At 53.9% G+C, this 115343-nt stretch carries 105 protein-coding genes and 1 riboswitch (2 of these 106 only partly in view); of the genes, 78 read left to right on the top strand and 27 right to left on the bottom strand.

The features are described from left to right. Positions 1–260, bottom strand: partial view of a response regulator transcription factor gene (locus LOS79_RS25865; RefSeq protein ID WP_315413432.1) — the 5' portion only. It extends 418 nt beyond the left edge of the window; the window shows 260 of its 678 coding nt (coding positions 1–260); the start codon lies at positions 258–260; its stop codon lies beyond the left edge, outside the window. Between the two features lie 277 nt (positions 261–537). Between LOS79_RS25865 and LOS79_RS25870 the strand changes: the two genes are divergently transcribed. From LOS79_RS25870 to LOS79_RS25880, 3 genes are read left to right on the top strand one after another with little or no spacing between them, the layout of a single operon-like run. Next, positions 538–1281, top strand: a complete 744-nt coding sequence (locus tag LOS79_RS25870) for a polyphosphate polymerase domain-containing protein (RefSeq protein ID WP_315413433.1) — start codon at positions 538–540, stop codon at positions 1279–1281. Then, positions 1274–1957, top strand: a complete 684-nt coding sequence (locus tag LOS79_RS25875; protein ID WP_315413434.1) for a DUF4956 domain-containing protein — start codon at positions 1274–1276, stop codon at positions 1955–1957. The genes LOS79_RS25870 and LOS79_RS25875 overlap by 8 nt, the downstream gene beginning before the upstream one ends. Before the next feature lie 27 nt (positions 1958–1984). Then, positions 1985–4234, top strand: coding sequence for a carbohydrate-binding domain-containing protein (locus LOS79_RS25880; RefSeq protein ID WP_315413436.1), 2250 nt, complete (start codon positions 1985–1987; stop codon positions 4232–4234). Positions 4235–4317: 83 nt separating this feature from the next. Here LOS79_RS25880 and LOS79_RS25885 read toward each other — a convergent pair whose 3' ends face one another. Further along, positions 4318–5232 (bottom strand): phosphatidate cytidylyltransferase, encoded by a 915-nt coding sequence (locus tag LOS79_RS25885; protein WP_315413438.1) that lies wholly within the window; start codon positions 5230–5232, stop codon positions 4318–4320. 119 nt (positions 5233–5351) lie between these two features. Between LOS79_RS25885 and LOS79_RS25890 the strand changes: the two genes are divergently transcribed. From LOS79_RS25890 to LOS79_RS25900, 3 genes are all read left to right on the top strand, one after another. Next, a complete protein-coding gene (locus LOS79_RS25890) occupies positions 5352–5897 on the top strand; it encodes a hypothetical protein (protein ID WP_315413439.1) in 546 nt (181 codons plus the stop codon). A 105-nt stretch (positions 5898–6002) separates the two neighbouring features. After that, positions 6003–6479, top strand: coding sequence for a DinB family protein (locus LOS79_RS25895; protein ID WP_315422458.1), 477 nt, complete (start codon positions 6003–6005; stop codon positions 6477–6479). 246 nt (positions 6480–6725) lie between these two features. Next, positions 6726–7601: a phosphotransferase family protein gene (locus LOS79_RS25900; RefSeq protein WP_315413440.1), complete on the top strand. Its 876-nt coding sequence runs from the start codon at positions 6726–6728 to the stop codon at positions 7599–7601. A gap of 39 nt (positions 7602–7640) precedes the next feature. On the opposite strand, the gene LOS79_RS25905 is transcribed toward LOS79_RS25900, so the two are convergent. The 3 genes from LOS79_RS25905 to LOS79_RS25915 all read right to left on the bottom strand — a co-directional run bounded on the left by LOS79_RS25905 (position 7641) and on the right by LOS79_RS25915 (position 9865). Continuing rightward, a complete protein-coding gene (locus LOS79_RS25905) occupies positions 7641–8516 on the bottom strand; it encodes a diacylglycerol/lipid kinase family protein (protein WP_315413442.1) in 876 nt (291 codons plus the stop codon). 45 nt (positions 8517–8561) lie between these two features. Further along, positions 8562–9518: a catalase family peroxidase gene (locus LOS79_RS25910; RefSeq protein ID WP_315413444.1), complete on the bottom strand. Its 957-nt coding sequence runs from the start codon at positions 9516–9518 to the stop codon at positions 8562–8564. Between the two features lie 71 nt (positions 9519–9589). Then, positions 9590–9865: a GNAT family N-acetyltransferase gene (locus tag LOS79_RS25915; RefSeq protein ID WP_315413446.1), complete on the bottom strand. Its 276-nt coding sequence runs from the start codon at positions 9863–9865 to the stop codon at positions 9590–9592. Positions 9866–9992: 127 nt separating this feature from the next. Here LOS79_RS25915 and LOS79_RS25920 point away from each other — a divergent pair, with 127 nt between their 5' ends. The 3 genes from LOS79_RS25920 (at position 9993) to LOS79_RS25930 (ending at position 12489) form a co-directional block, all read left to right on the top strand. Then, positions 9993–10334, top strand: a complete 342-nt coding sequence (locus LOS79_RS25920; protein WP_315413448.1) for a zinc ribbon domain-containing protein YjdM — start codon at positions 9993–9995, stop codon at positions 10332–10334. Positions 10335–10638: 304 nt separating this feature from the next. Beyond that, positions 10639–11436, top strand: a complete 798-nt coding sequence (locus LOS79_RS25925; RefSeq protein WP_315413450.1) for an alpha/beta fold hydrolase — start codon at positions 10639–10641, stop codon at positions 11434–11436. A 39-nt stretch (positions 11437–11475) separates the two neighbouring features. Then, entirely contained in the window at positions 11476–12489 is a 1014-nt protein-coding gene (locus LOS79_RS25930) for a sensor domain-containing diguanylate cyclase (protein ID WP_315413452.1), read from the top strand. Between the two features lie 21 nt (positions 12490–12510). Here the strand turns inward: LOS79_RS25930 and LOS79_RS25935 are convergent, their stop codons facing one another. Beyond that, positions 12511–13554, bottom strand: coding sequence for a C40 family peptidase (locus LOS79_RS25935; protein WP_315413454.1), 1044 nt, complete (start codon positions 13552–13554; stop codon positions 12511–12513). Between the two features lie 180 nt (positions 13555–13734). Between LOS79_RS25935 and LOS79_RS25940 the strand changes: the two genes are divergently transcribed. From LOS79_RS25940 to LOS79_RS25950, 3 genes are all read left to right on the top strand, one after another. After that, positions 13735–14406 (top strand): TetR/AcrR family transcriptional regulator, encoded by a 672-nt coding sequence (locus LOS79_RS25940; protein WP_315413455.1) that lies wholly within the window; start codon positions 13735–13737, stop codon positions 14404–14406. A 66-nt stretch (positions 14407–14472) separates the two neighbouring features. Beyond that, the gene (locus tag LOS79_RS25945; protein WP_315413457.1) at positions 14473–15399 is read left to right on the top strand and encodes an ABC transporter ATP-binding protein; all 927 of its coding nucleotides are present in this window, start codon (positions 14473–14475) and stop codon (positions 15397–15399) included. Beyond that, a complete protein-coding gene (locus LOS79_RS25950; RefSeq protein ID WP_315413459.1) occupies positions 15396–16145 on the top strand; it encodes an ABC transporter permease in 750 nt (249 codons plus the stop codon). The genes LOS79_RS25945 and LOS79_RS25950 overlap by 4 nt, the downstream gene beginning before the upstream one ends. A 31-nt stretch (positions 16146–16176) precedes the next feature. On the opposite strand, the gene LOS79_RS25955 is transcribed toward LOS79_RS25950, so the two are convergent. Further along, complete coding sequence (locus tag LOS79_RS25955) at positions 16177–16611, bottom strand: MarR family winged helix-turn-helix transcriptional regulator (RefSeq protein WP_315413460.1); 435 nt, start codon at positions 16609–16611, stop codon at positions 16177–16179. Positions 16612–16741: 130 nt separating this feature from the next. Here LOS79_RS25955 and LOS79_RS25960 point away from each other — a divergent pair, with 130 nt between their 5' ends. The 10 genes from LOS79_RS25960 to LOS79_RS26005 all read left to right on the top strand — a co-directional run bounded on the left by LOS79_RS25960 (position 16742) and on the right by LOS79_RS26005 (position 26521). Next, entirely contained in the window at positions 16742–17326 is a 585-nt protein-coding gene (locus tag LOS79_RS25960) for an NAD(P)H-dependent oxidoreductase (RefSeq protein ID WP_315413461.1), read from the top strand. A 144-nt stretch (positions 17327–17470) separates the two neighbouring features. Next, positions 17471–18325 (top strand): SDR family oxidoreductase, encoded by an 855-nt coding sequence (locus LOS79_RS25965; RefSeq protein ID WP_315413463.1) that lies wholly within the window; start codon positions 17471–17473, stop codon positions 18323–18325. A 702-nt stretch (positions 18326–19027) separates the two neighbouring features. Next, a complete protein-coding gene (locus tag LOS79_RS25970) occupies positions 19028–20128 on the top strand; it encodes an iron-siderophore ABC transporter substrate-binding protein (protein ID WP_315413464.1) in 1101 nt (366 codons plus the stop codon). Beyond that, positions 20121–21161 carry a FecCD family ABC transporter permease gene (locus tag LOS79_RS25975; protein WP_315413465.1) on the top strand — a complete coding sequence of 347 codons (1041 nt, stop codon included), beginning with the start codon at positions 20121–20123 and terminating at the stop codon, positions 21159–21161. The genes LOS79_RS25970 and LOS79_RS25975 overlap by 8 nt, the downstream gene beginning before the upstream one ends. Then, on the top strand, positions 21158–22189 hold the full coding sequence (locus tag LOS79_RS25980) for a FecCD family ABC transporter permease (protein WP_315413466.1): 1032 nt from the start codon (positions 21158–21160) through the stop codon (positions 22187–22189). The genes LOS79_RS25975 and LOS79_RS25980 overlap by 4 nt, the downstream gene beginning before the upstream one ends. Next, complete coding sequence (locus tag LOS79_RS25985) at positions 22189–23001, top strand: ABC transporter ATP-binding protein (RefSeq protein WP_315413467.1); 813 nt, start codon at positions 22189–22191, stop codon at positions 22999–23001. The genes LOS79_RS25980 and LOS79_RS25985 overlap by 1 nt, the downstream gene beginning before the upstream one ends. A gap of 344 nt (positions 23002–23345) precedes the next feature. Further along, entirely contained in the window at positions 23346–23630 is a 285-nt protein-coding gene (locus tag LOS79_RS25990; RefSeq protein ID WP_315422460.1) for a LytTR family DNA-binding domain-containing protein, read from the top strand. A 13-nt stretch (positions 23631–23643) separates the two neighbouring features. Next, the gene (locus LOS79_RS25995) at positions 23644–24072 is read left to right on the top strand and encodes a DUF3021 family protein (RefSeq protein ID WP_315413468.1); all 429 of its coding nucleotides are present in this window, start codon (positions 23644–23646) and stop codon (positions 24070–24072) included. Between the two features lie 147 nt (positions 24073–24219). Continuing rightward, positions 24220–25455 (top strand): alpha/beta hydrolase family protein, encoded by a 1236-nt coding sequence (locus LOS79_RS26000; protein WP_315413469.1) that lies wholly within the window; start codon positions 24220–24222, stop codon positions 25453–25455. A gap of 148 nt (positions 25456–25603) precedes the next feature. Next, on the top strand, positions 25604–26521 hold the full coding sequence (locus tag LOS79_RS26005; protein ID WP_315413471.1) for a GNAT family N-acetyltransferase: 918 nt from the start codon (positions 25604–25606) through the stop codon (positions 26519–26521). Positions 26522–26603: 82 nt separating this feature from the next. On the opposite strand, the gene LOS79_RS26010 is transcribed toward LOS79_RS26005, so the two are convergent. The 3 genes from LOS79_RS26010 to LOS79_RS26020 all read right to left on the bottom strand — a co-directional run bounded on the left by LOS79_RS26010 (position 26604) and on the right by LOS79_RS26020 (position 29363). Then, positions 26604–27539 (bottom strand): DUF4367 domain-containing protein, encoded by a 936-nt coding sequence (locus LOS79_RS26010; protein WP_315413473.1) that lies wholly within the window; start codon positions 27537–27539, stop codon positions 26604–26606. Continuing rightward, positions 27490–28098, bottom strand: coding sequence for an RNA polymerase sigma factor (locus tag LOS79_RS26015; protein WP_397386692.1), 609 nt, complete (start codon positions 28096–28098; stop codon positions 27490–27492). The genes LOS79_RS26010 and LOS79_RS26015 overlap by 50 nt, the downstream gene beginning before the upstream one ends. A gap of 173 nt (positions 28099–28271) precedes the next feature. Beyond that, positions 28272–29363, bottom strand: coding sequence for a UvrB/UvrC motif-containing protein (locus tag LOS79_RS26020; protein ID WP_315413477.1), 1092 nt, complete (start codon positions 29361–29363; stop codon positions 28272–28274). Positions 29364–29503: 140 nt separating this feature from the next. Here LOS79_RS26020 and LOS79_RS26025 point away from each other — a divergent pair, with 140 nt between their 5' ends. From LOS79_RS26025 to LOS79_RS26055, 7 genes are all read left to right on the top strand, one after another. Beyond that, positions 29504–29953 (top strand): YdeI/OmpD-associated family protein, encoded by a 450-nt coding sequence (locus LOS79_RS26025; RefSeq protein WP_315413478.1) that lies wholly within the window; start codon positions 29504–29506, stop codon positions 29951–29953. 84 nt (positions 29954–30037) lie between these two features. Further along, a complete protein-coding gene (locus LOS79_RS26030; protein ID WP_315413480.1) occupies positions 30038–30886 on the top strand; it encodes a MerR family transcriptional regulator in 849 nt (282 codons plus the stop codon). A 105-nt stretch (positions 30887–30991) separates the two neighbouring features. After that, complete coding sequence (locus LOS79_RS26035) at positions 30992–32983, top strand: FAD-dependent oxidoreductase (protein ID WP_315413482.1); 1992 nt, start codon at positions 30992–30994, stop codon at positions 32981–32983. A gap of 87 nt (positions 32984–33070) precedes the next feature. Beyond that, the gene (locus LOS79_RS26040; RefSeq protein WP_315413483.1) at positions 33071–33625 is read left to right on the top strand and encodes a hypothetical protein; all 555 of its coding nucleotides are present in this window, start codon (positions 33071–33073) and stop codon (positions 33623–33625) included. 186 nt (positions 33626–33811) lie between these two features. Continuing rightward, entirely contained in the window at positions 33812–35221 is a 1410-nt protein-coding gene (locus LOS79_RS26045; RefSeq protein ID WP_315413484.1) for a hypothetical protein, read from the top strand. Positions 35222–35367: 146 nt separating this feature from the next. After that, positions 35368–35646: a hypothetical protein gene (locus LOS79_RS26050; protein ID WP_315413486.1), complete on the top strand. Its 279-nt coding sequence runs from the start codon at positions 35368–35370 to the stop codon at positions 35644–35646. A gap of 579 nt (positions 35647–36225) precedes the next feature. Next, entirely contained in the window at positions 36226–37068 is an 843-nt protein-coding gene (locus LOS79_RS26055; RefSeq protein ID WP_315413488.1) for an EcsC family protein, read from the top strand. A 63-nt stretch (positions 37069–37131) separates the two neighbouring features. Here LOS79_RS26055 and LOS79_RS26060 read toward each other — a convergent pair whose 3' ends face one another. Continuing rightward, positions 37132–37455, bottom strand: a complete 324-nt coding sequence (locus LOS79_RS26060) for a putative quinol monooxygenase (protein ID WP_315413489.1) — start codon at positions 37453–37455, stop codon at positions 37132–37134. Positions 37456–37747: 292 nt separating this feature from the next. Here LOS79_RS26060 and LOS79_RS26065 point away from each other — a divergent pair, with 292 nt between their 5' ends. The 7 genes from LOS79_RS26065 (at position 37748) to LOS79_RS26095 (ending at position 44984) form a co-directional block, all read left to right on the top strand. Beyond that, on the top strand, positions 37748–38992 hold the full coding sequence (locus tag LOS79_RS26065) for a nitric oxide synthase oxygenase (RefSeq protein WP_315413491.1): 1245 nt from the start codon (positions 37748–37750) through the stop codon (positions 38990–38992). A gap of 102 nt (positions 38993–39094) precedes the next feature. After that, positions 39095–39451 carry a nucleotide excision repair endonuclease gene (locus LOS79_RS26070; RefSeq protein ID WP_315413493.1) on the top strand — a complete coding sequence of 119 codons (357 nt, stop codon included), beginning with the start codon at positions 39095–39097 and terminating at the stop codon, positions 39449–39451. A gap of 154 nt (positions 39452–39605) precedes the next feature. Then, a protein-coding gene (locus LOS79_RS26075) for an IS1182 family transposase (protein WP_315412864.1) occupies positions 39606–40966 on the top strand; the annotation gives its coding sequence in 2 pieces (ribosomal slippage) (positions 39606–40176 and positions 40176–40966; 1362 coding nt in all). 313 nt (positions 40967–41279) lie between these two features. Beyond that, positions 41280–42002 (top strand): hypothetical protein, encoded by a 723-nt coding sequence (locus LOS79_RS26080; RefSeq protein WP_315413494.1) that lies wholly within the window; start codon positions 41280–41282, stop codon positions 42000–42002. 5 nt (positions 42003–42007) lie between these two features. Then, the gene (locus LOS79_RS26085) at positions 42008–43342 is read left to right on the top strand and encodes a polysaccharide deacetylase family protein (RefSeq protein ID WP_315413495.1); all 1335 of its coding nucleotides are present in this window, start codon (positions 42008–42010) and stop codon (positions 43340–43342) included. A gap of 189 nt (positions 43343–43531) precedes the next feature. Further along, a complete protein-coding gene (gene rlmN, locus LOS79_RS26090) occupies positions 43532–44629 on the top strand; it encodes a dual-specificity RNA methyltransferase RlmN (protein ID WP_315413496.1) in 1098 nt (365 codons plus the stop codon). A gap of 61 nt (positions 44630–44690) precedes the next feature. Next, positions 44691–44984, top strand: a complete 294-nt coding sequence (locus LOS79_RS26095; protein ID WP_315413498.1) for a DUF6509 family protein — start codon at positions 44691–44693, stop codon at positions 44982–44984. A gap of 71 nt (positions 44985–45055) precedes the next feature. Here LOS79_RS26095 and LOS79_RS26100 read toward each other — a convergent pair whose 3' ends face one another. Beyond that, positions 45056–45805 carry an esterase family protein gene (locus tag LOS79_RS26100; protein WP_315413500.1) on the bottom strand — a complete coding sequence of 250 codons (750 nt, stop codon included), beginning with the start codon at positions 45803–45805 and terminating at the stop codon, positions 45056–45058. A 13-nt stretch (positions 45806–45818) separates the two neighbouring features. Further along, positions 45819–46907, bottom strand: a complete 1089-nt coding sequence (locus tag LOS79_RS26105) for an ATP-grasp domain-containing protein (protein ID WP_315413501.1) — start codon at positions 46905–46907, stop codon at positions 45819–45821. Between the two features lie 245 nt (positions 46908–47152). On the opposite strand from LOS79_RS26105, the gene greA reads away from it, so the two are divergent. Together greA and LOS79_RS26115 are read left to right on the top strand one after the other, a co-directional pair. Further along, complete coding sequence (gene greA, locus LOS79_RS26110) at positions 47153–47635, top strand: transcription elongation factor GreA (RefSeq protein ID WP_315413503.1); 483 nt, start codon at positions 47153–47155, stop codon at positions 47633–47635. Between the two features lie 191 nt (positions 47636–47826). Beyond that, a complete protein-coding gene (locus LOS79_RS26115; RefSeq protein WP_315413504.1) occupies positions 47827–48753 on the top strand; it encodes an AEC family transporter in 927 nt (308 codons plus the stop codon). A 102-nt stretch (positions 48754–48855) separates the two neighbouring features. Here the strand turns inward: LOS79_RS26115 and LOS79_RS26120 are convergent, their stop codons facing one another. After that, positions 48856–49698 (bottom strand): aldo/keto reductase, encoded by an 843-nt coding sequence (locus LOS79_RS26120; RefSeq protein ID WP_315413505.1) that lies wholly within the window; start codon positions 49696–49698, stop codon positions 48856–48858. Positions 49699–49731: 33 nt separating this feature from the next. Next, positions 49732–50931 carry an MFS transporter gene (locus LOS79_RS26125; protein ID WP_315413506.1) on the bottom strand — a complete coding sequence of 400 codons (1200 nt, stop codon included), beginning with the start codon at positions 50929–50931 and terminating at the stop codon, positions 49732–49734. 192 nt (positions 50932–51123) lie between these two features. On the opposite strand from LOS79_RS26125, the gene LOS79_RS26130 reads away from it, so the two are divergent. Continuing rightward, entirely contained in the window at positions 51124–51486 is a 363-nt protein-coding gene (locus tag LOS79_RS26130; RefSeq protein ID WP_315413507.1) for a winged helix-turn-helix transcriptional regulator, read from the top strand. Positions 51487–51636: 150 nt separating this feature from the next. On the opposite strand, the gene LOS79_RS26135 is transcribed toward LOS79_RS26130, so the two are convergent. From LOS79_RS26135 to rpiA, 5 genes are all read right to left on the bottom strand, one after another. After that, complete coding sequence (locus tag LOS79_RS26135; protein WP_315413509.1) at positions 51637–52812, bottom strand: ATP-binding response regulator; 1176 nt, start codon at positions 52810–52812, stop codon at positions 51637–51639. Positions 52813–52820: 8 nt separating this feature from the next. After that, positions 52821–56405, bottom strand: coding sequence for a response regulator (locus tag LOS79_RS26140; protein ID WP_315413510.1), 3585 nt, complete (start codon positions 56403–56405; stop codon positions 52821–52823). Positions 56406–56680: 275 nt separating this feature from the next. After that, on the bottom strand, positions 56681–57289 hold the full coding sequence (locus LOS79_RS26145) for a hypothetical protein (protein ID WP_397386693.1): 609 nt from the start codon (positions 57287–57289) through the stop codon (positions 56681–56683). Positions 57290–57387: 98 nt separating this feature from the next. Next, entirely contained in the window at positions 57388–58356 is a 969-nt protein-coding gene (locus LOS79_RS26150; RefSeq protein WP_315413512.1) for a Gfo/Idh/MocA family protein, read from the bottom strand. 34 nt (positions 58357–58390) lie between these two features. Further along, on the bottom strand, positions 58391–59062 hold the full coding sequence (rpiA, locus tag LOS79_RS26155; protein WP_315413514.1) for a ribose 5-phosphate isomerase A: 672 nt from the start codon (positions 59060–59062) through the stop codon (positions 58391–58393). A gap of 139 nt (positions 59063–59201) precedes the next feature. Here rpiA and LOS79_RS26160 point away from each other — a divergent pair, with 139 nt between their 5' ends. From LOS79_RS26160 to LOS79_RS26260, 21 genes are all read left to right on the top strand, one after another. Beyond that, entirely contained in the window at positions 59202–60158 is a 957-nt protein-coding gene (locus tag LOS79_RS26160; protein ID WP_315413515.1) for a sugar-binding transcriptional regulator, read from the top strand. A gap of 110 nt (positions 60159–60268) precedes the next feature. Further along, positions 60269–60372: riboswitch (purine riboswitch) on the top strand. Between the two features lie 166 nt (positions 60373–60538). Further along, positions 60539–61144 (top strand): xanthine phosphoribosyltransferase, encoded by a 606-nt coding sequence (locus LOS79_RS26165; RefSeq protein WP_315413516.1) that lies wholly within the window; start codon positions 60539–60541, stop codon positions 61142–61144. Continuing rightward, complete coding sequence (locus tag LOS79_RS26170) at positions 61138–62433, top strand: nucleobase:cation symporter-2 family protein (protein WP_315413517.1); 1296 nt, start codon at positions 61138–61140, stop codon at positions 62431–62433. The genes LOS79_RS26165 and LOS79_RS26170 overlap by 7 nt, the downstream gene beginning before the upstream one ends. Positions 62434–62567: 134 nt before the next feature. Beyond that, positions 62568–65651, top strand: coding sequence for a hybrid sensor histidine kinase/response regulator (locus LOS79_RS26175; RefSeq protein WP_315413518.1), 3084 nt, complete (start codon positions 62568–62570; stop codon positions 65649–65651). Between the two features lie 42 nt (positions 65652–65693). Continuing rightward, positions 65694–66836, top strand: coding sequence for a response regulator (locus tag LOS79_RS26180; protein WP_315413520.1), 1143 nt, complete (start codon positions 65694–65696; stop codon positions 66834–66836). An 85-nt stretch (positions 66837–66921) separates the two neighbouring features. Continuing rightward, on the top strand, positions 66922–68271 hold the full coding sequence (locus LOS79_RS26185) for an MFS transporter (protein ID WP_315413522.1): 1350 nt from the start codon (positions 66922–66924) through the stop codon (positions 68269–68271). Positions 68272–68301: 30 nt separating this feature from the next. Beyond that, a complete protein-coding gene (locus LOS79_RS26190) occupies positions 68302–68520 on the top strand; it encodes a hypothetical protein (protein ID WP_315413523.1) in 219 nt (72 codons plus the stop codon). 30 nt (positions 68521–68550) lie between these two features. Next, entirely contained in the window at positions 68551–69327 is a 777-nt protein-coding gene (locus tag LOS79_RS26195) for a hypothetical protein (RefSeq protein WP_315413524.1), read from the top strand. Beyond that, positions 69324–70547, top strand: a complete 1224-nt coding sequence (locus tag LOS79_RS26200) for a glutathionylspermidine synthase family protein (RefSeq protein ID WP_315413525.1) — start codon at positions 69324–69326, stop codon at positions 70545–70547. Before LOS79_RS26195 ends, LOS79_RS26200 begins: the two co-directional genes overlap by 4 nt. After that, positions 70534–71184, top strand: a complete 651-nt coding sequence (locus tag LOS79_RS26205) for a signal peptide protein (RefSeq protein WP_315413526.1) — start codon at positions 70534–70536, stop codon at positions 71182–71184. The genes LOS79_RS26200 and LOS79_RS26205 overlap by 14 nt, the downstream gene beginning before the upstream one ends. Next, entirely contained in the window at positions 71181–71573 is a 393-nt protein-coding gene (locus LOS79_RS26210; RefSeq protein WP_315413527.1) for a DUF350 domain-containing protein, read from the top strand. The genes LOS79_RS26205 and LOS79_RS26210 overlap by 4 nt, the downstream gene beginning before the upstream one ends. A gap of 49 nt (positions 71574–71622) precedes the next feature. Then, positions 71623–72639: a potassium channel family protein gene (locus LOS79_RS26215; protein WP_315413528.1), complete on the top strand. Its 1017-nt coding sequence runs from the start codon at positions 71623–71625 to the stop codon at positions 72637–72639. A 194-nt stretch (positions 72640–72833) separates the two neighbouring features. After that, positions 72834–73988, top strand: coding sequence for a glycosyl hydrolase family 8 (locus tag LOS79_RS26220; RefSeq protein ID WP_315413529.1), 1155 nt, complete (start codon positions 72834–72836; stop codon positions 73986–73988). Between the two features lie 14 nt (positions 73989–74002). Further along, positions 74003–75562 (top strand): glycan biosynthesis hexose transferase WsfD, encoded by a 1560-nt coding sequence (locus tag LOS79_RS26225; protein ID WP_315413530.1) that lies wholly within the window; start codon positions 74003–74005, stop codon positions 75560–75562. Then, positions 75559–77115 (top strand): hypothetical protein, encoded by a 1557-nt coding sequence (locus tag LOS79_RS26230; RefSeq protein WP_315413531.1) that lies wholly within the window; start codon positions 75559–75561, stop codon positions 77113–77115. The genes LOS79_RS26225 and LOS79_RS26230 overlap by 4 nt, the downstream gene beginning before the upstream one ends. 37 nt (positions 77116–77152) lie before the next feature. Next, positions 77153–78403, top strand: coding sequence for a glycosyltransferase family 2 protein (locus tag LOS79_RS26235; protein ID WP_315413532.1), 1251 nt, complete (start codon positions 77153–77155; stop codon positions 78401–78403). A gap of 40 nt (positions 78404–78443) precedes the next feature. Then, positions 78444–80537 (top strand): cellulose biosynthesis cyclic di-GMP-binding regulatory protein BcsB, encoded by a 2094-nt coding sequence (locus LOS79_RS26240; RefSeq protein WP_315413533.1) that lies wholly within the window; start codon positions 78444–78446, stop codon positions 80535–80537. After that, a complete protein-coding gene (locus tag LOS79_RS26245) occupies positions 80527–81381 on the top strand; it encodes a diguanylate cyclase domain-containing protein (protein ID WP_315413534.1) in 855 nt (284 codons plus the stop codon). The genes LOS79_RS26240 and LOS79_RS26245 overlap by 11 nt, the downstream gene beginning before the upstream one ends. A 50-nt stretch (positions 81382–81431) precedes the next feature. Beyond that, positions 81432–82223, top strand: a complete 792-nt coding sequence (locus LOS79_RS26250) for an SDR family oxidoreductase (protein WP_315413535.1) — start codon at positions 81432–81434, stop codon at positions 82221–82223. Between the two features lie 178 nt (positions 82224–82401). Next, on the top strand, positions 82402–82650 hold the full coding sequence (locus LOS79_RS26255) for a type B 50S ribosomal protein L31 (RefSeq protein ID WP_315413536.1): 249 nt from the start codon (positions 82402–82404) through the stop codon (positions 82648–82650). 476 nt (positions 82651–83126) lie between these two features. Further along, positions 83127–84701: a histidine kinase N-terminal 7TM domain-containing diguanylate cyclase gene (locus tag LOS79_RS26260; protein WP_315413537.1), complete on the top strand. Its 1575-nt coding sequence runs from the start codon at positions 83127–83129 to the stop codon at positions 84699–84701. 76 nt (positions 84702–84777) lie between these two features. Here LOS79_RS26260 and LOS79_RS26265 read toward each other — a convergent pair whose 3' ends face one another. After that, on the bottom strand, positions 84778–85821 hold the full coding sequence (locus tag LOS79_RS26265) for a copper amine oxidase N-terminal domain-containing protein (protein WP_315413539.1): 1044 nt from the start codon (positions 85819–85821) through the stop codon (positions 84778–84780). Positions 85822–86013: 192 nt separating this feature from the next. Between LOS79_RS26265 and LOS79_RS26270 the strand changes: the two genes are divergently transcribed. The 8 genes from LOS79_RS26270 to LOS79_RS26305 all read left to right on the top strand — a co-directional run bounded on the left by LOS79_RS26270 (position 86014) and on the right by LOS79_RS26305 (position 96353). Then, a complete protein-coding gene (locus LOS79_RS26270) occupies positions 86014–88572 on the top strand; it encodes a DUF2339 domain-containing protein (RefSeq protein ID WP_315413540.1) in 2559 nt (852 codons plus the stop codon). Then, a complete protein-coding gene (locus LOS79_RS26275) occupies positions 88550–89863 on the top strand; it encodes a DUF3999 family protein (protein ID WP_315413541.1) in 1314 nt (437 codons plus the stop codon). The genes LOS79_RS26270 and LOS79_RS26275 overlap by 23 nt, the downstream gene beginning before the upstream one ends. Positions 89864–89888: 25 nt before the next feature. Then, positions 89889–91010, top strand: coding sequence for an MBL fold metallo-hydrolase (locus LOS79_RS26280; protein ID WP_315413542.1), 1122 nt, complete (start codon positions 89889–89891; stop codon positions 91008–91010). A 69-nt stretch (positions 91011–91079) separates the two neighbouring features. Next, on the top strand, positions 91080–91358 hold the full coding sequence (locus tag LOS79_RS26285) for a hypothetical protein (RefSeq protein ID WP_315413543.1): 279 nt from the start codon (positions 91080–91082) through the stop codon (positions 91356–91358). A 255-nt stretch (positions 91359–91613) separates the two neighbouring features. Continuing rightward, positions 91614–91814, top strand: coding sequence for a cold-shock protein (locus LOS79_RS26290; protein WP_068721443.1), 201 nt, complete (start codon positions 91614–91616; stop codon positions 91812–91814). Positions 91815–92358: 544 nt separating this feature from the next. Beyond that, the gene (locus LOS79_RS26295; RefSeq protein ID WP_315413544.1) at positions 92359–94131 is read left to right on the top strand and encodes a sensor histidine kinase; all 1773 of its coding nucleotides are present in this window, start codon (positions 92359–92361) and stop codon (positions 94129–94131) included. After that, positions 94118–94918, top strand: coding sequence for a response regulator transcription factor (locus tag LOS79_RS26300; protein ID WP_315413545.1), 801 nt, complete (start codon positions 94118–94120; stop codon positions 94916–94918). The genes LOS79_RS26295 and LOS79_RS26300 overlap by 14 nt, the downstream gene beginning before the upstream one ends. A gap of 112 nt (positions 94919–95030) precedes the next feature. Beyond that, positions 95031–96353: an extracellular solute-binding protein gene (locus LOS79_RS26305; RefSeq protein WP_315413546.1), complete on the top strand. Its 1323-nt coding sequence runs from the start codon at positions 95031–95033 to the stop codon at positions 96351–96353. 83 nt (positions 96354–96436) lie between these two features. Here the strand turns inward: LOS79_RS26305 and LOS79_RS26310 are convergent, their stop codons facing one another. Further along, positions 96437–97036, bottom strand: coding sequence for a class I SAM-dependent methyltransferase (locus LOS79_RS26310; protein WP_315413547.1), 600 nt, complete (start codon positions 97034–97036; stop codon positions 96437–96439). 47 nt (positions 97037–97083) lie between these two features. Continuing rightward, positions 97084–98469: an MATE family efflux transporter gene (locus LOS79_RS26315; protein ID WP_315413548.1), complete on the bottom strand. Its 1386-nt coding sequence runs from the start codon at positions 98467–98469 to the stop codon at positions 97084–97086. 274 nt (positions 98470–98743) lie between these two features. Between LOS79_RS26315 and hxlA the strand changes: the two genes are divergently transcribed. The 5 genes from hxlA to LOS79_RS26340 all read left to right on the top strand — a co-directional run bounded on the left by hxlA (position 98744) and on the right by LOS79_RS26340 (position 102338). Next, positions 98744–99376, top strand: a complete 633-nt coding sequence (hxlA, locus tag LOS79_RS26320; protein WP_315413549.1) for a 3-hexulose-6-phosphate synthase — start codon at positions 98744–98746, stop codon at positions 99374–99376. A 6-nt stretch (positions 99377–99382) separates the two neighbouring features. Next, positions 99383–99940, top strand: coding sequence for a 6-phospho-3-hexuloisomerase (gene hxlB, locus LOS79_RS26325; RefSeq protein ID WP_315413550.1), 558 nt, complete (start codon positions 99383–99385; stop codon positions 99938–99940). A 185-nt stretch (positions 99941–100125) separates the two neighbouring features. Then, positions 100126–100500, top strand: a complete 375-nt coding sequence (locus LOS79_RS26330; RefSeq protein ID WP_315413551.1) for a winged helix-turn-helix transcriptional regulator — start codon at positions 100126–100128, stop codon at positions 100498–100500. A 94-nt stretch (positions 100501–100594) separates the two neighbouring features. Then, positions 100595–101731 (top strand): NADH-dependent flavin oxidoreductase, encoded by a 1137-nt coding sequence (locus LOS79_RS26335; protein WP_315413552.1) that lies wholly within the window; start codon positions 100595–100597, stop codon positions 101729–101731. A 169-nt stretch (positions 101732–101900) separates the two neighbouring features. Next, a complete protein-coding gene (locus LOS79_RS26340) occupies positions 101901–102338 on the top strand; it encodes a winged helix-turn-helix transcriptional regulator (protein WP_315413553.1) in 438 nt (145 codons plus the stop codon). Between the two features lie 50 nt (positions 102339–102388). On the opposite strand, the gene pepT is transcribed toward LOS79_RS26340, so the two are convergent. The 4 genes from pepT to LOS79_RS26360 all read right to left on the bottom strand — a co-directional run bounded on the left by pepT (position 102389) and on the right by LOS79_RS26360 (position 107052). Further along, the gene (gene pepT, locus LOS79_RS26345) at positions 102389–103621 is read right to left on the bottom strand and encodes a peptidase T (protein WP_315413554.1); all 1233 of its coding nucleotides are present in this window, start codon (positions 103619–103621) and stop codon (positions 102389–102391) included. A gap of 96 nt (positions 103622–103717) precedes the next feature. Continuing rightward, complete coding sequence (locus LOS79_RS26350; protein ID WP_315413556.1) at positions 103718–104386, bottom strand: sortase; 669 nt, start codon at positions 104384–104386, stop codon at positions 103718–103720. Between the two features lie 28 nt (positions 104387–104414). Then, entirely contained in the window at positions 104415–105398 is a 984-nt protein-coding gene (locus LOS79_RS26355; RefSeq protein ID WP_315413557.1) for a hypothetical protein, read from the bottom strand. A gap of 640 nt (positions 105399–106038) precedes the next feature. Beyond that, a complete protein-coding gene (locus LOS79_RS26360; protein ID WP_315413558.1) occupies positions 106039–107052 on the bottom strand; it encodes an LLM class flavin-dependent oxidoreductase in 1014 nt (337 codons plus the stop codon). Between the two features lie 474 nt (positions 107053–107526). Between LOS79_RS26360 and LOS79_RS26365 the strand changes: the two genes are divergently transcribed. From LOS79_RS26365 to pgmB, 5 genes are all read left to right on the top strand, one after another. Next, complete coding sequence (locus tag LOS79_RS26365; protein ID WP_315413559.1) at positions 107527–108531, top strand: LacI family DNA-binding transcriptional regulator; 1005 nt, start codon at positions 107527–107529, stop codon at positions 108529–108531. 354 nt (positions 108532–108885) lie between these two features. Next, positions 108886–110319 carry an ABC transporter substrate-binding protein gene (locus tag LOS79_RS26370; protein WP_315413560.1) on the top strand — a complete coding sequence of 478 codons (1434 nt, stop codon included), beginning with the start codon at positions 108886–108888 and terminating at the stop codon, positions 110317–110319. A 130-nt stretch (positions 110320–110449) separates the two neighbouring features. Continuing rightward, positions 110450–111565: a carbohydrate ABC transporter permease gene (locus tag LOS79_RS26375; protein WP_315413561.1), complete on the top strand. Its 1116-nt coding sequence runs from the start codon at positions 110450–110452 to the stop codon at positions 111563–111565. Continuing rightward, entirely contained in the window at positions 111565–112656 is a 1092-nt protein-coding gene (locus tag LOS79_RS26380) for a carbohydrate ABC transporter permease (RefSeq protein WP_315413562.1), read from the top strand. Before LOS79_RS26375 ends, LOS79_RS26380 begins: the two co-directional genes overlap by 1 nt. A gap of 131 nt (positions 112657–112787) precedes the next feature. Next, positions 112788–115343, top strand: partial view of a beta-phosphoglucomutase gene (pgmB, locus tag LOS79_RS26385; RefSeq protein WP_315413564.1) — the 5' portion only. Its footprint extends 453 nt past the window's final position; 2556 of the gene's 3009 nt are visible here — the first part of the coding sequence; its start codon is at positions 112788–112790; the stop codon falls past the right edge of the window.

Here is a 115343-nt window from a genome sequence, read left to right on the forward strand (position 1 = left end):
ATGTCGGTAATCTCGCCCTTGGCCGTCAGCATAATGACCGGTGTGGAGATCCCTTCCTTCCGCAGCGTTTTCAGTACGGTAATTCCGTCCATCTCCGGCATCATGATATCGAGCAGCAGCAGATCATAGATACCGCTCTGTGCAAAGTCCAGTCCCGATCTGCCGTCATGCACCGCATCTACGGAATAATTATGCTTTTTCAATATTTGCGTTAAGGCCTCGGCCAGATGCTGCTCGTCTTCTACAATTAATATTCTCATGGGATTATCCATCCTCTACATAAGTAATGTGCTTGTGGCTTACGCCATTATATCAAGATTACCTTTAATCAACCTTAACTATATGCGGCCTTTCCGGCCCTATTATAGAAGGCATTCATGAATTGTTATCGCTGTGTAAAAAAGTTAAGGCAGTGTAAATCCATTTAAGATTCATTAAAGGTTCGGGGGCTAAGATACATTCATAAGCAAGCGGGACATACATGACATAGCAGATAAATGCAGCATCCAATACATTCCCTGAAAGGATCTGAACCCCATGGCGATCGAAGTCTTCAACCGTTACGAGAACAAATATTTGTTCGACACCGAGTCCTACCACAAACTCTATAATGAGCTGCTGGAATATATGGAGCCTGATGAGTACAACAAACAGCATGAGTACTATTCCATCACTAACCTGTATTATGACACACCGCATGATTCCCTGATCCGCAGCAGCCTGGCCAAGCCGAAATACAAGGAGAAGCTCCGGATCAGAGCCTACGGCGTTCCTAACGGTGACACCAAGGTTTACCTGGAGATTAAGAAAAAAGTATTCGGCCTGGTCAACAAAAGAAGAACCTCGCTCAAGCTGAATGAAGCCTATGATTTCGTCGCAAGCGGCCTTGAGCCGGAATTCAAAAGCTATATGAACAAGCAGGTCATCGAGGAGATCAAGTACTTATTAACCCGTTATGATCTGCAGCCGAAGCTGTACCTGTCTTACGACCGCAAAGCGATGTTCTGCAAAAATAACCGCGATCTGCGCATCACCTTTGATACGAATATCCGCTGCCGGCGGTACGATCTGAAGATGGAGCACGGCATATACGGTGAGGAGCTGCTGGAGCCGGGCCAATGGCTGATGGAAGTGAAGGCCGAGAAGACGATTCCGGTCTGGCTGGCCAAAAAGCTCTCCGAGCATCAGATGTACCGCACCAGCTTCTCCAAATACGGCAATGAATATAAAAAAATGCTGAAGAACAGCAAAGCAGAAAGAGAGAGTGTCCTATATGCTTGATTCCATTTTTTCCGCAGCCCTGACCACTACGGAGCTAACATTCACTAATGCTATTTTAACCATATTGATCTCCATTGCCCTTGGCGGACTCATCAGCTACACCTACATGAAGACGAGCCCGGCCGGATATTCACAGAGCTTCGTACTGACGATGGTCCTGCTGCCCGTAATTGTCGCCATCATCATTCTGCTCATCGGCAGTAACGTTGCCCGGGCGTTCAGCCTTGCCGGCGCCTTCTCCATCATCCGGTTCAGAAGCGCCCCCGGCGATCCGAAGGATATCACCTTTGTATTGTTCACTATGGCCTCCGGTCTTGCCTGCGGGGTAGGGTCCTTCGGTTACGCGGTACTGTTCACCCTGGTACTCTGCATCCTGATGGTCGTGCTTAACCGTACAGGCTTTGGCCTCAAGAAGTCGCAGCAAAAAACACTGAAAGTAACCATCCCCGAGAATCTGGGCTATGAGGAGGCTTTCGCGGAAGTCTTCAATAAATTTGGCGTTGCTTATGAGCTTAAGAAGATCAGAACGACTGAACTCGGCAGCCTGTATGAGCTGGTCTATGCCGTAACGATTAATGAACAAGTAAGCCAGAAGGATTTCCTAGACGCTATCCGTACACGCAACGGGAACCTTGATCTCTCACTGACCATGGCTCCGGCCATGAATGAATATTAATTTAAGACCGGAAGGGAACGATGACATATGAAAAACTTATTACTGGGAAGCAAAATCGGACTCGTTCTGTTATGCGCCGCCGTGATGTCGGCCTGCAGTACCAATGCGGCCACAAATACAGCAAGTAACACGGCGGTAACAGCGGTCACGGCCGGCCAGAGCAGCACCTCTGCCTCTGTGCAGCTGGCAAGTGTGAAGCTTACGGATCTTATGAGCTTTGATGAAGAGGATACGGCCACAGCCTGGTCGGAGGCGGATTCGACAGCAATTACATTGTCGGGTACCAGCGCTGCGGTTGATGGTTCAGGCGCAGCGGCTGCGGACGGTACGGTAACCATTACGGAGGCAGGCACTTATGTCCTCAGCGGCACGCTCAGCGATGGACAGGTAATCGTTGATGAGCAGGTAAAAGGAACCGTGCATCTGGTCCTGAACGGTGCACAGCTGAGTAACAGCGACAGCGCTCCTGTCTATATCAAGGAAGCGGGTAAGGTTGTCATCACTCTGCAGGAAGGTACAGAGAACAGTGTGACTGACGGAGCGGATTATGTATTTGCAGATGCAGCTACGGATGAGCCTAGCGCAGCGGTCTTCAGCAAAGCGGATCTGACCATCAACGGCACCGGCAAGCTCACGGTAACGGGCAATTACAATGACGGCATCACCAGCAAGGATGATCTGAAAATTATGTCCGGCACGATTGAAGTGAAGGCTGCGGATGATGGCATCGTCGGTAAAGACCTGATCGCAGTACAGGACGGTACAATTACGATTACGGCTGAGGGTGACGGCATTAAGTCAACCAATGACAAGGATGCGGATAAGGGCTTCATTGCAATTGCGGCAGGAACCTTCGACATTACGGCCGGCAATGACGGGATTCAGGCTGAGACCGCAGCTGTGATCGACGGCGGGACCTATACCATGGTAACTGGCGGCGGGAATGTGAATGCGGAAGTGAAGACGGGCGATCAAGGCGGCATGGGTATGGGCGGCGGCTTCGGCCAGCGGCCGGATGCCGGAACCTTCCCTGAACAGGGAGAAGCGGGAGGCACTCCGCCTGCGATGGATGCAGCGCCAGCTGCTGCAGATCAGACCGCAGCTGCAGCGGCAGACACTGCCACCACTACGGATACGGCTGCAACAGAAACTGAATCCACAAGCGCCAAAGGACTGAAAGCAGGCGGTGACCTCACCATAAACGGCGGAACCTTCACCATTGATGCTGCGGATGATGCGCTGCACAGTAACAGCAGTGTATCCATAACGGACGGGCAATTCGAGATGGCTACAGGCGATGATGGAATCCATGCCGATGCCCTGACCTCCATATCCGGCGGAACAATCAATATTACTAAGAGCTATGAAGGCATTGAAGGAGCGGATATTACGATATCCGGCGGTGAGATCCACGTTGTGGCCTCTGACGACGGTGTCAATGTCGCCGGCGGTAATGACAGTAATGCGAATGCCGGCGGAACCCAAGGACAGGATCAGTTCACCAGCACAGGCAGCAATATGCTGACGATCAGCGGCGGCTACCTGAGCGTAGATGCGGCAGGCGACGGTCTTGATTCCAACGGATCCGTTACGATGACCGGCGGGACGGCAATCGTTAACGGCCCTGAGAATTCCGGCAACGGAGCGCTGGATTATGACGGAACCTTCAACATGACGGGCGGATATTTGGTAGCAGCAGGCGCATCCGGTATGGCCCAGGCTCCTGGGGAAGACTCCGGCCAGTATTCGGTAAGCATGCTCTTCTCAGACACACAGCAGGCTGGAACGATGGTTCATCTGGAGGACGCAGACGGAAATAATATTCTGACCTTCACTCCATCGAAGAGCTTCCAGTCGGTCGTTGTTAGCTCTCCTGAACTCAAAGACGGTTCGTACACCATCTATACCGGAGGCTCTTCTGCCGGAACAGCCAAAGACGGATTGTATACGGACGGCGAATACAGCGGAGGCACTAAGTATGTTACCTTCGACATCACCGGCAGTGTGACCTGGGTCAATGAATCGGGAGTAACCACAGGCGGAAGCAGCATGGGCGGTCCTGGCGGCGGAGGCGGCGGATTCGGCGGAGGCCGGGGTAACCGCGGTCAAGGCGGCGGCGGAACACCGCCGGCAGATGCCGGCACGACAAGACCAGCGGATGCAGGCACCACGAAGCCGGCAGACGCAGGCACTACGAAGCCAGCCGATGCAGGTACAACCAAGCCGGCGGATGCGGGCACTACAGCTCCTGACGGCGCAGGCACAAGCACAAACTAAGACGGATAATGAAACAGAGACGACCCGGATTAACGGATCGTCTCTGTTTTTGCGTTCAGGAACATGGGCAGTCCAGCCTGCTCCTACATGAAGTCGAAGAAATAGCGGATCACATGAAAGAACACGGGTGCAGTATAGGTAAGGCTATCGATCCGGCTGAGGTAGCTTTTCTTAAGCGCGGCGAATTTATCATCATCACCGATCAGCAAATCACGCTTCAGCACAGATACAGTCAGGCTGCCGAAGAAGCCGCTGAGGCTGATCAGCATGCCGGAGAGATAACCGAAGGATGGATTCAGCGGCGTGAGGTAAGGATAGATCAGATAGGATACCGCTGTAGTTACAACGAATGCGCAGGCGAAGCCTTCCCAGGTTAAGTAGGGGTTTGAGGTAGTGACAATTTTGTGTTTGCCGAAATAGATCGAGGCCAGATAGTGAATGGCATCATTCAGCTGGGTCAGCACGACCAGGAAGAGGACCAGTCCGGCCCCGTACTGCGGCGTAGCGAACTGGAAGTATGCCAGATGGCTCAGCCCGAAGACCATCAGCATCAGTCCCCACTGGGTAGCGCTGACACTGCGCAGGAAGCCGAGCGTTCCCTTGTTGATCAGCCTTGGCAGCGGGAGCAGCAGGAACACATAGACCGGAATGAAGACGATGAACATCCCGTACCACTCGATATAGACCCAGTAGAATTGCAGGGGAATAGACAGGTATGCCCACAGGAACAGCCTGCGGTCCGCTTTCCGGGTCCGGATCATCGAGAAATACTCCTTCAGGGCAAAGAAGCTCAGCACCATCAGCGACAGCAGGGAGACAACAGCGCCGGACACGGTAGCCAGGCAGAAGATGAACAGCATGCCCCACCAGGTTTTGATCCGGAAGCCGATACCGGTATAATCCTTGTCCTTCTGCAGTCGGCTGACTACAATATACAATAAATGAATAACAGATAACGCTGCAAAAATCAGAATAAACGTATGTAGCGAACGGTCCATCAGGAATCACCAACTTATCTCGGGGTAGAATTCTATTACAGGAATTTTATGTTAGAATAAACGGAGTGTCCAGCTTATTATGAAGTAAATCAACTGACTTGATAAGGGGAAAATTGCAAATGTCAGCAGAACACTCCGTCTATATCCTGCTCACCAATACAGGCACCCTCTTCACAAGGCTGATTCAGGGCTATACCAAGGCTCCGTATAACCATGCCTCTATCTCGTTCAACCGGGAGCTGTCGGAGCTGTACAGCTTCGGGCGAAAGCATCCGGCTAATCCGCTGAACGGCGGGTTCGTGCGGGAGGATATCCATACCGGCACCTACAGTAAATATCCCGGTACCACCTGTGTCATTTATGAGCTGAAGGTTACGGTCCGTGAGGTGGAGAAAATGAAGCGGGTGCTGCAGGTCTTCATCCGCAGCCGCCAGAAGTATCTCTACAATATCCTCGGCGTCATCGGCATTGCGCTGAAAGAGCCGGTGGAATTCAGCAATTCTTATTTCTGCTCGCAGTTTGTTGCTGAGATTCTGGAGCGTTCGGGCATCAGGCTATGGAACAAGCTTCCGGCGCTTGTTACACCGGATGACTTCCGCCAAAGTGAACGCCTGCAGCTTATATATTACGGCAAGTTAAGTGACTACACCCCTTCGGAGAAATAAGAATTGCATCCCGGCCGGGGCGGAGAACTTTATCTTTAGAAGAATTTTACCTGATTTATAATGCCCGGATTATGATATTTTCAGCAGGAGAGGAGAGTGGGAAGTATGGTTCATGCCAAGGATGTGCTGGCTAATCAGCTGCTGGCAAACGCGAATGATCCCAGCTGGCATCTTCCGTTCCTGCAGGCCGTAGAATCGGTTACGGAGGAGGAGGCTTTCTGGAAACCGGGAGCGGGACTGAGCAGCATTGCTGAGCTTACTCAGCACTTGCTCTACTGGAATAAGACCTGGCAGACCAGGTACCGTGCGGGGCAGGTCGATGCCGTGCCCCCAATCGGCGATAATAACCGCAGCTTTGAGCTTCCTGCCGGTATCGCCTTCAGTGATCTGCGTGCGGAGCTGCTGCAGACGTTATTGCAATGGCAATCCCTGCTGGAGGTGCAGGCGCTGGAGCAGCAAGTGAACGGCTTCCCGGAGCCGGCTGCGTGGTGGGAGATCGTCAGCAACGCGGCTACGCATAATGCCTATCATATCGGACAGATGGTGCTGCTGCACAAGCTGTACCGTTCGGAGCGGAGTTAAGGAAGCAGTTAAGCCTGACGTCCTATGTTTCTGCCGCAATCATGAATTATCATAAACTGCAGTTAGTGTCGAAGGGGTGTTCAGGAAGCCGTGTCATGGCTTCCTGAACACCCCTCTTTGCCCTGGAAGGGGGTAGAGATAGGAGCAGAGAACTACTTGTGCAAAAAGCCTTGTTCCAAGATAAACAGGAGTATGTGCTATGCTTGGAATAGGGTCGAAAGAAGGGAAAAGAGAGGGATTTCAATCATGATTGCTAATATCATCAGAGCGCTGGAAATAAGATATGGCTGCTGCCTGGAACGGCTTACAGGAGGATATACGAATATCACCTACCTTATGACAGGAACGGAGCCGCAGCTTGTGGCGAAAGTATCCAATCTGTCCAATGAGGATACGCTCAATGAGATTAATGTGATGAAGCTGCTGCAAGGCAGCTGCGATACACCGGTAGTGCATGATGTATCCTTGCTGGAAGGGATGCGGGTCATAGTGATGGACTGTATGCGGGGCGTGAATGCACAGTCTGTACTGGATGCGGGAGATTGGACAAGGGCAGACTGGATCTACCGCAATATGGGTCAGCTGCTGGCTGCCCAGATTCATTCACGGCCGTATGTGCAGCAGGCATCAGGAATACGGGTCAGCAACAGGCCCGGGCTTGCGCCAATGATCAGGAAGTTAGAGTTCGTACCGGAATCTCTGGGCAGGCAATCAGTCCAGCTTCTTTCTGCTGCCGGAGACCCGGAGCAGCCCTGGGTTCTGACGCATGGCGATTACGGGGTACATAATCTGCTCTACGAGCCGGAGTCTGCGCTGCATGTACTGGATTGGGAATGGGCGGAATGGGGGAATCCGCTCAATGATGTGGCCTGGGTCTGCTGGTTCACGAAGCTGCACTATCCCGTACGGGCGGCAGAGCTGAATGCAGCATTCATGGAAGGCTACCTGTCAGTTCATCCGCTGTCCTTCTCACCGCAGCAGCTAAAGGCAGCCAGCCTCTATAAGGTATGGAATGTGCTGCACCGGCTGCGGATTGCTCCCAAAGAGGTGCAGCGTGAATGGGTGCGGCGGCTGGAATGGACGCTGCATGAGGATTTCACCGAGCTGCATGGTGTAATGTAAATACGGTCCGGGGAATAAGCAGGCCAGCGCCTGCACAGATCACTGTTCCGGAACAACAACCTCGATATGACGCGGAATTGTACTTAATGTGATTGGCAGCGGAGGCCCTTCTTCACCGTCGACATTGGTTTTCACCGGATCGGCAGAGCTAACGGAGACCTGTCTGGCAGTGAAATAAATAACATCCTTATGATTCCGCAGATTGCCGAGTAAGAGCGAAATGCTGACGGTTACACTGTTCAGCAGATGGAGATCTTTAATGATGAAGCAGTGGAGCAGCCCGTCGTCAACGGCGGCGCCCGGTGCCAGCTTCTCGAATCCGCCTACCGAGTTCGTAAGCGCGGCGAGAAAAAGCGGGGAGGAGCCTTCCCAGGTCTCCCCGTCATACGTGATGCGCAGCGGATGAACATGGTTGCCGGTCAGCTCCTTGATTCCCTCCTTCAGGTAAGCGAGGAAACCGAGCCGCGTCTTGTCCTCGGAGGTAACTGAAGAGAGTGAGCCGGCCAGTGAACCGGCAGCTACTACATTGACAAACAGCCGGTCATTCAGCCGGCCCATATCGACACGCTGCACACGGGAGGAAGACAGCGTACGGACAGCATCCGCAGGGTTCAGCGGAATCTGCAGGGCCCGGGCGAAATCGTTGACCGTTCCCATTGGTACAACCGCAAGCTTCGGCCGGCACTCCTGATCGGCGAGGCCGTTCATGGTCTCGTGCAGGGTGCCGTCCCCGCCGACGGCAACTACCAGGTCATAGCCTTCCCGGCAAGCCAGCCGGCAGAAGGCTGTAGCATCGCCTTCGGCAGCCGTCTCCCGGGTGGTAACCTGATAGCCCGCACTATGCAGGGCTGTTTCTGCTGCCTCTATATAATCCCGCGCTTCGGCTCTGCCGGACGAGGGGTTCATGATAATCATAGCCTGCCGCATACAATGCTCCTCTCAGTATAGCTGGATTACTATCTATCTGCCTTCACTCCGCCGGTGATAGGATTCAGCGTATGCTGCGCTGCGGAAGCTCAGAATCGGGTCGTCGGATAGCAGGATCCCCGGCGCAACTGCCGCAGGGTCCATGACCAGCTCCGGCGGCTGCGGAATAATCTCCGAAATATGCAGCCGCCCGAGATCGATTCTCTGCCGGTCCTCCGGCCAGGTGCGGGTCGGATCATCGGTCGGATCCCCTTCTTCACCGAGGACAGCCGCCAGCTGGAAGATGGCCGCCTCATCCTTGAACCGCAGCTCCAGCTCATCCTCCAGATAGTTATCCGGCTGCTGTGCCGCAGCCTCAGCCGATAACGTGCGCACTCCCGTTTCAGGCACCCACTCGAACTTCACCGGACGGACCCTTCCTGCCGAATCCTCCAGAAGATAGACATGAATGCAGTAATAATGGCTCTCGGCGTAGCTTGCGGGCGGCTTCAGCTGCTTCACGGCGAGCAGGCTGGACTTGCTTTCGCTGAAATGGGTCATAATCTCCTTGATCATCCCGAGCGTTCCGAGGGTGCCTGCCTGCGCGCGGTGTAATGTGCGGATAATATCCAGAAAGGATTCAGGCGTGCGGGCAAAAAACACAGGGACCGTCGCCCCAACCAGATTGGTCACTCCGCCGCCAGGCAGCTGGAACTGGACGGCCATTCCTTTGGCCGGAGAGAGAAGGTCGGCAAGTGCCGGGTCGGTGGAGCTGCCGGAGAACCGGACCACGGCGTTCACCTGCTGCTCCTGCAGATGGGCAGCAGTGGTGAGCCCCGCGCCCAGGCCGCTCGGCCGGAAGAAACCCCGGCAACAGATTCCCTTCGCATGGGCACGGCGGTAGCCGGGGTGGACGCCGGACAGGTCTTCAATGGCATCTATAGTTTCGTCCGCAAGTTCTGAGTACTCAGCACTTGCTGTGGAAGGCTGGCCCGGATCGGATGGCTTCATGCCTGCACTCACTCCTTATAGGATATTCTGTACCGGACAGGCTACATTACCATTATTACCACTGCCGCTTTTTACTTAAACTGCTTCTCGTAGATATCTACTTCATTATTGTGGTTATCGATGGCGCTTCTGACCCGGACACAGCCATTCTGCGTCCAGAAGGCTGCACCGGCAGTATTCTCCAGCTGAACAGCCAGCCGGACTGCGGCCAGGCCCTGCTGTATGAACATTCTTACCAGCTCATGAAAGGCAGCCGTACCAATACCCCGGCGGTTATACTGCTGGTGAATGACCAGGAGACCGATCCAGGGGAGATGCTCCGGTTTAAAATAATCATGGATAACCACCAGCTTTATAATTAAATGATAATCTAATTAGATATTAATTTAATTATCGCCCGTTATCAAGCTATATGTTAAAATTAAGCAGGATCATCCCCAAATTAGTGCGAAGCAGAAATGGAGACATGAACTAATGAATGAATTGCCGAATTGCCCGCAGTGCAGCTCCCCGTACACTTATGAGGACGGAGCGCTTCTGGTCTGCCCGGAGTGCGGACATGAGTGGTCCCTGGACTCAGAACAGGGAAGCAGTGAGGAGCAGAAGGTAGTTAAGGATTCAAACGGCAATATTCTGGCCGATGGTGATACTGTGACCGTAATTAAAGACCTGAAGGTTAAGGGCAGCTCGTCCGTTCTGAAGATAGGGACCAAGGTGAAGAATATCCGGCTGGTAGAAGGCGATCATGATATCGACTGCAAAATCGACGGGTTCGGCGCAATGAAGCTGAAGTCGGAATTCGTCCGCAAGGCATAGAACAAATATAGGACCGGAAATAGCCGCCTGCTGGCAGCTGCTTCCGGTCCTATTGATTATCCGGCGCTGTCAGGAGCAGAAAGAAAAGCACAGGGCAGCCTCTGCTTTTTTCGGATGCATCTGAACATTCAATACGCTGGCACCGATATAACAAATAATGAGCAGTATTTTATAGAATATGAAGCAGCATTCATCAGGAATTTTGCCGGGGAACAACCGGAGAAATCACATAATACTTGCTTGATCTTTGCTGGTCTGCACCTCAGAATGGAAGAATCGTGATGAATAAAGGGAGCAGTTGAAGATGAATAATGTGCTTGCAAGAAACAAGGTAAGAATAATTGGAAAAGGGGAGCAGACCCTCGTATTTGCCCATGGATTCGGATGTGACCAGAGCATGTGGCAATATATTACCCCGGCCTTTGAGAACAACTACCGGCTGGTGCTGTTTGATTATGTCGGCTCAGGCAATTCGGATTTGTCGGCTTACAGCAAAGAGAAGTACGGTGACTTTGGCGGATACGTGCAGGATGCACTCGATGTGATGGAAGCGCTGCAGCTAAGGGATGTCATCTTTATCGGCCACTCCGTCAGCTCAATGATTGGAATGCATGCAGCGATTGAACGGCCGGAATTATTCGCCAAATTGATTATGATCGGGCCTTCCGCGTGTTACCTGAATGACAGCGAGGGCTATAACGGCGGATTTGAGCGGAGTGATGTGGCTGAGCTGCTGGAAATGATGGAGATGAACTTTGCCGGCTGGGCAAGCTTTATGGCACCGCTGGCGATGAAAAATCCGGAGCTTCCGGAGCTGACGAAGGATCTGGAGCGCACCTTTATTGCGGGGGATCCTGTGATCGCGAGAGAGTTCGCAGAGGTTACCTTCCTGTCGGACCACCGGGCAGAGCTGTCCAAATCGACATTGCCCACTCTTATTATGCAGTGCTCGGATGACAGCATTGTTCCGCTTGAAGCAGGAGAATATCTGCATAAACACTTAAGCAACAGCACCTTCCGCCAGCTGGAGGCCAAGGGCCATTATCCCCATATCAGTCACCCGGAAGAGACAATTACGCTGATTAGAGAATTTCTGCAATAGATTTGCCGCAATTGCGCACTATGGAGAGGGTACGGGATTATGGATAAAAGACTGGAATATGCTCCGTGCGGGTATGTTGCTATAACGCATGAAGGTATGATTACGGAGATGAATCAGACCTTCCTGGACAGTATGGGCTATGAGCGGGAGGACCTGGCAGGCAAACATCTGGAATCGCTGATGTCAAAAGCCAACCGGCTTGTGTTTCACTCCTATTTCTATCCGAATATCAATCTGAACGGGCATGTGGATGAGCTGTTTCTCAGCTTGAAGGATCATAACGGACAGTCCATCCCTTACATTCTTAACGGCAGGCGTTATGAGAATGAGGGGATTGAGATCATTGATTGTGTTCTGGTGCAGATGGCCAAGCGCATGGATTATGAGCAAGAGTTGCGGTCTGCCAAGAAGCAGATTGAAGAGGCATACTGGGAGAAGGATCAGGCGCTCGCGAAGCTGAAGCAGCTGCATACCGAGATTGAGCAGAAGCAGAGTGAACTGCTGGAGCTGAATGCCATACTGGTGGAGCTGTCCACTACAGACAAGCTTACAGGGCTGCGGAACAGAAGGTACTTCCAGGAGGTGCTGACGGAGCATATCAAGCGTTCTGATGAGTCGGGAGAGCCGTTCTCCCTGCTGATTCTTGATATTGATCACTTCAAGAGGGTGAATGATACCCTTGGCCATCCTATGGGAGACCATGTTCTGGAGCAGATGGGCAGCCTGCTGAGCTATCATTCCCGGGAGCAGGATATAGCCGCAAGGTATGGCGGGGAAGAGTTCGTTCTCCTCCTCCCCGGCATTAACGCCCCGGAATCTATAATGATTGCCGAGAATATACGTCATGAGATTGAACATGCAGTTTGGGATACCGAAATTATACGGGTTATGGGCGGGATTACAGCAAGCCTGGGCGTTGCTACCTTTACCGGGGCGGACCCGGAACCGGAAGCAAGCCTTCTGCATAAGGCTGACCAGGCGCTTTACGCTTCCAAAGAGCAGGGCCGCAACCGGGTTACGCATAGTATGGATTCCAGCGCACTGTCTTTGTAAGGAAGTGGAGCCTGACTACAGTTAGAGGATTCTGCGTGCGGTAACAAAGCGTTTCTTCCACTGGCTGCTGAAATCTTCCATGTGAACACCCTGCTCCTTGGAGTAGGTGTGCAGCAGCCGGTTGTTACCGGCATAGATAGCCACATGTCCGATATCAAGGCCCCGGGCGGTGAAGAACAGCAGATCTCCTGTACGCAGCTCATCCAGACTGATCTCCCGGCCCTCCAGTGCCTGATCATAAGAAACACGGGGAAGATCTACCGAAAGGGTATCCCCGAATACACGTTTCACAAAAGAGGAGCAGTCGAACGTATCGGTCTGGTCCGGTGAAGCGCCGAATTCATAGGGAGTGTTCAGATATTTCTTCCCGTAAGTGATCAGGGCCTCGCCCTGCTTCTGCAGAAGTGAATTACTTCTGTAATCGGTATATTTCGGCTTCGCAGAAACATACCCCGTTAGATGATCTTCAGTCTGTACTTCCAGCCAGAGGGCTCCGGCCTCACGGAGCACATGAACCTTGCTGCCTGCGGGCAGCAGCTTCTGGTTGGCAGTTTCGCTGTCTGAGTCCGGTAAGCTCCGCAGATTCACCCCCCAGGTCACTGAGGTCTCATGGGCTGCTGCCGAAGAGATGATGACAGATCCCGCTGCGGATTGCCAAGTTACCGTACTGCCCAGAGCTTCGCTGACGAAGCGCAGCGGAACCATGCTGTAGCCCTGCGACAACTGCCCGGGTACAGGCAGGTCCAGGGTTCGTTCATTCAACCGGGCTATAGCAGAGCCTATGGTATAAGTCAGCGTTGTACTGCCTTTAACGGCGGTTAAAGTCTTGCTCGTATTGTTCCAGGTAAGTGAAGCCCCCTGGGCTTCAAACAGGTCTCTGACAGGAACCAGCACGGTTCCGCTGATGTTAAGCGGCGGTGCTTCAGGCTGGAGCTGCTGCCCGTCCAGATAAATGGATATCGGCTTAGAACCCTGCTCTGGTTGCGGGGCTGCTTCTGCTTGGACTGAAGAGGATAACAAGGCCAGTCCGAGCAGGGACAGAAGCGCGATTCTGCTCGTTGTCATGTACTCATCACCTTATGGATAGATTTGATTCCATAGATTGGACGCAGGAGGGGAGAAATGGTTTTGTGCCAATTATTGGCATATTGCAGCGGCAGGCTGACTGCCGCTTAGGCTGCACTTGACTTCTGCTCCTGTTCATCATAAAATCTAACCAGTTAGTTATAAATGGAGGCGGCTAATATGGCAACAGCAGACAGCAAACGGGGTACTAAAATTTATGATGCCGCCCGGACCCGGGGAATCATCCTTGATGCTGCCGAGAGGATATTTGCCGGGCTGGGTTATTCGGCGGCACGGATTGATGTGATAGCGAAGGAGTCCGGATACAATAAGAGTCTAATCTATCAGTATTTTGGCGACAAACTGGGCCTGTATACAGAGGTGGTCAAACGTGCAGACCAGATCGGGGAGCAGATTACAGGTACGTTCATTACCGAATTATTGAAGAACGAGTTGCTTGTAACAGATGCTGCGGCGTTTAAGAGCTTTTTGAGAGCTATGACCCGTGAAATGGTATCCTTTCTGTTATCACATCCGAGCTACCTGAAGATTCTGTTCTGGGAAGCGGCTGAAGACTGGAAGACATGGAATCAGATTACGTACCGCCCGGATGACGGTACACAGTTCTATGATTTGGCCATAGCAGCCAAGCAGAGCGGGATTCTCCGGCAGGATCTGGACCCCCGGCTGTTTCCCATTCTGATTATGAACGTAACTACAGCTACACTGCAGTCCGCTGCAAGGTATGAGCATATACTCGGCGAGCGGGATTCGCCGCAGCTGAAGGAGCAGCTGATTGAACAGATAGCGCAATTTATCATCCATGGCGTAATGGAACCGTCTTTGCTGTAAGGCGGTTGTTTTTTGGATCAAATATAAACAACTAGTTAGTTTTAAAAAAGAACAGGAGTGATTGGCATGACCGCAATGATTCAGACTCAAGGATTAACCAAGCATTTTGGCAGTAATCACGCCGTAAACGGATTATCCCTGGAGGTGAGCCAAGGGGAAATCTACGGGTTCCTGGGGCTGAACGGAGCAGGCAAAACGACGACAATCCGTATGCTGCTGGGCATGATCCGGCCGGATTCCGGGTCCTCTTATATATCCGGGCAGCGGGTCGATGCAGGCAGTCATAAGCTGTGGTCCAGTGTGGGCTATATGGTGGAGACGCCGTACTCCTATCCGGAGCTTACCGTCCGCGAGAATCTGGAGATGATCCGCAGGCTGCGGGGCATTGCGGACCGCAAGGCGGTTGACAGCATTATCGGCCGGCTGCAGCTTACCGCGTACCGCGACCGCAAGGCCGGGACGCTCTCGCTGGGGAACGGGCAGCGGCTTGGTCTGGCCAAGGCTATGCTTCATCATCCGAAGGTGCTGATTCTGGATGAACCGACGAACGGTCTTGATCCGGCCGGAATTGTTGAGGTGCGGGAGCTGCTCCGCGGGCTGGCGCTTAATCACGGAGTAACGGTCTTCATATCGAGTCATATTCTCGGGGAGATCTCCAGACTGACAACACGGATTGGTATTGTGCATCAGGGCCGGCTGCTGCAGGAGACGGATGTCAGTAATCTGCAGCATCTGCTCCGCAAACAGCTGCTTGTAGAGACCCGTGAACCGGCAAAGTCGCGGGACAGGCTGATTCAGGCAGGCTTTAAAGTGAGGGTATCGGGGAATGGGACAATGCTGCTGCGGGATGAACAGGCTATAACGCATCCGGACCACATCTCCAAGCTGCTGGCATACGCCAATATGCCGCCTACCATGATTCGGGTGGAGGAAGAGGATTTGGAGGCTTATTTTCTTAGAATGATTGAAGCTGAAGGAGGAGTGGCAAAATGAAGCAATTCCAATCGGCTCTGTGGGTAGAGACCTTGAAGCTCCGGCGCTCCAGGCTATTCTGGATTTCACTGGCGACCAGTGTGCTGCTGCCTGTAATGATCGGTCTTGTATTCTCCGGGTGGCTTGGCTCCCAGGACAGCTTCGAGGGTGAAATCAATCTGACCGGTTATCTGAAGGAGCTCGGTATTATATTGTCCATGGGCGGACTTATCGGATTCGGGTTTGTATTCAGCTGGATCTTCGGCCGTGAATATTCCGACCGCACTGTCAAAGATATGCTGGCCTTACCGCTGTCCCGGTACGGAACCGCTGCTGCCAAATTGATTGTAGCTGCTGCCTTGTGTGCAGTGCTGGCACTCATAATGTTCCTAACCGGCTGCATGACAGCATGGCTTGTCCGGCTGGACGGCTGGAGCCTGGGAAATATCACATCCGGCTTCGGCAACTACGCACTGATTAGCCTTATGGTGATCTGCCTGAGCGTTCCAGTAGCTTGGATGGCCAGTACCGGGCGCGGGTATCTGCCTCCTCTGGGTTTCGTCCTGCTTACCATCGTGGCTGCCCAGTTTGGCGGAGCCCTGGGAATCGTGGAATATATTCCGTGGGCCATTCCCGGACTGCGCAGCGGCGCTTCCGGAGAGGAGCAGACCCATTTACAGATGCTGAGCCTGGTGCTTCCTTATCTTACCGGAGGAATTGGCCTTATAGGTACTCTCGCCTGGTGGCGGTACGCCGACCAGACATAACTGCCCAAGCAACACCGGCTGCAAGCTGGCCTTAATAGAATACTTTCTGCTGCAAGAGATCGAGCGCCCGCTCGATTTCTTTGCGTTCTTCGGGGGTTACTGCCTGAATACGCTGCTCAAACCGGACGGAAATCCGGGCGAAGGCCTCATTCATCATCGCCCCGCCGGCAGGCGAGAGCGTGATGCCTTGTCTGCGGCGGTCCTCCGGATCGGCAACACGCGCACAAAGCCCTTTTTCGCCCAGCTTCTTCAGTTCACGGCTTGTATTGGGCATCGACATCTGCATGCACTCGCTGATTTCGCTGAGCGTGACCGGCTGGCTGACAGCAATGTATTCGAGGATCTTATATTGCAGCGGCGTTAAAGCCTCTGATTTCACATCTTTGGTTATATCATTCGTTATTTGGTGGACGGCAGCACTGAAGGCCACGAATTTCTGAAACAGCTGGTTGTTGTCCTTGTCCATAAGATCACCTCAGAAGACAACATAGCAAAATAATTATCAAATAACAATTATCATTTGACAACTAAATCGCAGCTGTGGTACCTTTTGGATAAAATATAACTTATCAAATGATAAGTAAAGGGGCACGCTAATGAAAACACTTGTTATCTATACACATCCGAATCACAACAGTCTCAGTTATGCATTCCTGCAGGAGGTGCTGCGCGGCAGCAAAGAGAATCCGCAGGTTACCGAAGTCAAGGTGCTTGATTTGTATGAGGCCGGTTTCGATCCGGTGCTGGTATTCAATGAGGATAAGCGCAGACGGGATATGCACCGTGATCCGCAGCTTGCGGAGTACCGGGAACAATTGCTGTGGGCTGACCAGGTGGTGCTTGTCTATCCGATCTGGTGGGGGCGGCCGCCGGCCATGCTGCTGGGGTATATCGACCGGATGTTCGCCTCCGGCTTCGCTTACCGGGATAAGGGCGGCCTGCTCCCGGAGGGGCTGCTCAAGGGCAAACGTGTTGTCTGCATCTCCAGCATGAAGGGCCCCGCCCATTATCCGCTGCTCTGGCTCAATAATTCACATAAGGTATTGATGCGAAAGGCCTTATTCAATTATGTAGGCATCCGCAGGGTGAAGTTCTTTGAATTCGGCAGCATGGAGAGCCCGAAAGGCAAGCATAATCGGAAGCTGGAACAGATTTACCGGTATTTCAAGAACGTAGGCTGACACAGGGCCCAGTAGCATCATTAACAATCCATTTGACATTTGATCAACTTGTAACTACAATAGTTACAGGAACAGATTGCTTTTGTATCAACAAGAATAAACAGCTGAAGTTCAAATACAAGCAACCCAAATGGAGGAATGGATATGAAGATTGCATTAACAGGCGCAACCGGACAATTTGGCTCTATCGTAGCAGAGGTATTACTGAAGACTGTACCGGCCGGGAACCTCGTAGCCAGTGTCAGACAGCCGGAGAAGGCAGCAGAGCTGCAGGCCCGCGGCGTGGATGTCCGTCATGGCGATTTCGATCAGCCGGAGACACTGGATGCGGCTTTTGCCGGAGTGGACCGCCTGCTGATTGTCTCAGCCGACGGCGACAATGAGACAAGAGTCCGCCAGCACAAGGCGGCTGTAGATGCAGCTGTCCGGGCCGGAGTAGGCTACATTGTCTATACCAGCGTCGCTGACGCAGAGAACAGCTCCCTGTTCCTGGCACCCGTACACCGGGCGACAGAAGAATTCATCCGCGAGTCCGGTATCCCTTATGCCTTCCTGCGCAATAACTGGTACCTGGAGAATGAAGCAGGCTCCATTCAGGCGGTTAAAGCTGGCGCACCTTGGCTGACCTCGGCCGGCGAAGGCAAGGTAGGCTGGGCTACCCGCCGTGATTATGCGGAAGCGGCTGCCGTAGTTCTTGCCGGCGACGGTAAGGATAGCGTCATCTACGAATTGTCCGGCACACCGGCTACCCAGGCAGAGCTCGCGGCCGTTACCGGCGGAGTGCTTGGCCAGGAAGTAGCTGTACAGCAGGTTGACGATGCAGCTTATGCGAGTATTATGGCTGGTGCAGGCGTCCCGGAAGCCGCATTGCCGATTGTAGTTGCCATTCAGGGCGCGATCCGTGACGGCGCGCTCGATATTAAGAGCGATGATCTGCAGAAGCTGCTGAACCGTCCGCTTACACCGCTTAGCGAAGGCGTCAGCCAGCTGCTGGGCTGATTAATAGCCCATCTGCCATCACATGAAAGCCGCAAGCCGCCCCCGAAGGGAACGGCTTGCGGCTTTTTGATTGTTGGGGAAAATATAGTATCTGAGTCAACATCCCCACAATGTGGGGCACTTCGGGTCCAAACAAGAGCCCGATTTGACCCTTACGGACACCACAGCCCTTGATGGCTCCATATCGGCCAATTTGGATGATTAAACGGACATCACAGCCTTTAAAAGACACGTTTCATGTGCTAGCTCTGCTTATCCGCCTAAATAACGGCGCTGGTGTCCGCAAGGACCGGCACTGTGGCGCTTTTCCACAGCTTAACGCCTCTCCTGTCCGTTATACTAAGCGATTAACTTAAATTAGCGTTGTGTCTCCCGAATCCGCATGTCGGCGCCCGGAATTAGGTGGATCTCCTCCACTTGCTCATGAACGGATCTGTTCATCGCAGACAGCTAGTGGAAAAAAGACATTTAATACAAGAGCTATCAGCCAGAATAACCCTTTGTCCGCGGCAGAAATCCAACCTAAATAAGGGGAAATCCAATTTTTACATTGACAACCTAGCCAGTCACCTTTATATTTATCGATAATGATTCTCATTATCGTATAATGTTGCAGAATCTTGAATTTGGATGCGGGGTCGTCAGCCAAGCTTGTCAGTACCAGGAACCACAAAATACACTAAACGATAAGGAAGGTATACAATGAATCCGACAAGAAAGTTCTCTTTAAAGACTTTGATAGCTCCATTTGTACTTACAATAGCGCTAGTAGGCTGCTCCTCTAATCAGGGGGCCAATTCTGCGGCTTCACCATCACCGGCAGCAACTGCTTCTCCGGCGGCTGAAGCGGCTGCTACAGAGGCACCGGCCGCCCAGGATTCGGCTGCTGCCTATCCGATCACCATTAAGCATGCCCTTGGTGAAGCTGTACTTGAGAGCAAGCCTGAACGTATCGTGACTATCCAATGGGCCAATCATGATGTCGCACTGGCTCTCGGCGTTGTTCCTGTAGGGTTCTCCGCAGCGAATTTTGGTGTTCAGGACGGAAGCGGACTTCTGCCTTGGACAGCAGAGAAGCTTAAGGAACTGGGCGCAACCGATCCGAATGTATTCCAGGATACAGACGGCCTTGATTTCGAAGCTATTTCCGATGCGAACCCGGATGTAATTCTGGCTGCCTATTCCGGGATTACACAGGAGGATTATGATACACTTACCCAAATCGCTCCGGTTGTAGCTTATCCGACGGCACCTTGGGCAACCACCTGGCGTGAGCAGGTCCTGCTGAACTCCGAAGGTATGGGGATGAAGGCGGAAGGCGAGCAGCTGATCAAGGATACCGAGGAAATGGTTAAAGACAAAGCGGGCAAATATCCGCAGATCAGCGGCAAAAAGGTAGTCTGGGTAAACTTCTCGGCTGAAGATTTGTCCAAGCTGCACATTTATACTCCTGTAGATTCCCGTGTCTCGTTCCTGTACGAGCTGGGTATGACCTATCCTGAAAGCATCACTTCACAGATTACCGATCCTACCAGCTACTCTCTGAGCTTAAGTGCTGAGAATGTTGAAGCCTTGTACGATGCTGACCTGATTGTCGGATACGGCAATGCGGAACTGCTCAAGACCCTGCAGGCTGACTCCCTGCTCGGCAAGATTCCGGCAATTGAAAGAGGTTCGGTAGCCTTCATCGACAGCGATACACCACTGGTAGCTGCGGGAACTCCTAATCCGCTGTCCATTGCGTACACTATTGATGAGTATCTGGCTTTGATCGGCGGAGCTATCGATAAAATAAATGAATAATTCAGCGGTTCCGGACGATACACGGCTAAAGCTGCATCTCCCCAAAAATTTCATACCCGTGCTTATCATCAGTCTGGTCCTGCTTGTCCTGTGCGTGATAGCCTCGCTCGTATTAGGAGCCCGTCATGTAGGATGGAAGGAGCTCATCGACGGCTTGTTTCATCCGGACATCGACAGCTACGGGGCCAATGTGGTCCGCAAGCGGATTTCCCGGACGGTATTCAGTCTGATGTGCGGAGGCGCCCTCGGAGTATCAGGGGCGCTGATGCAGGCAGTTACCCGTAACCCGATTGCTGACCCGAGCATTCTGGGGGTGAATACGGGAGCTTCCCTGTTCGTGGTTTGCGGCATTGCGTTCCTGAACATAAGTTCAGCAAGCCAGTACATATGGTTAGCTCTGGCCGGAGCTGCAATTACAGCAGTATTCGTATTCGGAATCGGCTCAATGGGGCGTGGCGGAGCCACGCCCATTAAGCTCGTTCTGGCAGGTGCGGCGATCAGTGCCGCCCTGTCTTCGCTGGTTACAGCGATTATGATTCCGCGCTCCTATGTGATGGACCAGTTCCGGTTCTGGCAGGTGGGAAGTGTAGGGGCGGGAACCTGGAGCGGCATTACCACCTTCATCCCGTTCCTGCTCGCCGGGATGCTGATTGCCTTCGTTACAGCGCCAGCCTTGAATGCGCTGGCGCTCGGAGATGATGTGGCTACCGGGCTGGGGGTAAAGACAGGAACGCTGCGGCTGATTGCAGCGCTTGCCGGAGTTCTGCTCTGCGGCGCAACTACAGCCCTGGCCGGTCCAATCGGCTTCATTGGCCTCCTGGCGACCCATGTTATCCGGCTTATCCTTGGTTCCGACCTGCGGTTCATTATTCCGATGTCTGCGGTAACCGGGGCGATTATTCTGACGATATCCGATGTCTGCGGCCGGCTCCTCAGCAATCCCGGAGAGCTTGAGGTCGGGGTGGTTACCGCCTTCGTCGGAGCTCCTATTCTAATCCTATTAGCGATGAGATCGAAAGTGCGTTCATTATGAGAAATGAAACCATTGAATTCATTAGTGCAGGCAGACGTCAAAGACAGCGCCGTGGAATGCTAGTTACCATCATTCTCGCAGTACTTGCCCTCATATTATGCTGTGCGATGCTTCTCCTCGGGAATACCATCTATCCGGTTAAGGATGTCATCCGGGCGCTTTCCGGAGAAGAGCTCAAGGGAGTCTCCTTTGCGGTCAATATTATCCGCCTGCCAAGAATGCTGGCCGGATTATTCGCCGGCTTCGCTTTCGGCCTGGCCGGATATACCTTCCAGACCATGCTGCGCAATCCCTTGGCCAATCCGAATGTAATCGGAATTACATCGGGATCAAGCGTGGCAGCGGTGTATTGTATCGTTATCCTTCATGCCAGCGGTGCGGTAGTTTCCGCAGCTTCTGTAATTGCTGGTCTGGCCACGGTGCTGCTGATCTATGTATTATCCCGAGGAAGAACCTTCTCCATCGGCCGGTTAATCCTGATCGGTATCGGTTTGCAGGCGATGCTGGATGCTGTAATCTCCTATCTGCTGCTGATCAGCTCGGAGAAGGATGTGCCTTCCGCGGTAAGGTGGCTTACAGGCAGCCTTAACGGCTCACAAATGCGCGAGCTGCCGCCGCTGGTCATCATCGTGCTGATCTGCTCGCCGGTTATTATCCTTCTGGGCAAACATCTGAGCATTCTGGAGCTTGGCGAGCAATCGGCTACCTCGCTGGGTGTAGGCACGGACCGGACCCGGATTGCGCTGATCGTCAGCTCCGTCTGCATGGTTGCTATAGCTACTGCAACTACGGGACCAATTGCCTTTGTATCCTTTCTGTCAGGGCCGATCGCCAAAAGACTGGCCGGAGCCGGCTCCTCAACCATCATCCCGGCCGGACTGGTCGGAGTGAATCTGGTGCTGGCGTCCGATCTGATCGGACAGTTTGCTTTTGAGTACAGATTCCCTGTAGGCATCATTACCGGATTACTCGGAGCGCCGTATCTGATCTTCCTGTTAATCCGCATGAATCGAAAGGGAGAGTTATAATGAAACCGACACATAATTTCAGCGCCGAACAGGTCGTTGCGGGCTATGAGAATAAAACGGTTATCCACGGTGTAGATCTGGTAATTCCGGATCATCAGATCAGCGTCATCATCGGCTCGAACGGCTGCGGCAAATCTACCCTGCTGAAAACGATGGCCAGACTGATCAAGCCTATATCCGGCCAGGTTACACTGGACGGTAAACCGGTCTCCAAAATCCCTGCCAAGCAATTGGCCCGGGTCATCGGCCTGCTGCCGCAGTCGCCCATTGTGCCGGAAGGCATCTCTGTAGCCGATTTGGTCGGACGGGGCAGATTCCCGCATCAGTCGCTGCTCGGCGGCTGGTCGAGGAAGGATTATGAGGCGGTCGCTGAAGCGATGGAGATTATGAATATTACGGAGTTCGCCAATCACAATATTGATGAGCTGTCCGGCGGCCAGCGGCAGCGTGTCTGGATAGCGATGGCGCTGGCCCAGCAGACCGATATTCTGTTCCTGGATGAACCGACCACTTTTCTGGATATCACCTATCAGGTGGAGATTCTGGATCTGCTCACCGACCTGAACCGCAAGCACGGCACCACCATTGTAATGGTGCTGCATGATATCAATCTGTCCGCACGGTATGCCGACCATATCTTTGCGCTGCAGGCGGGAAAGCTTGTTGCTGAGGGGACTCCGGCAGAGGTGATTACAAGCACGCTGGTCAAGGATATTTTCGGGCTGGCGTGTACGGTTATCGAAGACCCTGTCTCGGGTTCACCGCTGGTTGTACCAAGAGGCCGTTATCATGATAAGCATACGATGCAGTGAATGAAGGACCGGCGCACTAACGGCCAAGGTTCCGTCCCATATAAGGCTGTCCTCACCGATCTGCGGGGGACAGCCTTTTTTCGTAATAAAAGAGTTTATATGCCGGCCCTCTTGTAGCGCAGGTACTGTTCATTTATCATGAGAATGAACAGGCAGCAGACCATTGAATCTGAAGTATCGCAGGTGATCCTATCAAAATTTCCATCGAGCAAATCAGCAGGGAGCAGGAAGAGGAAATCCTCATCAGATGCCATGAGGCGGATGAAGAAATCCGTGAAATCGTAGATAAGCTCAAGACCGAGACCCTCATCATCCTGGGGTATCGGGAGGACCGGCTAAGCCGGATTAAGCTCAGTGATGTCTATTATTTTGAAGCGGTGGACGGCAAGGTATTTGTCTACAGCGAGGACCAGGTGCATGAAGTGAAGCAGAAGCTGTATGAGCTGGAGGAGCTGTGCCGGGACAAGAATTGTTTCCGTGCGTCCAAATCGACGATTCTGAACATCGCCAAGATCGACAGCGTGCGTCCGTCCCTGAGCGGCCGGTTCACGGCGCTGCTTGATAACGGGGAACGTGTAGTGATTTCAAGACAGTATGTGCCCGCACTCAAACAAAGACTTGGATTATAAGGGGGATCACAGCATGAAGCTGTCTGAATATGCCAAAGAGATCTTCCGGGATTTCCTGGTCATCTTCGCATCTATCATCATTATCATTACAGTGCTGCGGCAGATCTATGCCCCGGAACTTGTGTTTGATCTGGTATCCATTTATACGATTATGGGTTTCTGTCTGCTTGGGGCGTTAACGGGGATCATTTTGTACGCGCCTTCCGGAATAAGCGAACGGGCCATGCGTGTCAGAATTATGGTTCATTTTCTCGTATTGGAGATTCTGCTAGTTACCCTTGCCAGCTTCATCGGTGTGGTGGCCAGTCTATCCGGTGCGCTCACGCTCGCCCTGCAAATTGCTGTAGTGTATGCCATTGTCCGTGTGCTGTCTTATGAGAAGGATAAGAAGGATGCGGATAAGATTAACGAGCGGCTGAAGGCTGTGAAGCAGGAGAGTTAAGAGGAACTCCGGAATCCAAGACCCCACCTTGTGGGGCTTTTTGTGCATCTTATTGCCCTGTGGATACAGCTTACTGTAAATCTATATACACCCTTTTCGCGGTTTTTTATGATGAGGTCATAACCTGACTGGAAGAGGAGAATCGCTATGCACAGCCGCAATAAGCTTAAAAGCTGGATTAGAATCACCCTGTTCATCATCTTCGTCATACTGGTACTGTCCCCCGTGATTGTTTGGAGCTTCAGCTGGGCGCTGCTGGCGGCGCTGCTGTTTATTTTTGCGCTGAAAGGTTCGATTGAACTGATACGGAATAAGGCGGGCAGCGGACAGTCCAAGCGTTCAACCAGAGTGTGGAAAATCATGATAACCGCTGTAGCCCTGCTAATCGCGATGATACCGCCTATCCTTTTCCCGCAGTACCGGGAACCTGAAGTGACAGGAGAGTATGAAGTCAGGACCGCTGTCTACACGTATACGGACCCTAACCGGATAGAGGAATTTACGGATACCGGAGATAACAGGTTTGTGAATGTGAAGTTCTGGTATCCGGGCAATGCCGGGGGAACGTATCCGCTGGTGGTCTTTTCCCATGGGGCATATGGGGTGAGGGAAAGCAATACTTCAACATTTACAGAGCTGGCGAGTCACGGCTATGTCGTGGTCTCCATCGATCATCCTTACCATTCTTTTTATACACAGAGTGCAGACGGGAAGATCACGATGATTAATGCGGATTTTTTGCGGGAGGTTAACGATTCCAACAAAGACGGGATATACACTATAGAAGAGCTGTACGGCCTTACGCAAAAGTGGATGAAGCTGCGGACCGGGGATATGAATTTTGTGATCGATACGATTCTGGAGAAGGCGGGAAGGGATCAGGACCCTGTGTACCAGCTGATCAATACAGAGCAAATTGGCGTATTCGGCCACTCCATGGGCGGTGCGGCAAGCGAGGCCGTGGGGCGGGAACGCAGTGATGTGGATGCTGTCGTGAATCTGGATGCGCCATTTTTCCGTGAGCTTGTGTATGACCGGGAGATCAATGATCTGGCGGCAAAAGATGAACCGTACCGCGTACCGCTGCTGAACATTTATACGGACGATGTGTGGAGACAGCTCGGGAAGAACTCGGCTTACGCAGCGAATGTAGTCAACAACCCCAACTTCAAGGATGCGTATACCGTTCATTTTCAAGGGGCCAAGCACTTAAGCGTGACGGATCTTCCGCTGTTCTCGCCGGTCCTGGCGAATATGCTGCAGAAAGGGCCAGCGGATATTGATCAGTATTACTGTATTGAGACAATGAATGAGCTGGTTTTGCAGTTTTTTGACTTTACGTTAAAAGGCAGGGGGGAGTTTAGTCCCCATGCGGAATATTAATTGCAGTGAGCAGAGAAGGTAGAGTATTTCCTAAACGGTTTGCTGCATACCAAACGGTTAGGGCTGCTTGCTATGATGGGGATAGTCCTGATCCGGTTAAGAGCGGAGGCAATCAGGTCAATGAAATGAATATAATGGCGGTGAAAATATGAACGTAAAGTTTCGCAGGTACAGGACGGAGGATTTCATTGCGGTCCGTGACATGCTTGTTGCAGGCTTCGCACAGCCGGGTACAGCGGGGAATTGGATGATTGACCGGTGGAACTTTTGCCGGGCGGTCAGCCATACCATGCATAACACATATGACACATGGGAAAGCACAGTAGGAGTCTGGACAGATGATAAGGGAATGATCGCCGGAGTCGTGAACTCCGAGGGTGAGGAGAGGGGGGAAGCCTTCTTTCAAGTAAGATTTCCGTTAACATCGGCAGTATATGAGGAAATGTTTGATTTTGCCGAGCACAGCCTGGCGATGCCGTCTACGGGAGGCCGGGTGATCCGCATACGGATTCCGGCGGGTGATGCGGTCCGTGAATCAATTGCACAGTCAAGAGGCTACAGGCAGCTGGACTGGGATGACACGCTGTCCATGCGGTCCCTGCAGCAATTGGAGCCAGTGAAGCTTCCTCCGGGATACCGGATCCGGTCCGGAACAGAGGTTACGGGTGAAGCCAAGGCGCTGGCTCATGCCAGAGCGTTCGGCTACTATGAGGCGGAGCAAGACCATTCAGTGCCGTTAGCCTTTGAGCGGATGAAGCAGGCGCCTGATTACCGGCCGGAGCTGGATCTGTCCGTCGTAGATGCCTCCGGTGAAGTTGTCTCCTTCTGTACATTATGGTATGACGGGCAGAACCGGCATGGCATTCTGGAGCCAGTCGGAACTATACCCGCTGCGCGTAAGCAGGGGCTGGCCAGAGCGGCCATACAGGAAGGGCTGCACCGGATTGCCGCTTATGGTGCGGAATCAGCGTACGTAGGATCGACGATGGACTTCTATAAGAGGCTGGGCTTTGAACCGGCAGCAAGCAGCTACGTCTGGGAGAAAGTGCTGGAGCCAGGGAGTTAGAATCGCAGCAAGGCCCTTCCGCAGTGAACATTCAGTTCAACCGGGAGGGCCTTGCTGCGGCATATAGAAGATTAGATTCCGGCTATTCCAGGAACGGCTCCGCAAGAGCGATCATCTCTTCCTTGCTCAGAAATTGTCCGCTCATCTCGTCAAGCTGGTATTGATAGGTCTCATCACTGCCGGGGATATCAAGCGACCACGACAGGCTGTTGCCGCCCTTGTATTTGGTATAGATCATTTGCGTGTCTCCGGCAGTTACTTTCTCGGCGGTAAAATCAACCTGCTCATCAACATAAGCTGTAGATACGCCTGTGGCCCTTCTGGCTGTCACGGTCACTTCTTGGTCTCCCTGCTTATACACTGCGGTAACATTGAGAATTTGATCTGACAGCCGGACCGGCATCATTCCGTAGCTTCGACCTGCGGCCTCGGCCTGCTTGCGCAGCTGATCGGCAATAGCGGCTTCTTCATCTGTAGCAGGGGTGACCGGTTCGAAATAGGCCGCAGCTTCCTGGAATTTGTAGCCTCCCGGCAGCGTGCCGGCAAGGGCCAGATCCTGGCCGGATAGCTTAGTCCGCAGCGAAGCCAGGTCGGAATAATTCACCGGTTTATTCTGTGTGTCCAGCTTCCCGTCCGGGTTATGCTCCAGGATATAGAATATAGCGGCAGTCCCCGGTGCGAGCAGCTCTTCCCCGAGCTCACGGCTGAGGTTCAAACGCTGCAGCTCTTCCTCTTCAAAGGCCGGGAACTCCTGCGCAGGTTTGACCTGGTACACAAGTTCGCCTTGTCTGTTCTTCAGCGACTGGTACTGCACTGCGGCAAAGCCGGTCGATGCGGTCAGCAGCAGGCCTGCTGTCACCAGCAGACTAATCTTATATTTCAGCCAAAAGGGCTTACGCGCTTCGCGTTCTCCTGTATATAACCGCTGCATAACCTGACCGGATAAATCAGGGTGGCGGAAATGCGGGTTATGAAGAAGCGCCTTTAACTCCTGATTCATGTCCATATTCTTGTCCATTTCGGGTCCCTCCTGTGGCCTGAATGTAATACTTCTTGAACTTCCCGGACGCACGTTCATACCTCTTGCGCAATCTGGCTGTATTCTGCTGGAGCATCAGGCTGATCTCCGCGTAGCTCAGTTCGTCTACTGTGCGGAGCAGCAGCAGGCTGCGTTCATCCGCGGTCAGCCGGGCCATGGCCTGCTGAACTGCCGCATCCGGATAATGAGCCTCAATATGCTGGTCAACCGGCCGGTGCTGCTTCTCATCCTGATGGAACAGGCGCAGGTAACGGGCCAGCCTACGCTTACGGATTACATCGATACACTGGTTATAGGCAATCGTATACAGCCAGGCACCAAATGGAGTATCCCTGTTATAGCTGCCCAAGGAGCGGTACGCCTTCAGAAATACCTCCTGTCCGCAGTCCTCGGCTTCGGCATAATGGCCCAGCATATGATAACAGTAGAAGAAAATCTGTTTTTGATAAACCTGCATAATGGCTTCGAATTTCTGAATATCGCCCGCCAGCACCTGCGTAATCCGTTCCTGCAGATCCGCTTCCTTCAAGTCTCTCACCCCCCCTTTATGCCCTGTACAACGAACCAGCCGCCGGAAATGTGACACTGCCATGCAGAGGATTGCTGCGTACGGCATTATTCGTCCGTCAGCGGCAAAACAAATACCCCCATGCCTGCTGAAGTGCGGCGGGGGTTACTCGTATATATACGGTCAGCAATACTATAAACCGGCTATTCGGAATTCCCGATCAGCCTGTTAATTCCCTGCTCCAGCTCTGCAATACCTCCGTCCTCCAGCCATTCCTGCGGGACCATAAGATAGCTGCCTGAGCTTCCCTTAAGATAGCTGTAGATAATCTGGGCTTCATCAATCCGGTGACGGCTGATCTCTTCCGTTGCGGCGATCAGGCTGCCGGTGCGGAAATGCTCCAGTGCCGCAGCTGTAATATGGCCTGTAAGCTGTCCGCTGAACAGGTCTGCGCTGGCCAGCCGGGCCCGGTAGAGAATAACGCTGCCTTTAATGAGAATCAGCTTATGGGTATGCTCGTCCACCGGTTCAAGCACGATAATATTGTTGTTCTCCCCGGTGAAGCCGATGACCTGCTCCTTGTGCTGCAGCGAATGGACTGCTCCAAGGTAATCCCGGTATTTGGCCGCCGTTTCAAAATCAAACCGCTGCGACGCCTCCTCCATCCGGGCTTCCAGCGAGCTGGCAATCCGGCTCCCGCTCCCGTTCAGCAGACCGATCACCTGGTCGATGATCTCCTCATACTGCTGTACAGCCCTGCCGCCTCCGCACATCCCGATGCAAAGGCCCAGCGAATGGTTAAGGCAGCGGGTATTCCGGGAATGGGGGCTGCTGCAGAGAATCCGCTGTGATTCTTTAATACCCAGGACGGCCCGCTCTACGGTGCTCCGGCTGGTATAAGGACCGAAGGAGAGACTGCCCGCCTGTGTGCTGGGCTCATAGCCTACCTCAATCTGGCGGTATGGCAGAGTGTCCACGATGGAAATATAACTGTAAGCGAGCGGATTCTTCATTTTGCGGTTATACATCGGCTTGATCTCTTTAATCAGCTGGCATTCCAGCATGAAGGCCTCGAATTCCGTATCAGTCAGCCTGTATTCCAGATCACGGATATGCTTGACGAGCTGCTTCACCTTGGGCGAATGGCCTTTGTTATTGTAAAAGTACGATTGAACCCGCTTCTTCAGCTGCTTCGCTTTACCGACATAAATGATATGGCCGAGGCTGTCCTTCATCAGGTATACGCCGGGCGTTAAAGGGAGGTCCGCTACCTTGTCCGATAGATTTGAGGGCATGTCCGCCCCTCCGTTCTGTACAGGTCTCAAGTATCTTCAAGTATATACGATGCCGCTGCTGCGGGCGACTGGAAAAGCTCCAAAACCTGCAATACAATAAGGATAAACTAGGACATGCGTCCTTCCGGGAGGTACTAAAAATGAAATTTCGGACAACGGTATTGCTCAGCGGTAAAACAGCAACAGGGATCGTGGTTCCGGCTGAGGCGGTAGCGGAATTAGGAACCAGCAAAAAGCCGGCGGTAAAGGTAACGATCGGTGAATACAGCTACTCCAGTACCGTGGCGACAATGGGCGGACAGTTCATGATTCCGCTTAGCAGCGAGCACCGCAAGGGGGCAGGTGTCAGTGCCGGAGAAGGGATCGAAGTGGAGCTTGCACTGGATACCCAGCCGCGGGAAGTAGAGGTGCCGGCTGACCTGGCTGCGCTGCTGGAGCAGCATGCGGAGGCGAAGCGGTTCTGGGACGGGCTGTCCTACTCCAATAAGCGGCGCTTTGTCCTCTCTATAGAGGATGCGAAGACGGCGGAGACGCGGCAGCGGCGGCTCGATAAGACAATAGGCCTGCTGAATGAGGGCAAGGCACAGTAGCATGTGTGTGACATAATCCACAAAGTCTCCCAGCCAAACCCTCTATCATTAAAACTATGACAGAAGTAAGCTGGGGGGCTGTTGATGAAATATTCTATTGGTGAATTTGCATCACTTCTTGGGGTTACAGCGGACACACTGCGCTTATATGAGAAGCATGATATTGTCCGGCCAATGAAGGATCATCATAACAATTACCGGTATTTTAATGATCTGGATGCACGAAACTTGTTGTCGAGCAGGTGGTACCGCAGCATGCAGATTCCGCTTCAGGATGTAGCCGGACTTATTAAAGATGCGCCTTCCGCGCAAGTAGTGGAGTCGATAGCAGCTGCCGGCAGGCAACTGGAAGAGGAAATCCGGCGGAATGCACTGCTGCTGGACAAGATTCAGGAAATTCAGGCAGAGCTTGAGCAGATCGGCGACTCTTTCTATACATGCAAAATCAAACAAGTGCCCGGGATGTACCGGATTCAGCAGACGGACAAAAACCATTTGCTCCAGAAAAATGAGCTTAAGAGAACCGTACAGGCCTGGATGGAGCTCCTGCCGTTCACCTTCTATTCCTTCCGGATTGAGAATACAGAGCTTATCGGCGGAACCGAGGAACTGGATTACAGCTGGGGGCTGGCGCTGCTTGTGGAGGACCAGCAGAAGCTTGAGGTCTGCCTGAATGACAGTGTGGAGTATCTGGAGCCTGCCGTCAGCATCTCTTCGGTAATCGTCAGCACCTATGAAGAATACCTCGAACGGGAGTCTTTCAAGTTTATGCTGGATTATGCGGAGGCGCACCATTATACGATCAGCGGGGATATCTGCGGAAAAATTCTATTTACAGAGCGTACGAACAGCGGCTGTAAAACATACTTGGAGATCAATATTCCCGCTGTGCGCAATGAACCAGCGGCATACTTTGAGAAAAATTTCACGTAATATTCATTGACCTTGGTGCTGCACCAAGGTTTACACTCTGTTGCGTAGTCAGCAGTCCTTAGAGAGAGAATACGGGGCTGTACGAACCATACAGGGGGAACAATAATGCGTAAGCAAACAGCATGTCAATTGTTAAAAGCAGCCTTATGTCTGATCCTGGTAATGTCGCTCATCAGCGGCTGCAGCGGTAATAATGCAGCGGGGCCGGCGGCCTCAGAGCAGCCCTCAGCCTCTCCGGAGGCTACACAGCCGGCGGATGCAAATGCGGTGCCCGAGTCTTTTAAAGCAGGGACTTATAAAGCAGAGGCCGACGGCAAGGACGGCAAAGTTCAGGTTGAAGTTACATTTGACGCCAAATCGGTAATCACAGATATCCAGGTGGTCAGCCAGAGTGAAACGGCGGGCATTGGCGTGGAGGCAATCAATAAGATCAAGGAAGAAATTATGGCGGGCCAGACCCTGGCTATTGATGCTGTCAGCGGTGCTTCCGAATCCAGCACGGCGATTCTTACAGCTGTGGAAGATGCGGTGAAGCAGGCGGGCGGCAACGTGGAAGCTTTCAAATCGAGAGCTGTAGTGAAATCCGGAGAAGGCAAGACGGAGCAGCTGTCAGCCGATGTGGTCGTAATAGGAGCAGGCGCATCCGGCGTGTCCGCAGCCGTCTCGGCAGCCGATAAAGGCGCGAAGGTTATTCTTATTGAGAAGACAGCTACGATTGGCGGAGCAAGCAATTTGTCCTGGGCGGGCAAGTTCTACAATTCCTCAGCGGCGGTCAGCAGCGGACTTAAAGTGGAAGTCGAGAAGGAGATTTCGGACTGGATCGTTAATAACCACTGGAGAGTAGACGCAGCGGCAGTACGCCAGTATGTCACGAAGTCAGGTGAAACCTATGACTGGCTGACAGGCAAGGGATACACCACGACCTTCCTTAACTTTGGCGGCGAACAACTGCATATGCTTCCGGCCTATGATACCCGTCAGGACCTGCTGAAGGCGATGCTCGCGGAATCTGTGGAAAAGGGCGGCGGACAGGTCATTACTGAAGCAACTGGCAAGAAGCTGGTTACTGGCGCGGGCGGCGAAGTTACCGGAGTGGTTGCCGAGAAGGCGGATGGTACTATGCTTACGATTACCGGCAAAAGTATTGTGATAGCTACCGGAGGTTATGCCGGCAATAAAGAGATGGTCAAGGAAGCATTCGGCTTTGAAGGCGTCAACGGCGGTCTTGGACAGAACATCGGTGAAGGGCTGCAGATGTCCTGGGATATCGGCGCCAAGGTTCCTGATAATTTCGGGGGACAAATGCTTCACCAGACGCTGGCCAGAGCAACGGATAAGCTGAAGGCGGAGTATGAGCCGTTTGCAGCCAGCTATCCGCTGATGCTGTCCTACCTGCCGACCCTGATGAATGTCGGCCCGTCCGGTGCCCGATTCAGAGATGAGGCGGCCACACTTACCGCAGTAGCAGCGGCCAACACCAGCGCGTTCAATGGGGCCTACCATCTGGTGATCGTATCGCAGGCACAGATTGATGCCTTGAAGACTAAGGGAATGAACGGCGTGGAGGCACCGGGACTGCCGGGGATGCCTCCGGAATTCTATGCATCCTTTGCAGATCAGTTCACTCTGGAGCAGCCTTGGAAGGATGCCGACAAAGTGTTCGAATCTATGGTGGCTAACGGCGACGGCTTCAAAGGTAATACCCCGCAGGAGCTGGCGGAGAATGCCGGGATGGACGCTGCGGTATTCACAGCTGCTTTCAAACAATATCAGGCGGCGGCAAAGACGGGTGTGGACACCGAGTTCGGCAAAGCGAAGGAATATCTGCTCCCGATGGGGGAGAGCGGCCCGTATTATGCAATTATCTCCGAGATTAATAATCTGTGTTCTGTGGGGGGGCTGCTGGTGAATGCCCGGTTCCAGGTACTGAACGGCCAGCGCGTGCCGATTAAGGGACTGTATGCCGTGGGTGTGGAATCTGAGGGCGTGCTGTTCAACGATACTTACGTTGGTAACGGCGTAGGACTGGGGTATTCCTTCACATCCGGCCGTCTTGGCGGCGAGGATGCGGCAGCAGGCGCACTATCTAAGGAATAACACAGTTTAAGCATTCCTCCTCTCTCCGCCGATATTAAGGGTACCTGAGCTTTTACTTGGGGAATCCACGCGAGAAGAGGAGTGATCATGTATATTCCCGTATCCCGGATTCATCCGGCCTCGCTGACCCGGGCGCCGCATCCGGAAGCCCATGCAGCTGCTGAAGCGCCGGTTCTTAGTTTCTCTGAGACTCTGGCGGCAGTCGCAGCGGCCATTGAAGATCAGGCGCGCAGAATCAGGAAAAGGTATGGCGTGTCCGTCCGCATTACGGCAGCGGCTCAAGACAGTCAAAGGAGTAAGGCTGCGGCAAGCAGCGACGGGCAGCCGGAAATCGTAATTGCCCCGAATATTCTGCAGCAGATGAGCAAAGAAACGCAACTGCAGCGCAGGATATACGGCTATATAGAGGAATATGCGGCCGGGAGGGCCGGTCCGGAGAACCTGGGTCCGGTCCTGATCATCGACAAGGATGGAAATTGTAATCACCTGTTACCGCAAGCCTCCGCTCCGGAGGAGGCAGTGAAGGAGAACAGACTGCCGTATCCCGGACAAGCTGATCTGTGGAGCGGCGGAGGCTCTACACAGGACAGGCTGCAGCAGCTTGCTGTCCTGCGGGCCCGCAGGGCTGGCAGGCGGCATTAATGCTGTTCTTCCTGGTATATGGCCTTAGAATCCACTGGTGGAGTGGAGGCTAAGGCCATTTTTTTGTGCGCTAAGCCTGATGAATGTATCGCCTGGCATTGCTTCCGCGGCTGCGAACAATAGCCCATGCCCCTGCATAGCATATAGCACCAACTGGCTACAGGTGGAAAGGGGGCGTGTGAACTTATGGGTATTCAGCTTACTGCGATTCACTGGGTGTATCTCGTGTTTATTGTGTTCATTCTGGCGCTGCTGATCCGGCGGCGTGATACGACGATGATCTGTGTGACCGGGATTTTTGCGCTGGGGCTTCTGGCAACGTCTACGCTCAGCGGGTCCGTGTCGGGAATCTTCAATTCCTTTGTATACGCGACCAAAGAGCTGCTCGGTACGATTATGATTATCTCCATTATTGTGGCCATGAGCCGGATTCTGATTATTACCGGCATTAACGAAACGATGGTAGCTCCGCTTACCCGGTTTCTGCGCACACCGGCGATGGCATACTGGGGAATCGGGCTGATTATGATGGTGACTTCCTTCTTCTTCTGGCCTTCGCCCGCAGTTGCGCTGGTCGGTGCTGTTCTGCTGCCGGTAGCTGTGCGGGTCGGACTGCCTGCACTGGGTGCAGCCATGGCCATGAATCTGTTCGGGCACGGAATTGCGCTCTCCGGCGATTATATTATTCAAGGCGCGCCGAAGCTGACAGCCGATGCGGCCGGTCTTCCGGTATCCAGTGTGATGCAGGCCAGCATTCCGCTGGTGATCGTGATGGGGGTTGTAACCACGGTTACTGCTTTCTGGATGATGCGCAGAGACCAGAAGAACGGAACATGGCGGGATGGTCTGGTGTCCGCCAAAGAAGCAGGGGCATTATCTGCAGATGCTTCAGTCTCTGTACGCATGAACAGCCGGCTCCGGAAAGGACTGGCGATTGCGGTCCCGCTGCTCTTCCTGCTGGATGTGATATTCATGTTCGTGCTGAATCTGCAGGGCGGTGATGCTACCGCATTGGTGGGCGGGACTGCGGTGCTGATCCTAATCACAATCACTTTATTGGCTCACCGGGGAGAGGGCCAGGGTCTGGAGAAGATCACCTCCTATCTCATCGAAGGCTTCGTCTTCGGCTTCAAGGTGTTCGGCCCGGTTATTCCAATCGCCGCCTTCTTCTACCTGGGAGACTCCGCCTTCGGCGAGCTGTTCGGCCAGGTGCTGCCGGACAGCTCACACGGCATTGTGAACGACCTGGGCGTTGCCCTGGCGAATCATGTGCCGCTTAACGGCGCAGTGGGAGCCGTGACCATGACGGTGATCGGCGCGATCACCGGCCTTGACGGCTCCGGCTTCTCCGGCATCTCGCTGGCCGGCTCGATTGCCGGGCTGTTCGCCGCCGCGCTCCACTCGGGCGCGGCGACCCTGACCGCCCTTGGGCAGGTGGCCGCCATCTGGGTCGGCGGCGGCACCCTGATCCCGTGGGCGCTCATTCCCGCCGCAGCGATCTGCGGCGTCAGCCCGTTCGAGCTGGCCCGGCGCAATCTGAAGCCGGTCCTGCTGGGGCTGCTGGCGATGACGGTCACCGCCATGTTCCTGGTGTAGCAAGCGCCGGGAGGCTCTTTCCCCGGCCCCGCCGGGGCTTGCGGATACCGCAGCAGCTGATTCAGCCCGCCACTTGCATAAGATTACCGCTCCCTATCCATCCTAGAGAGGAACAGACATTGTGACAGAAGGGAGAGGTTGCGTTTATGAAGCATTACGAATCCAGTCTGCGGACTAACAGTACGGTGGATCAGGCGCATGATGCAGTCACCAAGCTGCATAATTCTGTAACACAGGCTTTGAGCCATCCGACCGCGCCAATGATTGAACAGGCAGAGAATAGCCTGGAGCATGCTGAAGAGGCTGTAAGCCATGCCCCCGAGGGTTCTGTTGGCGGGCAAGGGGTAACGCTGGTTGAAGAGAGGCTGGCAGAGGAGAAGCGCAGACTGTCTTCACTGGATGAACAGGGAAGAGACTGGCAGTAAAAGAGCTGTCCGCCATATAACCGCAACAGGCATTCCGGACCTATGCCGGAATGCCTGTTTGATATTCCGTGTGCTGCAAGGGAGCTTCTGTACAGATAAGCTATCACTGCGCAGGATTAAGGTTATTTATATAGGTATCAGATCCTTATATAACTTAAGTGAACCAAATTAGGCGTTTAGAACGTACTTGTAGAGTGTCGCAACTAAAGAAGCGGGTTCATTCACCAATGAAGCAATGTATATCTTCATTTCCAAGAGGAAACTCTCAATGATAGTTGTATTATGTGCAATTAAAAGGAACAAAAAGGGGTTGTTGGATCGTATAGCTGCACTCTGTACAACTAAATTCGCCCGGATACGTTAAAACAAGCTACTCATGGCAGTATAATTGTACGAAATACAGCTAAAGTGATAATCGGAAGACAACCAGACCATTTAGTTGTACGAAGTGCAATTAGCATACGGTTTTTGCGATAAAGGAAACCTGCAGCAGGCGAACCCCTACTTTTCATTTCGCAGGTTAATTCTGATGTTGTACTTGTAGAGCAGAGATAATACTATTCACGGGAGGCGAAGGAGATGCCGGATACTGCTGACTCGAGGGCGCTTCTGGAGACACCGGAAGCACTGCGTGCTGCGCTTGCGGAGATTGCCAAATGGGAAAAAGAGCAGAACAAGCTGATGATCTGGGACCGGATTACAAGGCTGCCGTTCAAGCTGCTTGATAAGCTTACACCCAAATTTATTCATGAGAAGGTGGGCAAGCTGCTGGATGAGCTGGGCAGCTATATCCAGAACGGCGGCAATTACCTGGTCGCCGGACGCAAGGTGGGAACAATGATGGAAGAGGCCAGCCGGGCAGCGGGCGGCACCGGCAGCGGGCCTTATCCGCTGGCCGTCATGGACGCTGCTGCTCTCCGGCTGGCCGGGCGGAGCCGGAATACCGCTACGGCCCAGGGGGCGACAACCGGCTTCGGCGGGGTGTTCACGCTTGCCATTGATATTCCGGCTGTCCTCGGCCTCTCGCTGAAGGCGATTCAGGAGATCGCCTTATGCTACGGCTATGATCCGACGGAGAAGGCCGAACGGATCTTCACGGTGAAGGTGATGCAGTTCGCTTCCTCCGATATTGTGGGCAAGCGGACGATTCTGCGGGAGCTGAATCTGCAGGCTGGCGGGGACGGCAACATCAGCGCCGGGACGAATGCGGCGATCTCGAAGATTCAGGGCTGGCGTGAGGTGGTTATGGTCTACCGCGATAACTGGGGCTGGAAGAAGCTGCTGCAGATGGTCCCGGTCGCCGGCATGTTCTTCGGCGCTTACCTGAACCGCAAATCGCTGGAGGATGTAACAGAGGCGGCACATATGCTGTACCGCAAACGGCGGATTATCGCCAGGCTGGCCGAGCTGGAGCAGATATAATCCATTACCAATAAGCCAAGGAGTGCTGCCCTTACCGGCTGCTCCTTGGCTTATTGGTCTGCCCTATTCTCCCGGCGGGGCGGACACAAGGCCCTTGCCGCCTACAGGTGTAAGCTGAACGGGCTGAACGCCGGCAATCAGCGGCATAGCCCGCTGGATTGCAGCGCGCGTAGCCGCAAGCGCCAGTGAGGCATCATGCGCTTCCGCGTGGCTCCATACCTCGGTGACCCAGATCACATCGGGTTCGTTGACCGAAAGATTCACCAGATAAAGCTCGCATTCCTGAACCGGCTCAGCGTCAGCGGCAGCCTCCAGCAGAATGGCTGCGAGCGCGTCCCGCTCCCCCGGCTTGGCCGTGAATTTCGCGTGCATTGCAAATTTACTCAAATTCATCACCTCAGAATATAGAGTGCCTTCTCCTTGCTGACAGCAGCCGCAGAGCTGTCTCATCAGTTTACCAGAAGAGACCTGTGGTATGAAATCTATGATGCAGTCCTGCCCTGGGGGATGAGGGTCTTTTGCAGCATACTCTTTCTTGCGATACTATGATTAAGCAAAGGATTGGCGGAGCCAATATGAATAATAAGTTAACAAGGCAGCGGGCAGGGATAGTCGATCCTGCCGGCTGGAAATAATATGACCGGGCAACTATAACCGGCTCACGGAGAGGGATGACACGATGCAGGAAGTGAACAAGCCGGGTAACACAGCTGAACAAGAAAGTCATGGGGCATTGATCCGGCAGGCTGAATCCTTTATTGCTGCGTGTTACCGGGAACTGGAGAGGTCCTCCGGTGACCGTGACCAGCGTCTTGCAGTCATACGCGATGAGATAGGGCGCACGGGGACTTACACACATACTGGGGAGGAGCTGGCCCATGGAGCCAGAATGGCCTGGCGGCATAACAGCCGATGCATCGGCCGTCTCTTCTGGCATACGCTTGATGTTATTGATGCGCGCAGGGCAGAAACGGCGGAAGAAGTGGCAGAGATGCTGCTGCAGCATATCAGGCAGGCAGGTAATCATGGCCGCATCCGGCCGGTCATCAGCGTGTTCCGCAGCGGAGAAGACCCGGCGAAGAGCATCCGGATCTGGAACCATCAGCTGATCCGGTATGCCGGGTATCCCGAGGAAGACGGGCAGCCGCGCATGGGGGATCCGGCTTCAGATGAGTTCACTGCGGTATGCCGCAGGCTGGGCTGGAAGGGGAGTCGCGGAGATTTTGATATTCTGCCGCTGGTAATCAGTATCGGGGCCGAAGCGCCCCGCTGGTTCCCCCTCCCTGAGGGTCTGGTGCAGGAGATTCCACTCAGCCACCCGGAGATCGAACGGTTCACAGAGCTGAATCTGCGCTGGTATTCCGTTCCGATTGTCTCGGATATGCTGCTGGAAATCGGGGGAATCCATTATCCGGCTGCGCCGTTTAACGGCTGGTATATGGAGACGGAGATCGGTTCCCGGAATTTCGGTGATACCGGCAGGTATAACCGGCTGCCGGCGGTAGCGGAACTTCTGGGTCTGGACCGTTCGACCAATATTTCCCTATGGAAGGACCGGGCGCTGCTGGAACTGAACCGTGCTGTTCTGTACTCTTACAAGCAAGCGGGAGTCAGTATTGTAGATCATCACACAGCAGCCGATCAGTTTGTCCGTTTCCAGGAACAAGAGAAGCGGCAGGGACGTGAAGTATCGGGCAAATGGGGCTGGCTGATCCCGCCCATGTCACCGTCCTCTACTCCGATCTGGAATGATAACACTTTGAAGGACCTGCATCTCAGCCCGCAGTTTATCTATCAGAAAAAGGCATACGCCGCTTGGCAGGACCTGCACGCTGAGACAACAGAAGCAGCATCCGCCTACCGCAGAGAGAAGGCGGAAGAGTATAGTCCCGCAGGACCGATGAAATGTCCGTTCCATTCTTAGCGGGTCAGCGGCAGAGGAGACTTAAGCGCTTCAATCTGTATAGTCAGCATTCCGTAACTGTGATACTATGTATTTCTATATACAATGAGGAAGTGAAGCATAATGATCAGTATTACCATTCCGGCACCGGAAGTTACGATTTACAAGCAGGCTAACCCTGTACTAAGCCATATCTACGGATTTACCGATTTTCATCTGATTACCCGCGAAGCAGGCGGGATCTTTATGTTCTATAATGACAAGGATGAGCTGCTGTTTGTGGGCAAGGCGCGGAAGCTGAGACCAAGAATCAAGAAGCATTTCGAAGATAATGTATCGGTGATGAAGCCGCATCGTGAGGAAGTGACCAGGATTGAGGTCTGCCTCGTGGAAGATCCGGTCGACAGAGAGATCTATGAGACGTACATTGTAAACAAGCTTAAGGCTAAATACAATGTGGAGAAAGTACTGTATAAATAAGTGCTGTTACAAAAGGAGCGTGGTCCCTGGGGACTACGCTCCTCAGGCTGTCGAGAAAGTCTCGACAGCCTTCTTTATGTGACTTTGATTTCATACGACACCGCGTTAATGTTGTATAATATAGGTAACTATTTATAGAACGGATGGTGTCAGTATGCTTCGCTCCAATCGAGAAAAACAACAAGCTTATGAATTTGTTTCTATTGAAGATTTGGTTCCTCAAGACCACTTGCTTCGCAAGGTAGATAAATATATTGATTTTTCGTTTATCGATGAGAAGGTTAGACCCTTGTACTGCTCGGATAACGGACGCCCTGCGATTGATCCTGTCGTGTTATTTAAAATGCTTTTCATAGGGTATTTCTACGGCGTTCGTTCCGAACGTCAGCTAGAACGTGAAGTTCAAACGAATTTAGCTTACCGCTGGTTTCTTGGACTCGGATTAACCGACAAGGTTCCAGACCACTCCACCTTGAGTTGGAACCGGCGTACCCGATTTAAAGACACAAACATTTTTCAGGATATTTTCGACGAAATTGTTCTTCAGGCGATTTCGCACCGGATGGTGGGCGGACGAGTTCTTGTCTCGGACTCCACCCACGTCAAGGCCAATGCAAATAAACACCAATACACCAAACAACAGGTGCTGCAAAATACTAAGGATTATGTAGATGAACTCAATGCTGCGGTAGAGGCAGACCGGGAAAACCATGGAAAAAAGCCCTAAAACCTAGAGAGGAAGTGAACGAAGAAAAAGAAATTAAAGTGAGCAAGACCGATCCTGATAGCGGGTACATGATCCGCGATGGTAAACCGGAAGGCTTTTTTTATCTGGACCACCGGACTGTAGATATGAAATACAATCTCATTACGGATGTCCATGTTACGCCCGGAAATGTCCATGATTCCGTGCCGTATTTGTCGCGTCTAGACCGGCAGCAAGAACGTTTTGGATTTCAAGTGGAAGCCATTGCTCTAGATTCAGGATATTTAACAACACCGATTTGCCGCGGTCTGCAAAGCCGAAAGATTTTTGCCGTTATTGCTCACCGGAGATTCCATTCCAAGCAAGGACTATTCCCAAAATGGAAGTTTTCGTTTAACGCAGAGCAAGAGATGTATGTCTGTCCGGCTGGTCAAGAACTGAAGTACCGCACAACGGACCGCAAAGGATACCAGCAGTATGCATCTGATCCAGAGCAATGCAAAAGTTGCCCGTTTTTAAACCAGTGTACGCAGTCCAAAAACCACCGCAAAGTGGTAACTCGGCATGTCTGGGAGGACAGTAAGGATTGGGTCCGAGACAACCGGCTCAGCAAGTCGGGAAAGCAGTTGTACCGCAAACGAAAAGAAACGATTGAGCGAAGCTTCGCGGATGCTAAAGAGCTCCATGGGTTTCGCTATTGCCGGTTGCGCGGACTGCCAAATGTCAGGGAACAAGCACTGATGACGGCAGCCGTGCAGAACATGAAGAAGATGGCGATCCACCTGGATCGCCGGGAAAAACGGGGATAACCCCCTCGTCTTCCCATTGGCTGCTCGACTTTGAAATACAAAAGAAACCCAGGGTCTTTAAATGACCTGGGTTTCTCGACAATCTGAGGAGCGTGGTCCCTGGGGACTACGCTCCTTTTGTTATTCCCGGACGGAGTCACGGAAAGCAGGCGGTTTCAAATAGGGAAATGCTCCCGATTTTTTCGGAATTGGGCCTTTGGGTACATCTGGAAAAGTTAGTTACTACGGCTCACTTACAGGTCTGGCAAATCAACTATAATAAACTCGTATATACTCGACATATTTTGACATTTATAATGAGGTGATTATATAGATGGCCGCTCCATTTTTCAAGAAGAAAGAGCCCGTGGACAAACCGCTTCAATCCGATCTGGTGCAAAAGGTGCAATCTGCCGAGCCGCCCGCCGGAAACAGCAGCAGCTATGAGCAGGCTGAGCCTGCACCGGGACTCGTGTCCATCAGCAAAGCCCAGCTGGATAAAAAGTCTCTGGATCTTGTCTTTGCAGTTGAGCAGATGATCCAGGCTAAAGCACATGCGGAAACGAACAGCCATGAGCTGCAGGACCGGCTCAACCATTCCGGCAGTCATGTAGAACGGCTGAGCAAGGATCTCAAGAATCTGAACAGGGTTATTGAAGACCGGGAGAAGAGTATCCTGGAGCTGGAGCAGAAGCTGGTGGAGAAGAATCTGAAGGTGGATCAGGTGCTGGAGGATTACCGTGAGCTTCATGCCGCAATGTCCGGGGAAATGGATGAGCTGAAGAGCACCATTGTGCTGGAGCAGCAGAAATATGCCAATCTGGTTCAGAAGCATAACGATGCCATCTCCGAGAAGCTGAAGCGGATGAACGAGCTGGAGGAGAAAATCGGGCGCCTGGAGACAGAGCACAGCCATCTTAAGCAGAAGTACGACACAGTCCGGCAGGAGAAAACCTACCTCTCCAGCATGATCAGCGACTTTACGAACCGCATGACAGCACCCTTTGGCGGCAGCAGTGCACCGGCAGAGCGTACTGGCGACAACGGGGATACATAAGAGATATGCCAGGGTATCCGGCGGATGCTGCCCGGATGATAGAGCTGTTGTCGCTGGAGCAGCGGCAAGGCAGCTATCAGATGGAGGTAGGCTTCACCTGCGGCAGCAGCTTCACTAGTACAGCACTTAGCATCGATGAATATACATATGTGCAGCTCAGCCTGCTTGGCCCGTTCGCGGGACAGCGGGTGCGGCTGTCCCTGTATCCCAAATGGGACCCTTTCCGCCGCAGCTTCTTCAGTGCGCTGACCGTAATGAATCACAATTTCAGCGAGACGAAGTATTATGCCTGTTCCGGCGATTATGCCGCGCAGCTGGCAGGACTCCGGCAGGAGGAGCAACCGGCGGCGCCCGGGTATGATGACCCGGCTTCAGTGGAGCTTCCGGAAACGGCACCGGAAGCCCGGCCGTCTGTTCCGGAGCTGCTGAAGCGCAGAGGAGGCCTGCTGCGGCCTGCCCGGACCGTGCTGCTGCGCGGAATGCTGTTCAGCTGCCTTATCGCACTGCTGCTGCTGCGTATGGACGGGAAGCTCTTTGGCAGCAGTGCGGAGGCCCATGAAGATTCCAGGCAGACAGCGGAAACTTCTGATATCGGCGGTACAGCCGCTGAGGTTGTGCCGGTTATACGGACGGCGGCCTATCAAAGCAGCCAGCTCCCTGATCCGCCGGAGGCTGTACCGCTGCTGCAGCAGCCGGCGGCCGAAGCTCCCCAGGAAACGGCGGAACCCCTGCCGGAAGCGCCGGACCTGGTTGAAGCGGTTGAGCTGGACGGAAGCAGCTATGAATACAGCCTGCCTGCGGGCTATGTGGCATTGACCTTTGATGATGGCCCCTCGCAATATACGCGGCAGATCGTAGATATTCTGGACGAGCATGGCGTGGCGGCGAATTTCCTGTTCATCGGGCAGAATGCCAGCCGCTATCCGGGCGAGGTCCGCTATACCGCGGAGCATGGCATGCCTGTAGGCAGCCACTCCTGGGATCATAGTGATATGACGCGCAACAGCCTTGCAGAGAACCGGGATAATCTGGAGCGGGCCAGCCGTGAGCTTACGCGGAGCACCGGTGCGGCAGTGACCATCTTCCGCCCGCCCTATGGTGCGGTCAATGAGAAGCTGGCTGCCGAAGCCGGGCGGCAGGGAATGAAGCTGCTGCTCTGGAACCGGGACCCCGAGGACTGGAAGGCGGATCATCCGCAGCAGGTGCTCCGGTACTTTCAGGAGACGGACCCGTCCGGGGGAATCTATCTGCTGCATGAGAAGGCAGTTACGGTCCAGGCGCTTCCGGAGATCCTGGAGTATCTTACTGGCAAAGGGCTAAAGTTTGCGGTCTTCCAATAATGCAGGCAATCTAAGCGTACTCTGACACGGAGTACGCTTTTTATATGCCACGGAATAGACCCGGAACCGGCTGCGTTTCCTCTTGTTTTAATAAACAAAATTTGAGACAATAAGTTATTGTTGTTGCTGATGTCCTGTCAAGGTAGAATAGATTGATTGAACTTTACAGTTTTGAAAAGAGGATATGAAATGAACAAAGAATCCATTTATGGATTGACCTTAGAACAGTTAACAGCCTGGCTGCTGGAGCATGGACATAAGAAATCCCGTGCCTCCGCTGTCTGGGAATGGCTATACCGTAAGCGGGTTACGAGCTTCGCCGGAATGACCGGAGTGAATGCGGACTGCCTGCAGCTGCTGGAGGAGCATTATGTCTTCCAGACGATGGAAGAGCATGTGAAGCAGGAATCCGCCGACGGCACCGTCAAATTCCTGTTCCGGCTGCAGGACGGCAACCTGATTGAGACCGTGCTGATGCGGCAGAAATACGGATTGTCCGTATGCGTGACTACCCAGGTCGGCTGTAACATCGGCTGCAGCTTCTGCGCAAGCGGGCTGCTGGCGAAGAGCCGTGACCTGACCAGCGGTGAGATTGTGGAGCAGATTATGAAGGTCCAGCTGTATCTGGATCAGGCCGGTCTCGGGCAGAGGGTCAGCCATGTCGTTGTCATGGGGATCGGTGAGCCGTTCGATAACTTCCGGCATCTGCTGAACTTCCTGGTTACGATCAAGGACCACAAGGGGCTGGCCATTGCCGGCAAAGGCATTACAGTCTCGACCAGCGGTCTGGCGGACAAGATCAGAGAATTCGCCGATGCGAATATGCAGGTGAATCTGGCGATCTCTTTACATGCGCCGAATAATGAACTGCGGACACGGATTATGAAGATCAACCGCGCGATTCCTATAGAGAAGCTTATGCCGGCGATTGATTATTATCTGGAGAAGACGAACCGGAGAATTACGCTGGAGTATATCCTGCTGAAGGATATCAATGACCAGGAGGAGCATGCCCTGGAGCTGGCCGAGCTGATCGGCGACCGGCGCCAGCTGGCGAATGTGAATCTGATTCCGTATAACCCGGTGGATGAGCACAGCCAGTACCAGCGGAGCGAACGGGAATCGGTCCGCGCCTTCTTCGATACCCTGAAGAAGCAGGGGGTCAGCGTCAGCACCCGGCTGGAGCACGGGGTAGACATTGATGCGGCCTGCGGGCAATTGCGCAGCAAGCAGATTAAGAAGACCAAAGGCAAGGCAGCGGAGGCCGGCAGCGCAGTAACCGGATAAATGAAGCTGTGTTTGTGATACAATCATTGGTGCAGTGATTTTCAGAAAAGAGGAATGCGAATTGTTGACATTCACCAGCTACACCGTGGAGAACGTAAAAGATCCCTTTGGGATTCTAAGCGGCAAGCGTTATGAGTTTGTCATTCACCTGGATGTGCCGGAAGAGGATGAGCTGTACGTGGAAGGCGGGGTGTCCATCCGGGCCATTATGAAGGCGGAAGCAGAGCAGGCCAGCATGGTCAGCTATGATCTGCTGGAGACGACGACAGGCAAGCTGCTTGATTTTGAGCTGGAAGAGGATGAGGAGGCAGCGCTGCTGGAGTTCTGCCTGACGCATCTGACGGAAGCGAATTAAGCTGCAGATATTGTAAAAGAAGGGGACTGCGGAGTAGCGCAGTCCCCTTCTTTTTGACCAAAAATAAGCATTCACAAGCAGCTCTCCACATAATAATGAATCTGCTTGTTCCACCACGGCCAGTCATGGCCTGCGTCATGGCCCCAGTAGTCAATTCTTGCCGGAATTCCCTTGCGTCCCAGCACATCCTGGAGCAGCCGGGTCTCATGCAGCATCTCATCCTCATACGCACCCTGTCCGACGCAGACAATGATATTGCTGCTACGGTAGCTGTCCAGATAATATTCATCCGTCAGCCCGGGCAGATAGTGCAGCGGCGAATTCAGATAAATGTTGCCGTTCATATAGTCGCCGAAGAAATAGTAGGTGGAGTAGACGCCGCTCAGGGCGATTAAGGTATCGAAATATTGCGGATAACGGAAAAAGAAGCTGGAGCTGTAATAAGCGCCCATGGAGCAGCCGGAGACCAGAATGCGCTGATCGGCCCCTCCGTTGTTCTGCTTGCTCTGATGGAGGATGCCGGGAATCAGCTCATAGGCGATATATTTGTCATACTGCTCATGGCGGTCAATCCGGTTCTCATTGTTCCAGTGGGTGGAGAAGAAGGTCTCCTCATCAATACTGTCGCAGGCCCAGATCTGCAGCTTGCCCGCCTCAATGAAGGACGAGAGCGTACCAATCATACCCGAATCCTCATATTGATAGAAGCGTCCGAGCGATGTGGGGAAGACGAGCATCGGCTTGCCGGCGTGGCCGTATATTTTATACTCCATATCTCTGCCAAGGTTATGGCTGTACTCCTTGTGGTAGCTTATCCTCATCCGTTAACACATCCTATCCCTCTTCTTGGTGAATATAACCGGTGATATCCCGCACCTCTGACAGCTCAGGTGAACGGAACTGGTACGCGCTGTTGCCCATCGCTCTGCTGAAGACCTCTTCGATCTCCGCATAATTCACAATCTTCCCGCCGAAAGCACGGTAAATGTCCTCATGGCTGTGGGTGTAATGCTTATGATTCTTGCGGCTGGCATAGCCGGTATAATATTTGCCTTCATACGGGCCGCCGACCTCGTTATGAACAACCATGCTGGCCCATTCCTTGTAGACATCCACATCATACGAAAAGTTGATCGCATCGGTCATCCAGGCACCCGGCGGGCGCATGTTGACTTCAAGGGCAATGATCCGTCCGTCCTTATGCGATTTGAACAGCTCGATATGGAAGAAGCGCTCGCGGATATCGAAGGCCTTCAGGATGTTCCGTCCGGCAAGCTCAACCTCGGGGCTGATCTCCCGCAGACAGAAGTAGTAGAGATGATTATCCGTGTTGACGACATCCATGACGCTGTTCTCGAACAGATGACTTACCGCAAACCGTACATTCCCGCCCGTATCCACCAGCCCGTCATAGGTCAGGATTACCCCGTCGATGAATTCCTCAATAATGAAGGCAACATCTTCCGGCTTGGTGTCGAAGAAATGCTGCAGCTCTTCCTCATTATTAATCTTATACGTATTGCTGGCCCCGGAGCCGAGGTCGGGCTTGACCACCAGCGGGAAACCTGCGCTCTCTATGAAGCTCTCCACGCTCTCACGGGTGGTTCCGGTGGAGAACTGTACGGTGCTCACACCGCTTTTGTGGAAAAATTCCTTCATCTTCGATTTCTGCTTCAGGTTGTGGACGAAATCCGTCTTGGTGCCATAGATGTTGAAGTCGGTGCGGATAGCAGCATCCTGCTCCAGCCAGTACTCGTTCAGTGACTCGAAGCGGTCGATCTTGCCGTATTTGTAGGTGAAGAAGGCGACGGCCCGCAGAATCTCCCCGTAGCTCTCCAGGTTGCTTACCTTGTAATACTCCGTCAGTGCGCTCTTCAGCTTGTCCTCCAGCTGATCATATTCGGCGTCGCCAATCCCCAGCACGGTCGCCCCCTGCTGCTGCAGATGGGTACAGAAATCAGCGCTGTTTTTAGGGAAATGCGGGGAAAAGAAGATAAAGTTAATGGTGGCCAGCCCCTTTGGCTATAATATAATTCCGAGTTAAATTGTATGATTAATTCAATCTATCAGGTTCAGGAAGTTCCGTCAATCCTTCACCAATTCTTTTTACAATATTGCCTGATTTGGGGTAGAATACAATAAAGCAGGCACAAATAGGAGTTGTAAACATGTCCAACAATGAAGAAGTATTTTTGACGAAAGAAGGATTGGCCAAGCTGGAGGAGGAGCTTAAGGAGCTTAAGGGACCGGGGCGCAAGGAGCTCGCTGCCCGGCTGAAGCTGGCTATCAGCTACGGCGACCTTAAGGAGAACAGTGAATATCACTCCGCTAAGGAAGACCAGTCCTTCATGGAGACCCGCATTATGATTCTGGAGAAGATGCTGATCAAGGCGCAGATTGTTGACTCCAGCAATATGGATCTGAGCACCGTCAGCGTAGGCTGCGTCGTGATTCTGAATGATGTGGAGTACTCTGAAAGAATCGAATATAGAGTGGTAGGCCCGGCGGAGGCCGATGTGCTGAACAACAAAATCTCTTACGAAAGCCCGCTCGGCAAAGAGCTGCTCGGCAAAAAAGTAGGCGATATCATCAACGTCAACGCTCCAATGGGCATTATCAAATATGAGCTGCTTGAAATCAAAATGGAGTAGAGCTTATCCCGGTTCACCTGTATTCAGGAGAGCCGGGATTTTTTTATAGATAAAGGGTATAGGCATTACCCGGAGAAAGATCATAAGTACCATAGGCGTTGGCTATTAAGGATATTGATTCCATGTCTTAGACGCTCCCGGCCCGGAAGGTTATAGTAGGGAGTAACTAATGAACAGAGGAGTCCTGGCTTGTGATTCAAAATGTATTAACGACGCTCGTCGAGGTCATTGTGCCGCTGTCCATTCCGGTCCTTGCCGGTGCGCTGCTTGGCCGCTATAAGAATCTCGATACAAAGCCGCTGCTGACACTGTACCTGTATTTCCTGAGCCCGGCGATTATTCTTGATACGCTTGCTACGGCGGAAATCTCCTTCGATGATGTCTATAAGACCCTTGCGTTCTCACTGCTGAACCTGTTTCTCTTATGGGCACTTGCTGGCTTGCTCGGTAAAATGCTGAAGCTGGCTCCCCCGGAGGCCGCCGGCCTGACGCTGGTCTCCACCTTCACGAACAGCGTGAATTACGGTCTGCCGCTGGTGCTGCTGGCCTTCGGCCAGCTCGGCCTCGACAAGGCTTCGGTCTATGTCATCGCCCAGATGGTCATTGTAAATACAATCGGTGTGTATTTCGCCGCCAGATCACAGTTCTCGGTCATCAGCGCGGTGAAGTCCGTCTTCTCACTGCCGGCCATCTACGCGGCAATCCTTGCCCTGCTGCTGCGGGCCCTCGGCCTGCACATGCCGCATGAGCTGGCTTCAGGCGTATCCATGGCCGCCGGTGCCTATTCGCCGGTTGTGCTGGCCATCCTCGGCGCGCAGATGGTGAAGGTCAGGGCAGCGCAAACGCAGCGCAATGTGCAGCTGGCCTTCTGGACGGGCCTCACTGTCCGGCTGCTGCTCGCGCCGCTGCTGGCCGCACTGATTCTGCTGCTGCTGAACATTACGGGCACCTTGTTCTCGGTGCTGCTCATTCTGGCTTCGATGCCGGTAGCCGTCAATTCCGTAGTGCTGGCCGAGCGCTTCGGCAGCTCGCCTTCGCTCGTCTCGCGCTGTATTGTCTGGACTACACTGGCGTCCTTCCTGTGCCTGCCTGTGCTGATTGCCGCCCTGGGCAGCTAGTCCCGGCCCTAGATACAGTGAAGAAGCCCCCGCCTTCTTAACATGAAGGCGGGGGCTTCTTTCGTGCGGATCAGTCAGCTCTGTCAGCTCCGCCGGCATACCTTAGAAATCGAAGTTGTCCGGGTCAGGGCCGGTCCGCTGGTCGCGGTTAAGGCTATCGATGCGCTCCATATCCGCGCGGCTCAGCTCGAAATCGTACAGGGAGGCATTCTCGATAATCCGCTGCTCTTTGGTTGATTTCGGAATGGTGACAATGCCATGCTGCAGATCCCAGCGCAGAATGATCTGGGCTACCGATTTGCCGTGGCTGGCAGCAATCTCCTTCAGCACCGGCTGATCCAGCAGCTGGCCCTGCATCAGCGGTGCCCAGGCTTCAATCTGGATGCCGCGGGACTTCGCGAAGCTGCGCAGCGGCTGCTGGGAGAGATAAGGATGCAGCTCCACCTGATTCACCATCGGCAGGACTTCCGCATCCAGCATAAGCTCCTCCAGATGATGAATCTGGAAATTGCTTACGCCGATTGCCTTGACGCGGCCGGCTTTGTAGAGCGCTTCAAGCGCACGCCAGGCCTCTTTATATTTGCCCTGCACAGGCCAGTGAATAAGGTACAGGTCCAAATATTCCAGACCCAGCTTCTCCAGGCTGGCCTCATAAGCAGCCAGGGTCTCCTCATAACCGAGGTCGGCATTCCACACCTTGGATGTAATGAACAGCTCTTCGCGGGCGAGCGCGTTCTCAGCCAGTGCTTCCTTTACCGCTTGCCCGACACCGCGCTCGTTGGCGTAGACAGCTGCCGTATCAATGCTGCGGTAGCCGTAGCGGATTGCAGCTTTCACCGCCTGCACCAGACCTTCGCCATCCTCCACCTGAAATACACCGAGTCCCAGCCGCGGGATGCGCACGCCGCCCTGCAGTGTTACAGTATCCTGTAAATGCTGTGTCATAATGAATAACCTCCTGAATGAATGATGTAGTTGCTATACTTTCGTTAGTGCACGCTCATCCCTCTGCTCCAGCGCCCGGCTCCAGGCCGTTAGCAGCACAGCCCCGAAGACCATCACAGCACCGGCCCAGGCGGTATGAATCAGTCCCAAATGGCTGGTAACCAGGCCTCCGAGGTAAGCGCCGATGGCTATGCCGGCGTTGAAGGCGACGATGTTGACAGCGGAGGCAATATCCCTTGCCTCCGGCGCAAACCGCTCTGCCAGCATAACTACATATACCTGCAGCCCTGGAACATTCATGAAGGCGAGCAGCCCCATGAAGAAGATGGTGACCAGGGCAGCGGTTTTGAACGGAGCCGTGAAGGTGAAGATCAGCAGCACGGCGGCCTGGAGGGCGAACATATAGAACAAGGCGTTCAACGGCTTGCGGTTCGCTGCTTTGCCGCCGATGACATTGCCGACAGCAATGGCGATGCCGTAGAGGAGCAGGATAACAGCGACGGTGCTCTCACGGAAGCCGCTGATTTCATGCAGCAGCGGCGACAGATAGGTGAAGACGACGAACGTTCCGCCATAGCCGAGAGCCGTAATGGCGAAAGCCAGCAGCAGCCGGCCGTTTGTCACCAGCTTGACCTGCCCGCGCAGCGGCGTACGGCTTCCCTTGCGCAGCCCGGACGGCACGAGCAGCAGGTTAGCGGCCAGCGCGATAATGCCGGTGGCCGCAATGGCGAGGAAGGCTGCCCGCCAGCTGAGCTGCTGTCCGAGGAACGTGCCGAGCGGCACGCCGGTCACGGTCGCGACCGTAAGGCCGGTGAACATCATTGAGATGGCGCTGGCCCTGCGGTCCCCTGGAACCAGGTCGGCGGCGATGGTCGAGGCGATTGACATGAACAGGCCGTGCGCGAGGGCGGATATGACCCGCGCCGCCAGCAGCAGGCCGATCCCGCCTGCTGCGGCGGCCATACTGTTGCCGGCGATGAATAGAACCATCAGCGAGAGCAGCAGGATTTTGCGGGAGACGCTGGCAGTCAGCGACGTCAGCACAGGCGCACCGAAGGTTACGCCGAGCGCATAGAGGGTTACGGTTAATCCGGCGGTGGTCACGGATATATTCAGGTCATCAGCAATGAGGGGCAGCAGCCCGACGCTGATAAACTCGGTTGTTCCAATCGCAAAGGCGCTGATCGCCAGAGCCAGCAGCGCGAGGGTGCTTCTTCTTGAATCGAGAGACATGTGCTTCACTCCTACTATGGTAATCACCGGCCGGTAAATGCTATTATGGGATACAGCTGCCCGTATGGATAGTACGTACTTTAAAGTACTATAGGTACTAAAAAGTACCTGTAGACTACAGCTGTAGATTGCGGCTGCGGGCATTATAGGTGTGTAGCGGATTACCCGGAGGAATATACAGGAGGAATATGAATGGCTAAAAAATATAATATTTCAGTCGAAGCTACCCTTGAGGTCATCGGCGGCAAATGGAAGTGTGTCATTCTCTGCCATCTGACACATGGCAAGCTGCGTACAAGTGATTTGAAGCGCCATATGCCGAATATTACACAGAAAATGCTGACCCAGCAGCTGCGGGAGCTGGAGCAGGACGGCATCGTTAACCGGATCAGCTACAATCAGGTACCGCCCAAGGTAGAGTATGAGCTTAGCGATTACGGACGGACACTCGGATCGATTCTGGACTCCCTGTGCGCCTGGGGCGAGCGGCATATCATTAGGGAGTACGGCGATAAATTTGCCGTGCTTGAAGATAATGTGCTGAACCCTAAGTAGGTCCGGCTGCTGCCGGACGGTACGGAAGCTGATGAAGATCAGGAGTAACTGCTAAGAATACACAAAGACCGCAAGCCTCCTCTTAGGGAGATCTGCGGTCTTTGCTCAATACAGGCTTAACTCCGCCTTGTACTGAAATTGAATATATTCCTATTCCGGCTGTCCTTCGCTGACCCGGATGGTGAAGATGAAGACAGCGCCGCGCTCCACATCGGACTTGGCATAAATCATGCCGCCCATCAGATCAACCAGCATTTTGCAGATGGACAGTCCGAGGCCGGTCCCGCCGAACTTGCGGTTAATGGTGGCGCCGATCTGGGTGAACGGCTGGAACAGGTATTTCATTTTATCCGCCGGAATCCCGATGCCGGTATCTTCGATGATGAATTCAAGCTCAAGCACCCCGTCCATAGCCTGCCGGAGATAAACCTGCACCTTGACCCCGCCGTCATTCGTGAACTTGATTGCATTGCCGATCAGATTGTTCAGCACCTGGCGCAGACGGTTGGGATCGCCGATGAGCAGGTCCGGGATGGCCGGATCAATTGAGGTTTCCAGCGTCAGATTGCGTTCCCGGGCCAGCGCGCGGAACAGATCCACAGTTTCCTTCAGGCAGGAGTGAAGGTTGAACAGCTCGTAATCGAGCTCCATTTTGCCGGATTCAATCTTGGTAAAGTCCAGAATATGATTGATGACAGACACAAGCGCATGGCCGCTGGTATGAATGATTTCGGCCATTTCCAGATCATCCGCTCCAAGCTCCGAGGTCCGCAGCACATCCGACATAGCGATAATGCCGTTCAGCGGCGTACGGATTTCATGGCTCATCATGGCGAGGAAGCCGCTTTTGATCCGGAGGGCGACCTCCGCGGTTTCCTTCAGTTCGGTCAGGATTACATTAGCAGCCTCCAGCTCCTGTGACTTCAGCTGCAGCTCCTTGCGGGTCTGATAGAGGCGGACGAAGCCGTCAATCTTGCTCTTCAGCACAAGCGGATGAAAAGGTTTGGTCAGGAAATCAATAGCCCCCGCAGAATAAGCCATCATATAGTTCTCCAGCTCGGAGGTCAGTGCGGTCAGGAAAATTATTGGGATATCCCGTGACTTCTGGCGTGCCTTGATCCGTTTCGCCGTTTCAAATCCGTCCATGTCCGGCATCAGCACATCCATAATAATCAGGGCAAATTCCTGCTCGAGCAGGCATTTCAGGGCTTCCATCCCGGAGGTTGCGCCAACCAGCCGGTAAGGGGAGCCGGCCAGCAGTGCCTGAATAGACAGGAATTCGTCCGGCCGGTCATCGACAAGTAAAATATTAACAGGATACTCCATAATTCCTCCTACTGAATCAACCATAATTTCAACACGCTTACCAGCTGGGTGGTATTAATCGGCTTGGAAATATAATCAGAGGCGCCGGCCTGCAGGCATTTGACCCGGTCTTCCTCCAGGGCACGTGCAGTCAGGGCGATAATGACCAGCTGATCATATTCGGGCTGCAGCCGGATCTGCCGCATGGTCTCGTAACCGTCCATCTCCGGCATCATGATATCCATGAAGACAAGCTCAATTCCTGGATGGGCCTCAAGCAGTTCGAGCGCTTCTCTGCCGTTCTGGGCAAAACGGATATCCATATTATAGCCTTCCAGCACACTCGATAAAGCAAAAATATTGCGCATATCATCATCCACGAGCAGAATGCTCTTGCCCGCGAACGCAGACTCCGGATTATGCAGATTCTCAATCAGCCGCTGCTTGTCCGGCGGCAGGTCAGCATGCTTGCGGTGGAGATATAATGCGGTATCGTCGTACAGCCGTTCCATCGAGCGGACATTCTTGATGACGATGCTCTCGGCGTAATGCTTCAGGCGCTGCTCATCTGTTTTGCTGAGATCCTTACCGGTGTAGATAATGACCGGCAGTGTCTGCAGCTTGCGGTTGGTTTTGATCTGCTCCAGCAGATCGAACCCGGAAATATCCGAGAGGCCAAGGTCCAGCACCATGCAGTCAAAATGATGGGCGGACAGCTGCTCCAGCGCTTCCCTGCCTGTCCCGACGGCGATAATGCGCACATCGGGATGGGCAATGAAATCGACGAGGCTGCTGCGCAGGGTCTTGTTGTCTTCGACAATCAGCAGGCTCTTCACCGGCCGGCGGATATACGTCTCAATCTGCAGGAAGGCAGCCTCAAGCTCCGCGTAGTCGCGCGGCTTCTTCCAGAAGGACAGCGCCCCCATCGCGAGGCTCATCTGATGCTCTTCGGCTGTTGCTATAATATGGACCGGAATGTGGCGCAGCTCCGGCCGGCTCTTCAGCCGGCTGATAATCGACCATCCATCCAGTACCGGAAGGTGAAGGTCGAGCAGGATGGCGTCCGGTTTGTAAGCGTGGGCAAGTGCCAGGCCCTGATCGCCCTGAAGGGCAACGATCGCCTTGAAGCCCCGGCTGCGTGCCAGCTCAAGCAGCATGCGGGCGAATTCGGCATCCTCCTCAATGATCAGCAGGAGGGTGTCACCGCTCTGCAGCTGGCCGCGGTCATCCTCCATCACCGCATATTGCAGCAGCTTCGGATTGGAGATGGAGATGTCGGGAACGAACGACTCCCGGAAGCCGGAGCTCTCCCGGCGGGCCTCTCCGGAGTCCGGCATATCTGTGACGGCTGCTGCCGCGAAGGCAGCGGCGGCCATTACCTGGACATCTTCGCCAGGCTCTACCGCGGGTAGGATCAGGGAGAAGGTGCTGCCCTTACCCTCAACTGAATCCACCTCAATTCTGCCGCCCAGCAGTCCGGCCAGCTCACGGCAGATGGTCAGCCCGAGGCCGGTGCCGCCATATTTACGGCTGGTCGTACCATCCGCCTGCTGGAATGCCTCGAAGATACTCTCCAGCTTGGAGGCGGCAATGCCGATGCCGGTATCGCTGACGGCGAAGACGGCCTCCCCGCCGCTGATGCGGATAGATAAGGAAACGGACCCGTGCTCCGGGGTGAACTTGACCGCATTGGACAGCAGATTGTTCATAATCTGCTGCAGCCTGTGGCCGTCTGTCATCAGATGCTCCGGCAGCCGGCTGTCGGAATGGACATCAAACCGGAGATTCTTCTTCTTGGCCTGCTGCTCGAAGTAGCGGAACAGATGACTGCTGAGATCGTGCAGGGATACCGGCTCCAGCACCGGTGTCATTTTGCCGACCTCAAGCTTGGCGAGGTCAAGAATCTCATCGATCAGCTGGAGCAGATCCTTGCCTGCCGAGAAGATCGTATGCACATATTCCAGCTGCTTCGCCTCAAGATTCCCCTCCTTGTTCTCGGCGAGAATCTGCGAGAGGATCAGCAGGCTGTTCAGCGGGGTGCGCAGCTCATGGGATACGTTGGCCAGGAACTCCGATTTGTACTGGGCGGCCATGAAGATCTCCTGGGCCTGCGCCTGGATCTCCTCTTTCTGCTGCTCGGTGAGCTGGATTTGCTGCAATAGCCGCTCATTGGAGGCGGCCAGCTCCTCCTTCTGGCTGAGAATGGCTTCGGACTGGGTCAGCAGCTCATCGGTCTGGGCCTGCAGCTCATCGGTCTGGGCCTGCAGCTCCTCGGACTGGGTCAGCAGCTCATCAGTCTGGGCTTGCAGCTCCTCGGTCTGAGCCTGCAGCTGCTCTTTCTGATCCAGCAACTCGTCCTTCTGGGCCTGCAGCTGATCTTTCTGATCGAGTAACTCATCCTTCTGAGCCTGCAGCTCTTCGGCCTGATCGGCGATCTCCGCTTTCTGCTGTTCACTTATCTGCAGCTGCTTCTGCATATCGCGGTTGGCTGCGGATAATTCCTCAGCCTGCGCCTGGATCTCCGCGGCCTGACTGCGGGTTAACTCCATTTGCTGCTGCAGATCCAGATTGGAATGATAGAGCTCTTCCGTCTGCTGCTTCAGCTCCGCGGCCTGGGCTTCAATTTCAGCCTTCTGCTCCTCCGTGAGCTCCATTTGGGTCTGCAGCTGTTCGTTGGAGTGAAGCAGGCTGTCGGCCTGCTGCTTCAGCTCTTCCCGCTGGTCCTGCAATTGCCCCGTCTGCACACGCAGCTCCTCTGTTTGGGCGAGCAGCTCTTCCTTCTGCTCCTCCAGCTCGCCGGTCTGGGCCAGCAGTTCCTCGGTCTGGGCCTCAAGCTCCTCCTTCTGCAGCTGGGTCTCAACCAGCAGCTCCTCGATTCGGGCGACATCCGCCAGCGTATTGATCAGTATGCCCATGTTCTGGCCGGTCCGGCCGATCAACTGGTTCTCCCTGGAGCCCAGCGGCTTCAGGCTGGCCAGCTCAATGACGGCAACCACCTCCTGCTCATGCAGGATAGGGGCTACAATCAGGGTAGTCGGGGCAGTCTCGCCCAGCCCGGAATGGACCTTCACGTAATTCTCCGGAAGATCATGCAGAATGATCATCTCCTGGTCCAGCGCACACTGCCCGACCAGCCCGCTGCCAAGCCTGATGGGCGCGCTGCGGTCTACCCGTTCGTCTACGGCATAGCCGGCCGTGAAGTGGAGCAGTTCGCCCTGCTTCGAGTAGACAGCCCCGTAGCTTCCCCCGACTGCAGCTGCCAGCCGGCTGATGAATATGCGTGCGGCTGTCTGCAGCTGCACAGAGCCCTGCAGCTGCAGGGCCATAGTCGATACCTGATCATTGATCCAGGCCTGTTCCTCGGCCTTCAGCCGCAGCTCACGCTCCTCTGCCGTTCTGTGATAGAGATCAACAGCCAGCTCCTGGAAGGAGGATGCCAGCTGGCCGAATTCATCTGTTGACCGGTCTGCTCCCGCAGAGGGATTGATTGTACCTTCAGCGATATCCCTGGTGATACCGGATATCCCTATAAGCCCCCGGCTGATCTTCCGGTGAATGCTGAACATAAGTCCTGCCGCTGTGAGCATTCCGCAAAGACCGAGTCCGGCAGTCAAGATCCGGGGGGCCCCCTCCAAATAAACTGAGGATATAATAATCATACTGCCCAGCAGTAGTACTGAAGTTAATGCTGCTAACCAAACCTGTTGTTTTATTCTCATAGTCCGCCGCCTTTGTTTAGTTAGTAATGCAGTTAGTAATGCTATATGGATGCCAAACATATATAAGTATACTTTTATTGGAGGGCAGACGATAGTGAAAACATATAAAAAACACCAAAAAACCTTGTTAAATCAAGGCTTCTTGGTGTTTATTTCCGGTTAGGGCAACATTAACGGCGTCTTGTGCCGCGCCGCCGCCGCTCCGTCTGGCGTCTGCGGGCGGCAGCCCAGTTCACGGCATGCCCGCCTGCCCCGCCGCCGACAGCCTGCTGCTGCCTGGAACCGGGGCTTTCGATCGCAGCGTTGGTGCCGCCGGTGCTGTAGGTGCCGCCGCCGCTGCCGACCTGCGTGGCCGAAGAGGCCTTACTGCCCTTCGGCAGCTTTACAGTCTGGTCGTTCACAACGATGACCACCTCCCGTCCGCTGCCGGAAGGCTGGAGCCGGGATTCGTGACGGCGGCTCCGCGGCCGCTTGCTGCCTCCGCGTGCCCCTATATTCGCAGCATCGCCCCCGGCACCGACGCTCTGCTGCTGGCGCGTGTAAGGAGAGGCGATTGCCGCGTTGCTGCCGGATGCGCTGCTCCGGCCGGCTCCGCTGGCGATCTGTGTAGTATTGGCCGCATTGGTATACTGGTTATTGATAACATAGACAAGCCGGTCAATGCCGGCCAGCGGGGTGCGGGTCACAATCCGCCGCTTTCCTTTTTGAATAATAACGGTTATCCGGTCCTGCTGCTTAGCCACCTTATCCTGCCTCCTTGAATAGGTTTTCCTTACCATTAATGCGCGGAGGAGGGAAGGGTGAGCAATACGGGCGCTGCAGCGTGATAAACAGACGGCTGCCTAACGAGCGGACGGGGGCCCGCCGGAGAGGCTGGTTATTCAAAGCTGTATCTGATGCCCCATTGCTCACGGACCCGGCTCATAATCTCCATAACATCCAGCGACAGCGGCAGTGTATCTGCGCCTGCCCGCCCGGCAATGAAGCGCTCCATATCTTCAATCTCGTATTGCAGGGCTTTGGCGGTATCGCCGGCTTCAATCAGTTCCACAGTGCCGTCCAGGTATTGCAGGGTTGCACTGGCCGCGCGGGGGAAGTTATCGACTGTAATGAAGCCGAGCTCTCCGGCGATAATGCCCCGCTTGGGCATTTTGGAACGCATGGTAAGAGAGACTACGGCCATTTCATCTGCGGAATTATGCAGAATGATGCCTGATTGCTCATCGACGCCAGTCTCGAACTCCTTGACTGTGGTGAGAATCTTCCCGGGCTGCTCTGAGAGAAAATAGCGGGCGAAGGAGAGGGCATACGTACCGATGTCCAGCAGCGCCCCGCCTGCCAGCTCCTTGCTGAAGAAGCGGTTGTTTACATCGTACTCCTTATGGCTGCCGAAAGAGACCTGAATCATTTTAACCCGGCCAAGGGCGCCCTTATCCAGCAGCTGGCGGAGCTTTTTGTAGAGCGGCATATGGTAAATGGTCATCGCCTCGGCCACAACCAGACCCTTCTCCCGGGCCAGCCGGTCAATTTCCTGCAATTGTGTGCTGTTCACGGTGATGGCTTTCTCACAGAGGACATGCTTGCCGTGGTGCAGGCTCTCGATTATATATTGGTAATGGTGGCTGTGCGGTGTGGAGATATAGACGGCATCGACCGCAGGTTCTTGCAGCAGCCCGCTGTAACTCCCGTAGGCCTTAACTGCGCCATACCGCTGTGCGAATGCTTCCGCTGTACCCAAGGCTCTCGAAGCGACGGCATACAATCTGCCTCCCGATCCGTTCAGGGCGTCCGCGAATTCTGCGGCAATTGCCCCCGGTCCGATAATTCCCCAGTTAATCCGGCTCATATGTGAATCCTCCTTGATAAGGGTGTGGTAAGACTTAGGGCTTGATAAGGGTCCGGATACCCTGCGGTCCTGCTGCCAGCACATCTGTGACCTCCTCCGTGAACAACGAGGTTTCGATCACTCCGCTGATGCCCTTGAGCCTGCGCTGGAGCGCAGGAATATCTGCAACCTCCCGGAAGGTGACATCCAGCAGCGGATGACCATAATCGCTGACGGTATAGCCGTCTTTGGCCGTGCTTGTACGGGCTGCCGGACTGCCGCCGAGATCAATAACCGCCTGCCGGACATAGCTGAGCGCATCTTCCAGCACTTCGAGCACGACCGGGTGCCGGAACGTCAGCGACTTCACCAGCTTGCTCTCATCCGCCAGCAGGATGTAGCGGTCTGCCATAGAGGCAATCAGCTTCTCCCTGGTATGGATGCCGCCGCCGCTTTTGAGGGCATGCAGCTGCTCATCCACCTCGTCACATCCGTCGAAGGCAACAGAGATATGTGGCACAGACCATAGGGGCAGCAGCGGCAGGCCGCTCTGCAGGCAGAGGGAAGCGGTAGTGAAGGAGGGGGTGACCACCTTAACCTGCCGCCCGGCAGCAGCGATATGTTTGATCAGGCAGGCTACGGTGCTACCGCCGCCAAGCCCGATAAGGGTCTGGTCCTCAATATATTTCAGGGCTTCCCGGGCACAATTGTTTCTGATATCCTCCATACTTGCCGCCTCATTTCTATTAGCTGAATTGATTTTTAGCACAAATGTGCATTATGATATAAAATGTGCAAAAGAATCGCCTACAGTATATCTGCAGGGTTTTAGGTTGTCAATTCGCCGGAAGGGCAGGGGATCAGCGATGAATTCACGAGACGAGCGCAAGCTTTTGATAAAAATAGCAGAGATGTACTACGAGCAGGATATGACGCAGAGTGAGATTTCCAAGGAGCTGGGCATCTACCGCACGACGATCAGCAGGCTGTTGAAGCGGGTGCGCCAGGAGGGGATTGTGAGCATCACCATCCATTACGGGCCCGGGGAGCAGGACATGCTGGAGCGCCGGCTCTGTGAGCGTTTCGGGCTGAAGGAGGCCCATGTTGTCGAGGCTGCTGCTTCATTGCCGGGACCTCTTAAGCTTAAGGCGTTAGGCCAGGCCTGCGCGGCGTGGCTTGGACAAGCCGCTCGGCCGAAGGATGTAATCGGCTTCTCCTGGGGAAGCAGCCTGGCTGCGGTGGCGGACGCCCTTGTACCGGCTCCCCTCCCTTTTGTCACCTGCATTCCTATGGTCGGGGGACCCTCCGGGACGCTGGAGAGCCGCTGCCATGTGAACAACATCTGTTATCAGGCGGCGATGAAATGGAATGCACGCTCCCTGATGATTGATGCGCCGGCCATTACAGAGCAGCGGGAAACGCTGGAGCAGTTGCTGAAGTCACCCTATCTCAGAACAATTACTGCGCTGTGGGACCAGCTCGATATTGCCCTGTTCGGCATCGGCTCCATGGAGATCAAAGGCCGCGAGGCCTGGCAGGGCTTCTACGGCGATTCCGTGATTGCCGAGCTTGAGCACGGGCGGGTAGCCGGAGATATCTGCTCACGCTTTTATGACAGCAGCGGTGTGCCTGTTCCTACGGATATTGAGAGCCGGACGTTGACCGTTCAGCTGGAGCAGGTGTCCCGGGCGCGTTATTCCGTGGGCGTGGCTGAATCACTGGAGAAGGTTCCGGGTATTCTGGGTGCCTTGAACGGCGGCTATATGAATGTGCTGTTCACCACAGAAGAGACGGCCCGGGCAATCCTGCAGCAGGAGGCTTGATGAAAGTCAGCTGTAATTACTGAAATGTTATGAAATCCATAGCAAGACTACTTAAAATTTTGCTTGTAACGATACGACAGAGCGTGTAAGATATACAAAGGTTTTTAAAAAGCAGGCTTATCATAATACCTCATATAATCTTGGGAATATGGCCCATAAGTTTCTACCGGATAACCAATGTAATTATCCGACTATGAGTGAAATAGCGCATCTAGGGTTCCGTTTCTTGTGCTGCGGCACGGGAAGGACTGGTCCAAGCGATGCGGACACGTTTATGTGTTACACCGCCAAGGGACAAAAACCCAGAAGGACAGATTCACTTGAGAGAAACGCTCAAGGGGATCTGTCTTTTTTTATTTTAAGGAGGAAGAAATACCGTAATGAAAGTACTCGAGGAACGCATCAGACAAGAGGGACTGATTCTATCGGACACTGTGCTGAAGGTAGATTCATTTCTGAACCACCAGGTAGACACAGCATTAGCGCTGCAGATCGGACAGGAGTTCGCGGCAATCTTCGGAGGACAGCCTGTCACCAAGATTCTGACGGTGGAAGCAAGCGGTATTCAGTTTGCCATGGCGGCAGGAATTGCGCTGGGTGTACCGTTTATTTATGCCAAGAAAAAGAAAGCCGTTACGCTCTCTGAGGCCGTCTATTCCGCCCCGGTTCATTCATTCACCCGCCAGGAGGATTATAGAATCAGCATTTCGCAGAAATATCTCGGTCCGGATGATAAGGTGCTGATTGTCGATGATTTTCTGGCTACCGGTGCAGCGCTTGTAGGACTTTGCGACATTGTGGAGCAGTCCGGTGCCGAGCTGCTGGGTGTAGGCTGTGTGATTGAGAAGAGCTTCCAGGAGGGACGGAGCCTGCTGGAGCAGCGCGGAATTCCGGTGCATGCCTTAGCGCGGATTGCTTCGATGTCCCCGGGCGAAGTCCACTTCATTGAACCTAAAGAATTGATTGAGGAGAGTGCAGGATGTTAAGCAAACAGAAGATATTCGCTCTAGGGCTGCAGCATGTGCTGGCTATGTATGCCGGAGCCGTGATTGTGCCGCTGGTTGTCGGGGGAGCACTGAACCTTAGCGGTGCACAGATGGCATATCTGATCGCCGCTGACCTGTTCACCTGCGGGCTGGCTACACTGCTCCAGGTAATGGGCAGCAAATATTTCGGAAGCGGACTGCCGGTTGTTCTCGGCTGTACCTTTACCGCGGTCAGTCCGATCATCGCGATTGCTTCCGGCTCCAATCTCGCGACAGCGTACGGGGCGATTATCATCTCCGGGCTGTTCGTAGTGCTGGCAGCTCCGGTATACGGGAAGCTGCTGAAGTTCTTCCCTACAGTGGTTACCGGCTCGGTTGTAACCATTATCGGGCTTTCACTGATTCCGGTAGCGATGAATAATGTAGCCGGCGGACAGGGCAGTGCTGATTTCGGCCAGCCCCGCAACCTGCTGCTCGCTCTGATCACTCTGCTTGTCATCCTGGCTGTGAACCGCCTGACCACCGGATTCCTGCGGTCTGTATCTGTGCTGGTCGGCCTGGTTGCCGGAACAGCAATCGGCTATGCAATGGGAATTGTGCATTTCTCCACGGTAACTACAGCCTCCTGGGTCAGCATCGCCCAGCCGTTCTACTTCGGCTGGCCGCAGTTCAGCCTTACTGCCATCTTCACGATGATTATCGTTAACATTGTGTCTATGGTCGAATCGACCGGCGTGTACTTTGCAGTAGGTAAGGCAACAGATCAGAAGGTAGAGCAGAAGCAGATTGTAAACGGCCTGCGTTCTGAAGGACTGGCCATTATGCTCGGCGGGTTGTTCAATGCGTTCCCTTATACAGCATTCTCGCAAAATGTCGGCCTCCTGTCGCTGACCCGGGTGAAGACACGGAATGTAATTTTTGCCGCCGGCGGAATCATGGTCGTCCTCGGCCTGCTGCCGAAGCTGGCAGCGCTGACGACTGTTGTGCCAAACGCCGTGCTTGGCGGGGCGATGATCGTTATGTTCGGTTCGGTTGCTGCTTCCGGGATGTCGATTCTGTCTGATGTAGACCTGCGCAAAGACGGCAATCTGCTCATTGCCGCCTGCAGTATTGCTGTCGGTCTGGGTTCGGCTGTCCTGCCGTCCATGTTCGACCAGCTGCCGGAATTCGCCAGAATGCTGCTGCAGAACGGGATTGTATCCGGGTCGCTGACAGCAATTATTCTCAACATCTGCTTGTCCAAGACGAAGGAGAGCACGGCAGCAGCTGCCGTTACAGAAGCCAAGTAAAATATTCCTAGTTTATAACTCTAATAAGAAGTGCAGCCGATTCCGAAATAAATGGGAATCGGCTTTTTGCATTACTCCAATTCCGCCCTGCCAGGGCATGTATACAATGACACCAGAGAGGATCTGCAAATCAAATGAAAAAATATTGGCTTAGCATTGCCGGAAGTCTGGTGCTGGTATTACTCATCCCGCTGTTGTTCATCCTCCAGTCTATGAATTTTAAGCATGAAATGCCGTTGGCCCGGCAGGGAATCATTGATCTGCGCGCCTGGGATTTCCGCAATGGGGGGGTGGTGAAGCTGAACGGGGAGTGGGAGCTGTACCGCGGCCAGCTGCTGTCGCCGGAAGATTTCCATGCCGGCGCAGCTGGCAGGCAAATCCCTTCAGCGCCTGCAATGATCCAGGTGCCCGGTATATGGAACGATGACCTGTCCGCATCCGGCAAGGACCAGGCCAAAGGGTATGCCACCTACCGCCTTCAGGCCAGAATTGTCCAAGGAGCGGAGGCCGTCTACGGGCTGCGTACCAGCAATATCCGTTCTGCAAGCCGCATCTTCGTAAACGGACAGGAGATCGGAAACAGCGGGATGCCGGCCGCTACGGCCTCAGAGGGGAAGGCGAACAATTTTCCCGTAATGGGGTTCGCTTCTGTACCGGAGGATAGGCTGGAGATTATTGTGCAGGTAGCGAACTATAGTTATGTTTCTGGAGGCATCGTGCAGCCGGTTGTGCTCGGCAATCAGGCCTCGATCCTGAATCACCGCGAATTTGCTTTGTTTATTGACGGGGTCACATCGTTTGGCTTCATTCTCCTTGCGTTATTTCTGATGATGTTCTCCAAGGTCAGGGAGAGCAGGGGAGTCACCCTGTATTTGAGCCTGTTCTGTATATCAGCCTGTGTGTATATACTGACTCACGGCGAGAAGCTGATCTCGGAGATGCTGCCCGGGCTTCCATATGAGATTGTACTTAAGCTGCAGCTGGCTACGTCTACACTGGTCTATTATTATCTGCTGCGTTATGTCGCGAACTCCGTAAATTATCCGGTGCCGGCATCCCTGATCAGAGCCTCCAAGGTTATTACGAATGTCCTGCTGCTCGTATCCGTATTCATTCCTGCCTATTGGTTCAGCCATCTGGAGGTCCTGCTCCTGACCTGGGGGGCGATAAGCATCAGCTATGTGCTCTATGTTATGGTCCAGGGAACCAGACGCAATCCGAAGGACCGCTTCCTGATGATGCTTGGGATTGAGAGCCTTAGTGTTGTGATCATTTGTTATCTGGTGAGCTTCACTCCGCTGGCGTTCGGCTCTTCCATGATTTCTTATGAGATAGTCCTGTTCGGGATTGTACAGGCTGTGATCATGGCCCGGCAGTATGCAGCCTCATTCCTGGAGGTAGAGCAGCTGTCGCGCAGATTGCAGACACTTGACGGCTTGAAGGATGATTTCATCTCGGATACCTCCCATGAGCTGCGCAAGCCGCTGCTGGGAATTGTGAACCTCGCCCAGACACTGGCGCAGGGTGCCGGTGGTGCAGTGAGCACGGCCCAGAAAGAGCAATTGCTCATGATTGTCTCTACCGGCAAGCGCCTGTCTGCCTTAATCCATGATATGTCGGATTTCGCCAAGCTGAATCATGACTCGCTCTTTCTGCGCAGCCAGGCAGTCGATCTCCGGACGTCGGCTTCCTCCATTATGGAGGTAACCCGTCAAGTATACGGCCATAATGAACTTGAATTCAGGCTGGAGCTGCCGGAGTTCCTGCCCTTACTTGAGACAGATGAGCAGCGCCTTGCACAGATTCTGCATAATCTGCTGGCCAATGCTGTCAACTATACGCCTCAGGGTGTTATAACGCTGTCCGCAGAGGTTGGAGAGGAGCAGGTGGCTATCATCATTACTGATACGGGACAGGGCATTGCGCCTGAGCGCTTGCGCACCATCTTCGATGCGTATGATCCAAGCGGCCCGGCGGCCCAGAAGGTTTACCGGGAGAACGGGCTTGGGCTTAGCATTACCCAGCGCCTGGTAGAGCTGGCCGGGGGACAGATTGAGGTGCAATCGAGGCTGGGGGAAGGCTCGGTCTTCCGCTTCACGCAGCCGATTATGCGGCAGAGTAAAGCGCTGCTGGAACAGGAATTTATGGAAACCACAGGCTGGGAGACCATTTGGGAGACAGCCGCTGCCGTTCAGCCGCCGGCAGAAGAGCTGGTATTGCCGCCGCCTGGTGACTGCTGCTTCATTCTGGTTGTCGATCATGATCCCGTGAATCTGCAGGTGCTGGTAAGTGTGCTGAAGATGGAGAAGCATACCGTGATTACCGCTAGCAGCGGAGCCGAGGCCATAAGCAAAATCCAGCAGTACCCTGAGCTTGATCTTGTAATTGCCGATTGGGTCACACCGGAGATGCCCGGACTTCTGCTCTGCAAAACAATCCGTGAGCGCCATGTTCTATCCGAGCTGCCGATTCTGGTGCTGATGGCCAGCAGCCGCCCTGAAGATATACAGGCCGCCTTTGAGGCAGGGGCTAATGATTATTTAAGCAAGCCGGTGGAACTGCTTGAATTCAAGGCGCGTGTGCAGACACTGCTGGATATGCGCAAATCAATCCGCAGTTCTGTTCAGGCGGAAATTGCTTTTTTACAGGCGCAGATTAAGCCGCATTTCTTGTATAATGCACTTAATGCTATTATTTCGGTCTGTCCGGTTGATCCGGACAAGGCGACAGAATTGCTGCTCGATCTCAGCCAGTATCTGCGGAGCAGCTTCGATTTCCAGAACCGCGGCCAGACGGTTTCAATTGAGAAGGAGCTGGGGCTGGTTACCTCCTATCTTGCCCTTGAGCAGGCACGGTTTGATGAACGGCTGAATATTGAATTCGATGTGCCGGACGGCATTATGGGCCTCGTTCCCCCGCTGAGCATTCAGCCGATTGTGGAGAATGCCGTCAACCACGGGCTGATGCAGAAGGAGGATGGCGGGACTGTCCTGCTGTCAGTGAAGAAGCTGCAGGGCAGTCTGATCGTCACCGTCAAGGATGACGGTGTAGGGATGACTCCGCAGCGGATTGCAGAGGTATTGTCGGAAGAGCGGACGGAGGGCGGTATAGGACTTCGTAATATTCAGCGCCGGCTGCTCAAAATGTACGGAATCGGGTTAAGTATTGATAGTGTGCCGGGTCAGGGGACTTCAATATCCTATACCATTCCCGGATGAGCGGCATCGTAAGAAAGACAAACAAGAGGTGAATCCTTCCAAGTGAAAGCGATACTAATCGACGACGAAAAGCCTGCGCTGCAGCATCTGGAACGCCTGCTCCTGAAGGACGGGCGTCTGCAAATTACCGGGAAGTATACCTCTGCAAGGCGGGGGCTGGAGCATCTGGAGCAGGAGCATGTCGATATCGTGTTCCTCGATATCGGTATGCCGGAGATGAACGGCCTTGAGGCGGGAGAGCATATTACCGGGCTGAGCCGCAGCACCCGGATTGTCTATATTACCGCATACAGTGAGTATGCAATTGAAGCCTTCGAGCTGAATGCGGCCGACTATCTGCTGAAGCCGGTTACCTCACAGCGGCTCAGCAAGACACTTGAACGGCTGGAGGCCGGCAAGGTGCATACCGAAGAGTATAAGGAACAGGCGGAGCAGCCACAGCCCGCAGCTGCTCCGCCACCCAAGCAGCTGCTCTGCTTCAAACGGCTGGAGTTTCTGGACGTGCTTGAGCCGGGGCGCAAGCTGCAGTGGAGGACTAGCAAGGCGCAGGAGGTATTCGCCCTGCTGCTGCATAACCGCGGGCAATGGATGCTTAAGGATAGAATCGTTGACCTGGTATGGCCGGACTTCAAGCCCGAGAAGGCATTGACCAATCTGCATACGACGGTCTATCATATCCGCAAGCTGCTCAAAGCCTGGGACTTTGAGATTCTTGTAGAATTCTCACAGGAACGCTACAGGCTGACCAAGGAGAATCTCCTGCTTGATGTGGAAGAGTTCGAGCAGGGCTACCGCAGCACACCCGTGGAGTCTGAAGAAGAATGGCAGCGCAGGGAAGCGGTGCTGGGCCTGTACCGGGGGGATTATCTCGAAGAGCATCATTACGACTGGGCGGAGACAAGGCGCAAGGAGCTGCAGGCCCGCTTCATCCGGATGGCCCTCTGTTCAGCCGATTACGAATTAGCTGCCGGGCGTCCCCGTCAGGCGCTGGACAGGCTGATTGCCCTCCAGAACGCGGATCCGTATTCCGGGCAGATCTGCCGCTGTATCCTGAGAAGCTACACCGAGCTGGGAGATTCCATCGGATTCAGGAATCATTACAGCCAGTATACGCTGCTGCTGCAGAGGGATCTGGGGGTTACACCTGATCCCGGGCTGGACGACTGGGCCCGGAAACAGCTGTAAACGAGCACATCTTTATTGCGATTATTATTTGTTAGGCATAGAATTTACTTAAGCCTGAACAGATAATATAGATAGGGATGGAGAAATGAACGACAAAGTTGTAATGCCGCTGTGGACCTTTTGTCTGTTTATCGTTGTTATGAACACCACCATGTTTAATGTGTCGCTGCCGACGATAATCCAGGATTTGCAGATCACCGCTGATCTGGGCTCGTGGATCATCTCGAGCTATTCCATCGGTTACGCTCTGTCGACAGTCATCTATAGCCGTCTGTCTGATCTGGTGCCGATCCGCAGGCTGCTGAGCATCGGCCTGACCACGCTGGGACTGGCCTCGCTTACCGGATTATTCGCACACAGCTTCAGCCTGCTGCTCTTTACCCGTATTATGCAGTCTGCAGGAGCCGGAGTGATGGCGGGTCTCGGACTTGTCCTGGCGAGCCGTTACGTTCCGGTGGCCAGACGGGGAGCGGCGATTGCCATGATCTCCGCCGGCAGTGCGATGGCATTCGGGCTGGGGCCGATTGCCGGCGGCCTGATCAGCGAGTATTTCGGCTGGAACGGCTTGTTCGGCATTACCTGCCTCGTGCTCGTTGTCCTGCCTGTGCTGCTCCGCCTGCTGCCGAAGGAACAGCCTCAGCGCGCGGCGTTTGATGTTACGGGTGCAGCACTAACCGTGCTTAACGCCGGCAGCCTGCTCCTGGCGGTAACCAGCCAGTCGTACCTGTGGCTCGCGGCAAGCGTAGTCTCGCTGCTGATTCACGCCCGTCATCTCAGCCGGGCGGAGAATTCCTTCATCAACCCGCAGCTGCTGCGCATGCCGGGTTATCTGAAGCTGACGGCTGCCGGATTCTGCATACTTGTGCTGAATCTCGGCAATCTGTTCCTGATGCCGCTTGTCCTGGCCGGCCTGTTCCATAAATCGGCGCTGGGCATCGGCCTCTTCATCGCACCGGGAGCGATTCTGTCCGCCTTCCTGACCCGCTATGTGGGCCACTGGATTGACAGGTACGGCAATCTCCGCTTCCTGCTTATCGGTCATGGATTGCTTGCTGCCGTCCTGGCCGTTTTTGCGCTCGGGCTGCCGGTATCCCCGTATGTCCTGCTGCTGGGATATTTGTGCTTCTCGCCGTCCTTCTCGGCAACGATGGCCTCCCTGAATAACGAGGCCTCACGGATTCTTCCCCGCAACTGGATCGGCTCCGGCATGGGGCTGCTGCAGCTGATCCAGTTCTTCGGCGGCTCCGTGTCCGTCGCTGTCTGCGGACTGCTGCTGCACGCGCAGCGCAAGGCGGCTCCGGCTGCTGCTTACCAGCATGTATATATGATGCTGTTTGCGGTGAGCTTATGCTCTTTAGGCTTTGTTGTCTGGTATAGATATTCAAAGCTGCGGGAGTTGAAACGAAATACAGGCGGCAGCGTATCAGAAGCTTGAGTGTGTTCAGCAAGGAAAGGATGAGGAAGAATGGACAACGGAATGAATGTTATTTTGTTTGAGAAAATGCCTGAAGGCGACCTGCATATCATTGAGGAGCGCACCTGGAGCATGAATATGATTACGGCTCTGGAGCATGTGAATTACCTCGTTGTCGGCGGCCGCGAGTTCGAGGCGGTCGAAGGGCGGCTGAATGTGGATGAAGGGAAGCTGGAGCTTCTGCTCGTTCCGATGCGGACCGAAGGTTAGGCATACAATTGAAGAAAGGGGGGGCCGAATTTGGCAAAATATGAGAATACAAAAGAACCGGCAGTAACCAGGCTGTTCACGCCCGACGGCAAGCCGATCCGGGTGCTGTCAACCTCGCTCGGGATTGCGCTGCTGGCTAATGCGCTGTTTATTCCCGGCGGCGCCGGCGCCAGCGGGAACGGCGGTGCAGTAGAGGAGCCGAAGCTGGTCTCCTGGTCTACCGAGGAGGTCAAGGACTACTTCGACAAGAATGTAGACTGGAATATCCCTTACCCGGAGGAAGGCCAGGAAGAGGTGCTGGAGGAGGGACGGGGGGTAGTAACCTCTAATGGAACAACGGTAATCAATAACTACGGCGGTTATAACTCCGGTTTCGGCTGGGATGATATGCTGCTGTACCACATGCTGTTCAACAGCGGATCGTATTATTCCTCCAGAGGCTGGTATAACGACCGGCCGACTTATTACGGGGGGACACGGACCACCTACAAGCCGCCGACCTATAGCAGCGGCAGCTTCCAGAACAAGCCGGTGGCCGGGTCAGTCGCGAAGCCAAAGACCTCTACGACCTCTACCGGTTCCATTACACGCAGAAATACATCTTCGAAATCGGGCGGGATCGGCGGAACCTCCAGCGGGCTTGGCTCAAGCACAAGCGGCTCCGGTACCTCTTCATCCAAGTCCGGCTCTTCTGCCTCCAAACCTTCAACTTCTAAGTCTTCTACATCGAAATCATCGTCCTCCAAATCATCCACATCAAAGTCCAGCTCCGGCAAAAGCTCAAGCAAGAGCGGTTTCGGCGGATGATCCAGGCAGAGCATGTATTTGAATTTATAGATCTGTCCAATCTGGAACGGGCGCCCCGGGTACAGCAGCTGCATGAGCTTGGCTTTACCTGGGCCGATCTGGAGGATGAGGAATATTGGATGGATGCAGTGGCGGTAATGCGCAAAGAGACTTATCAGGAATTACAGGCAGCATCTGCCGGATTATGGAGTATTCTCGATAAAGCGGTCCGCTATGTCCATCTCAAGCATGACCTGTATGATCTGCTGGGAATTCCCCCGGTGCTGTGGCAGATGCTTGATGATTGCCCGCTGCCGGAGCCGGGGCTGATCAGCCGGTATGCCCGGTTTGACTTTGCTGTGGCCGGTGACGGAACGATCAAGCTGCTGGAATTGAATGCGGATACGCCGACCGGCTATGTGGAGGCCTCCATTGCTACGCCCTGGATCTGTGCCGGGGCGGGGATAATCAGTCCGAATGGCGGAATGAAAGAGCATCTGGCAGCCGCCTGGGCGGTGGAACGCCCGGACACCGTTGCATGCGTCGCCTACGGCAGCCATCAGGAGGATTCCGGAACGATTGAGGCGCTGGCTGCACACAGCGGGCTGGATATCCGCTGTGTGGATTGCCTGGACCTGTGGATTGACGAGGGCGTGGTGAAGGACGGAGAGGACCGCGAGATTCAGCGGATGTTCGCCCTGTATCCGAAGGAATGGATGGCGGTGGATGAAGGCGGCGATGCACTCGCTTATTCCATCGAGACCGGAAAGCTCCAGCTGTTCAACGGACCGCACAGCATTATCCTGCAGTCCAAGGGACTGGTTGCTGCGGTCTGGGGAATGTATGAGCTGGGCCTGCTGTTCAGCGCAGAAGAGCGCGGGCTGATCTCCCGCTATATCCTGCCGACCTACAATAAGGCAGTCTTCTCCGAGAGCTTTGTATCCAAGTCGGTATTCGGCCGGGAAGGCGGCTCGGTACGGATCTTCAATGACAGCGGGGAACTTGAAATTGAAGATGAAGACGGCTTTGACAGCAGCCAGCTGTTTCCGACGGTGTATCAAAAAAGAGCCGAAATGGCCCGGATTATGACCCCGGAAGGTGAGCTTCATCTGCTGACCGGCATGTTCGTAATCAACGGGAAGCCGTGCGGGCTGCTCGGCCGGGCCGGCGGACCGATTACCGGCAATGCCAGTCATTTTATTGCGTTAGGAGTGAGGGGGCTTGAAGATGAACAAGGGTAAAGAGGGGCGCGGTGCCGGATGGGTAATCCGGAGCGGAGTGCTGGCCGCAGCGCTGCTGGCCGTCATGCTGCTAGGCGCATGCTCGAATAATCCGGACAGTGTATTCCATACGGATACCGAAACGACAGACAGTGTGGCACGTGTGCCCTGGGATTACCGGATTGTAGAAGGTAAGGTAGGCGATCTGATCGGCAGTGATATGACGGTATTACCGGACAATGAGCTGCTCCCGAATGACGGCAATTATGCTACAGGCGATACGGTCTGGACGCTGCAGTTCATGGACGCCGAGCTTGTGACGGGTGCTGACCAGAAGAATGAGATCAGGCTGTCGTCGTGGAGTACGCTGAAATCCTACAGTGACCAGAAGACAGCAACAGAGGATCTGGCCAACCTCAAGGTGTCGATTACAACCGATGTAGATCTTGTCGGGGTCTACAAAACGCAGTATCAGAATAAAACCAGAAATTTCGCCGTCATTGAGCTGCCTTCCGGCAACCGGATCAAGCAGCCGATTGATGATAAGCGGTATACCGCAATGGAGAAGCAGAAATCCGTCTCTGTTGTGCTGGAGGAAGTGCATGATTTCGAAGATTATGATGCGGCTTATGCTAAATTTCGGGGGTGGGCTAATTGACAATTGTTATTAATCTGGCGGTCAGTATTCTGACCATTGTACTGCTTCAAGTGCTGGGTATGGTTATATTCACCCTGATGACACCCTTCAAGGATATGGAGGAGCTGAAGAAGGGGAATGTGGCTGTAGGGCTGGCCTTTGGCGGCAAATTCCTGGCCACGGCAATCATTCTCGGCGTAGCGGCTTATACGAATACCTCGATCTGGTTCATGATGCTCTGGTTTGCGGTAGGTTATGTCTGCCTGGTGGCCTCTTACTGGATCTTCGAGCTGTTCACGCCGGGCTTCCGGATTTCGGAGCAGCTGCAGAAGGGAAATGCTGCAGTGGGTACAGTGCTGTGCATGGTCTTCATCGGAACCGCATTTGCGGTCAGCAGCCTGATTATCTAGCAGGCTTGGCAGAGCCGGGTCAACTATTACCTGAAAGCAGGGATGAGTGTTGCATTTTTTACTCCGCATATCCGGTAAGCTGCTTCACCTTAAGAAGAAGTCCATCGGTCTGGTTATTCTGGTCTTCATTATTCTGAGTGCAACCACAGCGTTCCTGCTGGAGCCGGATACGTTTCATAACTGGTTCAATGCCCTCTACTGGGTGATGACGACCATGTCGACCGTCGGCTATGGCGACTTCTTCGCCGCAACGGTTACAGGCAAAGTGTTTACGATATTCCTATATATCTTTGGCATCGGGCTGCTCAGTTTAGTGATAGGCAAGATCATCGACGCCATGGGCGAGATGCAGCGCAGGAGAGGAGCCGGAACCTTGAGCTTTCACGGACATCAGCATGTCGTGCTGATTAACTGGAGCCGCAAAACACAGGCGGCTGTAGAGGAAATTCTGTGTTATGATCCGAAATGCCGGATCGTTATCATTGATGAGAGCGGGCGTCATCCGCTGGAAGCGGCGGAGCAGGTGCACTTCATCAGCGGCGATGCCTCCAGCGATGACATTCTGCGCAAGGCAAATATTGAAGGCGCCCGGGCAGCTATCGTGTTCGGTGATACCCGGATCGATGAGGCTTCACTGACTGACGGCAAAACGCTGCTGATTGCTTCCAGCATTGAACGGATCGCCCCCCAGGTACATACAACGGTGGAAATCATGCAGGAGAAGAACATTCAGAACTTCAAGCATGTTCAAGTGAATGAGTTCGTGCTCTCCCATGATGCCATCTCCAGATTAGCGGTCCGCTCAGCCCTGCAGGAGGGCAATTCCGAGGTGATTACCCAGCTGCTCAGCCGCCAGCACGGGGATGATATTTATGAAATCCCCCGCAGCAGCAGGTGGAACACTTATGGCGAGGCCTTTCAGGATCTGCTTCAACAGGGAGCCACCCTGCTGTCCGACCGCGGGGATCTCGGTATTAACCGCAAGCTGAATCAGCTGATTCCGGCGGATGCCCGGCTCTATATTGTGGCGGATGAAGCGACTTACCGGAAGATCAGACAAGGATAAGCTTAATCCATTAACGGAACAGGATCGTTCCATGAAACAGAGCTGCACAGGTCATCAGGATCTGGGTGCAGCTCTTTTTTGTTTTTTCCAAAGAAAGACACATAATGTTCATAGCAACAGTAAATAATGTGACATTAATTACCGTTATAGTATTATGGACAATTTATTACTCGGTCCTTTAAGGATGTGATCGATTGGGAAATACACTAAGCAAAGCTGTGATTCTTGGAATATCGGTGCTGATACTTAGCTCTTGCGGCGCCCATGAGGCCCGCCCGGAGCCGAGCCCTGCCCCCTATTCTCCGGCGGTAACGGCCGGTCCGAAGGAGCAGCTGCCTGACACAGCGGCGGAAGAACAGGAATTACGAAACTTCATTAACGCAAAACTTATGGGGCCTCAAGGGGTATATACCAACCTGCTGGAATCGGCTCAATCGGCTGAGCAGGCTACAGGCCATGAAATCCTGAGCGAATCGGCCTCCCTGCTGATGGAGACGGCTGTACTGGACGGTGATCAGGCGCTGTTTGACCGGCAGTGGGCGCTGGCCCGGGAAGTCTTCGATATGGACAGCGGCTTCAGCTACCGGTTCAGCCCCAAGCAGCAGAAGCAGTACCCGGTTAATGCAGCGGTGGATGACCTGAGGCTGATCAGTGCTCTATATGAAGCCGGACAAGCCTTTAATCAGCAGCAGTACACTGAGGCGGCGGCTAAATATGGACAACGGTTCTATGCTAATAATGTAAAAGATGGATACATGTATGATTTTTATGACAATATTTTCAAAACTACCAACGGGTTCATCACTTTGTGTTATATTGATCTGAGTGCGTTGCGAAATTTGTCGATAGATAGCGAATCGGGTGGAATATTGTTGCATAATATGGGCGGAATACTCGAGGACGGGTATCTGTCTGATGCATTTCCATTCTACGAAACCCGGTTTGATTACGAGTCGGGGCAATACAGCTCTGAACATATCAATACCGTTGAATCCTTGCTCACAATCCTGCATCTGGCTGAGGACCGCCACCAGAAGCAGGCAAGCATCCGTTATCTCAAAAAGCAGGTTCAGGCCGGAACATTATACGGGCAGTATACCCGTGACGGGCAGCCTGCGAGTGATATCCGCTCAACGGCGATTTATGCGCTCACGGCCATGATTGGTGCTGTACTGGGAGATGAAGCTCTCTACCGGGACAGCATCGGGCGGATGAATGAATTCAGAGTTACGGATGCGGTAAGTCCGCTGTATGGCGGATTTGGGGACGCGGCTTCCGGGCAGGCATATTCTTTTGACAATCTGATGGCACTTGCCGCTTATTCCTACAAGACCCGACTCCAAGAGTAGCGAAGGTGATACGTATGATAGAGATAAAGATAGACCAGCCGGTAAGAACTCCGGCCAGCTTCAGAACGGTGCTGTCCCACCTGCGGATGAGTCCGGCACTGGCTGCGTCCTTAGGCGTACTGCTCGTTACCGTCATTGCCCTGTTCACGGCACCTTATGTGGGGATGGCGGATAACGGCGATTTTTTCCGGATTATTTACAGCAACGGGCTGTACTTCAACCTCCCTGATTACGACAGCCAGTACTTCGGCTATTTCGTGAAGCAGTTTGGAATCTTTCAGTATTATAACGAGAACAGCTCGATGCTGGTCTCTTCACAGTCACTGTTTATTAAGCTGGCCCTGGCAATCAACAAGCTTGTCTTCAGCAAGGAAATATTTGATATCCGGTTTCAGGCCGCTGTCTATACGCTTCTGTATACCGCGGCTGTCTACCTGCTGATTGAAGCTGTAACGTTCAAAATGCCCCGCAAACGGGGAATGCTTGTTGCGCTGCTCGCGGTCTTCATCTTCGGAGACACCGGCTATACCGCCTATTTCAATTCATTCTTCGGCGAAAGCCTGGTGATGGTCATGATGATGTTTGTGTTCGCCTCATGGCTGCTGCTGTACCGTCAAAGATATAACGACTACGCCATGCTGGCTGTCCTTCTGGCCGGTACACTCATTCTTACCACCTCCAAACAGCAAAATGCTCCTGTCGGCATGGTCATCTCTCTGCTCTCTGTCTCTCTTCTCTGGATCCGCCGGGACAAGCTGTTCCGCTGGATTACCCTTCTGTCCGCCGCCCTGATGATGCTCGCCGGTATTGCCACTTATCTTAATATCTCCAAGGAATTTGTAAATATTAATCAGTACCATGCCATGACGCGCGGGGTGCTGATGGAATCGGAGAATCCTGAAACGGCGCTGAAGTCGTTCGGAATCAACGAGCAATACGCGATTCTTAAAGAAAATACCTACTATGACCAGTACGGGACGGCCGATGTGAAATCGGACCTGCTGGAGAAGGATTTCTACAGCCGCTACGGCTTTGTTTCCATTCTTAAATATTATGTGTCCCATCCGGACCAGCTCGGCTCGATTCTCGACACGGCGGCAGAAAGCGCCTATACGATCAAACCGGCGGCAATGGGCAACTACGAGAAGTCAGCCGGCAAGGAGTTCCGGGCACAGAGCCATTTCTTCACCTTCTACAGTACGCTGAAGGAAAAAGCGGCTCCCCGCACCTTCTCTTTCATTCTGCTCTGGATGGCTGTCATTACAGGCGTCTACATGCCATCGTTCGTGAGCGCGGTCCGGGCCCGGGATTACCGGGGGATGCAGCGGATGTTCGTCATTGCGGCGACCCTGCTTGTCGGCCTGTCTGGCATAGTAGTGTCCATTATCGGGGCCGGGGACGCGGATATTGCCAAACATGAATTCCTGTTCACCCTGGCGTTCGACCTGATTACCTTCCTGGCGGCATCAAGCTTCATCGGCCGCGGAATCTCATCCAAGAAATCAGCACCGGCTGGCCCACCTGTCCTGCCGGCTCCAGAGTATCCGGCATTGCAGAAAGGGGTAAGTATTTGAAACGCGTAGGAATTCTGATTCTGCTGCTGCTTCTGGCAACAAGCCTCCTGCCGTCTGCTCCGGCAGCTTCTGCTGCCTCGAATCCGTCCTATGCCGCCTCCCAGCGTGTGCTGCTGCTGTATGACAGCCTGGGCAAAGGCACAGACAAGGAAGGCAACGTGGCAGGGCTGCAGCGGCTGCTCGCTGCCTACAGTACACAGGTTACGCTAAAGAATATATCTGCCTATAAGCAAGGGGACATGTCTGCATACTCCGGAATCATTACGGTTGTAAACCATGCCGGGCCCCCGATTGAGGACCGTGCCTATCTGGAGGATGTCGCCGGTTTTCAGGGCTCGGTGCTGCATGTCGGCTACCAGCTGCCCTCCCGTATCATGCAGGCAATGCAAGTGAAGACAGCGGTATGGCACGGGCCGGGCGCTGGCCTCTCGGTCGGCGGCTTCTCCGCCATCCCGCTGCGGATGGACGAAATGCCTTATATTACAGCCGAACAGGCTGAACGGTCATATGGAGAGTGGGCCATGGGAGCCGGAGGCGTGCAGGCCCCCTATGCGGTAAGCAGCGGCAGGTTCGCTTATGTCCCGTATCTGAAGCAGGGTGATTTAAGCGGCATAGCCATGGCCTATGTATTGAAGGATTGGCTGCATTCGCCGATCCGTCCCCGCACCTACCTGGTGCTCAAGGAAATCTACCCCTTTTCTGACCTGGACCTGCTGGAGAAGACAGCAGATGAGCTGTACGAGCGCGGAATTCCGTTCATCGCCAGCATCCGGCCGGTGTTCGGCAATACCGATTTCCCGGCAATGAAGAGATATCTGGACGCGCTGCGCACGGTGCAGTCCCATAACGGCAGTATTGTTATTAATGCTCCGGCCGTCCGGCCGCCGATCAAGAGCGATGACCGCTCACTGCGGGGAAAGATGAGCAGCTTCATCGATGTGCTGGCTGAGGGCGGAGTAGCCCCGCTTGGCATAGCCGCAGAGAATTACTGGACCTACGACAAAGAGTATTCCACAGCCGGGATGGGCTTCTTTGACTCAGCGGTGCTCTATGGTGATGAGGAAGCCAGATACATGGAGCAGACCGATACCTCCATGGCATTTCCCTCCGTGCTGTACAGTCTGAAGCCGGAGCTTCTGCAGGGCATCAGCCGCAGCGGGAAGGCGATGCCGGAGCTTCCGCTGAACGCGGCGCTCACCTATGATCTGCCGGAGGATGAAGAGGCGCTGAAGGAAATGCTGCAGGAGCTGGACGCGGAGTGGTACACGTTCGCTGACTACAAGCAGGCTCCCCATGAGGTAACTACAGAGACAAGCCACATTCTCTCTGCGGACGGGGTGATCACTGTTGGCGCTGCTGCGCTGAATGTAGATTATATTCCGCAGGCAGTTGCCGGCGATTACGAATACCAGGAGGAGCAGGCCACGAGCTTCAACCGTCTGTTCAGCGTACAGAATCAGTTCTTTATTATTGTGATTCTGATTGCGCTGCTGCTGTTCGGCGGACTGCTGACGGTCGGGTACAGACTGTACCGCAGGAAATATTTGAAATAAGCAGTGAAGACAAATTTAACGACATTAGGAGAATAATATGACGATCTCAGACATCCTGATGGTCATTGCGGTCATCTGTATCTGGTCCCTGCTGCTTGTGAATGTGGCGCTGATCATAGCGGGCTATCTGTATTACATCGCAACCGAGAATGCGCAGGTGCCCGAAATTAAAGGGGAGTACCCGATGGTGACCATCATGGTCCCTGCACATAACGAGGGCGTAGTCATCAGCAAGACGGTGGAATCGCTGCTCGCGCTTGATTATCCGCATGACCGGTATGAGATCATCGTCATTAACGATAACTCCTCAGACAACAGTGCGGAGCTGCTGGGTGATATCCAGCGGAAGAACCCGCACCGCAAGCTGATTATTATTAATACCGATGCGGTTACTGGCGGCAAGGGGAAATCGAACGCGCTGAATATCGGCTTTACCCGCAGTACAGGTGAGCTGATCGCCATTTATGATGCGGATAATACCCCGGAGCGGACTGCGCTGAAGTATCTTGTGGCGGAGATTATGAATGATGCTACGCTCGGGGCGGTGATCGGCAAGTTCCGGACCCGTAACCGTGATGCAAGCCTGCTGACCCGGTTTATTAATATCGAGACCCTCTCGTTTCAGTGGATGGCCCAGGCCGGGCGCTGGAAGCTGTTCAAGCTTTGTACCATTCCGGGAACGAATTTCATCATGCGGCGGTCGATTGTGGAGAGCATCGGCGGCTGGGATGTTAAGGCGATTGCTGAGGATACGGAGATTAGCTTCCGAATCTATATGATGGGTTACCGGATCAAGTTTCAGCCCAAATCAGTCACCTGGGAGCAGGAGCCGCAGACGGTGAAGGTCTGGTTCAGGCAGCGGACACGCTGGGCGAAGGGCAATATCTATGTCATTGTCAAAAATATTCCGCTGCTCTTCGACCGCAAGGCAGCCAGGATCCGCTTCGATATTCTGTACTATGTCTCCATCTATTTCCTGCTGCTGATTTCACTGGTCACCTCGGATGTGCTGCTGATCCTTCATGCCATGGGATATGTTCACACTACCATTGCCGGACTGAGCAGCTTCCTGTGGCTGTTGGCCATCGTGCTGTTCGTGGTCGGAATCTTCGTTACGCTGACTACGGAGAAGGGTGAGATGAGCTTATCGAATCTGTGGATTATTCTGCTGATGTACGTATCATATTGCCAGATGTGGATGGTCGTTGCCGCCTACGGGCTGTATAACTACCTTAAGGATGTCTTGTTTAAGAGGGAAGCCAAATGGTACAAGACCGAGCGCTACTAAAATGCCGGAGAAGAAATATGCGATACAGGAGATACGGATTATGATGAGAAAACAACTGATACTATTGCTGCTCTGCCTCTTCCATTTCCTGGTTCAGATTCCTGCCGCACCGGCAGAAGCGGCCTCTGGCGGCACCAGGCTGACCTATGAGACGAATTTTACCGGGAGCGAGACTGCGCTGACCGGCACTGCCTCGCAGCAGCAGTATTTCGCCGTCATGGATTACTGGAATGTTGATCAGGTGATCATCAATCTGCATTTTCAGATCACCCAGATTAATGCGGATCAGCTGTCCAGTGTGACGCTGTCGCTGAACGGCATTCCGTTCTATTCCTTCCGGCCTTCCAGTGACAATAACGGGGAGCAGAGCCTGCGCATACCCGCGCCGCGGGGTTTCCTTAAGGCGGGCAGCAATAATTTAAGCATTCAGGGCAATCTGAAGACCTCCGTGGGTGGCGATGAGCTGTGCAGTATGGACGATGCGCAGGACAGCTGGCTGCATTTGTTCAATACCTCTAATATTGCGGTCGTATATTCGCTCAAAGAGATTACTGGCGGGATTGCCGATTTCAGCGCAAGGTTCTCGGGGCCGGATACCCTCTCCGGCGGACACAGCCTGCTTGCTGTGCCGGAGAAGGCCAGCGGTGCTGAGCTGGAGAGTGCCGCTTACGCGCTGGCGGGGCTCGCCAAAGCCAATACGCTGGCGGGCAAGACGATTCCGCTGCTCCCTTACCGTGAGGATACAGCTGCGGACAAGCGGGCGGTGGTGCTGGTTGCCATGTATGACCGGCTGCCGGAGCCGCTGAAGAGCCTCATCACCAAGACTGATGATCTTGGAACACATGCTGTAATCCAGCTGGTAAATAAGGATGCTTCGCCGGTGCTGGTTGTCACTTCAAGTGATGAGAGCCTGCTGATTAAAGCCGGCCGGCTGCTGGCGAGCCGGGAGCTGCTCAGCCAGCTCAGCGGAGATCTGAAGGTGGTGGATGATACAACCGATGTGGCCGATCCGGCCCCGCCGATTAACTCGAATATTACGTTTACGGAAACCGGGGATAAGCTGAACGGTCCGAACCACCGGGAGCAGACGTATTTTGTCTCGCTGCCCGCGAACCGCTCCATCGCGGATAACGGCAAGATCAGTATCGATTTCCGTTACGCCGGAAATCTGGATTTCGACCGGTCGCTGGTAACGGTAAGCATTAACAATACGCCGATAGGCAGTAAAAAGCTGACCAAAGAGCTGGCTAACGGTGATGTGCTGAATCTTTCAGTTCCGCAAAGCCTTGGCATCTCCGGTAACTTCTCGGTTACGGTCGCCTTTGATCTGGAGATGGCGAATGCGGTCTGCACACCGAATAAGGAGCAGATGCCCTGGGCCTATATCAGCAAGGAATCGCTGATGCAGCTTAATACGAAGGACCGCACCGACCTGCTGCTGAGCAACTACCCGTATCCGTTTCTTCGTGACGAGATCTTCAATCATGTAGCGGTCGTACTGCCGCAGGAGATGGACGATTATTCCTATCAGAGCCTGGGCCATATCTTTAACCTGCTGGGCCAATATGCCGGGGGCAATACAGGCGATATCCACTTCTACACCGATGAGGTCAACTCGGACAATCTGACGAACAACAATATCATTGCTATCGGCACCTACAAGAACAACAGGATTATCCGGGATAATAATGACAAGCTGTTCTTCCGGTACAACAAAGACGGCTCTACCCTGGTATCCAATGAGAAAATAGCGATTGAAGAGCAGTACGGCGCCGGAATCGGTACGCTGCAGCTGCTGGATTCGCCCTATGCCGGCGGGCGGGCCCTGCTGGCGGTGACGGCTGTCCGCCCGGAGAGCTATTACCTGGCCTCCAGGCTGATTGCCAGTGAGCAGGACCGCTGGAAGGTATACGGTGACGGTGTAATGACCGATACGGACGGCACAGTGAACGCTTACCGCTTCAAGACGGTCTCCGGGGCGTTACCGGATTCTGTAGTCTCGCAGGTGCTGGAGCGGACCGATGTGCTTGGCTTCGTAGCTGCAGCTGTGCTGACCGTTACACTGGTGCTTCTGTCACTGCTTCTGCTGCTGCGCAAACATAAGAAGAAACGTGGTGATAAGCGTGAGACGTAACCGCAGCAGCCTGACCTCGGACCTTGGCTTTCTGACGTTTCTGATCCTGATCTTCGCCTGCATCGTATATATTGCCGGCTCTCCGGATCACTATATCCGGAACATCATTATTCTGAATGTAGCCTTCATCCTGGCGCTGGTTACGTATTTCACTACAGTGACCGCAGGTCTTACGCTCAACCTGGCGTTTATCTTCGGCTACGGCTTCTTCGTGGTGTACCAGACCGTATCAGAAGGTGCCTCCATAGGTGTGGATACGTATTTCTGGCTGATTATGACCCCGCTGCTGACGGTGGTGCTATGGCTCTTCACCTCAAGCACCCGTGAGCTGCAGGCCGAGAATGAGCGGCTGCTGAAGCGCAGCGCGAGTCTCGCTACGGTGGATGAGAACACCGACCTGCGCAACAGCATTTCCTTCCAGAAGGATGCCGACCTGTTCACTGGAATCTCGAAGCGTTATCAGATTCCGCTGACGCTGCTTGTCGTCAAGGTGAAGTACTGGAATGAGATCCGCCGCCTGATTCCGGAGGAACAGCTCGCCGAAGCGATTTATGACGTCTCCCGGCTCAGCCAGTCCAGCATCCGCACGAATGATGCGCTGTATCTGCTGGATAAGGAGGAGCCGACCTGGGGGCTGCTGCTCTTCACGGACCGCGAAGGCTCCAAAATCGTCGTGGAACGGATCAAGCAGCGGCTGCAGGAGCTGAACGATACGGAATTCTCCGGCAAATACAAAGTTAACCTGGGCCTGAAGATCGGTGCGGTAGAATATGCTGCCGAGACGATCGAGAATCCGCTCGATTTCATTGTCCAAGCCAAAAAACAATTGGAATACGATGTATAATGCAGATTAGGACATTCATTTCATACCTAACCTGACAGGAGGACATCTATATGGATTTGGGACTTGGAGGCAAATCGGTTTTTGTTGCGGCCGCCAGCAAAGGGCTGGGGCTGGCGACGGCTATGGAATATGCGCGGGAAGGAGCGAAGGTGACGATTGCGAGCCGGAGCCTGCCGCAGCTGGAAGCTGCGCGGCAGGCCATCCTGGAAGCCACGGGCCGCGAGGTGGCCGTGGCTGAAATGGACGTGACCGTCCCGGAGGATATTGCCCGGGCGGTCAAGCTTGCCGCCGGCTATGGAGGCGGCCTGGATGTGCTGGTCACGAACGCCGGCGGGCCTCCGGGCGGCAGTTTCGGTGACATGGCCGACGCCGACTGGAGCGGCGGCTTCGAGCTGACGCTGATGAGCACGGTCCGGCTCATCCGCGAGGCGCTGCCGTACCTGCGGGCGGCGGCAGGCGGGGGGCGGATCGTCAGCATCAGCTCGGTCTCGATTAAGCAGCCGATACAGGGGCTGATTCTCTCGAATGTGTTCCGCGCAGGCGTAAGTGCGCTGAACAAGAGCCTGGCTGCGGAGCTTGCCCCGGAGGGCATCCTGATTAACAGCCTGGCCCCCGGGCGCATCGGCACCGACCGGATTCTGCAGCTGGACGGCAAACGGGCGGAAGCTTCAGGTGTGGCGGTTGAGCAGATCCAGGCCGAGGCGCTGAAGGGGATCCCGCTCGGGAGAACCGGCACGCCGGAGGAGTTCGGCAAAGCGGCGGTTTTCCTTGGTTCTTTTGCCAATACGTATATTACCGGCCAGTCCCTGCTTATTGACGGCGGAATGGTGAAGTCGCTCTAGTATAGTTTCCCGTATTAAATAGGTTGACTCATGGACGACTTTCGCGTATGATGGTATGGCGTGTAAAAAATCGTATGATTTACGCATTCCCTTCGTCTACCGGGATTTATTAAATAGACCAAGAGATGGCTTCATAATACCATAGAAGTTGCATTAGTCCGGAAAGGAGGTTATTACAATGAAACAAGGCATACACCCTAAGTTCAACCAGGTTATTTTCTTTGACGCAAGCGTGAACTTCAAGTTCCTTAGCTCGTCCACGAAATCTTCCGGTGAAACTATGGAATGGGAAGACGGCAACACTTATCCAGTGATCCGTGTGGACTCCAGCTCCGCATCCCACCCGTTCTACACTGGTAAACAAAGAGATACCGAAACTGGCGGCCGCGTTGACAAGTTCAAACAGCGTCTGGCACAGAAGAAATAATGGTAATCTTGATCAAGAGGATACTCCGCAAGCCATGCATATGGCGGACGGGTATCCTCTTTTGTATATAATCCTTCAGATGTTTAACGGGCTTCCTTAACGGGTATTAATGCTTAGGTGGGAAGTGGAAGGTATCAATTAGACGTTTGGAAGGGCATGCCTGCGTGTTTTCCGAAAGGTAGTTGATTCACCCATGTACTACTTGAAACGACGGATACGGTCAAGGCTTCGAAGGCTGTATTCCGGTTTAGCTCCCTAGCAACTGGAACCCTGCATAACTATAAATTCGCTTCTCACCTTTTGGAGACTCTACGGGCTGCCCGTAGGGTCTTCGTGTATGTTCAGGCTGCATCAGCGGCCGGGAGGCGGATAGTTGTCTTTAGGGAGAGGGAGTATTTTTTGGCAGAATGATTCATTTGTCTGAGGTAGTAGGATATAATAAGGCAAAGCTAACTCAAAAATAGGAGAAATATGACATGCCGTGGATGCAGGGTTATCCGTATTATTTAGTAATGGGCAGCGTTCTAAGTCTCTACATGGGCATCGGTTCTTATAAGCACCGCCACACACCAGGAAGATGCTATTTATGGATACTGATGCTGCTGGTCAGCTTCATATTCGCGGCTACGGCCGGGGAAATTTTATCAGGCACTTTTCAGGCTAAGCTATGGTGGAAGAATCTGCAGCAGGGCCCGCTTTTTTTGAGTACAATTTTCACGTATGCAGTTATTAAAGAATATGTATCCCGTTCCTCGGAGGGTTTGGGCAGGAGGCTTATTTTCTTTTGTATTCCGGTAGCGTTAGATGTTGTCCTGATCTTTACGGATTCCTATCATCATCTGATGCGCAGTGAGGCCTGGCTCTCTACAGTAGCGGGTGTCACCGGAATTGCCGTCGAGCCTACGGTTCTAAGTATGATTCTTATCGCCTATGACCAGCTGTTCGGACTATATGCCGTGTATTTGCTGGCTATCTCCCTCCTGAATTCACCTAAACATTATTTCCGCCGTAATCTGCTGCTGCTGGTTGGACTGCTGATTCCGGTGCTGTCGGTTGCACTGCTGCCGCTTCTCAAAATTACGATTACAGGCTTCACCGCTTTTACCTATCTGCCGCCCATCGTTGCTGCTTACCTGATTCTGTTCCGTGATCCGAGGCTGTCGCTCTATCCGCTGGCCAAGAACAAAATCTTCGAGAATATGAAGGATGGTATTGTACTGACCGACCGCTATGATCGCATTATCGATGTGAATGAAGCGGCAGGCGTTATGCTCTCCGAGCTGGTGGATAAGCAGACCGATACCTGGATGGGCAAGAGTATTCATCTGCTGCTGGCGAGGTATGGACAACTCTCGGCACATTATACCCGGCGGACGGAAGGCCAGTTCGAAATCGAGCCTCCCGGCAAGGACGGTGCCTGTTTTGGGATTGCACTCATTGCTACCGAGCGGAGCGGGGCGGAGAACACGGGTATGCTGCTGGTCTTCAGTGATCACAGCGAGAAGAAAAGATATGAACGTGAGCTGCTGCATCAGGCTACGGTCGATGACCTTACCGGACTGTATAACCGCAGGCACTTCATGCGGCTGGTGCAGAATTATTCTGTACAAGCCGGGGCGGGCATGGCCCTGCTTCTATTCGACATAGATGATTTCAAGCTCATTAATGATACATACGGACATATGGCCGGTGATCAGGCACTGGTCGATTTATCGTGTAAAATTCTGCAGGTCTACCAGGATAACGGAGTCGCCGGACGGGTAGGCGGCGAGGAGTTCGCGGTCTGCTTCTTTACCGGCAGTGAGGCTGCGGCGCTGCAGGAGGCAGAGAGCTTCCGGGCGACGATGGGTGAGCATACCGTTCTGCTGGACGGGGGGCACCGCATCAGGCTTACGGTCAGCATCGGCATCGCCTTCACAGAGCGGAGTGATGTGACCTTCGAGGATTTGTACCGTGAGGCGGATGAAGCCCTCTACCTGTCCAAGGCTACAGGCAAGAACAGGGTTACTCTGGGGCGGCAGCCGGTGGTGCGGCAAGCGGTGAAGAGTTAACCCGGGTAACGTCAACACAAACAGAGCATCCCTCCGCTGAATGGAGGGATGCTCTGTTTGGTTAGTTACGGTTGCCTTAAGGCTGAACAGGTTGCGGGGTCTGCACAACAACCTTGAGCGCAGCGGCAATCGGCGGCAGGCTCCGGGTCATCACCGGGGTGTAGAAGCCGATGACGGAGGCGCCCTCCACAAGGGCGGACGGCTCTACAGTCCCGCCGCTCTCGTTCACCAGCGGCGTATCTGCAGCCAGGCGGAGTACAATCTCAGACTGCGAGGCTTCGCTTAAGGCGCTGCCCTTGACGCGGATGCTGAGCGAGCCGTCTCCGTTCCTGGTAAGCTCTTCAAGATTGCCGGCGGTGCCCAGCACATCACTCTGCAGCTTGTCATCCTGTACCGTTATCCGGTATGCCGGCGTTTGCGGCGGCAGACTGAAGGTGGCGAACATCGCATGCTCAGCGGACACGGTCATGCCGAGCTGCAGATCAGCGAAAGCCAGGCTGGTGCCGTCAGTTTGCTCGATCACAGTATCTCGGCTGATATTCAGCACCAGTCCGGCGGTGCCGGCACCCTTAATCTGCACAGAGGCATATCCGTCCGAGCTATGGATGGAGGTGATAACTCCCTGCTCATTCACATGCTCCACAGCTGAATTGATGGTAATCTTCTTCCCCTCCACAACCACTGTCTGATGCAGCACTTCACTTACGAAGGATGCAGGAACATAGATTTTATCTGCCTTGGTTAGCGGTGCTGTACCGAGTGTGGTATACATTTTGTTGATTACATAGCGGTCTTCCCCGCTCTTCACCGTCGTATAAATGTTGCCCTTATGCAGATCAACGGCTTTGGCAGCAGGGTTCCAGGTAATGTCGAAGCCCAGTGCACTTGCGACAGCACGCAGAGGGATCAGCGGCTCCTTGGCAGCGGAGGGCTGAAAGCCTGTATCCGTAAGGTTTGAACCGTTAATGGTAATTGAATATAGATTGGCAGCAGAGCTGGCAATGCCCTGTACAGCGTTCGCTGCACTTGGGCTTGTCAGTGGGGCAGCTGAGACCGCTCCGGCAGTGAGGGCCAGCGACAGCGTCAGGAGCGCTGCGCTTGTTCTGAGTGTTGGTTTCATAGGACAGCTCCTTTAGTTAAGTATTAGTATATATGTAAGCTATCTGACGCTGCTTAAGCTGATAATGTTGCACATGCCTGCAGGGCAGCGGCGCGAAGGCTTCGCTACCGTAATACCTAATTACCTGATAAGATGTAGGGAAATGGAAATATTAACAATTCGCTATGCCATGGGCAGGCACTGGGGGGCGCTATGGAGGATTTCAAAGATCGGCTGAAGGCTGTGCAGCAGCAACAGGACGGGCTTTTGAAAGAGTACCAGGCTTTAATTGTGGAATATGAGAGCAGTGACTTGGTTAACGAGAACGAAGTGCTAAGAACAGAGAATGAAGAGAACCGGCGGATTCTAAGGGAGCTTAGAACTGAGGCTGCGATTCTGCAGGAGAATAATTCAGAGCTGCGGACTGCGCTTGCCGAGCAGATTCTGGATGAGAAGCTGGGCATTCTGCGGGTATCGCGCAAGAAGCTGCACACTTATTTTGCTTCGCAGAATAATGCTTATCTGGACCGGCTCACCTCCTTCGAGCAGGAGGCCAGGCAGCGGATTGAGGGATTATACAGAAGGGGCAGCAGCGAGCTGGGTGAAGACCAGGCTCAGATTAACGCTATGCTCGGGGCCGTACAGAACAAGCTGAGAGAAAGTATTCTGCTGCGCAGACAGTGGCAGCGTGAGGCGGAGCAGTCCGTGAAGGGAGCGGTGGAAGGCCGCTTCGATGCTTTTGCCGCAGAAGGGGTTAGTGAGGAAACGCTGCTGCGCCGCCGCAAGCAGAATGTGATTGAAATGAAGATCGGGCTGAACTGGATTAACCGGCTGGGGATTCTGCTGCTGATTCTGGCGGTGGGTGCGGGGTTCAGGTACACCTATTCCACCTGGTTCAATGATTATATGAAAGGCAGCGCATTTTTCCTGCTGGGCGCACTTATGCTGGGCGGCGGGGAATGGCTGTTCCGCAAAGGCCGGGGAACCTTTGCCCTGGGGCTGATCGGAGGCGGGGTCTCTGTGCTCTACGGCTCGGTATTTTACAGTTATTTCTTGCTGCATATCATCGGGTTATGGGCGGGAATCGGCCTGTCGGTGCTGGTCACCCTGACGGCTGTACTGTTGTCGCTGCGGTACGAGTCGCGGACCATCTGCTCGATGGGTCTCGTCGGCGGTTATCTGCCGCTGTTCTCTTATATAGGGGCATTCGGGCTGGAAGGCAGTGCGGTATACGCAGCCATGGGTTATCTGTTTGTGCTGAATCTGCTGATTCTGCTGATCTCCCTGCGTAAGCGCTGGGTTGTGGTCAGCTATATCAGCTTCCTGTTCAACGTACCTTCAATGCTGCTGCTGATTTCCCTGTCAGAGAGCACTTCTGTCAGTATGCTCTTCGCCGTATTAACATTTACGATGTATCTGGGCATTACGCTCTGGTATCCGTTCAAGTTCCGCATGAAGCTGGCCTGGCTCGATCTTTGCCTGCTGGGCTGCAATACAGTGATCAGCTGTGCTACGCTCTATATTATTTTCCTGAATGCCGGGCTGAATGAGTATAAGGGTGCACTGGCGCTCGTATTCTGCCTGCTGTATCTGGGACTGGGTGTTCTGCTGGAGAAGCTGATGCCGCAGGAGCAGGAGAGCAGGGTGCTCTTCTACGTCACCTCCCTGACCTTTGCCATCCTGATGGTTCCGTTCCAGCTGGAGACGGTCTGGTGGTCTATGGGCTGGCTGGTAGAGGCGCTGGCGCTCACGCTTTGCGGCCATCTGTACCGCTTCAAGGCACTCGAACGGGCAGGGTGGGGAATTCTGGCGCTCTGTCTGGCCACATTTTTCGGTATTGACGGCATGCTTAAGATCTCTTCGCTTAATCTCCTGGTCAGCTACAGCAGCCCGTTTTTTGACCTGAAGTATACCTTTATTACTGCAGGAATGATTATTGCTGCGGTATTCTACGCTATCCGCCACTCCCGTAAGGAAGTCCTGCTCCGCTCCTCGCTTGTAGAGGTGAAGGCTGCAGTCTGGTTTAAATATGCGGCTGTGTTGAATTTCTATGTGTATGTTATTTATGAAGCCTTGATGCTCTACGGCAGGTGGGTCCCGGACGGCGGGGCACACGATTCCTTCTACCGGCTCTTGCTGGTAGCTGTGCTCACGGCGGGTGTTGCCTTTGGACTGCCGAAGATTAAGGCGCTGTATGATCCGGTGGTTGGGAGTATGGTCATGCTGATGTACGGTATTACCTATCTTCTCTGTATTGGCATCACCTTCGGTATCCCCAGTCTGGAGTCCGGCTTATCGGATAGTACAGCTGCTGATATTGCCGTGCTTGGCCTGCTTATCCTCTTCAATCTGTTCGTCTGGTTCAGCGGGGGGCGGCTGCTGCAGACGGTACTGCTCCGCGATTACAAGAACATAGAGCTGTATCCGGTGGTCATGGGTATCTATCTGCTGGCGCTGGTTACAGCCTTCCTTGGTGTACAGCTGAAGCTCGGGGATGGCGGGATCGTCTTCAGTCTGATCTACCTGCTGCTGGCCGTGCTGTACATTATGTACGGCTTCCGCAAGCGTTATGTGTATATCCGGCGGTTCGGACTGGGGCTGTCGCTGCTTGCGACCGGCAAGCTGCTGCTGTACGATCTGAGCCTGCTGAATACCGGCAGCAAGATTATTGCTTACTTCAGCTTCGGCTTATGCCTGCTGGGCATTTCCTACTTGTACCAGCGGGTATCGGCCAGAATGGAGGAGACCTATGCAGCGGCGGATAAAGATTAGCCGGGCAGCCAAGGCTGCTGTGCTGCTTGCCGGACTCTGCGGAATGCTGGCAGCTGTACCGGCTTCAGGGTACCTTGTGCAGGATGCAGCTGCGGCGGGTACGGCGGTTCAGCCCGGCGGCGGAGAATGGGCGTTCTCGCGGGAGATCACGGCTCCACAGGCATCCCCGTACTATAAGCTGTATCTGGATGAAGGGGTGTACCGCTCAGCGGCGGAGGATCTGCGCGATTTGCGTATTCTCAGCCGCGGGGGAACGCCGGTTCCGTATTATCTGGAGAGCGGAGAGCAGACAGCGGAGGAGCATGCGGTATCCTACCTGTCCACCCTGGTTCACCGGGCGGACAAAGGGGCGGATACTGTGCTGGACTACCGGATTGCACCGCTTGCCGAGCATACGGATATTCAAGGGAACCGGCTGGTGTTCGAACTGCCGGACGAGGCTTTTCTGAAGCATGTGGAGGTGTGGGGCGGATATGACGGCAAGGCATGGGAGATGCTGTCCAAGGGTGACCTCTATACTACGAACGGCATAACCGGTGACAGCATCGGCCTGGACGGCAGCTATAAATTCAGCTACTACCGGCTGATTGTGAAGAGTAATCCGGAGAAGCTTGATTTCCCGGCATTGACCCTGATCGACAGCAGCCGCGAACTGAGGACCGAAGAATTCATGCGGCGCAAGACTCTGCAGTATCAGCTGGATCAGGCAGAGAACCGTACCGAAATTGTTATCAGCAACACCGACAGGCTGAGAATAACGAGGCTTATGCTGGAGAGCACCGGGAATTTCTCCCGGCGTTATGAGCTCTATGATCATAACGGCATAAGAATGCAGGTAGAGGGAAGCGGGAAGCTGTACCGGCTGGATTTCAAGAATACGCTGATTTCCGAGACGGAGATCCGGCTGGCTGAGGCCTCCTCAGCTGCTGAGCTGCGGATCATTATTTATAATCTGGATGATGCCCCTATTGCAGTTACGGGTCTGGAGGCTGACTATAAGGTTGACCGGCTTATATTTGCCGGCGGGGAGCAGGAGCCGTATTTGCTGGTCTACGGCAATGCGCTGGCAACAGCTCCTCAATATGATATTATAAATTTTAAAGACCAGATCGGCGGGGGACAGCTGATTACGGCTGCGCTTGGCACGGAGCGGAGCATAGCTTCCCAAGCAGCAGAACCGCCGGCCGAAGACTGGTTTCAGAGCGAGCGCGTCTTCAACGCCATCATTATCGCTGTATCCGTGCTGCTGATTGTGATTGTGACCCGCAGGCTCAGCCGCAGAGTGAAGTAAGAGCTGGAGGAAAGAAGGCTTTCGTATGGTTATCGTTATGATTATTATGCTGCTGGTATTGCTTGCGGCAGCGGCTTATCTCGTCATGATCCTCTACCCGGCATTTGGGCAAAGAGCCGGGAAGCTGGAGAAGTCTGTGAACAGCCGCTCGCTTCAATACAGCCACGGCAAATTTGCCTATCCGGAGACTGCTGTAATCAGCAGCGGAAGCGGCAGTGAGCAGGCCGGAGGAGGCGGGGGAATCTCCATTCTCAAGGACTTCATCAAAGGCAATCCCCGGTCAAGGCCGGCTGAACCGCTTGAGCCGCTGCCTGTAGAGCGCTCGGCGATCGGGCAGGCTTCAGGGACAAGGGTCACCTGGTTCGGCCATTCGGCGGTGCTGCTGGAGATGGATGGAGCCAAGATCTTTCTTGATCCGATGCTGGGCAATGCCCCGTCTCCGTTTCCGTTCATCGGCGGCCGCCGGTACAGCATAGAGCTGCCGATTACGGCTGCCGGGCTTCCGGAGATCGATGCCGTTGTTCTCTCGCATGATCATTATGATCATCTCGACTACGGTACCATCCGCAAGCTGAAGGATAAGACGGGGCTGTTCATTGTTCCGCTTGGCGTTGGCGCCCATTTGCGCCGCTGGGGTGTAAGCAAGGACAGAATCCGCGAATGTGACTGGGGGGATGAGCTGACCTATGCAGGGATAACCTTCACCAGTGCCCCGGCACGGCATTTCTCCGGCCGCAGCCTGCTGGACCGCAACGCGACGCTGTGGTGCTCCTGGGTTATCAAGGGGAAGCAATCTAAGGTATTCTTCAGCGGGGACAGCGGCTACGGGCGGCACTTCGCAGAGATTGGCCGCAAGTATGGCCCCTTCGATCTGACGCTGATGGAATGCGGCCAGTATGATCCGCGCTGGGCCGATATTCATATGCTGCCGGAACAGACCGTGGCGGCGCATCTGGACGTACGGGGGGAGCTGCTGATTCCGATTCACTGGGGTGCATTCACCTTGTCGATGCATGACTGGACTGACCCGGTCGAACGGGTCTCGGCAGCCGCTGCGGCCAGGGGAGTCAGGCTGGCTACTCCGAGAATCGGGGAGCCGGTAGCTGCCGGTTCGGCACAATTCCCTGTTCTCTCCTGGTGGAGATGAGGCCATACGTCCGGAAGGGACTTGTGGTACAATCATTGTGCACAAATGCCAAGGAGCTGAATAACGTAGATGAGCAATGAAGTGAATGAACAGGAACTGGTCGAAGTGCTATCCGCCAAGACGAAGGTGGCTCCGGCGCTGATCCGTCTCGTGCTGAAGCATGAACAGACCTTCATCAACAAAGCCAAGGCGAATGCCAAGGGCGAGGTTGATATTGATAATGACGATCTGGTTGACTATGTGACTGCGCAGCGTGATGTGAAGCTGGACGAGCTGACTGTTGAGACCATCCTCGATGCGGAGATGGATTATTTGATGGACAAAGGGTTAGCCGGATATATCGACTAGGCCTTTGCCGGAGGCCGGGTGCGCGGATAATTGCAGAGGCCGTGCACCTGTTTAATATTTTTATTTTTAAATATCTTTGCTTTTGCCGGATTATGTGCTACAATGAAGCTAATCATAAATTTAACCCTCAATTCACATATTGGAAAAGGTTATCATTTGTGCATATGAACCTTTTCCAATGTGTGAATTTTTATTTGTTCGTACAATACGCAGCAATAAAAGTACATGTGTTAAATATATTTTGGAGGTAATATCATGCAAACAGGTACAGTAAAATGGTTCAACGCAGACAAAGGTTTCGGTTTCATCGAAGTTGAAGGCGGAAGCGACGTATTCGTACACTTCTCCGCAATCACTGGCGAAGGCTTCAAGACTTTGGACGAAGGCCAACGCGTTGAGTTCAACGTAACTCAAGGCGCTCGCGGTCCACAGGCTGAGAACGTTGTAAAACTGTAATATTTGTCATTAAAGCCGTCTCCGACTATGTCGGGGGCGGTTTTTTTATTATGTTTCGGGGTCCCCGCAAAGTACCTGAGTTCGCCTCGAAGCCAAAGGCACACTTTGTGGGGTGTTATTTTATAACACGCGGGATCGGCATGTTCGGCGCCGGGAATTAGTTGGATTTTCTACACTTGCTCATGAACGGAACAGCCCATCACAAACATTAGGTGGAAAAATGGCACTTAATCCGAGCCTTAGCAGCCGATATTGAAGAAATACACAGAATTAAATGACGTTTCTCCACTTAATTTCCGTGAACGCTCTAAACCCGCCCCATTAAGATACGTTTGTCCAACTAAAGTTATAATAAGACCCGCTCCTACAGTTCCCCTTCGCTGATCTGACCCCTTCTGTGAATGCCCTTGAACAGATCCTTGACTAAGGAAATCTGCTTGAGGGCTATTTGTCCTGCGGGCGGGGAAATGATTTATCTTGACAAAGCTTCGGACTTTTGGAGAATAAAGCTTGGAAACGCTGCCAAGGAAAGAAGGAATTGCGGATGTTCAGCAGAGTTAAGGAGCTCAATACACTGCGCAATCAAATATTTTTCGGATTTCTGCTTGTAATGCTGATTATTATTTCTGTTTCGGGAGCATTTGTGTATGACCGGGTCTCGGTGCTGCTGAAAAATAATTCTGAGCGGCATATCCAGCAGACGGCGGTGCAGGCGAACGGCCGGCTGGATGCGCTGATCGACCAGATCGACAGCCTGATGGAGCAGGTGGCGAATCATCCAACCGTACAGCAGCTGCTGCTGGAGGAGCTGAACGGCGGTGAGGTGTCCTTCAATCAGCGCCAGTCGCTGCTGCAGATTATCTCCAGCTATCAGGCTTATATGCCTAGCGTAGGCTCGCTTGAGCTGTACACAGCCGACTACCGGCTATTGTTCCCGATTAAGGATGGCAGCCTGGGAACCCGGATCAATGAGCCGTACATCAGTGAGGCAAATACGCAGAAGGGCCGGCTGGTCTGGATCGGTGCCGATCCGAATGATAACCAGAGCCTGCTGGCCATCCGCCAGGTCAGCCTGATGGACCGCTGGTTCTCCCGGGGCGGATATCTGATTGCCCGGGTCCAGCGGAGCTACTTCCAGCTGGATGACCCGCTCTCCGGCAGTGACGGCGGAGAATCCATCCTGCTGGTCAATGATGAAGGCCATCTGCTGGGCAGCAGTGAATCGCCGCAGGCTGACCTGCTGCCGCTGCTGGAGAGTACGGACCAGACGGTAACCTACCGGGACAAAGAGTATGTGCAGGTTAAGCTGCGCTCGGAGAAGACCAGCTGGACGCTGCTGGTGCTGACGCCGGTCAGTTATGTCACGAAGGGGCTATCCGTGCTGCGGACTGTGCTGCTGCTGTCAGGCGGCCTGGGGACGCTGCTGTTCCTGGTCATGTCCTTCCTGCTCTCGACGATGATTACGAGACCGATCATTCATCTGATCCGGGCGATGCGCAAATCCCGTCTGGGTGTACTAACGCCCAATTCACAGAAAGTATCCACCATGGAGCTGCGGGAGCTGAATTATACCTATAACGGGATGGTAGCCAATATGAATGATTTGATCCGGGTCGTCTATGAGAAGGAGGTTCTTCAGAGCCGGACCGAGCTGAAGGCACTGCAGGCCCAGATTAACCCGCATTTCCTGTTCAATACACTGGAGGCCTTCAACTGGTCGCTGGAGGAAAAAGGCGAAGAGGAGCTTGCCGGATTAGTCGTCGTAATGTCACGGCTGTTCCGCTATATTATTGGCAGTCCCAATAATAAGGACGAGTGGGTTACACTGGCGGAAGAGGTTGAACAGATCAGGCGGTATCTGAAAATTATGGAGATGCGGATGGGCGACCGCCTGTCCTGGAATATCCGGCTTGATCCGCAGGAAGCGGCGGTTCCGGTGCCCAAGCTGCTCATTCAGCCGATTGTGGAGAATGCTATTCTTCACGGCGTGGAGAGCCGCGTCGGCAGCGGCAGTGTAGAGATCATTATTACGCCGTCTGAGCGTACGGACTGGACCCGGGTACAGGTAGCTGATAACGGGCCCGGTATGGATGAGGTTACACTGCGGGCGCTGTACAGTACGCTGGAAGGCGGGCCGCCGATCTCTGCGAAGGGTACCGGAGTCGGCCTGGTAAATGTCCAGCGGCGGCTGAAGCTGTACTACGGGGAAGACGGGATGGCGACGGACGGCCTGATTATTGAGAGCAGGCCGGGGGAAGGAACTGTTATTATATTTGAAATTCCGAGTAATGGAGGATACACGTATGAGCCTGAATAACCGGACAATACTGGTGGTGGATGATGAACCGAGGACGCGGCAGGGCATCAAGCAGACCCTGGACATATGGGCGGCCGGCAAGTATGCCGTAGAGACCTGTGACAACGGGGTTGAGGCGCGCGAGCGGCTGCAGCAGGAAAGGGTTCACCTGCTGATTACCGATGTGCGGATGCCTGAGGTAAGCGGACTGGATCTGATCCGTTCACTGAATGAAGCCGCCTGGAAGCCAGTCATTATCGTCATTTCGGGCTATGCCGAATTCGATTATGTGCAGCAGGCTATGCGGCTTGGGGCGGTCAATTATCTGCTTAAGCCGCTGGATAAATCCGAGCTTCTGTCCGTGGTGGAGGATGCGCTGAAACGGGAGGAAGAGCGGCAGCGGCATGTGAAGCTGGAGAAGCTGGTGGATCACAAGCTGCTGGAGATCGATCCGGATCAGGCGGGAATCGGGCAGCCGGTCCGGGAGGCGATGGCCTTCGTGGAGCAGCATTTGCATGAGCAGCTGACAATGGCAGAGGTGGCAGGGCGGATTCATCTGAATGCCAGCTATTTCAGTGTGCTGTTCAAGGAGCAGGCCGGTGTATCCTTCAGTGAATACCTGTCAAGGCTGCGCATTCAGCGGGCCAAGGAGCTGCTGCTGCAGACACCGCTGTCTATAGGGGAAATAGGGGAACGCGTGGGCTACCGCACGGATAAATATTTCATCAAAGTATTTAAGTCGCTGGAGAATATAAGCCCCAGCCGTTACCGCCACCAGATGAAGGGCGGATCGCCGGAAATCCAATAAATGTGGAATTTTAGCCAATAAGTGTGCTCTTATAAACCTCCGGATGCGATGCTAGAATTTGAATGATAGCGATTACAACGGGCCGCGTAATGTGAAATGGGAGGTTATCGCAATGCCGAGGACAACTCTAACCAAAGTTCTGGCCCTGACTTGCATATTGGCGCTGCTGCTGGCCGGCTGCGGCTGGACAAGGGACGAACAAGGAATCGCAGGTGCCACCGATGCAGCGGTGAAGAAGATAACAATTCATATGATGCACGTCTGGCCGGCCGGACTCTCGGCACAGCAGAATAAGCTGGTAAGCCAGATTATTAAGGAATACGAGCAGGAGCATCCGAATATTACAGTCAAGCAGGAAGTGCTGGAGAACGAACAGTATAAAAACAAGCTGAAGGTACTTTCCGCCTCCAATGACCTGCCGGATGTGGGGATTACCTGGGCGGCAGGCTTCATGGAGCCTTATGTGAAAGGCGGGTTATTCGCACCGCTGGATGACATTCTGGCCGGCGCACAGCTTAAGGATAAGTTCGTAACAGGCACTACGGAAGCCTATAAGGTGGACGATAAAACCTATGCCCTGCCGATTGAGCTGAATATCTCCCCAATCTACTACAACAAGGATATTTTCGCCAAATACAGCCTTAGAGTGCCGGAGACCTATGAGGAGCTCAAGCAGGTGATACGGATACTGGAGTACAACGGGGTTGCACCGGTTGCCTTAGGCAACAAAGACCGCTGGACAGGCTCGCTGTGGTATATGTATCTTGCGGACCGGATCGCCGGCAATGCTGTCCTGAAGGAAGCGACAGTAAAGGGCTCATTCGATGAAGCCGGCCTGATCCGGGCTGCGGCTGAAGTGCAGACCCTGGTAGATATGGACGCCTTCAATAAGGGCTTCAACGGATTATCCAATGACGAAGGCAAATCGGAATTCATGAACGGAAAAGCGGCGATGTATCTGACGGGAACCTGGGAGCTGCCGAATTTCACAACCAATCCTGATATTCCGCAGGTGTTCAAGGATCAGGTCGGATTCTTCAAATTCCCGACTGTAGACGGCGGCCGGGGCGATATTGACAGCTGGGTCGGCGGTCCAGGCGTCGGATTGTTCGTGGCGGAGTCTTCGCGGGTGAAGGAGGAAGCTAAAGCTTTTGTCGAATACTTCGTTGCGAAGTGGGGCGGGGTTTCGGTAACGAGTGCTGGAGTGATTCCGGCTACCAAAGTGGATACCTCGAACGAGGAGCTGCCGCAGCTGTATGTCGATCTGCTGAATGAGCTCAATAACGCCAGCAATATCACTTTGTTCGCTGATGTGCAGATGAAACCGAATGCCGCTCAGATCCATCTTGATATGATTCAGGCATTGTTCGGCAAGGCCGTTACGCCGGAGCAGTTCGCGGCCAGGCATAAGGAAGCGGTAGCCAAGGGTACTTGAAGCCTGCAGCGCGTACAAACGGGAAGTGAAATTATAAGGTACTGTTCCGCCGGGCCATGGGCGGGGCAGCACCTTTTGTGCATTTACAGCTTGCGGCAAGAGAAACAGAACAAGTCTTCATCCCGGTACTCGGCCTGTCCGAAATGATATTTGGCAGCCAGAGCAGCCAGCTCCCCATCCTGCGGAATCGGTTCACGGGTGCTCTTGTGCCCGATCCGTGCATGATGCTCCCGCAGCCCCTGGCGTGTCCGCGAGTGGGCGATCAGGAAGAGGCCGCCGGTCTGCAGGTTCTGCTGCGCATTGGCGAACAGCATCTCCAGATTGGTGAAGTGCGGGATGCTGTTATAGATGAGTACATAATCAAAGGGGGCTCCGCCGGCGAACGGCTCTTCGAAATCGGCGCAGACAGTCCCGGCCTCCGGGAAGCTGCTGCGGAGCGCCTCCAGCATAGCCGGTGAGATATCCAGCGCAAGATAACGGCCGAGGCAGATGTTCAGGCTGCGCAGGGCAGCCGGGATAACGCCGGTGCCTGAGGCCACATCCAGCAGGCTCTGTCCTTCGCGGATACCGGCCAGTCCGGCCACTGTGGCGGCCAGGGCAATCTCTGCATCACTGTTGCTCCACTCTTTAGCCAGAGAATCGAAATGTGCCGCTTCCCGGTCTTTGTGCGGATTTGCTGTCATAAGGAAATCATCCCTTCAGGTTATATTGATGACAGCCTGCTGTCTGTTTAGTGCGCGGGTGCCGGTGCAGTAACTGCAGGCTCCGTGTCTGTATGCTGGATCAGGCCGTGCTTCTCCCAGGCTCTGCTCTTCCAGCGGAAGTACATAATGACCGCCCGCAGCCATTCGTCGAAGGCGGTAGCCAGCCATACTCCGGCGAGGCCGAGGTCGAGTGTGAATACGAGGAAGTAGCCGAGCGGCAGGCTCAGGCACACCATGGATATCAGTCCCATATAGACCGGGAACTTGGCGTCGCCCGAAGCACGCAGCGAGTTGATAATTACCAGATTGCAGGTGCGTCCGGTCTCCAGGAAGAAGCTGAGCAGAATCACCTGAGCGCCCAGCATAACAATCGTTTCATTATCCGTGAACATGCCCATCAGCGGCACGCGGAATAGAATAACTACAGCATCAATGATTACCGTGACGAGGAGTGCCCATTTCACACTGGAGAACACCCGCGTATAAGCTTCCTGCGGTCGTCTTGCCCCGACGAGATGGCCCACAATAATTGAGGTTCCCATCGAGACAGCAACGCTGAACAGGAAAATGTAGCTGGAGATATTCAGCGCGTACTGGCGGGTAGCCATAGCTTCAGCGCCCAGATAGGTGATGTATAAGGTGAAGATCAGCTGGCAGCACTGGTAGATCACTGATTCAAACGCGGACGGAATGCCGATTTTGAGAATTTGCAGCACATATTTTTTGGAGAGATGAATGTAGTAAGTCCATTTAACCCGTACCTCCATAATCCGGTAGAGCAGGAAAAAGAACAGGATCAGGCAGATCAGGCGGCTGGCAACGGTGGAAATGGCTGCGCCTTCCACGCCGAGTGCCGGCAGTCCGAAATGTCCGTAGATCAGCAGATAATTGCCCCCGACATGAATGATGTTCATCAGCAGGGACACCGCCATCGTCTGTTTCGTGAAGCCGTGGGTCCGGATGGTTGTGGCCAGCGCATTCAGCAGCGCCTGAAGGAAGATTCCGCCGCCGACAATATGCATATATGATTTGGCATAAACAAGAATATCGCCGGTTACGTTCAGTGCGGTCAGCAGGCTGCCTCCGAACAGCAGGAGAATGGCACTGAGAATAATGCCGACTGCCAGATTCAGGGTCACAGCATTACCGGTCACCCGGGCGGCTTCTTTGGGCTGCCTGGAGCCCAGATACTGTGAGACGACAATGGCTGCGCCGTTGCCGATTACGCTTAGTACGAGAATGGCTATGGTTATAATCTGATTGGCGGCCCCTACACCAGAGACTGCGTCATCAGATACTGTACTGATCATGAATGTATCCACGCTGCCCATGAGCATAAAGAGGAACAGCTCAAGAAATATAGGCCAGGTGAGCTTGATCAGATTGAACTCCCTGGGTTTGCTTGCTTCCATAGTACACCTTCTTATAGTTATTGTTGCCTGTGAATTTCTAAATCTAATGTATGGTAGCATAGCTTTTGCAAAAAAGCAGCAGATTTATGAAAATACCGTAAAAAAACCAATGCTATTTTTCAAAGGACTAATCCGGGCAGTCTGCTATCCGTACAATAGTATCCTCCAGGTAACTACATCACAATAAAGTGCCTACTTCCCAAATCGCCGGTACACCCCTAAACTAAGCACATCACTTACTAAAATATATTAACGGCGAGGAGATTCTAAACTTATGAAATTACAGCTAGCACTCGATCTGGTGGATATTCCGGGAGCCAAGGCCATTGTTGCGGAAGTAGCCGAATTTATAGATATCGTAGAAATTGGAACACCGATTGTTATCAACGAAGGCCTGCATGCGGTAAAAGCGATCAAGGACGCCTTCCCGGCACTGTCCGTTCTGGCCGATCTCAAAATTATGGATGCCGGCGGCTATGAAGTCATGAAGGCGGCTGAAGCCGGAGCCGATATTATCACAGTGCTGGGTGTGTCTGATGACTCCACGATTAAAGGGGCCATCGAAGAAGCAAAGAAGACTGGCAGAGAAGTCCTGGTTGACCTGATCAACGTGAAGGATATCAAAGCCAGAGCTGCGGAAGTGGATGCGCTGGGCGTGGATTATATCTGTGTGCATTCCGGTTATGACCATCAGGCAGAGGGCAAGAACTCCTTCGATGATCTCCGTTCGATAAAAAGCGTGGTTACCGGAGCCAAGACTGCCATTGCCGGCGGTATTAAGCTGAGCACGCTGCCGGAGGTTATTGCTGCGCAGCCTGACCTGGTTATTGTAGGCGGCGGTATTACCGGCGAAGCTGATCCGAAGGCGGCTGCTGCGGAAATGAAGCGTCTGGTCAGCCAGGCCTAAGCCGTTATGGATACCCAGCGCTATGCAGAAGTAATTGTGAAGGAGCTGCAGGCTTCCGTGTCGGGGCTGAACGCTGCTGAAGGGGAGGCCCTGGCGGAGCTGCTGCTGCGCTCCGGCCAGATCTTCGTCGCCGGGGCCGGCCGTTCCGGCCTGATGGGCCGGGCATTCGCCATGCGTCTGATGCATGCCGGGCAGAGTGCTTATGTCGTCGGGGAGACGTCCACACCAGGCATTGGTCCCGGCGATGTCCTTGTGCTCGGCTCCGGCTCCGGCGAGACCAGAGGGCTGGTAGCTATGGCTGAGAAGGCTAAGGCGACCGGTGCGTCTGTAGTGCTTGTAACTACTGCAGCAGACTCGGCACTCGGACGGCTCGCGGATTATACAGTGAAGCTGCCGGGAGCGCCGAAGGAGCAAAGCGGCGGAGCCTATACTACGATTCAGCCTATGGCCTCCCTGTTCGAGCAGACGCTCCTGCTGTTCTATGATGCAGTAATTCTGCGGATCATGGAGCTGACCGGACAGACAGGCAGCCAGATGTTCGGCAAACATGCTAATCTTGAATAGACTGCAGCCTATAGTCTGGTCATAATCTAACATTAAACAGCAGCGGATGCTTTCCTTCACAGGAGAGCGTCCGCTTTCTTGCTGAAACGGATACGCAGATTAGAGGCCAGGTTAGCCGATTCACCCTGAATATGCGGTTTCCGGGTGTGTTGTAGTATGATTAGAACTGGAAGGGGGCCGCTATAATGGCAACTGAGATCAAGGACCGTATTAATCTGAAGGAAATTAATTGCGAGAAGGAGCTTACGCTCGCCGTCATCGGCGGCAAGTGGAAGCTGATTATACTGTGGCATCTGGGGCTGGAAGGAACCAAGCGCTTCAGTGAGCTGAAGAAGCTGATTCCGCATATTACCCAGAAGATGCTGACCAATCAGCTGCGTGAGCTGGAGGAGGATCAGCTGGTATTCAGGCAGGTGTACGCGGAGGTTCCGCCGCGAGTAGAATATTCCCTGACGGAATACGGACATACCCTGATGCCGGTCCTGCGGATGATGTATGACTGGGGGAAGAACTACGGCGAGAATGTCATCTGGAAGGATGAACCGCCTTGCGGCCAATAATGCCCGCAGGCTCAGAACGGAATTTGTTTTGTCTTAATTGAAGCAGTACACTGATAGCGATATAGATATGGAGATAATGGAGGGATTAGTAATCATGCTGAATACAGAATATAGTCCGCTGCTGGAGACGTTCCGGTTCACTGGCGGCACCGAGCTGAAGAACCGTGTAGTCATGGCGCCGATGACCAATTTCTCCTCACATGAGGACGGAAGCGTCTCCCGTCCTGAAATTGATTATTACATCCGCCGTTCCCAAGGTGCCGGGATGGTTATTACCGCCTGCGTATATGTATCACGCGGCGGCAAAGGCTTCCCGGGTGAGTTCGGTGCGGACCATGACGGCCTGATTCCGGGCCTGCGTGAGCTGGCCGAAGCCATTAAGGGCCAGGGGGCCAAGGCGGTTCTGCAGATTTTCCATGGCGGACGGCAATGCCCTCCCGCGCAGCTGCCGGACGGTCAGACGGTCAGCGCCAGCGCTGTACCCTCTGAACTTCAGGGCGGCGGACAGGGCCAGGTTCCGCGCGCCTTGACGGATGAGGAGATAACGGCAATTATCGCTGACTTCGGAGAAGCGACGCGGCGGGCTATTGAAGCCGGTTTCGACGGTGTGGAGATTCACGGTGCGAACGGCTATTTGCTGCAGCAGTTTTTCTCTCCGCATTCGAACCTCCGTGAAGACCGCTGGGGCGGGGATGTTCAGAAACGCCTGTCCTTCCCGCTTGCCGTGCTGCGCACGGTTAAGGAAGCTGTGAAGCAGTATGCGAAGGGGCCGTTCCTTGTAGGCTACCGCTTCTCGCCTGAGGAACCCGAAACGCCGGGGATCACTATGGCTGAGACCTTCACTCTGGTGGATGCGCTGACAGAAGAGGGGCTTGATTACCTGCATGTCTCCCTAATGGAGCTGTGGTCACTGCCCCGCCGCGGCACTGAGGACAGCCGTCCGCGGATCGAGCAGCTTGTGGACCGCGTAAGCGGTAAGGTTCCGGTCATCGGAGTCGGCTCGCTGTATACCGCAGCAGATGCCCTTAAGGCACTGGGCAGCGGTATCAGCCTGGTCGCTCTGGGCCGTCCGCTCCTAATAGACCCGGACTGGGTTCAGAAGGTTGCTGAAGGCCGCGCGGACGACATTGAGACCCGGCTTGACACATCAGCTCAGGCAGAGCTTGTAATTCCGGACCCGCTCTGGAACGCGCTCATTCACACTCCGGGCTGGCTGCCGCTCAAGCCGTGAAACGGCTGAATGTGACCTGGATGTGAACAAAATTTGATTTCTGACGGATGAATTCCCCAACCTCTGGCTGCAGCCGGAGGTTTTTTGCCATATTGGCATAAACGGGCAAATGTATATATGATACAATCGTATTATTTAAGGGGACATCATAAATGAGGAGCCTACAGAGATGAATGTACAGGGGAGAACCGGAAGTCCCGGAGATGCAGAAGAGAACAGGCAGCAGGAGGAATTTCGTTCGTTTCAGCGGACGGTCGAGATCATCAGCGGCAAATGGAAGGGAGTCCTGCTGTATCAGCTGATCAGCGGCACCAAGCGGTTCAATGAAATCCGCAGACTGTGTCCGGGAATAACGCAGCGTATGCTGTCTATGCAGCTGAGGGAGCTGGAGCGTGACGGTCTGGTTCGCCGGGAGGTATTTCCACAGGTGCCGCAGAGGGTAGAATATTCCTTGACGGCCTGGGGCCGGGGGCTGGAGCCTGCATTGCTTAGTATTAAGGTCTGGGGGGAAGGCTACCGCGAGGGGCGGGCACAGAGTGAGACTGCCCTGCAGCTTGAGGATACAGCCGTCCGGAGCAGTTCCGGCACCGCAAATATCCCCGAATGAGCGGCAGAACGCTCCATCCGGGGATATTTGTGCTGTTATGCGGGGAGAGACTAGGCTCTCACTGCGGATAAGCGGGCGATTTCCACAATGACCTGGACAGCCTTGAGCATATCATCCGCTGAGGCGTATTCAAATTTGCCGTGGAAGTTCTCGCCGCCGGTAAAGATATTTGGTGTAGGCAGCCCCATATAGGACAGCTGTGAACCGTCAGTTCCCCCGCGGATGGGCCGGATGACCGGCGTAATGCCGAGATTCTCCATGGCCTCCTGGGCGATATCGACAATCTGGTGCACCGGCTCGATTTTTTCGCGCATATTATAATACTGGTCATTCATTTCCAGCACGATATTATCCGCTCCGTAAGTTGACTTGAATTCCTCCACGATAGCAGCAATATTGGATTTACGGTGCTCGAAGTTCCCGCGGTCGAAGTCACGGATGATGTAATGCAGCTTGCTGTGCTCAGCGTTGCCCTGCATAGAGATCAAATGGTAGAAGCCGTCGTAGCCGTCGGTGAATTCAGGCGCTTCGCCGGCTGGCAGCCGCAAATGGAAGGCCATGGCGATTTTGGAGGAATGAATCATCTTGCCCTTGGCGGTACCGGGATGCACATTGACTCCGTGGAAGCTGATTTTGGCAGCGGCAGCATTGAAGCTCTCATATTCCAGCTCACCGAGCGGGCCGCCGTCTACCGTATAGGCATAGGAAGCGCCGAATGCAGCAACATCAAACTTATGCGGACCGCGGCCGATCTCTTCATCGGGAGTAAAAGCAACCCTGATCTTGCCGTGCTCAATCTCCGGATGTGCAAGCAAGTAGACCATCGCCGTGATAATCTCGGCGATCCCTGCCTTGTTGTCCGCCCCCAGCAGGGTGGTGCCGTCCGTTGTAATTAGGGTATGCCCTTTATAGTGGGTCAGCTCCGGAAAACTCTTGGTTGTGAGGACGATGTTCTGCGCCGAATTCAGCACCAGGTCATTCCCGTCATAATTCCGTACAACCTGCGGCTTCACATTTGCACCGGTGAAATCCGTTGCGGTGTCCAGATGCGCCAGGAATCCGATGACCGGAACTTCCTTTTCCGTATTGGCCGGCAGCGAAGCCATGACATAACCATGCTCGTCCACTGTAACCTCCGTAAGCCCGATCTCCGTAAGTTCCTCCACCAGCTTATGCGCAAGTACCATCTGGCCGGGAGTGGACGGGCAGGTGCTGCTGTCCTCATCCGATTGGGTATCCATCTCGGCATAGGCAATGAAACGTTTAATCAGCTCTTCTTTCAATTCAGGTCATCTCCTCTTCAGCTTCGTATGTCTATAGTATCACGATCCGCGCAAGGTCTCATCCCCGGGCGGGCTTCTGAAGAAGGAAATGCCCGGTTACGGCTCAAATTCCAGCGGCTCGCTTGAGATCAGCCTGGCTGAGAGCAGGTAGCGGTCCGGCGCTGAACCCACATAGGAGAACGGATAGCAGGTGATCAGGGTAAGAACCGGCTCGCTGCTTGGCTTAATCGCTCCCCGTGCTTCCCCGTCTACAATCGTACTCCCTGTGACTTCGTAGATGAACTTCCCGTCAGCAGTCTCCACTTCAATTATATCCTGCTCCTCAAGCTCCCCGAGGCCCCGGAATACCGTATCCCGGTGACCTGCCAGTACACTGTTGCCGGCGGCTCCTACTGCGGCGCTGGATAGATCATGTCCGGCCCCCTTCTTCAGCTCCGCTTTTCCGGTACCCTCCAGAACAGCCACACGCTTATCCAGCTTCGGGATATAAATCTCGCCCAGCACCTCTCCCTTCGTATAGGAGGAGCCGGCGCTTACCGCGCCGGCTGCGTCTGCCAGCATGCCCTCCGGCAAGGGCATTTCATCCACTGCTGCCGGAGGGAGGGAGGCGGAGACAGCTTCCTCCCTCTTTTTCTCCCATGTATTCAGCGCCTCGCGGGCTTCAGCCGGGGCTTTGAAGATCTGGACAGCGGAATACAGCATGACACACAAAGAGAGTATGAAGATCAGCTTCACGGCCATAGCAATACCGGAATGCCTCTTCATACTCTCTCCCCCAGCCATAGATGAAATGTTATTTCTTCGAGCCCAGCTTGCGCAGTGCGATGACACTGAGGATGGCTACAGCTAAGCTGGCCAGGATCAGATTGTACCAGGGCTCTGCTGTATCCGGCAGTGCGCTGTCTCCATCCGGTCCGGCGAGCGGCAGTTCGTCATCAGGCAGTGTTACTTCATTATCCGTACCAGGCGCCGCTGTGCTTCCGGCTGCATCCGTTCCGGCAGCGGCTGTAGCGGCAGGACCGTTATTTCCGCCGTCGTCACCCCCGCCCAGCGGGATCGGCGCTTCACTTACTGTAACAGCATCAGGTGTTGCAGTTGGTGTTGCTGCCGGTGTAGGCGCTGGTGCTGGTGTTGGTGTAGTGCCAGGTGCCGGGCTGCCAGCCGGCGGGTCTGTAGGTGCATTAGTTGCAGTCGGTGCACTGCTTGGTGCATTTGTAATTTCAGGCGTAGCGGTAGCGGCCGGTGTCGCCGTTGGTTCAGGGGTTACGGTAGCGGTTGGCTCAGCCGTAGGCTCGGCTGTAGGACCCGGTTTGGCCGATGCCGAGAATTCGAAGGCCACACTCACCTGCTTACCCTGAAACTCATTGCCCGCCTCCGGCGGGAACAGGACATCCATTTGTATGGCTTCCTTGGCATTTCCCTCAAGTGAGCCGATCACCACCTGGCCTTCAGCCTTGCTCATGACTCCAGAATAGATGGTTACTCCCTCTTTTTGCAGGGTCATTTGTAGAATATTGTACAGTTCTACATCCCCTGAGAGGAATTTAAAGTTCACTGAATAATTAAACGGCTCATTTCCGTCATTAATCACCGTATAAGCTGAATCCATCGTATCTCCCGGCTGCATATTATTCATGGTGGCGGCACTCGTTGTATGGGAATTAACCGTCAGCTTAATCGTGTCTTCAGCACTTACCCCGCCGGCATGCCAAACGATACCTGCCAGAATGATCAGAATATAAGTGCCGATTAAGAACACGTGATAGCTCTTTTTCACTTTCCCCGCTCCTTTCATCTGGAAAGTCACTCTGGCACTTGCTCTACCGTTAGTGCTGCCTCACCTTTCAGCGCATGATCTGCTTCCTGCCAACTGTATTTTCCCCGCCTTTTTCCGCCGTTTTCGGCCATTTTTCCACCTGATTCCTGTCCAATCTGCAATGTCTTGTCGAATGAAGTGGTTTTTGGAGGAACCACTACGAAATCAGGCGATAGTATTCGACAGAACGGACATATGGAATTAGAAACTTCAATGTTCGTTATAACGAATAATTACAGTATAATCAAAATTAAAGATAAACAAAAACAGAAAAATGGATTATTAAGCGATAAAATATACCGTTTAGAGTAAAGAAATGGTTTTTATCTTCTCAATGCTTCTGTTATCTGATTATTTCTTCTAATATTGAATAAAATAAGTTTTTTATAAAGAACAGCTGTGCAAAATAACCGTGTAAAGCGGGGCGTGGCTTCGATAATAATCCCGCACAATACCCCCACAAAGTGAGGCTTTGGCTTTGAAGTGAACTCAGGTACTTTGCGGGGACCCCCAAATATATAAATTCTTATCCTGCAAAAGCCCGGCCCTCTGTAGTTGCGGATTACTCCGTAATACAAAGGGCCGGGCTATGGAGTGAAGCTTATGAATTCTTCAGGAGTTCAGCTATCAGCTGATATGAATACAAGCGTGCTGAATGGTCATAAATCTGTGAAGCGATAATCCATTCATCGGCAGCTGTTTCTTCTTGAATCTGCAGGAGCCGCTCCTTGATCAGAGCAGGGTCTCCGGCAATAGAATACTGCTGCTTGCCCAGCAGAAGCGCCTTCTCCTGCGAGGTCCAGATCCCGTCCAGGCTATCGACCGGAGGCTGGAGCTTGCCGGTGCGGCCGCGGATGATGTTCAGGAACTGCTGCTGCTGCGAGGTTGCGAGTCTCCGAGCCTCCTGCGCCGTATCCGCCGCCGTAATGCCCAGACCTACCATTACATGGGGTTTATCGAGCACGGCGGAAGGCCGGAAGCTGCTGCGGTACAGATGCAGGGCCGGCAGCAGATAGTCCGGGGCGAAGTGGCTGGCAAAAGCGAACGGCAAGCCGAGCTGGCCTGCCAGCTGGGCACTGAAGCCGCTGGAGCCCAGCAGCCAGATAGGTATGCTCAGTCCCTCACCGGGAACGGCGCGCACACCGCCCGGCCGGCTGCCGGCCCCATCAGGGTCAAAGTAAGCCCGGAGCTCGCTTAGCTGCTCCGGGAATTCGCTGCCGTCGCTGCCAAGCCCGCGGCGCAGCGCACGCGCTGCAGCCTGGTCGGAGCCGGGAGCCCGGCCCAGGCCCAGATCAATACGCCCGGGGAACAGGGACTCCAGCGTACCGAATTGCTCGGCTATAACGAGCGGGGCATGATTGGAGAGCATGATGCCTCCCGAGCCTACACGGATTGTAGAGGTACCAGCGGCTACATGTCCGATGACCAGAGAGGTAGCTGAGCTGGCAATGCCGGGCATATTATGATGCTCCGCCAGCCAGTAGCGGTGGTATCCCCAGGCCTCGGCATGACGCGCGAGATCAAGGGTATTATGAAATGATTCCGCTGCGGTTCCGCCCTCACGGATCGGGGCCAGATCCAGCACGGAGAATGGAATATCATGCAATGACTTCACAGTAATCCCTCCCATAGTAGTTGCTTCAGTATTAGTAAGCAGTATTCGCTGCCATTTATTGATTTACCCGCCAAGTATAACATGAAATAATATTATTTACACACTTTAAGTAAGCGGCAGGTGATGATACAATAGAATTCTTGCGGTTGCTTAAGGCTGATAAGGTTTTCATTTGCTGAGCAGCTTATGGGCAGGCGAGACCGGCAGACCGTTAATATACCTGCAGAAATGGCGTTGAAACAGCCCGATGTAAGCGCATAACAAAGTTCTTGCCAATTTACGGAAGCCTTGCTATAATCGCTTTGAAAAGCTTTTCTAAATGAAAAAAGCTACGCTGCTCTAAGAAAATGTGCATGTTGGCCAAGCGGCATTACTGCATATTGCTCACAAAAATCCGGTTCAGCAAGAAAGATAAGGATTGTTTATGGCGCGAAGCATGGAACACTTATCTTTTACAAAAAGGAAGTCAGTCATATGAAGCCAACGATCAGAGATGTTGCCAAGATGGCCGGAGTATCCATCAGTACGGTATCCCGTGTAATGAATGCGCCGGAAACTGTAGTAGAGAGCAAACGCAGCCGGGTCATTGAAGCGATAGATGCCCTGAAGTACCAGCCGAATGCATTTGCACGCGGTTTGATTTACAAGAAATCATTCACCCTGGGCCTGCTTATCCCGGATATTGAGAACCTGTATTTCGCCGGAATGATCCGCGGTGTGCAGGATGCCTGCATTAAGCTGGGCTACAGTCTGATGATCTGTAATACGGACCGTGTTAAGGAACGGACGCTGTCTTATATGGATACCCTCCATGAGAAGCAGGTGGATGGCATCGTATTCGCCAGTGATGTGCTGTATCCTGAGTATTATGAGAAGCTGGTAGACTGCAGAATTCCGTTTGTGCTGGTCTCTTCCCACTCCGATGAGTTTGAGGTTCCTTCGGTGGAGGTCGATGATGAGAAGGCGGCGTATGATGCAGTGAAATTCCTGATTGAGCTGGGGCACAGGGAGATCGGAATGATCGGCTTCAATCATGATAATTCAGTGTCCGGACCGCCGCGTGCTGCCGGATTTGTCAGAGCTTTGACGGAATCCGGACTGGAGCGCAATGTGGTAAAGATCAAGTATGCCAACCACCGCTTTGAACAGGCGTATCAGGCTTCGCACGAGCTGTTCAGTGAGTATCCGGAGCTAACTGCTGTATTCTGTGTCGCCGATGAGTTCGCGATGGGAACGATCTCTTACCTGAAGGACCGCAATATCATGGTGCCGGGCCAGGTGTCAGTGATCGGCTTCGACAATCTGCGGATGTCGGGCATGTTCATTCCCAAGCTGACGACAATTGCACAGCCGATCTATCAGCTCGGTTACCGGGCGGCTGAGAAGCTGCATGAATTATTGACGACCGGAACAGTCGCTGTCATGAAAGAGAAAATGGAGCATAAGCTGATTGTAAGGGAATCTTCGCGTGAGAAATAAGGCGGGTTCCCGGCTGGATTGAACTGCTGCTGCCTGATCTGGCGGGCAGAGCGATTTTTCGGTTCAATTTGAAAAGCTTTTCACAATTGCCGTACGAAATGGTTAAAATCCGCTAAAAAGTAGTGATTCCAGTATTGGAAACGCATACACGTTGTGATATTATGGAAATGTAAGCGCTATATTAAAATCTTGTATTCAGTAATAACTATATTCTCAGCAGGATGCTTCCCCGTATTTTGAAAAGCTTTACAAGGAGGTGGTCCGACCACAAGCTGGTTCCGGCACATGAAATTAAGAGAAGTTAAGCTGACCTGATGCAATCTCTAAAAACAATTAAAGGGGATGTATGAAACAATGAAGAAAGCTCCGGGACGAAAACTGTCACTCGCTATGGTGCTGTGTCTATCCTTCACCATGCTGCTCAGCGGATGCGGCGGAAATAACAATAATGCGGCTCCGACGAATGCGCCTGCAGCTACAGAGGCACCGGCTGCAACAGAAGCACCAGCGGCTGATAACAACCAGGAATCGACAAATACGGATACCGCTGCCGGCAGCCCTCTGGATTTAGCGATGAAAGGTGAATATAAAGGCACCAAGGTTACCATGTTCGGGCCGTTTGTGGATGCCGACCAGGTGAAATTTGAGAGCAGCATCAAGGAATTCGAAGAGAAGACCGGCATTGATATCCAATATGAAGGTTCAAAGGAATTCGAAGCTACCATTAATATCCGTGTCGACGGCGGCAACGCGCCGGATATTGCGGACTTCCCGCAGCCGGGCCTGCTGGCCTCCATCGCCAAGACCGGTAAGGTGGTTGACCTGACCGGTGTGCTGGATCAGGCAAAGCTGGCTGCTAACTACAATAAAAGCTGGCTGGATATGTCCACTATGGACGGCAAGGACGGCAAGATTATGGCCGGGATCTGGAACCGCAGTAATGTGAAGAGTCTCGTATGGTATCCGAAGAAGCAATTCGATGAAGCAGGCTATACAATTCCGCAGACTTGGGATGAAATGATGGCACTGACCGAGCAAATTGCCAAGGACGGCGATCCGGCCTGGGCGATCGGCATTGAGAGCGGCGCGGCTACCGGCTGGGCAGCTACAGACTGGGTAGAGAACATCATGCTGCGCACGACTACTCCTGAGAACTATGACAAGTGGGTAAGCGGAGAGCTGCCGTTCACTTCTCCTGAAGTGAAGAATGCAGTAGACGTAATGTCCAAGATCTGGATGAACAAAGATTATGTATACGGCGGAGCTAAATCCATTGTAACTACTGCATTCGGTGATGCTCCGAAGCCAATGTTCGAGAACCCTCCTAAAGCCTGGTTCAACCTGATGGGGAACTTCATTACCAGCTTCTTCCCTGAGACTGCCAAGGTAGACGTAGACTATGACTGGTTCTACCTGCCGCCAATCGATGAGCAGTACGGCAAGCCTGTACTTGTAGCCGGCGATATTTATGCTATGTTCAATGACCGCCCTGAAGTACGTGCGGTTATGGAATTCTTCACTACCGGTGAATCCATCAAGACCTGGGTGCAGTCCGGCGGTGTAGTAGCGCCAATGAACGATGCGTCCCTCGACTGGTACCAGTCGGAATCCGACCGCCGGATGGCTCAGCTGGTGCAGGATGCTTCAACCCTGCGGTTCGACGGCTCTGACCTGATGCCCGGTAAAGTGGGTGCAGGTACGTTCTGGAAAGGCATGACCGACTATGTGAGCGGAACAGCAACACTGGATCAGGCACTGGAGCAGATTCAGTCCGGCTGGAACAACTAATGCTGAAGACCGCTGCGGCGGAGCCTAAGCTGCAGTGAGGAGAAGAGGGGCAGACGGAAGTCAAGGGAGCTGCCCCTCTTTTTTAAATGGAAGAAAGTTTTGCTCAGCAAAACTTATAGGAGGAACTGAGATGGATGCACAAATAAAGCCGGGCGCCGGCACCGCAGGTGCGCAGGCCAAGCAGAGAATCAGCGTCAGTACAGTGCTTTTATCGCTGGGGGTACTCCTTGCGAATATCGTGGTCAACGGGCTGATCTTCCTGTTTTTCCGTGATTCGACACTGAACCCGCTGGTGACAGCGGTGCTTGCGGTACTGTGGGGTGTGCTGGGCGTATATCTGATCTACTACACCTTGACCTGGGCGGTTGAGCGTTATCCTGACCGTGTGCGCAGGAAGGTGCTGCCGTTCGTATTTGTCGGACCTGCGGTTCTGATCCTGGGCTGGCTGTTAATTCTGCCGGCGCTGCGGACCTTATATTTAAGCTTCTTCAATGCTTCTTCAGAGAAGTTTGTCGGACTCAGCAACTATGCCGCAATCTTCAGCGACCGCCTGATGGCAACCGCACTGCGCAATAACCTGCTCTGGGTATTCGTGGGAACGCTGGCCTGTGTAGGCTTCGGGCTGCTGATTGCTATCCTGGCCGACCGCAGCAGCTATGAGAAAATTGCCAAATCCATCATCTTCATGCCGATGGCGATATCCTTCGTAGCCGCAGGTGTAATCTGGAAGTTCGTCTACTACTATCAGCCGGGTGATGAGCAGATCGGACTGCTTAATGCGATTGTAACCTATTTCGGCGGCGAGCCGCAGGCCTGGACGAGTATGCTGCAGCCCTGGAATAATTTCTTTCTTATTATTATCCTGATCTGGATGCAGACGGGATTTGCGATGGTTATTTTCTCCGCTGCCATCAAAGGTGTGCCTGAAGACATCCTGGAGGCTGCACGGGTGGATGGCGCCGGTGAGGTAAAGATCTTTTTCGGCATCATGATTCCGTTTATCTCCGCGACGATCCTGACTGTAACCACAACCATTATCGTCTTTACATTGAAAATATTTGACGTCGTCATGGTGATGACGGGAGGTCAATACGATACAGAAGTAGTCGCGACACAGTTCTACCGCCAATTCTTCATGTACCGCAACTTCGGTTACGGCTCCACGCTGGCTATTGTGCTCCTGATTGCGGTATTGCCTGTTATTCTTATTAATCTGCGGCAGTTCCGCAAGCAGGGGGGATTCTGATGGTAGGCAAAAAGAAAAGAAAGGGCAGCAAAACTGTTGTTAACCTGGTCCTTGGCGTGATCTGCTTCATCTGGATTCTGCCGACCTTCGGCCTCTTTGCCTCCTCCTTCCGTCCGGCGGCAGATATTCTGCAGTCCGGCTGGTGGAAGGTATTCCCCCATCAGGAATGGACGGCCGGCGAGACGCTGCAGCTGTCCAAGGATGTGGATCTGCGGGAGCCGATAGAGGTAAACGGCAAGACCTACACCGATGATGAGCTTAAAGCGGGCGTAAAGGCCGGTGACAGCCGCCTGGTGTGGGAGAACCGCAGGGCGCGGACAGTCAACGTGCAGGAGCAGGGCTGGAAGGCAGTGCCTGATCTGACACTTGATAATTACAAGAACGTGCTGTCCGGCAAGGAGTACAAACTCAAGGAAGCCGATGGCAGTGAAACGGTGCAGAAGGGCAGCGGACTATCACAGGCGTTTTGGAATACACTGACGATTGCCGTTCCGGCTACGGTGATTCCGGTGCTGATCGCCTCTTTTGCCGCCTATGCCTTTGCCTGGCTGAGATTTCCCGGCCGTAAGACGCTGTTCGTCATCATCATTGCGATGCTGGTCATTCCGATTCAGGTGGCGCTGATTCCGGTGTTGAAGGACTATACCTCCCTTGGCCTGAACGGCAGCTATCTCGGCATCTGGCTGGCGCATACCGCCTTCGGTCTGCCGCTGGTGACGTACTTTATGTACAACTTCATCAGCCAGCTGCCGAAGGATCTGTTCGAATCGGCCTTTATCGACGGTGCCAGCCACTTCACCATCTTCAGCCGGCTGATTCTGCCGCTCTCTGTTCCTGCCCTGGCCTCCATCGGCATCTTCCAGTTCCTCTGGGTCTGGAATGATTATCTGGTGTCGCTGATCTTCATCGGCAACCAGCCGTCGGTTCAAGTCATGTCCATGAAGATCGCCGATCTGGTCGGCTCACGCGGCAACGACTGGCATCTGCTTACCTCGGCTGCCTTTATCTCCATGCTGATGCCGCTGGCCATCTTCTTCCTGCTGCAGAAGTATTTCGTCAGAGGCCTGATGGGCGGGTCCGTTAAAGGCTGATCAGCCAGTATGTTACGGATACCGGGATTAAGGGATTACCGCCATGTCCGGCGGCAGTGTATAGAGCGGAGGTCTGATCCCCGGGCTACCCGGGGGCAGGAGAAGTCCGCAATCAGGAGGAGATTACAGAGATGAAGATGAAGCCCTATGAACATCCGCCGGCATTGTATCCTTACCGGGAATGGCGTCTTGGTGAGGAACACTACGAGGATGAATATAATCAGCGGAGCGAGAGCGTGTTCGCGCTCGGTAACGGATATATCGGTATGCGCGGTAATTTCGAGGAAGGTTATCACGGCAAGGCCGGAGCTACTGTTGCCGGTAACTACCTGAACGGCTTCTTCGACTCTGAGCCCATTGTCTATCCGGAGGGGGCCTTCGGGCTTCCTTCCCGCAACCAGGCGATGCTGAATGTGACCGATGCGCGCATCATCAGATTAAGTGTAGAAGGACATGAATTCCGGCTGGACCAGGGGACGGTACACCGGTATGAACGCTGGCTGGATATGCAGAGCGGTATCCTGCACCGCGAAGTGGAATGGGAATCCCCCGCAGGCCAGCGCGTGCTCTTGCAGATCCGGCGGATGGTCTCGCTCACGCATAAGCATCTGGCGGCCATTGATTATGCCGTGACGGCGCTGAACTTCTCCGGCACGCTGAAGTTTGAGTCGGCTGTAGACGGTGAAATCCGCCGTCCGGAGGTTACGGATGACCCGCGTCTGGGTGCAGGCAGTGCAGAGCCCAGCCTGCTGCTGGAGGACACGGGGTATGATGAAGCAGCCGGGCGGCTGTGGATGAAGCAGCGGACCCGGCATACGGGGTTCGCGCTGCTCAGTGCTGTCAGCCATGCGCTGCAGGTGAAGTCGGGACGGGAGATGAGCCACCAGCTGATCGGGCAGCGGATATCAGTCTGCTATGCGGCTGCAGTGCGCAGCGGTGAGAAGGCGGCGCTGACCAAATATATAACGTACCATACCTCTAAGGATTATCCTGAAGAGGAGCTGTCCGGCCGGAGCACCGGAGCCCTGGAGCTGGCCGGAGAGCTTGGATTCGCCGGCCTGGCTGAGGAACAGCGCGGCTATCTGGACCGCTTCTGGAGCCATACGGATGTGGAAATCAGCGGTGACCCGGCGTTGCAGCAGGGTATCCGCTTTAACGCTTTTCAGCTGCTGCAATCGGTCGGCCGGGACGGCGCGACGAATATCGGCGCCAAGGGTCTAACCGGGGAAGGGTATGAAGGACATTATTTCTGGGACACGGAAATGTACATGCTGCCGTTCTTCACCTTCACCCAGCCCGCTGTCAGCCGGGCGCTGCTGGAGTTCCGCTACGCCACTCTAGGCAAGGCGCGGGAGCGGGCAGCTGTCATGTCGCAGAAGGGAGCGCTCTATCCGTGGCGCACGATCGACGGCGAGGAGAATTCGGCCTACTTCCCGGCAGGCACCGCCCAGGCGCATATTAATGCCGATATTGCGTACGGCCTGAAGCAGTATGTGCTGGCAACGGGCGATCTGGATTTCCTGGCGGCGCAGGGGGCAGAGATTCTGTTTGAGACCTCACGCTTCTGGGAGGACTTGGGCCACTATAATCCGGCACGCGGAGGCGCCTTCTGTATCGATGCGGTTACCGGACCGGATGAATACACAGCCATAGTGAATAACAATGCTTATACCAATCTCATGGTTCAGGACCAGCTCAGGTACGCATACGAAACGGCTCTGCTGCTGCAGCGGCAATATCCTGCCGATTATGAGCGCCTGCAGCATGAGATAGGGCTGTCCATAGAGGAGGCTGAAGGCTGGAAAGAAGCTGCAGACCGGATGTTCATTCCGTTTGACCATGACCTCGGCATCTATGCCCAGGATGATACCTTCCTTAGCAAGCAGAAATGGGATTTCGCGAATACGCCCCCGGATAAATATCCGCTGCTGCTGAATTATCACCCGCTGGTGATCTACCGCCATCAGGTGCTGAAGCAGGCGGATCTCGTAATGGCGATGTTCCTGCTTGGGGACAAGTTCAGCCTGGCAGATAAGATCCGCAACTATAATTATTATGAGCCGCTGACGACTCATGACTCCTCGCTGTCGCCGTGTATCCACAGTATCATGTCGGCCGAAATCGGCGATTTAGCCGGTGCCTATGGCTATTTCGACCGTACGGTGCGGATGGATCTCGACGATATTAACCGCAATGCCAAGGACGGGCTGCACATGGCGGCCATGGCCGGCTCGTGGATGTCGATTGTGAACGGCTTCGGCGGATTGCGGCTGTATGACGGACAGCTGAGCTTTAACCCGGCACTTCCGGAGCAGTGGGAGAGCTACCGCTTCAAAATCACCGTGCGCGGGCAGCTGCTGGACATCTTCGTTGACCGCGAAGCGGTGGTGTATACCCTGCGGGAAGGCACGGGGCTGGAAATCCGGCATAGGAAGCAGCTGCTGCCGCTGTTGCCGCAGCAGCCGGTGGCGGTGCCGCTTGCCGGACCGCTGCAGGCCGTGATCTTTGATCTCGACGGTGTCATTACCGACTCTGCCGAGTATCATTATCTGGCCTGGCAGGCTCTTGCGGATGAGCTGGGCATTCCCTTCAGCCGCGAGAAGAATGAACGGCTGAAGGGTGTCAGCCGGATGGAGTCGCTGGAGCTTGTGCTGGAGGGCAGCGGCCTGGCGCTGTCCGCAGCCGAG

The sequence above is a fragment of the Paenibacillus sp. MMS20-IR301 genome (assembly GCF_032302195.1).
Classification (GTDB): domain Bacteria; phylum Bacillota; class Bacilli; order Paenibacillales; family Paenibacillaceae; genus Paenibacillus_AQ.

Coding starts and splice junctions, on each gene's coding strand:
- LOS79_RS25870 (WP_315413433.1), top strand. CDS start 538: ATGGCGATCGAAGTCTTCAACCGTTACGAGAACAAATATTTGTTCGAC.
- LOS79_RS25875 (WP_315413434.1), top strand. CDS start 1,274: ATGCTTGATTCCATTTTTTCCGCAGCCCTGACCACTACGGAGCTAACA.
- LOS79_RS25880 (WP_315413436.1), top strand. CDS start 1,985: ATGAAAAACTTATTACTGGGAAGCAAAATCGGACTCGTTCTGTTATGC.
- LOS79_RS25885 (WP_315413438.1), bottom strand. CDS start 5,232: ATGGACCGTTCGCTACATACGTTTATTCTGATTTTTGCAGCGTTATCT.
- LOS79_RS25890 (WP_315413439.1), top strand. CDS start 5,352: ATGTCAGCAGAACACTCCGTCTATATCCTGCTCACCAATACAGGCACC.
- LOS79_RS25895 (WP_315422458.1), top strand. CDS start 6,003: ATGGTTCATGCCAAGGATGTGCTGGCTAATCAGCTGCTGGCAAACGCG.
- LOS79_RS25900 (WP_315413440.1), top strand. CDS start 6,726: ATGATTGCTAATATCATCAGAGCGCTGGAAATAAGATATGGCTGCTGC.
- LOS79_RS25905 (WP_315413442.1), bottom strand. CDS start 8,516: ATGATTATCATGAACCCCTCGTCCGGCAGAGCCGAAGCGCGGGATTAT.
- LOS79_RS25910 (WP_315413444.1), bottom strand. CDS start 9,518: ATGAAGCCATCCGATCCGGGCCAGCCTTCCACAGCAAGTGCTGAGTAC.
- LOS79_RS25920 (WP_315413448.1), top strand. CDS start 9,993: ATGAATGAATTGCCGAATTGCCCGCAGTGCAGCTCCCCGTACACTTAT.
- LOS79_RS25925 (WP_315413450.1), top strand. CDS start 10,639: ATGAATAATGTGCTTGCAAGAAACAAGGTAAGAATAATTGGAAAAGGG.
- LOS79_RS25930 (WP_315413452.1), top strand. CDS start 11,476: ATGGATAAAAGACTGGAATATGCTCCGTGCGGGTATGTTGCTATAACG.
- LOS79_RS25935 (WP_315413454.1), bottom strand. CDS start 13,554: ATGACAACGAGCAGAATCGCGCTTCTGTCCCTGCTCGGACTGGCCTTG.
- LOS79_RS25940 (WP_315413455.1), top strand. CDS start 13,735: ATGGCAACAGCAGACAGCAAACGGGGTACTAAAATTTATGATGCCGCC.
- LOS79_RS25945 (WP_315413457.1), top strand. CDS start 14,473: ATGACCGCAATGATTCAGACTCAAGGATTAACCAAGCATTTTGGCAGT.
- LOS79_RS25950 (WP_315413459.1), top strand. CDS start 15,396: ATGAAGCAATTCCAATCGGCTCTGTGGGTAGAGACCTTGAAGCTCCGG.
- LOS79_RS25955 (WP_315413460.1), bottom strand. CDS start 16,611: ATGGACAAGGACAACAACCAGCTGTTTCAGAAATTCGTGGCCTTCAGT.
- LOS79_RS25960 (WP_315413461.1), top strand. CDS start 16,742: ATGAAAACACTTGTTATCTATACACATCCGAATCACAACAGTCTCAGT.
- LOS79_RS25965 (WP_315413463.1), top strand. CDS start 17,471: ATGAAGATTGCATTAACAGGCGCAACCGGACAATTTGGCTCTATCGTA.
- LOS79_RS25970 (WP_315413464.1), top strand. CDS start 19,028: ATGAATCCGACAAGAAAGTTCTCTTTAAAGACTTTGATAGCTCCATTT.
- LOS79_RS25975 (WP_315413465.1), top strand. CDS start 20,121: ATGAATAATTCAGCGGTTCCGGACGATACACGGCTAAAGCTGCATCTC.
- LOS79_RS25980 (WP_315413466.1), top strand. CDS start 21,158: ATGAGAAATGAAACCATTGAATTCATTAGTGCAGGCAGACGTCAAAGA.
- LOS79_RS25985 (WP_315413467.1), top strand. CDS start 22,189: ATGAAACCGACACATAATTTCAGCGCCGAACAGGTCGTTGCGGGCTAT.
- LOS79_RS25995 (WP_315413468.1), top strand. CDS start 23,644: ATGAAGCTGTCTGAATATGCCAAAGAGATCTTCCGGGATTTCCTGGTC.
- LOS79_RS26000 (WP_315413469.1), top strand. CDS start 24,220: ATGCACAGCCGCAATAAGCTTAAAAGCTGGATTAGAATCACCCTGTTC.
- LOS79_RS26005 (WP_315413471.1), top strand. CDS start 25,604: ATGAACGTAAAGTTTCGCAGGTACAGGACGGAGGATTTCATTGCGGTC.
- LOS79_RS26010 (WP_315413473.1), bottom strand. CDS start 27,539: ATGGACAAGAATATGGACATGAATCAGGAGTTAAAGGCGCTTCTTCAT.
- LOS79_RS26020 (WP_315413477.1), bottom strand. CDS start 29,363: ATGCCCTCAAATCTATCGGACAAGGTAGCGGACCTCCCTTTAACGCCC.
- LOS79_RS26025 (WP_315413478.1), top strand. CDS start 29,504: ATGAAATTTCGGACAACGGTATTGCTCAGCGGTAAAACAGCAACAGGG.
- LOS79_RS26030 (WP_315413480.1), top strand. CDS start 30,038: ATGAAATATTCTATTGGTGAATTTGCATCACTTCTTGGGGTTACAGCG.
- LOS79_RS26035 (WP_315413482.1), top strand. CDS start 30,992: ATGCGTAAGCAAACAGCATGTCAATTGTTAAAAGCAGCCTTATGTCTG.
- LOS79_RS26040 (WP_315413483.1), top strand. CDS start 33,071: ATGTATATTCCCGTATCCCGGATTCATCCGGCCTCGCTGACCCGGGCG.
- LOS79_RS26045 (WP_315413484.1), top strand. CDS start 33,812: ATGGGTATTCAGCTTACTGCGATTCACTGGGTGTATCTCGTGTTTATT.
- LOS79_RS26050 (WP_315413486.1), top strand. CDS start 35,368: ATGAAGCATTACGAATCCAGTCTGCGGACTAACAGTACGGTGGATCAG.
- LOS79_RS26055 (WP_315413488.1), top strand. CDS start 36,226: ATGCCGGATACTGCTGACTCGAGGGCGCTTCTGGAGACACCGGAAGCA.
- LOS79_RS26065 (WP_315413491.1), top strand. CDS start 37,748: ATGCAGGAAGTGAACAAGCCGGGTAACACAGCTGAACAAGAAAGTCAT.
- LOS79_RS26070 (WP_315413493.1), top strand. CDS start 39,095: ATGATCAGTATTACCATTCCGGCACCGGAAGTTACGATTTACAAGCAG.
- LOS79_RS26080 (WP_315413494.1), top strand. CDS start 41,280: ATGGCCGCTCCATTTTTCAAGAAGAAAGAGCCCGTGGACAAACCGCTT.
- LOS79_RS26085 (WP_315413495.1), top strand. CDS start 42,008: ATGCCAGGGTATCCGGCGGATGCTGCCCGGATGATAGAGCTGTTGTCG.
- rlmN (WP_315413496.1), top strand. CDS start 43,532: ATGAACAAAGAATCCATTTATGGATTGACCTTAGAACAGTTAACAGCC.
- LOS79_RS26100 (WP_315413500.1), bottom strand. CDS start 45,805: ATGAGGATAAGCTACCACAAGGAGTACAGCCATAACCTTGGCAGAGAT.
- greA (WP_315413503.1), top strand. CDS start 47,153: ATGTCCAACAATGAAGAAGTATTTTTGACGAAAGAAGGATTGGCCAAG.
- LOS79_RS26120 (WP_315413505.1), bottom strand. CDS start 49,698: ATGACACAGCATTTACAGGATACTGTAACACTGCAGGGCGGCGTGCGC.
- LOS79_RS26125 (WP_315413506.1), bottom strand. CDS start 50,931: ATGTCTCTCGATTCAAGAAGAAGCACCCTCGCGCTGCTGGCTCTGGCG.
- LOS79_RS26130 (WP_315413507.1), top strand. CDS start 51,124: ATGGCTAAAAAATATAATATTTCAGTCGAAGCTACCCTTGAGGTCATC.
- LOS79_RS26135 (WP_315413509.1), bottom strand. CDS start 52,812: ATGGAGTATCCTGTTAATATTTTACTTGTCGATGACCGGCCGGACGAA.
- LOS79_RS26145 (WP_397386693.1), bottom strand. CDS start 57,289: ATGGTAAGGAAAACCTATTCAAGGAGGCAGGATAAGGTGGCTAAGCAG.
- LOS79_RS26150 (WP_315413512.1), bottom strand. CDS start 58,356: ATGAGCCGGATTAACTGGGGAATTATCGGACCGGGGGCAATTGCCGCA.
- rpiA (WP_315413514.1), bottom strand. CDS start 59,062: ATGGAGGATATCAGAAACAATTGTGCCCGGGAAGCCCTGAAATATATT.
- LOS79_RS26160 (WP_315413515.1), top strand. CDS start 59,202: ATGAATTCACGAGACGAGCGCAAGCTTTTGATAAAAATAGCAGAGATG.
- LOS79_RS26165 (WP_315413516.1), top strand. CDS start 60,539: ATGAAAGTACTCGAGGAACGCATCAGACAAGAGGGACTGATTCTATCG.
- LOS79_RS26170 (WP_315413517.1), top strand. CDS start 61,138: ATGTTAAGCAAACAGAAGATATTCGCTCTAGGGCTGCAGCATGTGCTG.
- LOS79_RS26175 (WP_315413518.1), top strand. CDS start 62,568: ATGAAAAAATATTGGCTTAGCATTGCCGGAAGTCTGGTGCTGGTATTA.
- LOS79_RS26185 (WP_315413522.1), top strand. CDS start 66,922: ATGAACGACAAAGTTGTAATGCCGCTGTGGACCTTTTGTCTGTTTATC.
- LOS79_RS26190 (WP_315413523.1), top strand. CDS start 68,302: ATGGACAACGGAATGAATGTTATTTTGTTTGAGAAAATGCCTGAAGGC.
- LOS79_RS26200 (WP_315413525.1), top strand. CDS start 69,324: ATGATCCAGGCAGAGCATGTATTTGAATTTATAGATCTGTCCAATCTG.
- LOS79_RS26205 (WP_315413526.1), top strand. CDS start 70,534: ATGAACAAGGGTAAAGAGGGGCGCGGTGCCGGATGGGTAATCCGGAGC.
- LOS79_RS26225 (WP_315413530.1), top strand. CDS start 74,003: ATGATAGAGATAAAGATAGACCAGCCGGTAAGAACTCCGGCCAGCTTC.
- LOS79_RS26235 (WP_315413532.1), top strand. CDS start 77,153: ATGACGATCTCAGACATCCTGATGGTCATTGCGGTCATCTGTATCTGG.
- LOS79_RS26240 (WP_315413533.1), top strand. CDS start 78,444: ATGATGAGAAAACAACTGATACTATTGCTGCTCTGCCTCTTCCATTTC.
- LOS79_RS26250 (WP_315413535.1), top strand. CDS start 81,432: ATGGATTTGGGACTTGGAGGCAAATCGGTTTTTGTTGCGGCCGCCAGC.
- LOS79_RS26255 (WP_315413536.1), top strand. CDS start 82,402: ATGAAACAAGGCATACACCCTAAGTTCAACCAGGTTATTTTCTTTGAC.
- LOS79_RS26260 (WP_315413537.1), top strand. CDS start 83,127: ATGCCGTGGATGCAGGGTTATCCGTATTATTTAGTAATGGGCAGCGTT.
- LOS79_RS26265 (WP_315413539.1), bottom strand. CDS start 85,821: ATGAAACCAACACTCAGAACAAGCGCAGCGCTCCTGACGCTGTCGCTG.
- LOS79_RS26270 (WP_315413540.1), top strand. CDS start 86,014: ATGGAGGATTTCAAAGATCGGCTGAAGGCTGTGCAGCAGCAACAGGAC.
- LOS79_RS26275 (WP_315413541.1), top strand. CDS start 88,550: ATGCAGCGGCGGATAAAGATTAGCCGGGCAGCCAAGGCTGCTGTGCTG.
- LOS79_RS26280 (WP_315413542.1), top strand. CDS start 89,889: ATGGTTATCGTTATGATTATTATGCTGCTGGTATTGCTTGCGGCAGCG.
- LOS79_RS26285 (WP_315413543.1), top strand. CDS start 91,080: ATGAGCAATGAAGTGAATGAACAGGAACTGGTCGAAGTGCTATCCGCC.
- LOS79_RS26290 (WP_068721443.1), top strand. CDS start 91,614: ATGCAAACAGGTACAGTAAAATGGTTCAACGCAGACAAAGGTTTCGGT.
- LOS79_RS26295 (WP_315413544.1), top strand. CDS start 92,359: ATGTTCAGCAGAGTTAAGGAGCTCAATACACTGCGCAATCAAATATTT.
- LOS79_RS26300 (WP_315413545.1), top strand. CDS start 94,118: ATGAGCCTGAATAACCGGACAATACTGGTGGTGGATGATGAACCGAGG.
- LOS79_RS26305 (WP_315413546.1), top strand. CDS start 95,031: ATGCCGAGGACAACTCTAACCAAAGTTCTGGCCCTGACTTGCATATTG.
- LOS79_RS26310 (WP_315413547.1), bottom strand. CDS start 97,036: ATGACAGCAAATCCGCACAAAGACCGGGAAGCGGCACATTTCGATTCT.
- LOS79_RS26315 (WP_315413548.1), bottom strand. CDS start 98,469: ATGGAAGCAAGCAAACCCAGGGAGTTCAATCTGATCAAGCTCACCTGG.
- hxlA (WP_315413549.1), top strand. CDS start 98,744: ATGAAATTACAGCTAGCACTCGATCTGGTGGATATTCCGGGAGCCAAG.
- hxlB (WP_315413550.1), top strand. CDS start 99,383: ATGGATACCCAGCGCTATGCAGAAGTAATTGTGAAGGAGCTGCAGGCT.
- LOS79_RS26330 (WP_315413551.1), top strand. CDS start 100,126: ATGGCAACTGAGATCAAGGACCGTATTAATCTGAAGGAAATTAATTGC.
- LOS79_RS26335 (WP_315413552.1), top strand. CDS start 100,595: ATGCTGAATACAGAATATAGTCCGCTGCTGGAGACGTTCCGGTTCACT.
- LOS79_RS26340 (WP_315413553.1), top strand. CDS start 101,901: ATGAATGTACAGGGGAGAACCGGAAGTCCCGGAGATGCAGAAGAGAAC.
- LOS79_RS26350 (WP_315413556.1), bottom strand. CDS start 104,386: ATGAAGAGGCATTCCGGTATTGCTATGGCCGTGAAGCTGATCTTCATA.
- LOS79_RS26365 (WP_315413559.1), top strand. CDS start 107,527: ATGAAGCCAACGATCAGAGATGTTGCCAAGATGGCCGGAGTATCCATC.
- LOS79_RS26370 (WP_315413560.1), top strand. CDS start 108,886: ATGAAGAAAGCTCCGGGACGAAAACTGTCACTCGCTATGGTGCTGTGT.
- LOS79_RS26375 (WP_315413561.1), top strand. CDS start 110,450: ATGGATGCACAAATAAAGCCGGGCGCCGGCACCGCAGGTGCGCAGGCC.
- LOS79_RS26380 (WP_315413562.1), top strand. CDS start 111,565: ATGGTAGGCAAAAAGAAAAGAAAGGGCAGCAAAACTGTTGTTAACCTG.